This is a genomic window from Hyphobacterium sp. CCMP332, assembly GCA_014323545.1.
GTDB lineage: Bacteria > Bacteroidota > Bacteroidia > Cytophagales > CCMP332 > CCMP332.
In genome coordinates this window covers 1,280,001-1,395,343 of the sequence record CP058647.1, presented here as the reverse complement: position 1 = coordinate 1,395,343, position 115,343 = coordinate 1,280,001, and the positions used below count along the sequence as shown (strand labels likewise).

The following is a 115,343-nucleotide window of genomic DNA, read 5'->3' as shown; positions in this document are numbered from 1 at the left end:
TCTAATTTAGCGGCAATAAACTTCATGGTTTTTTGCTTATGGGAATTTAGAGCAACAATATGAACCGTTCCAGCCGGAAAGTTGTCATATACAGAGCCGAGGACATAGGAACCGTGGATCAGATCAAAGGCGGGAATGCTATGAGTGATGTCCACTATAACAGCGCTTGGAAAATCGCTTAAGATCCTGGCTTTGAGGGCTGCAACGTAATGGTCTTTTAATCCAAAATCGGATGTAAATGTGATCATAGCCATATAGCCAAAGAGGAATTTTGATTATTTTTGTAATCGGCTAAAATTACGCAAAATTAAATCATTGATTAAAGCAGATAGCATTTGGTAGAAAAAATAATTACGCTTGAAAATGTTTCCCTTCCTGATTTTCTCGGACTCGAAAATCAAAATATCAAAAGAGTTGCTGAGGCATTCCCCAAAAGCAAGGTTGTAAGTAGGGGCAATGAAATTAAAATTCAGGGTTCACCCCCGGAAATAATTAAGATCAATGATATTATCAATTCGCTGATACAGCATTATCATCAATACGGTAAAATCACCGAAGATAGTATTCAGGATTATATAAGAAATGACATTGAGAAACTCGACAACCTGAAACACCTCAAAGAGGAAGTGCTAATTTATGGAACCAGGGGTGTTGTGATTAAGCCCAAAACCCGCAATCAGGTAAACCTGGTAAAAAATGTTAAAGAAAATGATGTAGTATTTGCCCTTGGACCTGCAGGAACAGGGAAAACCTATATTTCCGTAGCGCTGGCAGTCAGGGCGCTGAAAAATAAGGAAATAAAGAAAATCATTATTACAAGACCGGCAGTGGAAGCGGGAGAAAATCTTGGTTTTCTGCCAGGTGATCTCAAAGAAAAGATTGATCCCTACCTTAGGCCCATTTACGATGCGCTCGATGACATGATACCGGCTGAAAAGCTTCTTTATTATCAGGAACGAAGAATTATAGAAATAGCTCCTTTGGCTTATATGAGGGGAAGAACCCTTAACAATGCATTTGTACTATTAGATGAAGCCCAAAATACCACGCCCATGCAAATGAAGATGTTTTTGACACGGATGGGTCCAAATTCAAAAATGATAATTAACGGTGACCAGTCTCAGCTGGATCTTCCCAGAAACCAAAAATCAGGTTTAAAGGAGGCCTTGAATATATTGGGTAAAACTGAAGGAATTGGTTTTGTGCACCTTGATGAAGAAGATGTGACGCGTCATAAATTAGTGAAATCCATTATAAGAGCTTATGACAAGCAGAGTAAAAAAGAAGATTAGTATTTTCATTTTTGCTCTAAGCCTATTTGGGTATTCCTATGGGCAAAAATGTGCTACAACTTACAGAGATTCTATTGCCCTACAAACTAATCCGGATTATCTCAAACAAAGAATTGAAAGAATAGCTAGATCCACTACGGCAGAAAAGTTAAGCGATGGGCTTAAGCATACGCTTTTGTATATTCCTACAGTCGTACATGTCATTCACACATCGGAGGCGGGAATTATCTCAGATGACCCTAATATTGGAAATATTTCCAAAGAACAGATTATGTCTCAGATCGAAGTTCTCAACCAGGACTATAGAAGAAAATTTGGCAGCCCGGGTTTTAATGATTTGCCCGAAGGTGCAGACATGGAAATAGAATTTTGCATGGCGAAACTTGACCCACAGGGGCAAGCAACGGATGGGATTACCAGACATTACAGAGCTAAAGATGAATACGATGCGGGCGCTGATGACGGAGAAATAAAAGGAATTGTCCATTGGCCTGCCGATCAATATATGAATGTTTATGTTGTGCCACGATTGAGCGATAATTTTCTCGGTTATGCGAGTTTTCCCGAGGATCCCAGGGAAACAGACGGAATAGTCATGTCAAACAGGTATTTCGGAAATCGCACAGGTACTTCAATCGATGCATTTGCATTTCCTTATAATCGCGGAAGAACCATGACCCATGAAGTTGGGCATTGGCTCGGTCTGGTGCACATTTGGGGAGATGGAAATTGTGCTGTGGATGACGGTTGCGATGATACTCCGGATTCAGATGCGGGTAATTTTGGATGCGATACTACACATGAATCCTGTGGAAGCCCGGATATGGTTCGAAATTACATGGACTATTCCGATGATCATTGTTTTAATATTTTCACTCAATGTCAAAAACTTTTAACCCGAAATATATTTGATGCCAACCTGCCCAATAACAGAAGTTCATTTTTGCTTTCAAGTTTAACAGGTTCCATCAATTGTGATCTCGGACAGGATACCACAGACAATAACCCAATCAGGGAAAATGTAAAAATTGGGACCGTCGATCAGGTGGAAGGCCGATATCTGATCTTTAATCTCGACCCGGGAACAGATTACAAAATCACGATTTTTAACCTGCAGGGAAAACGGCTTGAAGATGCATTCATACGCTCAAATGCATTTGGAGAAATTCAGTTTGCTCTGAGTGCAGAAAGAAGAGGGATATATATTATGAAAATCCATTATAAAAATGGAGATACCCAGCGTTTCAAAATTTATGGACCTTTAAAACCATGATAGAAGTAATACAGACTTCAATGGACAGCCCGGACTATCAATTCTGTCTTGAAATCCGCAAGAAAGTTTTTGTTGATGAACAAAAAGTGGCCTTGGAAGATGAGGTAGATGAATTTGAGAAAGAGGCACGACATTTTTTGGCCAGATACAATGATCAAGCCGTCGGAGCCGCGCGTTGGCGAGAATTGGAGAATTACATTAAACTCGAACGTTTTGCCGTTTTAAAGGAATTCAGAAATAAAAAAATTGGATCTGCCCTTGTTGAATCCGTTTTGAAGGATATAGAAGAAATCATTAAAAAACCTGCAAAATTACTTTTGCATTCTCAACTCGATGCCATTCCGCTTTATCTCAAATTTGGCTTTGAAATCGAAGGAGAAATTTTTGAGGAATGCGGCATTCTACATAAAACCATGACAAGAATGTTATGATTTCGGGCTTTGCCTGGATGCCTTTTCCCATACTCAGGTATGTCCTGTTTTTTATTTTGGGAATAGTAAGTTCAGAGTACTTTCCCGGCATCCCAAATGAGTTAATTATCCTGTCTTTGGCAGGACTAGCAATCTTCACTTTCCTTCTAAACTTTCTAAAAATTCAGCCTTTATCACTTTTGTTAAAAGGAATTGGATTTTTAGCCTTGTTATTTCTTTTTGGAATTTTCATTCAAAAATATTCAAGCCGATATATTTCAGATAATCAAAGGATTACAGAAGTTCTAAGTGCTGAGGGAATATCCGGAATTATCATTTCGGAGTCCAAAGAAACAGCCAAAACCACCAGATATCTTTTAAGAGTAGAACAAATTAAAAAAGGTGATAAAACCATCGATGTTAATTTCAAAACCTTACTGTATCTCAAGAAATCCGATGTTAGAAAAATGCTTGAATACGGTGACCTGGTTTACATAAATAATTCACCAAAAAGAATTGTAGGTCCAAAAAATCCGGAAAGCTTTGATTATGCATCATTTATGCGGAGAAAGGGCTTCCTATTTCAGGTATTTACAGAGAGCAGCGATGTGCTAATTTTAGAAAAGGACAAAGGCAGTCCGATTATTAAAATGGCATTAAAAATTAGAAATTATTTTCAATTCGTACTTAAGGATAACATTTCAAATCCGGATAATTTGCATGTAGCACAGGCATTAATTTTAGGTCAGAAAGATGATCTGCCAAATGAAGTAAGAGAAGCCTTTGCCGATGCCGGCGCGATTCATGTTTTAGCAGTTTCGGGTCTGCATGTAGGTATAATATATCAGATTCTTATTTACCTCTTGTCATTTTTAAACAAGCTTAAATACGGCAGACAAGGCTTATTTTTTATTACAGTCACTGTACTTTTTGCCTATGCTGCCATTACAGGTTTTTCACCTTCAGTGAGCAGGGCAGTCATTATGTTTTCAACCCTTGCTTTATCAAAATTAATTAACAGGCGATCCGACATTTACAATAACCTAGCCCTGGCCGCATTTATTATTCTGATCATAGATCCAATGATGATTTTTGATTTGGGATTTCAGCTGTCATTTCTAGCGGTATTCAGCATAGTTTTCTTTTATCCTTATTTTACAAATCGAGTAGAATTCAGCAATTCGATGCTGGATAAAATGTATAAGTTGAGCGCGGTTTCGCTTGCAGCACAAATAGGAACTGTGCCAATCACGCTCTATTATTTTCATCAGTTTCCCAATCTTTTTATACTCAGTAATTTTATTGTAATTCCATTCGCCGGCATCATTTTAAGTTTGGGGATTGCCTTGCTTGCTTTTCATTTTCTGGTATTTATTAAAAGCATAATCGCCTATGTACTCGATTTGAGTATTTCGATTTTGAATAAGTCCGTCTTTATCATTCAGGAATTGCCCTATTCAGTATCAAAAGCTCTTTATTTTGATCAATGGCAGTTTGTTATAAGCCTATTAATTCTGACATCCTTTGTTCTAATCCTAAGATATCGCCAAAAGCGATTTGCCTATTTACTCTTAATCTTTATCAGCTGTTTTGGAGGCTATCAGTGGTATTTGAACTACCTTTTTTCCAATCAAAAGGAAATGATTTTGTTTAGTGAAAAAGACAATGATTTTGTGGCTCTGGTCAATGGCAAAAATCTTCAAATAGATATTGACACAGATCAAATGGAACAAAGTAATTTCTGGAAATACAGTCTCTCCGCCTATTCCAGAGAAAAAGGAATTGAAAAAATAACTTCGCCCCAATCGGATTTTTTTAAGGCCATGTCATCCTATGATTGCTGGTTTTACGATGATTTGATTCTTGTTAAGCCCAAAAAAAAGATTGAATTCTCAAAAGATGTAGATTATTTAATAATCGATTCATTAAATGCAAAAATGGTACTTCAATCCAATTTTAATCCTATTAAAGGTTTTATTTTAGGTAATAATATTCCTTACTTTATTAGATTGAAGATAATTAAGGAATTGAAAGAAAAGAATAAGGCCTTTCACGATCTCAGGTCGGAGGGCGCGCTTGTACTAAAATAAAATGATCACTACTACTACGTCTGACCGGATAGGTATATTGACTTTGAACCGTCCTGAAAAAAGAAATGCACTCAGTGCAGATATGGTTTCTCATATAAAAAATGGTTTAAACCAACTATTAGAGGACGATAAGGTAAAAGTCATCATATTAAAAGCAAAGGGTGAGGCATTTTGCGCCGGTGCTGATCTTGCATATCTAAAGGAGCTTCGAAATAATTCATTTGAAGAAAATCTTGCTGATTCTCAGCATCTGAGAGGTTTATTTCAAATGATTTATGATTCCCCAAAAATGGTTATTGCGCAGGTAGAAGGTCCGGCAATTGCTGGTGGTGCGGGGCTTGCAAGCATTTGTGATTTTGTATTTGCGGTTCCGGAAATGAAAATGGCATATACAGAAGTGAGGATAGGATTTGTACCCGCCCTTGTAATGGTTTTTCTTTTGAGAAAAATTGGCGAGGGGAGAGCCAGGCATCTTTTGCTTTCCGGTGAGATGATCGATGCGGAAAAGGCTCTAAAATGGGGAATTATCAATGATATAATTGATAAAAATGAAATTGACAATAAAGTCATGGAATTTGCATCAAAACTTGTCAATAAAAATGCCGGTAGCTCAATGGCGATGACAAAAGCAATGATTGCAAAAATTTCCGGTATGAATTTGAATGAAGCCCTGGACTTCGCCGCAGCTCAAAATGCAAAAGCGAGGGAAAATGAAGATTGTAAAAAAGGTATATCCGCATTTCTCAATAAGGAAAAAATCTCATGGTAAAATCTTTCAAATTATTTAACATATTGCTTTCATCAGCTTTTCTCCTCTTGCTTTATTCAGATAATTTAATCGCGCAGGTCCTCGAGGGAGAATATACCAATCTGGTGGACAGAAAAGGTACAGTAAAAGCAGAATACAAAATTATAGATGAAGACACCGTATTTGACGGGACATTTCATTTTGTCATTAAGCAGGATTTAAAGGATGGGCATCGCTTTATAAAAGAAACCTATATAGGCCAGTATAAAAATGGCTTTAAAACAGGAAAATGGGAATACGACCAATTGGATTTAAGCTACAGCGTTCAGGATATTGAAAACGAAGAAATTAGAATGATTTATTGGGGTAAAAAAGAAATCACCGATGCCAAATATGTAAAAGGTGTCCCCGAAGGCTTGTGGAGTTATGCATTTTATCATATAGACTCAGCCGGCGATCAAAGTGTTGAAAAAGTAGGTTCTCTGCGTTTTCAAAATGGAAAACCTTTTGGTGATTTTGCTTTTAAAAGTTTGAAATCACCACGATACGAATTGGATGGAAAATTTGATTCACTTGGGAGACTGGACGGCTATTGGGAATTGCACTATTTTACCGATAGTATCGAGATTCAGGAGACAAGAAATTACAATGATGGATTTTTATTAACGCTAATTCGAAAAAATAAAAAAACAGGTGAAATAATGGATTCCCTTGTGTATGAAGAGGTGATTAATAAACTCAGCACCGGGATTGTCAGTAAAGCCAGTGAAAATTTCGATGTTCTTTTCGATGATGGATTTTTATTGGAATCGCCTTATCTCAAACAACAAAAAAGTGGAAATGAACTCCTAAAAGTAGCTTATAAAGCCTTTTTATGGGCAGATTTGGGTAGAGGGGCACTAGAAGGATCCAGGCATGATTTCAATCCGGGAACAGGCCGTTTCGAGTATGATTTACCAAAATCCTTTCTCAAAAATCTAAATGAAATGAGGGAAGATCTCAATGGAATTATCGAAAGATCGGATGAGATGCTCGATGACCCCAAATTCTATATCAATTTTCACCTGAGTGAACTCCTTTCAAAATCAGAGGCGATTCTGAGGTATGAAAAAGAAAAAGCGCAGGGGATTTTAGAATTGGTTAATTCAAGAGCCGATTCCCTTTATGAGCACATTGACCGCGAGGTCTATTTCTCAAATATTTATAATAAATACATCGATCAAGTTGACACTATTTATTACGAATATGACGGTGAGACCAGAAGTATTCTATTGGATGAACGAACAGATAAAGACCTTTCTCCTTTTTACAAATTGGAAGATGCCATTTCCATATTAAACGACAGAAGTGAGAAAGCCATGGTTGATATTCGTTCGGAATTTGAAAAAATACTTCAACAACAAAGACTTACTGCATTGGAGCAGGATATTCAATTCAGTTCCAGAAAAATCGAAAACAGTTACACCGAAAAAGGACAAGGCCTGAGCAATGAAATTTATCAAAACTCAATTAAACCATGGACCTCCAACATCATGCAGCAATACGCAAGCATTAATGAAATGGATAAAAGGGAAATGGAGGGAAGATTTATTTTGGGAGTGCTTGAAGATTTGAAAGAGTTAAAGTCTAGAATTGACAGTATTGAATATATGGAAAGTGAAATTGATTCTGCCTATACGGAGTATGTGTTTGATCCTTATACCTATAGCCAAAATATTAAAAAGCGTTTGAAGAAAAGACTTTATGATGCAGCAGCCATCAGTTATTACAATCACCTAAAGTCAGAGTTAATAAATGAAAACCACGCCGAGGAAATTTCAAAACATGTGGAAGAAATAGAAACATTACAACAAAGACTCATGGAACTCGCAAGAGAGAATACAAGGAGCCTTGAAAAAAAGCTTAAAAAGACAACAGATCATAAGGACATTAAAAAATTGTTGGAACTCGAGGAATGAGGCAGATTTTACTAATAGCAGTATTAATTTCAATCCTGAATTGTGGATTGTCTTATGGGGACAGTGGTGAAGACAGATCGCTTCCTCCTAGGGAGATTTTCCATGAAACCGGAATTTGGTATGGCTTATATACCAAGTACATGATTGCCAACAAGCTATTCTATTATGGAGAATACCATGTAAGACGTACCGAGTGGAATACGCACATGAATAAATTGTACCTGCGATTTGGTCTGGCGTATTTGATTAACCCTAGTTTGGAAATTACAGCCGGTTTTGTCAATCCCTATTCTTGGTATCAGGTTGAGAGTAGAGAACTGGAAGACCGTGTTGTACCCGAATTCAGATTTTGGCAACAGTTTTTATTTGTACAGGAAGTAGGAAGGTTAAAACTGTATCACCAATTCAGATTTGAAGAACGATGGAAACGGGATCATTTTAAAGGTGAACCCTATCATTTTTCCCAACGCTACAGATATAAGTTTACAATTTACACGCCATTGAATCATAATCATATCCAAAACAAAACTGTATTTCTCGCTCAAAATGCAGAAATTTTTATTCAGTCGGGTCAAAAAGTAATTTACAACAACCTGGAGGAAATCCGGGTCTTCAATGGTATCGGTTATTTGCTAAATAACAACTGGCAGTTTCAATTGGGTTATGCCTGGCACTATGCTCAAAAACCTGAAGGGCATAAATTTCGCCATCAGGATATCATAAGAATGTCGGTGTACCACAATATGGATTTAAGAAGGAACAAAGGTCCAAACCTCCATTAAAAATTATTATTTCGACTTACGCAGTTTTAATACTATCAGCGATTTTATACTGATGCAGGTATCTCCTGATTGGTCTTTGCCTTCAACAGTATGCCATCGGGAAAATTTTCCATCTTTAAATAGTTCTTCCATGGCTTCAGAAATTTCTTTTTCACTTATTTTGTATTTGAACAGAATGCTTGTAGAGGCGGGCTTATGATACTCTACTTCAGCCTTTTTTAGCCAGGCCTCTGTATTAATGTCCTGCTGATGAAGGCATTGCCAATACAATAGTGCTGGATATGGATCTGCAGCACTGTACAAAGTACCTCCAAAAATACTGCCTTGAAGATTTTTATTTAGGATGGATTTTTTGATTTTGATATCTACTTCCCGAAAATCATCACTTAACTTGGAAATTACGATTCGGTTTAGAAGATTAGGTGGATATAAATTCATAAACCACCTTGCAGCCCAGGGTTTGAGTTTCATAAATCTATTCTAAAATGTAAAGAAAAGATAAAGAAAAATCAGAATCCATATTCCTGCCATATAATGCCAGAAAAGAAACAATACCTCAAGACGTGTTTTCTCATATGGATTTGTAAAAAACACCAATTCCTGTACATTGTCCTTAGTTTTTCTCCCAATGACAGCGAATGAATAAATCAAAAATGCGAAACCGATCAAAAGGTGAAGCATGTGTAAACCCGTAAGTACGTACATAAAGGAAGAGGAAGGGTGACCATCAAAAAATAAACCTCTGTTGTACATCTCAATCCATGAATAGCATTGAAAAGAAAGAAAAAGCGCTGAGAGCACAATCGTCAGCCCGAGGTATTTTAATAAACTTTTGGTGTTTTCTGATTTTAAAGATTGTTCTGCCCTAAATGCTGTAAATGAAGCATAAAGTATCAAAAAGGTACTAATCAAAAATGATTTCGGAAGATTGAATACCTGTCCGTCTGTGTGCTTATGCAATACAGAAAAGGCAATTAATAAAAAGGTGAAAATTAAAAAACTTCCCAGAGCACCCAAAAACAATAACATCTTATAAGGGTGTATTCTTTCGATGGTATCTAATGAAAGTTTCTTATCTTTTTGAATAGTATTTTTTTTGTTCATTTATCTCAAAACGATTAAATGCCAAAATCATTTTACAAGTTAAGTCTCTTAATTTTATTTTTCATCATTTATGAAAATTGTCATGGACAGGAATATCTTGTTTTTGATAAACCCGGTCTGGTAAAAAGAGTTCGTTTTTACCCAAATGACAATTTAGTATTTAAGGCAAATAACTCCCGATCTTTTATTAAGGATAGAATAGTAGATTTTAACGATAATACGATATTATTTGAAAATACGCTAGCAATCAATGTTGACTCGATTCAATACATTAGGGTTAAGAGCAATACTACTTTTTCAAAGTTCAGATCAGTGCTATCAAGTGTGATGATCACCGGAGGTGCAGGTTATTTGATTATTGACTCTTTTAATAACGGCATAAATAACAGCGACATTTTGGATCAAAAAAGTATAAATGCGAGTGCGATACTGGTAATTGCCGGCTTTATCATCAAACCCTGGAAACACAGAAAACATAAAATAAGAAACAATAAACGTCTTTATATCATTAATATGGATAAAGGATTGGATTTATAAATTAAAAAATGGAAAATTTTACTTCTTACAACCCAACAAAAATCGAATTTGGTAAAGGCTGTGTATCCAAATTGGGAGATGATGCCTCAAGCTATGGAAATAAGGCTTTAATACTTATAGGAAAAGGATCAGTAAAGAAAAACGGTGTTTTGGATCAGGTAGTGGGTGCTTTAAAAAATGCGGGAATAAGCTATGAAATATTTGAAGGCGTTAAATCCAATCCCGAATTTGAAACCGCAGATAAAGCGACTACTGTGGCCAAAGAAGCAGGATGTCAAATGATTATACCCGTAGGAGGCGGATCAGTTATTGATACAGCCAAAGCAGTAGCCATGGGCTTTTACAGAGATCATAGTATTTGGGATTTTTATGTTAAAAAAGCTGAGGTACCAACAAAAGCCCTGCCGATTATCTCAGTTCTGACATTGGCAGCAACCGGAACTGAAATGAATCAATTTACGGTCATTCAAAATACGAGAGAAGGTAGAAAATACGGCTTTGGAAGCCCATTATTGTATCCAAAAACATCCTATTTGGACCCTGAATTTACCAAATCAGTACCTACGGATTATACGGCATTTGGAATTTCTGACCTGATCGCTCATACACTGGAACAATATTTTGATCCATCCGATGCACCCCTTAGTGACGCCATCGCCAGCGATATAATTTCACAGGCTATCAGATATGGACTAGAATTAAAGGACAATCCACATGATTACGATGCCAGGGCTAATATCATGTGGTTGGCAACCATGGCGCTAAACGGAACTTTAAGGCAAGGCAAAAAAGGAGGCGATTGGGGTGTGCATGGTTTTGAGCACAGTTTGAGTGTGCTTTATGATATCGCCCACGGCGCGGGTCTTTCAATAGTTTATCCGGCCTGGATGAAAGTATTTTTCGATGATAATTCAAAAAAACTGCAATATTTATCCGAGAGAGTGTTTGGCTCTGCCGATCCCAAAGTATTTATTGATGGCCTGGAAGATTTTTTTAAAACCATTGGAACACCGGTAAGACTAAAAGAGGCTGGGATCCAGGAAAATGCCAGGCAGAAAATTGTTGAAAATCTAAAAAAGAACAAGGTCAACGGTGCTTTTTTTAAGATGAACGATGATATCTACAACAGCTTGCTCGACAAGATGTGGGAGAATTAATTAATCCTTCTAAACGTCAGATTAATTCTCGGTGCCTGAACTTTCCTGCTTTTCGCAATGCTGTGCTGCCAATTGTGTTGGGTTTCCCCTTTCATTATTAGCAAAGAACCATTGATCAAATTGATCTTAAATGGTCGTGTTTCAATGGTCTTTTTCGGCCGGAATTTAAAGTCACGCGCGGCTCCAATACTCAGTGAAGCTATACAGGGATTCTTCCCGAGTTCTTTTTCATCGTCGCTGTGCCAGCCCATGCTATCATTACCATCGCGATAATAATTGAGCAAAACAAGATTAAAATCAGCTTCGGCTAAGACTTCTACTTTTTGTTTAATCGACAATAAATAATCAGGCCATGGGGCTGTTTTTTGGGTTAATCCCGAATAGGTATATTTCACACCGGCGTCTGCATAAACGGCGGTTAAGCGGGGTTGTTTATGCCATTTACCAAATATTTGTATCTCATCCTGATTCCAGGAACTTGAATTTAATATCTGATCTAATAGCTTAAGTGCTTCAGATTCAGACAAAAAATTAGGGTGAAGAAGCAATTCTCCACCCTTAATATTAAAAGTTTGCATATCCAATCTTATGCCGCTGCCATTTCTCTTGAGGAATTAGTTACGGGTTTTTTTATTTCTACTTTTTCTTTCTCCTCCTGCATCTCTTTTACAGTTTTTCTTGAGCCATCTGGGCTCCATCCGGGAGGGCCGAAAACATACATAAATTTTTCCTTCCAGTTTTTAGTGCTCTTTACATCATTCCAAATGTCACGGTACTCATGCGATACAATAACCAATGGATTGTAAGATTGAGGTGGATGCAATACACCAAATTTTATTTCCTGATTGTCATCCAAAACTTTATGCGTCCCAAAAATTTTATCGAAAATGTTTAAATACCCACCGTGATTTTTATCGAGGTAATCAATATTGGAAGAATGATGCACCTGATGCTGTTTATGAGTATTCATGAATTTTTCCAAAAACCCGAGATAAGGAACAAATTTTGAGTGCAATTGAAATTGCCATAGCGACTGTATGGCAAGGCAGGTCATCACCATTATTGGATGAAATCCCAGCGCCGGCAACCACAACCAGAATAGCGGTTTGTAAAACAAGGTCACCCAACCATTTCTTATTGCCGTTCCAAGATTAAAATTATCAGAGGAGTGATGAACGATATGCGCTGCCCAAAGTACTCTGATTTCATGACTCAATCGATGATGCCAGTAGTAATTGAAATCATCAAAAAACTGACAGATGAGGAACATATACCATTCAAAACCAAAAGATGCATAACCTAGAATATTTTTGTACCAACCAGTGGCCGGGTCGTAAACATTAAATAATTCATATACCGCAAAAAAAAGAAAAAAGGCCCATGCTTTTGATGCTACTGAAAGTATAGTTGCTCCTAGGCCCATCGATGTGCTCGCCGCGAAATCCTTCCATTGGTACAATTCTTTATCGTACTTTAAACTGAAAATGATTTCTGTAATAATCAGGACTCCAAAGGCGATGCCACCCCAGGGCATCAGAATTCCTTGGCTGTAATCAGGGATGTCTACCATTTTAAATTCGCTTTCACAATTCTACAAGCCGCAAATATATGAATTCAGATTTTTTCATTTGAATTATTTAATTATTAAGAATTAATATAAAGTCAGAATCGTGAAATTTTCGATGATTTTACTTTAATATTTCATTGCCAAATTTGATGGTCTGTATCAAAATGAACTAATTTGACATTAAATAAAACATTATGAACTATCGCAGGCTGCCTCTTTGCATTTTACTCCTATTAATTTGGTCCTCCGCAATGTCTCAAAGCGTATTTAAGCAAACAGGAACTGCCAGTTTTTATGACGATAGTTTTGAGGGAAAAGAAACAGCAAGTGGGGATAAATACCGGGCTTCAAAATTGACGGCAGCACATCTTATGCTTCCATTTGGAACGATCGTAAAGGTTACAAATATAAAGAATGGGAATTTTGTTGAGGTGGAAGTTAACGACAGAGGGCCATATGTTGAAGGTCGTCTAATTGACCTGTCAAAATCTGCAGCCGAAGCCCTAGGTTTTGTTCATGAAGGATTGGCTGAGGTAGAAATTGAAGTATTGGAACACAGTGACCAGATGGAAAAAGGTAAATCGAGTCATAAAAGAGCCAACAGAGATGTACCTGAACACAAAAAGGAATTTTACGAAGTGCATTCTGAAGCAATAAGTCCGGCTGGGTTTGGGGTGCAGATCGCTACCTTTAGAGAATTGACCAATATGATGGAAACCATTCACAATCTGAAAAAGTCATATCAGAAAAAAGTCATTGTTGAGGTTGTAGATGTGAACCAGGTACCTGTGTACAAGGTAATTATCGGGCATATAAAAAGTGCTAAAAAAGCACAGGAATTGCAACAAACATTAAAAAATCAGTATTCAGATTGTTTCGTTTATGAATTTTGACTTTCCTCCTTCATTTCTTTATTAAGCTTTTCGACCATATCAGAATTTAAATTTTTAAGATCGAGTATCATCAAACCGTCGAGCGAATTGTTGAAATGAGGATCGACGTTGAAACCGATTATTTCGGCATTTTCCTTTATATATTTCTTGAGTAAAACGGGAATTGACAAATGAAAGGGCTCGATGCCTGCAATGGTTTTATCAATTTGCGTGAAGGTATTTTTATCCATTCCCTCCATCAAAATTTCTGAATCCACTCGCTTTAAACCGAGTTTGAAATTTTTTCTGGCCTTGATAAATCTTGCCAATTCTTTATTGTAGTGAAATTTCTTGATGTAGGCGACCAATAAATTTTTTGAAAGCCTGGAATAGGAATTGCTAATACTGACCGGCCCGATGATATACAAATATTCCGGATGATGCATTAGGTGGTGCAAGATTCCTTTCCACAGTAAAAATAAAGGAAGTGGTTTTTTCTGATGTTTTTTAACTACAAATGATCGACCGAGTTCAAGTGACTTTTCGAGATAGGGATTAAATTCATCATCAATTTTAAAAAGGCTATGAATATAAAATCCGCGTTTACCATAACGCTGCATTATGTCCATTCCCCGGCCAATTCTGTAAGCTGCTATAATTTCTTTTTCCAGGGTATCCCAAACAAATAAGTGCTGATAATACAAGTCATAGGCATCCAGATCTCGCTCTTTGTTGGTACCTTCCCCAACTTCCCTGAATGTAATTTCACGGAGCCGGCCCAGTTCTTTTAAAATATGAGGAATTTCATCAGCCCGGGAAATGTAAACTCTGAAATTATTCTTCTCAAGAATTAATTGATTTTTAATGCTCTCTATTTCCTTTTCTATCAAGTCCTGAGGCTCTTTTTCGCAGATAGGCATTGCCCTGCGCAAGTCTGAAAATTTTGGCAAATAAAACTTTTTAACATCGAGAGATGCATTGAGCGAATAAGTTTTGGCCCTAAGGTATCGTGCATAATTGTCATATCTCACAAATCGGTCCTGATCAGCAACGGAAATAGGCCTTCCAATTCGAACTTTGATTGTGGCATTTTTCTTTTTTAAAAATTCTGAAGCTAGTGTGGCAGTCCTCAACATGGGGTGGATTAATCCCAGCAATTGAAATACAACACTATTGCCCCCTTTAAAATAGATTGGCACTACCGGAACTCTTGCTTTCTTCACCAGTTTCATCGATGGCAATTGCCATTGGCGGTCTGAAATAATTTGTTCCCCCTTTGGATGCAAACTTGCAACCTCTCCGGCAGGAAATATCCCAATAGGTTTCCCCGTATCTAAATGTTTTAATGCCTCTCTCATACCTCCAAGGCTTCCGGAGCTACCGTCAAATGGATTGACGGGAATAAAAAAATTTTCTATGGGCCCGATTTTTTTTAAAAGGAAATTGGCCACTACTTTAAAATCAGGACGCCGGGAAGCCACTAGATACAAAAGCAAAATTCCGTCGAGCATGCCAAAAGGATGATTAGATACCGTAACGAAGGCCCCCTCCTTTGGGATATTTTCAAAATCGACCTCATTAATATCGATTTGTATGTTTAATTCATCCAGAAGTTTTTCGATAAATGAAAAATCCTGGTTCTCCGCAATTTGAAGATAAAGTTTATTGAGATTGCTCAAACCGGTAATCTTCATCAATAGCCCTGCCGCCAGTTCCATTCGGAATTTGTGCAGATTGGTGGCATTTATAAATTCCTTTTTATTTAACAGATCTTCCATATTGCATTTGGGCTATTAAATTAAGCTTTATTCTTTTTCCTCACGTAAATTTTTTCGATGAAAATCAACAAAGATTTTTTTTAAGCGTTTAAAAAAGAGAATTGAAACAAATACTATTCTATGAAACGATTAATTGTATTGACTTTTGCGCTCAGTTTATTTGGTTCCCATAATCTGCAAGCTCAAAGCCCATTTCCTGATATTGCTGGAATTACGCTTGAAGACAATTCCATGACAATTCCGAAAGATTTCAATGGCAAGAAAACCATAGTAGGGCTCGCATTTTCAAAAAAGTCGGATGAAGATTTAAGATCCTGGTTTGAACCGGCTTACCGAACATTTATCGATCCACCAAAAAACAGTCTGATTCCCGTTACAGATTACGATGTTAATATAATTTTTATCCCCATGCTTAAAGGCGCAGCAAAGGCGGCAAGTGGTAAAATCGTTAAGAAAATGAAAGAAGGGATCGATCCCCGTCTTCATTCTTATATCCTCGTATATGAGGGGAGTATCAACGATTATAAAGAGGTTTTAAATTTTGGCGCCAAAGATGTTCCCTATTTCTTTATCCTCGACGAGGAAGGAAATATTTTGCACAATACCTCCGGAGAATATTCAGACGAAAAATTTGATGAGATCACTAAGCTTCTGGAAGAATAATTAAGTCGGTAAAAGCTTCATTATTAAATACTTGATAATTTCTCAAATTTGTAATACTTTAGGCTATTAAGTCATTTTATTGGAACGCCTAAATCAAGAACAATGAGCATGAGTCGCAATCTCGTTCGAGATGCAATATTTGGATTCGCAGTTGGAGATGCTCTGGGATTACCTGTTGAATATAAATCAAGATCGGTATTAAAAAATGACCCCGTCGTTGGCATGCGTCAGAATGGAACTCATAGTCAACCGGCAGGGACCTGGTCAGATGACAGTTCACTTTCTTTTATCTTCATGGAAAGTCTTTGCAATGGATATAATGTAAAAGACTTCTGTAAAAAACTAACCGATTTTTATTTCCGAAATTACTGGACCCCTCATGGCAAATTATTTCATCTTGAAACTTCTACCAAAAATGCCATTGAAAGATTGAACAGAGGTGTTAGCCCGGAAGAATCAGGCGATTTCGAGGACTATGCCACGGGTAATGGAGCCCTTATGAGAATTTTACCCCTCGCATTTGATGTACTGGAAGACGATGTAGAAAACAGATATAAAAAGATCAAAGAAATTTCATCCATTACACATAGCAATCAAAAATCTGTTTTAGCCTGCTTTATTTATATTGAGTTTTGTATTCAATTGATAAATGGCAATAATAAATTGATGGCCTACAAAAAAATGCAGGACAAGGTCAATGAATTTATAGGGAGTCACGAGGAATTGAATAAAAAAGTCGTTTCAGATTATGACAGAATTTTAAAAAATTCTATTTCGACCTATTATGAATCTGAAATTAAAGCTTCCTGTTATGTAATTCATTCCCTTGAAGCGGTACTTTGGTCTTTTATGAAAAGCCGTTCTTATACCGAATGTGTACTAAAAGCGGTTAATTTAGGAGAAGATACAGATACCAACGCCGCACTTTCAGGAGCTCTTGCTGCGATATTTTACGGAGGTGAAAAGATACCCGAGGAATGGATCAACGCCCTTCCCAAGAAAAAAGAAATAGAAGAATTGGCCTTTCGTTATCAAGATACTCTGGTTCAATCGGCTCAAGTTTAAAAGGCTTTTATATTTTAGCCAGATCAATTTCGGTTTTAATATATTCTATTCATGAAAAGTTATTTCGTATTCGGTTTTTCTGTTCTCATCATCTTATTCAGCTCTTGCGAGGAAATTAGAAATAATACCAGCACCAAAAAAAACAGTCAGGGTGCTTACGGTGAAGTAGTTCTTGTTATGGATTCATTGCAATGGGAAGGTGAGCTGGGATATGCATTAAAAACTACTTTTCAAAAACCATTTCCGGGACTTCCCCAGGCAGAAGCTTATTTTAATTTGAGACATATTAAACCATCCTTGTTCGATGGCTTATTAAAATATCAATCCACAATTATCTACGTCACTACATTGGACAACAAATCAAAGGCCAATAGGAGAATTCAGGGTTATTTTTCAAAAAAATCACTTAATAAAATAAAGAAAGACGGAAAGGAATTTATTTATACAAGGAAGGATGAATTTGCAAAAAACCAATTGGTAATTCACCTCTATGGCCGAAATGAAAAAGAGCTCATTGAAAATGTGAAAAACAACGAGCAGAACATTATCGACATGATCGATGATCATGAAAGAAGAAGAATTCAATTGGAATTGTACCGCGGTAAGGAAGAAAAAGATTTGACCAAGTACCTGGAAAACAAACATGAGTATGGATTCAGGGTACCTTTCGGATACGATTTGGCAGTTGATCGCGACACATTTGTTTGGATGAGTCAATTGGGTACAGATCTTTTCAGGAATCTAATAATAGCACGGAAAAATTACCTATCAGAAGCCGAGTTTGAAAAAGATTCTATCATTAAATGGAGAAATGAAATTGGCAAAAATCATCTTTTTGGTAGTGGTGAAAAAGACACCGTTTCCTACATGCTCACGGATGAAAAGTATTTGCCGGTACTTAGCCAAAAAGTGGATTTCAATGGAAAATTTGCCATTGAATGCCGCGGTCTCTGGAAACTCAAAAACAACACAAGGGGAGGTCCATTTATCTCCTATACCTTTGTTGATGAAGCCTCAAATCGAATGTATTATATAGAGGGCTTCCTGTACGCTCCCAATAAAATTAAAAGGCATATAGTTAGAGAGCTGGAAGCGGTGTTATATACATTCAAAATCTATTCAGAAGAAGATATGGAATCATAACAAGCCCCGCCCTTTCATACAATTGATTATTACTTATTGATATGGCTATATTTGCCATTAAAGAACCTCGCCTATGGCTATTAAGATTAGAAGAAAGGATGCTCTATCCTATCATGAGCAGGGAAAGCCGGGAAAAATAGAGGTTATTCCTACCAAACCATTAAGCTCACAACAAGACCTGGCATTGGCATATTCACCGGGCGTTGCAGAACCTTGTAAGGATATTGCCGAAAATCCTACCGACGTATATCGCTATACAGCCAAGGGCAATCTTGTAGGTGTTATTTCAAATGGCACAGCCGTATTAGGACTTGGAAATATTGGGCCTGAGGCAAGTAAGCCCGTAATGGAGGGTAAAGGCGTGCTTTTTAAAAAATTTGCAGGAATCGATGTATTTGATTTGGAAATAGACGAAACCGATCCGAAAGAATTTATAAAAATTGTCAAATCGCTGGAACCGACTTTTGGAGGGATCAATCTGGAGGACATCAAATCGCCGGAAGCATTTGAAATAGAAAGGGAACTCCGGGATAAAATGGATATTCCTGTCATGCACGATGACCAACACGGCACCGCAATAATTTCCTGTGCTGCGCTGATAAATGCGTTGGATTTGAATGGCAAAAAAATAAAGGACATTAAAATTGTATTTAATGGAGCAGGCGCGGCAGCATTGTCCTGTGCCAGCCTGATGATTGAACTTGGTGCGCAGAAAAAAAATCTTTTCATGTTTGACAGCAAGGGCTTGATTAACAAAAAACGAAAAGATATTGATGATCTTAAAAGGGCTTTTGCAAGCACGGATAAAGAGATTCAGCTTGAAGATGCATTTATAGATGCCGATGTTTTTGTAGGCTTGTCTGTAGGCAACTTGGTAAGTCCTAAAATGCTCAAGAATATGAATAAGGATCCTATTGTATTTGCGTTGGCAAATCCGGTTCCAGAAATCGATTATGACCTGGCCATGAAAACCAGGAAAGATATTTATATGGCAACGGGAAGATCAGACCATCCAAATCAGGTCAATAATGTGCTGGGATTTCCATTTATTTTCCGCGGAGCGCTTGATGTAAGAGCTAAAAGCATAAACAGCGAAATGAAATTGGCTGCGGTCTATGCCATAGCCAACCTGGCAAAAGAACCGGTTCCTGAGATCGTTAATAAAGCTTATGGAAATAATACCCTCAGCTTTGGCAAAGATTATCTAATCCCAAAACCACTCGATCCACGATTGATTACGAGAATTTCTCCGGCGGTGGCAAAAGCTGCAATGGATTCCAATGTAGCTCAATTGCTCATTTCTGATTGGAAAGAATATGAAAATGACCTTTTACAACGTATTGGCATAGATCAGCGCTTAATTTCCAGAATTATTAACAGGGCGACAAAGGATCCCAAAAAAGTTGCATTTGTAGAAAGCGATAATCTTACCATTTTAAAAGCAGCTCAGGCATCTCTTGATGAGGGCATTGCTTTCCCGATTCTTCTGGGTAATGAAAAAAAGATCAAAGCACTGATTGAAGAAAATAATCTGGATCTGGATGCATGCGAAATTATTGATCCTTTCCTCACACCGGACTTATGTGAGAAATTTGGAAATCTTCTTTACGAAAAACGACAAAGAAGAGGTGTAACGAAATATATGGCCACCAAATTGATGAGGGATAGAAATTATTTTGCCGCTGCCATGGTGGAAACCGGAATGGCAGATGTAATGATTTCCGGGTTGACCAGAGATTATCCTAAAACCATTCGTCCGGCACTGGAAGTTATCGGCGCTGATCCGGAATGGAAACGGGTGGCCGGAATGTACATTTTGATCAATGAGAAAGGGATATTTTTTCTCGCAGATACGACCATCCATCGGGAACCCGATGTAGATGATTTGGTAGAGATTATAGGAATGACAGCCAAGGCAGTTAAGAATTTTAACTTAGAGCCTAAAATTGGTCTGCTTTCTTATTCTAATTTTGGCTCTGCCAAAGGTAAAGTGCCTGAAAGAATGATGAAGGCGGTTAAAAAAGCCAAAGAGAAATTCCCGGATTTATTAATTGAAGGTGAATTTCAAGCCAATGTAGCAATTAGCCCAGATCTTCAAAAAGAGCATTTTTCATTTAGCACCCTGGTAAAAGACGGTGCCAATACACTGATATTTCCTGACCTTGCTTCAGGGAATATTACTTACAAACTATTACAGGAACTGGGGGGAATGGATTCGATCGGTCCGATTCTCATGGGAATGAATAAGCCGGTTCACATTTTACAACAAGGAAGCACAATAAGAGAAATTATAAATATGGTTGCAGTGGGTGTGGTTGATGCCCAAAGCAAATAGAAAACAAATGATAGCATTCATCAGAGGTCAGATAGTCTTTAAGGACCCCTCACACTTTATAATTGATGTCAATGGAATTGGGCATGAAGTACGAATTTCACTTAATACTTATTCTGAAATAGGCGATAAAGAAGAGGTATTTTTACATACCCATTTTCATGTCAAGGAGGACTCACACACACTTTATGGTTTCAATGACAAAAAAGAAAAAATGGTTTTTCAACAATTAATTTCCATAAGTGGGGTCGGGCCAAATACAGCATTGATGCTTTTGTCCAGCTTGAAGCCTTCGGACCTTATGTCTGCCATTCTTAATTCACAGGTCAGCGTCATCCAGGCCGTCAAGGGAATAGGTGCTAAAACAGCGCAGAGAATTATCCTCGAATTAAAAGACAAATTACCTGATGAACTCCTTGAAAATTCCTCATTAAATTCTTCCGGAACTGACAATACTATGCGCTCAGAAGCGTTATCCGCTTTATTAACTCTCGGCTATACTAAAGCCGCAGCAGAAAAAGCAATTGATAATGTGATGAGAGACAAGGGAACAAACATCCGGTTAGAAGAATTAATTAAGTCAGTTTTAAAATCTGCCTAAACCTCAGTCTACGTTTGAGTTTTAAATTACGCTTCATATGTGGAATATTCATTCTTCTCTTATGCGCAATAGGAGAAGGCTTTGCAGGAATCGCTATTGGCGAATTTCTGGAATTATCTTCATTGGTGGGCGCAATGGTTCCTCCTGATTCATTGGATACGGACTCAATAAAACCCTATGAGCCCAGCCGGCGACCAAATTTTGGTACACAAGATTATTATGGAAATTCAATGACCGACCGCCTTTCGCGGTCTTCCTTGTATTTAGGACTTCCATCTAATATCGATACGGATGTACAAATCGATGATAGCCTTAAAAATTTTACCATAACCGAAAAAGTTGGTGACGATCTCTACAGACCCCCAACGACCATGTCTTATGATCGATTTTATGAAATGCGAAAAGCAGAGATGGATCGCCAGTATTTCATGGAAAAAACAGGCAGCAAGGGCGATGATAATCCACTTGGAAATGACAGAAGCCTGATCCCCAAAATATATTTATCCCCGGCTTTTGACAGAATTTTTGGAGGGAATTATGTGGATATACGGCCAAATGGATTTGTAACCCTCGATTTCGGAGCCAGATGGCAAAGAGTAGATAATCCGGCAATTCCAATTCGACAACAACGAAATGGAGGATTTAATTTCGATCAACAAATCAGTATGAACCTGGTAGGAAATGTAGGAGAAAAACTTAAAATCACAGCCAATTGGGATACCAAAGCATCATTTGAATTTGAGAATCAGGTAAAAGTAGATTATCAGGGTTTTGAAGAAGATATCATTCAGGATATTGAAGCGGGAAACATTTCCTTTAACCCACCGAGTGCCTTGATTCAGGGTTCACAAAACCTAATGGGTGTTAAAACAAAACTAAAATTCGGCAAGCTAAATGTTGAAGCAGTTGTGTCGAACCAGAGGGGTAGAACGGAATCCATTACCATCAGTTCCGGAGGTGTTCAAAATACAGAATTTGATATTCCGGTTTCAGATTACGATGAAGACCGACATTTCTTTTTATCCCATTATTTCCGCGATAATTATGAAACCTGGCTTGAAAATTATCCAATTATAAATTCCGGGGTAATTATTAATAGGGTTGAAGTTTATGTAACCAACAGAAACCAGGAAACCCAGTCACAAAGAAACATGATCGCTTTTACCGATTTGGGTGAAGCTCGTCCTGAAATTACCAGAATCCAGGATAATGCACAATTTGGCTTTACAGTAAACCCTAATGCACCGGTTGATAATGAGAATAATAATTTATATCAAACCATGCGTTCCGATCAGGCCATTAGAAATGATGGAACAGTAGCGAATCTTGAGGTTTACGGATTATTGCCGGGGCAGGATTTTGAAACCATTGATAGAGTAAGAAAACTTACGGATTCAGAATACAGTTTTCATCCAAAACTTGGATATATAACCATTCACCAATCTTTCCAGCAGGATGTGGTTGTAGCGGTGGCCTTTGAATATTCTGTCAACGGAAGAAATTACAAGGTTGGGGAATTGCAGGAGGATTACAGTAACCTTGGAGACCGCCAAAATATATATCTAAAATTGCTTAGGCCTAGTTCGAGCCCTCTTTTGGATAATCCCACATGGGATCTGATGATGAAAAACGTCTATTCATTAGGTGCCAATCAGATTTCCCAGCAAAACTTTGAAATGCGCGTGATATACAGGGATGATGCTTCAGGTGTTGATAATCCCTCTTTGCATGAAGGTGGGCCCGGAATTAAAGATGTTCCATTGGTTCAATTGCTTGAAGTCGATAAATTAAATCCCAATAATGATCCGGGTGCAGATGGAAATTTTGATTTTGTCGATAATTCAACCAATCTGATTTATGAACCTGTTACTATCGATGTAAGAAGAGGGAAAATCTTCTTTACAAAACTGGAACCCTTTGGGTCCTATTTAAGAGAAGAGGTATTTGATCAGGAACAAGGCTTATTGGCCAATAAGTATGCATTTGATACTTTATATACTGGCGCCAGAGCTATCGCGCGTCTGCAAGCTGATAAAAATAAATTCAGGATTAAAGGATCTTATCAGGGTTCGGCAGGATCAGAAATCAATCTACCGGGATTCAATATTGCCAGAGGCTCGGTGAAGGTATTTGCAGGGAGTTCTGAGCTTACGGAAGGCCAGCAATTTACAGTGAATTACAATCTTGGAAGCGTATTGATCACCGATGAGGGCGTACTGAACTCTGGTAGTGAAATTAGAATACAATACGAGAAAGCCGATCTCTTTAATTTTCAACAAAGATCACTCTTTGGGGCAAGACTCGATTATAAATTAAATCGCGATGTAAACCTGGGGGGTACATTCATGATGCTAAATGAGCGGCCTATCATTACAAGGGTAAACATAGGCGATGAACCCACAAAAAATGTAATGGTGGGAATGGACATGAGTATGTCGAAGGAATCCAGATTATTGACCAAAGCCGTAGATGCTATTCCGTTGATTTCTACAAAAGAAAAATCTTCAGTAACCGTAAATGCCGAAGCAGCTTACCTTATCCCCGGATCGCATAGAAGATTGGGTTCGGGAGGAAATTCTTATATCGACGATTTCGAGGGAGCTGAAATACCTTACGATTTTACCAGGGTGCCTAATTCATGGAAACTGGCATCCACACCGCTCCTTTTTCCCGAAAGTTCATTGAATGGTCTGGAATTCGGATATAATCGTGCAAGACTGGCATGGTATACCATTGATAATGTTTTTTACCGTCAACAGGGGAGGGGAAAGCCCGATCACATTACTCAGGAACAGCTGGCAAACCACTATGTAAGAGCCGTTGGCTTCAACGAGGTGTTTCCGAACCGACAAGGACAGGCAGTTAATTTTAATGAATTTACTTTTGACCTAGCTTTTTTTCCGACCGAAAGAGGGCCCTATAATTACAACCCCAATCTTTCTGAAATTGACCTCAATACCGGAAAATTCAGACCCGAAGTAGCTAAAAGCAAGTGGGCGGGGATAACGAGGCCAATTACATTCAATAATAATTTTGATGCAGCAAATATTGAATACATCGAATTTTGGTTGATGGACCCATTCCTCGATGGGGATAATGGAAGAGTGGCCACAGGTCCCAATGGGACAGAAGGAAGCAATAATACAACGGGAGGAACTCTCTTTTTTAACCTTGGAGATATCTCAGAAGACGTTTTAAAAGACGGAAAATATTCCTTTGAAAACGGTTTACCTCCTGTCGGTGCTACAGAAGCGACAGATTGGGCTCAGGTACCGACCATTTCAAATGTAACCAGAGCATTTGACAATGATCCGGACGCCAGAAATCAGCAGGATATCGGTTTGGATGGTTTAAATAATGAAGGCGAAAGAAATTTTGGTCCATATCAACCTTATATCACTGCGGTATCGCAAATTGCAAATCCCGATGCAGCTCAAAGACTTTTGGATGATCCCTCAAATGATGATTTCGTTTATTACTTGCAAGGAGATTACCCGGTTTCAGAGCCTTCAGTAATTGAGAGATATAAAAAATTCAATGGAAATCAGGGCAATTCCCCAGCTCAAAACAACAGCAATCTTTTTACACCATCGAATAGTCCTCTCCCCGATGATGAAGATTTAAATCAAAATTTTAATGTTGATCCGCTCAATAGATATTTTCAATACAAGATAGACCTCAAACCTGCGCAAATGCAAGTAGGAAATGGGTACATTACCGACAGAGTGGTGGCCAATGTCAATGGAGAGGATGTCAGCTGGTATCAATTCAGAATTCCAATTCGGGAGTTGGAAAATAGCCTGGCTTCTCAGGAGGGCGGCTCAGGGCTGACTTTTAATTCAATAAAATGGATGAGAATGTTTTTAACAGGCTGGGAGGAACCTGTTGTTTTGAGGTTTGTAAATCTTCAATTGGTATCGAGTCAGTGGAGACGCTATGAAGATGAGTTTGCAGCAAGAAATACCGGTTTAGAACCTGTAAATGATCAAAGAAGCAACCTTTTCATCTCAACCGTAAATATTGAAGAAAACGGTCAGGGAGATGCGAACAATTCACCATATGTGCTACCACCGGGCGTAATTCGTGATTTTGATAATACCTCACAAGTTTCAAGACAACTCAATGAGCAATCGCTTCAAATCTGTGTGGACGATCTGCGAAACGACCGGGCCAGAGCCGTCTTCAAAAATGTTACCTTCGATTTCCTAAATTATAAACGATTGAGAATGTATGTACATGCGCACTCTCCGGATCAAAGCGCGGAAGATGGAGAGATGGCAGCGTTTATCCGTATCGGAACGGATTTCGAAGACAATTATTATGAAGTTTCAATTCCTTTAGACATCACCGATCCTGGTGCCGGAGGAGCGGAAGAAATCTGGCCTGAAAGCAATGAATTTGACATACTTTTCGATGATCTTACCAAAGCAAAAGCCCTGAGAAGAGAGAGAAACGGCTTGAGCCCAAATCCTGATAGCGATGTAAATTATTACGAATATCAAAATGGTAAATACACCATTTCGGTGAAAGGAAATCCAGATTTAAGCAATGTTCTAACTGTCATGCTAGGGGTTAGAAATTTATACCTTGATAGTGAGCAGCTTAATGAACAAAAATCAGTTTGTTTGTGGTTTAATGAACTTCGCGTGGCTGAATTTGACAAAAACGCAGGTTGGGCAGCAACGGCGAGAGTCAATTCCAAACTGGCTGATTTTGCTACCGTGACCACTTCCGGTAAATATGTCACCGAAGGGTTTGGAGCAATAGGCGATAAAATTTCGGATCGTTCGCGATCAACACAAGAGCAATACGACATTCAATCCAATATTAATGTTGATAAATTCATCCCGGAGTCAGTTGGATTGAAGGTGCCGTTTTTTGTTCGTTATGAAAGGTCAAGAGTAACACCAAAATTTGACCCACTCGACCCCGATGTGCGCCTTGAAAACAAACTCGATGCGATAGAAGCGGAATCCGGAGCAGAGGTGGCCAAGGAATATGAGGATAAAGTGACGACCAATAACACGATCAGAAGTTTCAGAGTATCCAACCTTCAAAAGATAAAAACCAATCCAAATGCCAAATCAAGGATTTACGATATTGAGAATTTAAATCTTTCCGCAGGTTACACAGAAAATTTACGGAACAGCCCCACCATTGCTGTTTTTAAACGAACCAACCACACATTTGGCATTGGCTATAACTACTCGGCCAAAAATATAAGCATTGAACCTTTCAAAAGATAAAAATTCCTTGATAAGGCCTATTTGAAATTAATAAAGGACTTCAATTTATCGCCCTTCCCCAATTCATATACAGTTAGAGGTGATTTAAACAGAGATTTCACCAAAACACAAAACCTAAATAATGAACTGAATACAATTGGCATGGAGACTTTTTATCAAAAGCTTTTCACATTTAACAGGACTTATGCCGTTCGTTGGAATATTACAAAGAGTTTAAGCCTAAATTATAATGTTAATGTCAGAGCCATCATAGATGAACCCGAAGGTGAACCAAACAAAGGCGAATACAGGGATGAGCTATTTCAAAAAATCGGCGAATTGGGAAGAATGACCAATTACACACAAACGGTTGTAGCAAACTATAAAGTGCCACTCAGCAAAATCCCATTAATCGACTGGATGAATGCGGATGTCAGTTATACGGCCGGCTACGACTGGAACGCGGCATCAAGACAGGTTGTCCGACTCGGAAATAGTATTTCCAACAGACAAACGACAGCTGTAAATGGAAGAATTGACATGTTGAAGCTCTACAATAAATCAAAATTTTTAAAGGAGGTTAATCAACCCAGGAGAAGGACTTTGAGAAGGACCCCGGCCCGAAGAAATAACAATGCCAAACAGGATAGCACAGAAAAAGAGAAAAAAGACTTAAAAGGATTAAAAGCGGGCTTGCGTGTATTGATGTCGCTCAAAAGCATTAATGGAACTTATACATTGACCAGAAATACCTTTTTACCTGGTTATATGCCTGAAGTTGATATTGTAGGGGTTGATCGGAGATACTATGATCCAGGGCTGAATTACGCAACCACCAGCGCCCCTGGTTGGAAATTTATAATGGGTGATCAAAACCCGGATATCAGAATCAGGGCAGCTCAAAATGGTTGGCTTACGCGAGATCAAAACTTTTTCTCACAATTTTCACAGGGCAGAACAGAAACCATTCAACTCAGAACCTCTCTTGAACCCATTCGGGATTTTAGAATTCAATTGGATGCAAAAAGGTCAAAATCCGATAATTATTCAGAACAGTTCAGATATTCCATAGCTGAATTTGACAGTTTGGGAAACATAGTCAGAGCAGCGGGGTTTCCTGAAGAAAGAGGGTTCCAGCCTCAAATAAATGGAAATTACACCATTTCAACCATATCAATTAAAACGGCATTTAGTCCAAATGCTACTGGCAGAAAAGACGTAACCGAAGTGTTTCAACAATTTGAAAACAACAGAGCTATCGTAAGAGCTCGACTGGATCAGGAAAATCCAAATGGGTCTGGATACGATTTAAATAATCAGGAAGTTCTCATTTCTTCATTTTTCATGGCATACACGGGAAGAGATGCCGGAAGTTCAAGTATTGAGCAATTTCCCACAATTCCATTGCCGAATTGGAGAGTGGATTATGCCGGTTTGGGTAAAGTAAAATGGCTGAAAAAGAAATTCAGTTCAATAAATTTAAATCATGCCTATTCATCCACATATGCAGTAAGCAATTACAATTCTTCAGGGGAGTATATCGAATCGAGCATAGATTTATTTACCTATGAATTACAACCGCCATATCCGACGATAAAGACAGAAAAAGACTCTATCGGCTTCACCTATGTGCCTGTTTTTATAATTCCCACCGTTACTATCAATGAGTCATTTTCGCCTCTCTTTGGGGTTAACGTCAGAACAAAAAGTAAGATCAATGCCAGCTTTGAGTACCGTGTAAGCCGAAATGTTTCTTTAAATGTTAACAACAGGTCGGTCACGGAAATTAATAATAACGACTATGTAGTTAGCCTTGGCTATACCAAAGCAGGTATGAAACTGCCATTTAGGGTGCAGGGAAGAACGGTGACCTTAAAAAATGATTTGACCATGCGAACTCAGGTGACCTTCAGGGACTCGGAAACCACGCAAAGATTAATTGATCAAAACGGCTTAATAACAGCAGGAAATTTTGTGTTTCAATTGAGACCTACCATTGAATACATGCTAAACCAGCGACTATCCCTACAGGCTTATTTTGAAAGAAATGTCAATAATCCAAAAATTTCAACCTCCTTTAAATCCACAAGTACTGCATTTGGAATTCAATTGCGATTTAGCTTATCAGGATAAAAATTAGCACTTGGTTTTAATTGCATGAAATTCTATTAATTTTGACCAAAAAACAGAGCAATGAATATCCCAAAAGACTTAAAATATACAGATGATCACGAATGGGTTCGTGTAGAAGGCAATGTCGCAACAATTGGTGTTACAGACTACGCCCAGCAGGAACTTGGTGATGTCGTTTATGTTGATATAACCGAATTAGATGAAGATTTAAATCAAAAAGATGTTTTTGGATCTGTTGAAGCGGTTAAAACGGTCGCTGACTTGTTCATGCCGGTAAGCGGAAAGGTAATCGCATTGAATGAAGACCTTGAGTCTTCGCCGGAAAAAGTTAATGATGACCCATATGGAGCGGGCTGGATGATTAAAATTGAGATGTCGAATCCTTCCGAACTGGATTCACTTTTAGATGCGGCTTCTTACGAAGGATCAATAGAATAAATTGACCATTAAATATCACATATTTACAATTGTTTGGGCCATAATTGTAAGCTCAATTATATTAATCCCAGGGGGCAGTCTGCCTAATTTGGAATTTTTCAATTTATTGGGATTTGATAAACTCGTTCATTTTTTTGCCTTTGCCTTACTTTCATTATTAATGATCGTTGGATTTAACAAGCAATACTCCGATGGCTGCTATCATTTTAATATTTATTATTTAACGATTTTCAGTTTAATCAGCTATGGTGCTTTATTGGAATTTATTCAGCAATATATCCCTGATCGCAATTTTGAAATATGGGACGCAGTGGCAAATGGACTTGGCGTGATTTTTGGTAGATTTATGTTTTTTATGATATATAAAACAAGGCTTATATAAAATCCTTTGATTTAATCGTTGGATTATAGAACTTTAAACTCTAAAACATAATACTATGGCACTGGTAATTGTAGGAGGTCTCTTATTCCTTCTTGTATTTTTGATCTTTCTTTTCAGATTTATTATTGATAAACGAACGTCAAAATATATGGAAGAAGGCAAACATGCAGATTCTCATCATTTAGAAAAGAAATACGAAGTTTCGAATATTCATAAATATTCAGGGCTTCTGGCCAATATAGGATTGGTTATAAGTTTGGGAATTGTAATAACCGCCTTTGAGTGGAAGGATTACGATGAAAAATCAACCATAGATTTGGGCTCGGTTGAAGATAATTTTGAAGATGTAATCGAAATTCCACCAACTCAGCAACCACCTCCACCACCGCCAAAAGTTCAACAACCTGAAATCATCGAAGTGCCTGATGAAGAAGAAATTGAAGAAGAAATAGAAGTAAATCTCGATGTTGAGGTCACGGAAGAAACCGTAATTGAGGAAGTTGTGGTTGAAGATGAGCCTGAGGAAGAACAAGTAGAGCAGGTATTTCTAATTGTAGAAGACCAACCCGAGCCTAAAGGCGGTATGGGTGCCTTCTATGAATATCTTGGTAAAAATATACGTTATCCGGAGCAAGCCAGAAGAATGGGTGTGGAAGGCAGAGTATTTGTGGAGTTTGTAGTGGATAAAGACGGTGCGTTGACCAATGTAAAAGTAGTAAAAGGCATTGGTGCCGGATGTGATGAGGAAGCTGTAAGGATAGTAAAATCATCGCCTAACTGGACTCCGGGCCGTCAAAGGGGTAGACCGGTCAAAGTAAAAATGACCGTACCTGTGTTTTTTAAACTGAGTTAAAACTTAATCATACTAAATAAAAGCCAATCTGCAGATTGGCTTTTTTTATGATTTTCAGATAATACACGATTTGTTGGCTTTAATCGTTTTATATATACACATACGTATTTTAATGATAATAAAACGCCAAAACAATGATCGTATTCATCACAGTAGCTTTATTGTTGCTGTTAATAACTACGACCTTTCTATTTAAAATTTTTATCCATCACCAAAAAAAATCCTATCCTAAAATTAATAGAGCTGGGAGATCGGTTTATTACCTAAAAAAAAATCCATCAGTGGATTTAGTCAAATATCGACAGGCAATAAAATCAGCAGCTTTTGTAATCGCCCTCTTATTAGTTATCACAGCTTTTGAATGGAAGGATTATGACTCAAAGACAATTATTGAATTTGAAAAGGAGTCAAAATTATTTGAAGAATTCACAGATATTCCAATTACTGAAATTCCTCTTCCTCCAAAACCAAAAATTGTTAAACCAAAAATTGTGGAAGTCAAGGAAATAATAGAGGAAGATGAACTCATTGAAATAGACTGGTTAAATGACCTGGACGAAGCACCGACAGAAATTATAAAATTTGACGAAGCACCTGAAGAAACTGTAAAAGTCTTTGATTCCTACGAAAAAGTTGACAGAAATCCAGGGCCAAAGGGGGGGATGAAAAATTTTCTTAGGTTTATTGCAAAGAATTATCAATTTCCGGAAACGGCAAAAAGAAATGGCATAGAAGGAAGAATAGTAGTTCAGTTTACGGTCAATGAAGATGGCTCCTTATCCGAAGCTCAAGTGATGAAAGGCCTTTGCAAAGAATGCGATGAAGAGGCATTAAGAGTAATTAGCATCGCTCCTGATTGGGAATATGGAATGAATCAGGGAAGACCGATCCGAATGAAAATTATTGTTCCGATTGTATTAAAGTTTCATTGAAAAAAGACCATTTGTCTAAGTATTGCGACTAAAAAATAACTAGATTCAATATTAAATTTTAAATATTATATAACTGATTAAAATCATAGACATAAATAAAAAATAATCATGTTAGAGCTGTAAAAACAAAATTACATTTATCTAAAGCAATATTTTATGTTACAGATATTATTAGTTATAGGAGCCTTTTTCGCAGTAATTCTATTTGTAATACTTATTTTAAAGTTTGCAATTGATAACAGTACTTCATTTGCATTGAGTCATGGCCGTCTTGATCATTTGGATTTCAAGGTAAAAAAGATCTCAATAGCCAAATTGGATCGTTATTATGCCTTGCTTCTGGGGATTGGTTTTGTTCTCACTTTGGTATTAGTCAATGTAATTATCGAGTGGAAGAGCTATGATGAAAAACAAATCATTTCTCTGGGAAAAGTAGAAGATGACTTTGAAGAAGTATATGAAATCCCTCAAACCACTCAGCCTCCACCTCCTAAACCACAATTGCAACAACCTGAAATAGTTGCCGTACCGGATGAGGAGGTTATTGAACAGGAAATCGAAATAAATCTTGATGTCGAAATTACCAATGAAACCAAGATTGAAGAAGTAACTAAGCATTTTCCTGAAGTTGAAGAACCGGAAGAAGAAGATGTAGAACAAATATTTTTAGTAGTTCAGGATCAACCTCAACCTGTTGGTGGTATAAGCAGCTTTTACGAGTATCTAAGTGAAAATATCCGCTATCCTGATGAAGCCAGAAGAATCGGTATTAGCGGTCGTGTTTTTGTAGAATTTGTGGTCGATAAAGACGGTTCTCTTACTAATGCCAAAGTAGTCAAAGGAATAGGGGGTGGTTGTGACGAAGAGGCCTTAAGAGTTGTTTTAAGCGCACCAAAATGGAATCCGGGAAAACAGAGAGGCAGGCCCGTAAAAGTGAGAATGACAGTGCCTGTATTCTTTAAATTGGAATAGTATTATTCAGTTTGTTTGGCCAGTACCCTGACATTCAGATAACCCAAACCATTGCTGTAAACCAATGTCCAGCCTCTTTTTTTGAGTTCAGCGGCCAAACTTTTGTTAAACATACCATGTGCTACAAGTAGCGTTAAATCATTCTTATTGCTTTTATACTCAAGAAATTTAGCAGCATAGGCAATTCTTTTTTTGGCCATGTCGTAGCCTTCTATATTTGATGTATTCAATCTTGCATACCACATTAATCTTGAAAAAACCAACCAAAAATTAAGAGGCAAACGTATAAATGGAACAGGCAATATTTCCCTTTCAAATTCTCTAAAAAGCTTTTCGCTTTGTAAATGGATATTTCTATTCTCAATAATTTTTTGTGCTGTATTTTTGGCGCGGACAAGATTACTCGCGTAAATAGTGTCTAAATCAAGATTTTCCAGACAAACAGGTCTTTGTTCAAAGTCCATTACCTCGACTTCATCATACAATCGGCTGTATTCCTGAGCCATATAAGAAGTAAATAGACCATCTTTTGGCAATAAGGGCTCACCATGTCTGATTAAGATAATTTGTTGTATTCTTTGATTGTCCGGATAATTTTTTGCTTCAGAAGTGATAATTTTTAAAAGACAATTTTCTTTAGATCCACCTGAATTTTTGGCATAGGCCTGCTTGAGCTCTTCTATGGAGGTTTGAGCAATTCCTATATTGATGTAAAAAAAGGTCAAATACAGGACAGCAAAACAAAACTTTTTAAGCATTTATTAATAATACAGTTTTAATACTAAGGATTCAATTTGAAAAAGCTAAATTTGTGTTTTATTGGTCTTACTAATCGTGTAATACAATTCTAATCTATGTACAATCTTCCTTACGATAAGGATGAATTAGGTTTTTTCTTTGTCCTGTCCAAAAATATTGAATGGGATCAAAGTACGAAGTCACTTGAATCAATTTATGATAATTTGAAGCTTGTAGACCTGACCGATTCTTATAAAAAAGAATTTGACACGGAAGGAGATTTAAAAAAATTAAAACTAATAGATTTTTTTGGAGACAATGAGCCATTTACAAAAGCTTGTCTTGAGAAGGCTTTAGACGAAAAATCATTTGAAATTCAATTTAGTGAAGAGGAATCAAAGGATAAATACAAATATTACCTGGGGCGGTATAGCATCAATACAGATAAAAACAAGCAAATTGAAAGTTTTAGCGGAGTAATTGATAAAATCACAATTGATCAGTACTACGAAAGAAAACTACAAAATCTTTCGGATGAATTAAATCGCCGGATACGCGAACTGCACAACATCAATTTCGCCACTTCACATCGGGTTCGGTCTCCCCTTGCGCGAATAATGGGTTTGATTGAAATAATGAAACTGGAAGATAAATACGATCCTTATATGGAAATGCTTGAAAAAAGCAGTAAGGAACTCGATAAAGAAATAAGGAGATTTATTAGAATATTGGAACAAGAAAAACCCCCAAATTAATTAATTCGAGGGTTGTTTTTTTATCCATTCATTGAAATAAGGAATTCATCATTATTCCTTGTCCCTTTGATTCTTTCAAGTAGGAATTCCATGGCTTCAATGGAATTCATATCGTTCATGAATTTTCTTAAAATCCAGACTCTGTTAAGTTCATCCTTATCCATCAACAGGTCTTCACGTCTGGTACCGGAAGCAGGAATATCGATAGCAGGATAAACTCGCTTATTCGCAAGTTTTCTGTCAAGTTGTAATTCCATATTACCTGTTCCCTTAAATTCTTCAAAAATCACTTCATCCATTTTTGAACCCGTTTCTATTAGGGCTGTGGCAATAATTGTCAATGAACCCCCATTTTCAACATTTCTGGCTGCACCAAAAAATCTTTTTGGTTTATGAAGTGCATTTGCATCCACACCACCCGAAAGAATTTTACCCGATGAAGGAATTACGGTATTGTAAGCCCTGGCCAATCTTGTAATAGAATCCAAAAGGATGACTACGTCATGACCACATTCTACCATTCTTTTAGCCTTTTCGATAACCATTGTAGCTACTCTTACATGGCGCTCAGCTTGTTCATCAAATGTCGAAGCTATTACTTCGGCATCAACACTTCTGGCCATATCCGTTACCTCTTCGGGTCTTTCATCGATTAGTAAAATCATCAAATAAATCTCGGGATGATTTTTTGATATCGCGTTGGCTACATCTTTAAGCAAGACTGTTTTACCCGATTTTGGCTGAGAAACAATCATACCTCTTTGTCCTTTTCCAATAGGAGCAAAAAGATCGAGTATTCTCGTTGAATATTGTCCCGGACTGGTACTGAGATTGATTTTTTCTTCCGGAAATAGAGGAGTCAAATGCTCAAAAGGCACTCGGTCTCTTATTTGCTCAGTGGTTTTGTTGTTAACGCTAACAACTTTCAAAAGCGCAAAATATTTCTCTCCATCTTTTGGAGGTCTAATCTGACCCTGAACTGTATCTCCTGTTTTCAGACCAAACAGTTTAATCTGAGAAGGTGAAACGTATATATCATCCGGGCTGGCGAGATAATTATAATCTGTGGATCTCAAAAATCCATAGCCGTCCTGCATGATTTCAAGAACACCTTCACTTTCAATGACGCCATCAAACTCCTTAAAATTCGGGAGATTCTTTTTCTGACGGTGTTGAGGTTTATCTTGAGCTCTATCTCTATCCTGTCCCTTTTTATCTACCGTTTTATTGGCGGGCTTTGCAGTTCCTTTTCTGTTATCATCAGAACCGCTTTCTTCAACTTCCTCTATATCGGGAAGCTTGAAATCAGCATCATCTTCGTCCAGTGATATATCAAAAAGTTCATCTGTTTTGGATTTCTTTTCCGGACTTTCTTTTTTAACCGGTTTTGCTTCTTTTTTGTCTTTTCCATCTCCATTGCTGGAAATGACTTTTTTGACCTTGTCAGGTGAAGCGGCCTGAACATCTAAAATTTTGTAAATAAGATCTTTTTTCTGAAGTTTTTTAAAGTTGGCGATCTCCAGTTCCTGGGCGATATCCTTAAGTTCAGAAAGAAGTCTGACATTTAACTCTTCGAGAGTATACATAATGTGAAATTAATCGGTGTAGAATTTATACGTTATTAGAATAGAAGTAAAAAATGATTGGTTGTAAACGAATCAGGGAAACTCTTGACCGTTTATAGGTAATGCAATAATAGAACAAGCGCACAATAATTTCAAAGAATCGGACAGAAATTATTCATTTATGTCCAAAAAATTCAAAAAAATCATCTTGAACTTCAATTTTCTTAATTTCGCGCTTGTAAATACCCTAAAATGTTAGAGTTAAAAAATATTATTCAGAATAAGGCATCCATTGCAAAGGCTTTAGGCAAAAGAAATATTGCAGATGCGGGTGGTATACTCGAAGAAATTATAGCCGAAGACGAAAAGCGAAGAGCAATTCAGAGAGAAAATGACGATTTGCTTGCTGAAGCAAATCAAATCGCCAAGTCAATTGGAACTTTGATGAAATCCGGAAATAAAGAAGAAGCAGAAAAGGCTAAAAAGCGTTCTTCAGAACTCAAACAGAAAACAAAAGAATTGGGCAATTCCTTAAAGGAAATTGAAAATAAGCTTGTTCAGCTTCTTTATCAGATTCCAAATGCGCCGCATGAATCTGTTCCGGCAGGCCATTCTGCAGAAGATAATATCAATGTATTTCAATCCGGAACAACTCCCGAACTACAATCAAATGCAAAGCCGCATTGGGAGCTTATTGAAGATTTGGATATCATCGACTTTAAACTGGGTGTAAAAATCACAGGTGCGGGATTTCCTGTATATAAGGGGAAAGGGGCAAAACTTCAAAGAGCACTGATCAATTTCTTTCTATTCGAAGCTGGCAATGCGGGCTATGATGAAGTACAGCCGCCCATTGTCATTAATGAGGAATCGGGTTATGGCACCGGTCAATTACCCGATAAGGAGGGAATGATGTACGAAGTGGAGAAAGAAAAATTATTTTTAATTCCAACTGCAGAAGTGCCCATTACAAATTTATACAGGGATGTTATTTTAAAGGATTCAGATTTACCTATTAAAAACGTAGGATATACCCCCTGTTTTAGAAGAGAAGCCGGATCCTGGGGATCACATGTACGCGGTTTAAACCGATTGCATCAATTTGATAAAGTTGAAATCGTTCAAATTTCCAAACCCGAAGATTCGTATAAAACATTAGATGAAATGTGTGAACACGTTGCTTCTCTGCTTGAAAAACTGGAATTGCCTTACAGAAAACTTAAGCTCTGTGGTGGAGATATGGGATTTACCTCGGCATTGACCTTTGATTTTGAAGTATTTGCTGCAGCACAAAAAAAATGGTTGGAAGTAAGTTCGGTCAGCAATTTTGAAACCTACCAGGCCAATAGACTTAAATTGAGGTATAAAAATGAAGAAGGTAAAACCAGTTTACTTCATACCTTGAACGGTAGTGCATTGGCCTTGCCGAGAATAGTGGCGGCTTTATTGGAAAATAATCAAAAAGACGGGCACATATCAATTCCCAAGGCATTGCAGGCCTATACGGGTTTTGATAAAATTTAATAGACTTTTTCAAGAATTGATCTAAAAGCCACACATTCATCCTTGAAGCGTTCGCTGTGTTTAGCTTGAAGGGCGGGTGCAGCATTTGCCTGGTAGAGTTGTAGATCTTTCATCTCTGAAAAACGATATTGAATTGAGTAGGTCACCGAATTGTCTTCCTTATTTAAAAGGACACGAAACATTTCATGTCCGGCAAAATAACCGGTTTCGAGTACTTCGGGAATGTGGACCTCGTTCATCCATTTCAACCAGTCTTTTTCAATTTCTGAACTAAGGGAAACTGTCACGTTGTATATATACATTAAAGATTATTTTAAAACTTTTACCCAACCCTTGTATCTCAGGTCACTTTCGCTGAGCCGCATTTCGTAAAAATAATCACCTGAGTTAAGATTTTCAGCCGCCCATTCATTCTTATAATTCTCACTGGAAAATACTTTATGCCCCCAGCGATTATAAATACTTATTTCCCAAACCTGGCTTGGAGGTGCCTGGATTTCAAAAAAGTCATTAAAGCCATCTCCATTAGGGGTAATTACGTTTGGCCTGATGACCCCATTTATTTCTTCAGTAAAAGAAATGCTGTTTTCGCAACCGAATAAATCATCTTTGGCCTGAAGTTCTATTCGATATTGTCCGGGGTAGTTAAAGATATAATCAAGATTTTCAGATTCAAAACTATCAATCAATACATTGATCTCTGCATTAAATATTTTCCATTGGTAATTGTATCTGAACATTAAAAAGGTGTTGTTTTCGAAATTTACTTCGATAGGAGCCAGGGGAAATTCCCCAAGATCCTCATAGATATAATCCACTTCAATTTCTTCTTTCACTTCAAATTCAATTAGAATTGCGTCATTACAAACGCCATTTGAAACGATATACTCATAACTCGGGTCTCCACTTCCCTGTGGTTTAATTGTGCTGCTCGCAGCATTTGGATTTGAAATATCTTCAGGATTTGCATCGGATCCTATTGGGATCCATTCATAACTGTATGAATATTCCGGAAAGGTTATTAAATCAGGTTCGATAAAAATCTCATCGCCAAAACACAAATCAGGGATATCCTCAAGAAAAATGTCTGTTTTTGGAAAAACTGTAATCAGGATGGAATCGCGACTGGTACATTCCTTTTCATTGGTAATTTCAAAAGGGAAATACCTATCCACCGATGTTCGCAATACTGTTCTTGAAGAATCGGGACTTAAAACAAGGGCCGTGGTAGAATCCCAGGAATAAATCAGCGAATTGTAAGTAGAATCCGGTACAACGTTAAGATCAACTGCAATGGGCGCACCATTGCATACTGTAAATGCAGAATCTGAAAAAGAAACAGGATTGGCCAAAGGAAAATTAAAAACACGGACTTCTACCGAATCCAAAGCCAGACATTTGGTAACTGAATCCTGTACTTGAACAATGTAATTGGTGGTAATCTGTGGTGAGGCAAAAGGATTTGGACAAATATTGCAACTCAAACTATTCCCGGGAGACCAAACGATACTATCACTATCAAGAAAATTACTATTCAATTCCACCGCTTCGCCAACACAAACACTGTCATCCGGTCCGGCATCGTAAACAAAGGTTTCGCGGATAAGCAAGGTTACAGAATCGCCGGTGGGAACAGATGTGGTGTCATCGCATGGATCAAAAAGTGTTAACACGATGGTTTCCAAGGGATCAACAATAGTATCATCTATTGGAACAATAAACAGTTCTATGGAATCCACAAATGCAGGAATCGTATCGCGATCGCCAACCGGATTTCCATTAAGATCTACAAAGTCAATTCCGTTTTGAGCCGTACCTCCCAAATCCCAACGCAGGGGAACAGGAAAACTGGGTTCTATGGTTCGAATAAAAACAAATTTTCCATTGTTGCATCCTTCCACGCCATATTCAAAGCGCGTATAGACGGATTTTGGCAATATTCGAGCTCCAAAACTGCCAAGACTCCCTTTTTCGATAAATACACCCGAATCCAGAATACCATCTCCAACATCGGCAACAGCGAGTTTTAAGCGATAGGTCTGGCATGGAATAACCGGAGTTTTTGCAGTTAAAACCGTTGTAAACCCATCGTATTGCAGATTAGGATTTAAAGCAGGTGTCGTTCCATCTCCATTGTCAACATAAAATGCAGAATTAGATACATTGTTAACATTATCAATTGATACCGGAGTATTGACCGTACCAGGAATTATGGCAATATTTTTATTTCCACTTATGCCCGGGCCACTAATGAAAAATCCAAAAACATCATTGAATCCAGCATTTACAAATTCAAGATATTCCTCTGAACTAAAAACATAATTAAACTGGAGCGTATCTGAAGAGGGAATGACATCAAATTCAACAAAACATGCATCTTGCGTGTTTGCGCCTGTTGACAAAATTAAACTATCCAGGCTGGGATCGCCGGGTGAAAAGTTATCGGTCCCGCTGCCCGGCGCGTCATTTGGTCCGGGTGCGTCGAATATTGAACCCGATGTAAGGATTAATCCATTGGGAATATTTAAAGTATTTGTGGTATCGGCAAATGTTCCATACGCCCCACTTGGGCAATTGAGATTAATATTTTGAACCACAACTCCTTCAGAAACCAGCGATTGAACAATTTGCTGTATAGAACCGGTATCAGATACTGAAACCTGGGCCTTTGTAACACCAAATGTCAGAAAGACAACAAGTATAAAGAGAGAAATTCGTATTTGGAATATGATATGCATACAAACCCATTGTTTGAATACATTAAAATACGAATTATTTGTTTTCAGCAACGACCTCTTTAACCTGCGGCATGAATCTTTTAAGGAGGTTCTCAATTCCGGATTTAAGCGTCAGTGTTGATGAGGGACAACCGCTACAGGCTCCGTGCAATTCAACTTTAACCACACCATCTTTATAGTCGGAAAATTGAATAGATCCACCGTCCATTTCTACCGCCGGACGAATGTATTCATTTAGTATTTCCTTAATTTTTTTAACTTCTTCAGGATCTGAATCCTGAATCTCATTCGCGTCATTTTGCGATTTTCGGATTACATCTTCTCCACTTTCAAGATAGTTTTTGATGGTTTTTTTAAGCTTAGGAATTATGTCTGCCCATTCACTTGTTTCATCTTTTGTGACGGTCACAAAATTATTCATAATAAAAACACGCTCTACGAACTTATGAGCAAATAATTCTTTTGCCAGGGGAGAATTTTCAGTATTGTGTACACTTTCAAAATCGTAGCTGTTATTATCGGGGGAAATAAGAAAATTGGCCACAAACTTCAAAGAATTCGGGTTTGGATTTGCTTCAGTATAAACTTCTATATGCTTTTTAATTTGCTCCATTTTTTTGGCTTTGTGATTCAACAAGGTATTTCCTTTTTAAGTTCTTATTCATGATCTTGCACTGAATAATTTATTTCATTTTCTGTACTGGCTACAATACTGGCAACGGTAGCATCACCGGTGACATTTATAACGGTTCTGCACATGTCAAGGATTCTATCCACCGGAAAAATTATGGCTATCCAGGCGGGATTCAGACCCACAGATTCGAGTACAATGATCAACATAATCAATCCGGCGCTGGGAACAGCAGCAGAACCAATCGAAGCAAGCGTAGCTGTCAGGACGATCAAAAGTTGTTGTCCAAGTGTTAAATCAACCATGTGTAACTGTGCTAAAAAAAGTACAGCGACAGATTGATACAAGCTTGTGCCATCCATATTTACGGTGGCGCCGATCGGTAATACAAAACTTGTAATTTCTTTACTCACGCCTAAATTGTCATTAACACATTCAATAGTCACCGGCAAAGTGGCCGCACTACTACTGGAGGAGAAGGCTAGCAATTGTGCCGGACTCATTGCTCTGAAGAAATTCTTATAGCTGAGCTTTTTGATAACGGCACTGATAACTCCCGGATATATCAAAAAAAGTAAAATGCCCAATCCCAGAACTACGCAAAGCGAATACCAACCCAGACCTTTAAATATTTCAACCACCTGAGAGGGGCTGTCACCGGCCATTTTAGACACTTGCCCTGCTAATAAGGCAAAGACAAAAAATGGTGCTGCTTGCATTACAATATCTACCATTTTCAGAAATACTTCTGAGAGCGCGCTTACCACCGAAATAATAGTTTGTGATTGTTCGGAGGGAATCATGAGAAGGCAAAGTCCAAAGAATATTCCAAAGAAAATCACCTGCAGCATCAGGCTATTATCACCTAGTGAAAAGAAAATATTTTCCGGAACCATATCCACCAGAAATTGCAAGGGTCCCTGCTCTTTTCTTTTCTCAACCGATTCCATTTTTTCTTTTATAAACTCCTCTTTTTCTTCAATCGTCTTTGTTGGTGCTCCGGCTTCCGTTAAATTTCTTCCATCCAGAATTTCTACCCCATCTTTTTGAGCCACCCATGATTCATAGCTTTTGCGATTTACTTTCCTTTGTTCCTGATCTATCAATGCCCCGGGTTTTACAATATTTGCAATCAGCAACCCAACCGTTATTGCTGTCATGGTTGTAATGAGGTATAACCCTAGTGTTTTTGCACCAATTCTTCCCAGTTTACCGATATTGCTCAACCCCGAAACGCCCTGAATGATTGAAAAAAGGACCAAAGGAACAGCGATGAGTTTCATCAATCGGATAAAAATTAATCCAAATGGATCGATCCATTTTATGGTAAATTCTGACCATCCGAAATAACTGGATAAGAGAGCCCAGATAATTCCGAGGATTAATCCAAAAATGATATTTATATGCAAGGGGAATCTCTTCATTTCAAATTTTTGAAATCCTGCTAAGTAAGTAAAAATCTGCAAGAACAAAGGCGGTAAGTGCATCTACAATGGGAACAGCTCTCGGTACCACACATGGGTCATGTCGTCCCTTTCCTTTTAATATTACCTCTTCACCGCTATCATTAACACTTGGTTGATCTTTCATTATCGTAGAAATCGGTTTAAAGGCGACATCGAAATATAAATTTTCTCCATTGCTGATACCACCCTGAATTCCACCGGCATTATTGGTTTTGGTTTTTAGGACATTATCTCTTTTCTCGTATATATCATTGTGCTCGGATCCTTTCATTTGGGCAGATTCGAAGCCAGATCCATATTGAAAACCCTTTGCTGCATTTATGCTCATCATGGCCTGGGCCAAAGCAGATTGTAATTTATTAAATACCGGCTCTCCAAGACCAATAGGCATATTTTTCACCACACATCGAATTATGCCTCCAAGTGTATCACCTTCCTTGCGAACGGACTCCAAATGACTGATCATTTTTTCGGCTATTGGCTGATCCGGACACCTGACCATGTTGGAATCGATTGAGCTGTAGTCAATTTCATCGTTTTTTAGTTGAGTAGAAATATTGCCAATTTGTTTTACAAAAGAATGGATTTGAATTTCCGTATTGTCCAGCAATTGGGCAGCAATAGCACCAGCAGCTACCCAGTTGGCGGTTTCACGGGCCGAACTTCTTCCGCCACCGCGATGCTCTCTGATACCGTATTTTTGTTCATAGGTATAATCGGCATGCCCCGGTCGGTAATTATGTTCTAAATGATCGTAATCCTTTGATTTCTTATCTCTGTTTTCAATATAAACGGATATGGGGGTACCGAGACTGATGCCATCTTTTATTCCACTCAGAATTTTGATGCCATCGTTTTCTTTTCTTTGGGAAGTAAGTTTCGATTGTCCGGGTTTTCTTCTCGCCATTTCCCTCTCGATTTTGCCGATGTCAATGCTGACTCCTGCCGGAAAACCATCCAGTATAAAACCAAGGCCTTCACCGTGAGATTCGCCAAAAGTTGTGAGTTTTAGTATCCTACCGAGGGAATTCGACATTTATTTTTTAATGTAAACATAAATACTGACCAAAAGACTCAGACTTAGCAGAGAAAGGTAAATGATTTTTGGAACAATTGATTCTTCCCTGGCTTGTAATTTATTATTTTGAAACTCAATGAGATCGTAAAATGTACCCATATCATTCGATAAAATATAGGAGTTTTTTTGACTTTCACCTGTAACTTCAATTTTGATTTCAGATTTTAAGGTATCGTACTTTTCTGTTTTTGGGTTAAAAAATATCCATGAAAAATAGTCCCCTAAATCATAAGCCCCGGGTTCTTTTGGAATGGCATAAAAATTAAATGATTTGGAACCGCCAACAGAATTGTTCGCCCTTTGAATATTTTGGGCTACGCTTGGTGAATAAAAATCAAAATTCTCATCCTGAGGTGCCTGCAGGTCATTGATTCCAGCAATATTTCCCTGGCCTTTTATTTTAAACGAATATTCAAAACTGTTACCCGTTTTTAAATTGCTTCCATTGAGGTCTTCCTCCAATTTATAATTACCCACACTTACCAATTCCTTTAAAGGATGCTCAGGCAAAGGCTTTACACGAATCCGCCTTTTTTTCGATTTAAAGACGGCTTCGTCTTCTTGTCTGGGAGAACCAAAGAAACTTCTGGTTCTGGCTTCCTTGTATTTTATTACTCTCAGTTGTGTTGGAGGGATGACTATGTCTTTTTCATTTAATGGAAAATAGGAGGATTGAAATAGAATGTATTGATCATAATTTTTACCATTGAGTTTCACCGGTTTTCTCATAATTTCGCTAATTCCAAAATTTTCTTCCCAAACGTTGGCCGGTTTTATTTCTTTTATTATTTCGTTTAATTGATTGCCAATATCACCCGGAAATCGCATTTGTGCCTTGTTTTTCTCGGCTACAAAAAATGACACGGTCAAATTGAATCCTTCACCGCGATACACTTCTGTTTTATCAGTTGTGACTGCAAAGAAGGCATCTGCTTCCACATCTACATATTCTATATTGCTTCTGCCCTGGTTAAAGAATTCGTCAAATGGATCCCAGGCGAAAGGGTCGCGCCGCCGCTGATTTTGAACAGGTGGACCTACTGTAATTTTTGTACCCTTTGAGCTTACCGTTTTACCATTAATGGTCATTTTGAAAGGGGCGAGCGAAAATGTTCCTTGTTTGGTCGGAAAATAATTCTGTGTAATGCTGGTTGAAACAGACATTTTTCCATTTACTATGGTAGTATTGGTACTTGAGGAGGTGCCTCTTTTCTGAAAACCAGGTATTTCCGGAAAGTCGGAATAGGCCTTGAAATTTTCATTTTCCAAAATAATTTTAATCGTGTAAACCTGATTTTGGGCAATACTGTTTCGGCCCAATTCAATGCGTACATCCCCAGGAGCCGCCTGTAAAAAAGATCTGGAAAATATCAGAAAAAATAGTAATATTATGTTAGTAAAATAGCGCATCCTTTCCTCCAATATTGAGTTTGCAAATACAAATTTAATAAAATGAAATATGAGAGTAATACATGCGTTAATTTTCTAGCCAAAACGTTAATATAAAATGTTGGAATACAGTAAGACTATTTTGAAAAAAGTGAGTTTTGATAATGCACTTTTCGAAAGGGAATTATTAAAAGCCATCAGAAACATCATTACTGAAAAATTGGAAGAATTTCGAAGATGGTGTTTTATTCATTTCGGGCAAAGCCATCGCGACATACTAATACGTGCTTTTAATACCGTCAGCTAAAACAAAAAGCTGATTTATCAGTTTTTTCCTTATGAACAAAAATATTCAAAGACTCGCGGGGCTGATCATGATATTGGCCGGATTGTCAAGCTTTTTTCTAAACCCCAGCCGTCCTCCTACAGCTTTTATCGGACCATTCATTGGAGTAGTTTTACTTTTTCTGAGTATCGGTCTGGGCAGAAATATCCGCTCTTATTATTTTTCGCTTTTACTAAGCCTTCTCTTTGGTGTAATGACAGCCAATATGGCTTTCAAATCCTATGATAAAGAAGATTCACCGGAAAAATCGCGGAGAATAGTTGTCTTCTGGTCAATGAGTATTGCTTGTCTTGGAAACGGTGCTTTTCTTTTGGCCAATTACAAGAAGAGGTCTGGCAATGAGTGACGAAGGCTAGCGAGCAAAGTCAATATTCCGCTTTAAACCTTTAAACTTTGTACGTTTCACGGCCGACCTTGAAAATAGTTCTGAGAATTTTGATTCATTTAGATTTTCCCATTCATTTTTCGACATTTCCATCAGGGCATTAAGTGGTTTAAATTCTTCTGTTGTATGATATTTTGAAAATCGATTCCAAGGACAAACATCCTGACAGATATCACAACCGAAAATCCAGTTATCCATTTTCCCTTTAAAAGTATCCGGAATTTCATTGCGCAGCTCAATGGTTAAATAGGAAATGCATTTTGTTGCATCCAGCCAATAAGGATTGCTGATGGCATCTGTAGGGCAGGCATCGATACAGCGTGTACAATCACCACAAAAATCAGGAATCTCATTATCTGCTTCGAGTTCCAGGTCCGAGATGATGTGTCCTATAAAAAAATAGGATCCGGCACCTTTATTTATCAAAAGCGTATGTTTTCCAATCCAGCCCAAGCCTGCTTTTTTTGCCCAGACCCTATCCATTACCGGGGCGGAATCCACAAATAATCTTCCGTTAATCGCACCGATTTCTTTTTGAATGGATTCAAAAAAAGATTTCAATTTATCCTTTACAACAAAATGATAATCCTTTCCATAAGCGTATTTGGAGATTTTATATGAGTTGGCTTTTTGTTTTCTTTTAGGATAGTAATTTAAGAGAACAGTAATAACACTTTTGGATTCTTCTACCAGTTTTCTGGTGTCCAGCCTTTTGTCAAACCAGTTTTCCATCCAGCTCATTTCCCCGTGTTGTCCGGCTTTAAGCCATTTTTCCAGCTTAGGTGCCTCTTCCTCTAAAAATCCCGATTCAGAAATCCCACATTCATCAAATCCTGCATTTATTGCCAGTTTTTTGACTTGCTCGGTACGTACTTTTTTCCGGAAAGAATCCATTAACTAAATAGATCGCGAGTGGAATTCGGAGGCACTATTCCCAAATGCTTATATGAGAGTTCGGTGCAAACCCGACCTCTGGCAGTGCGTTTTAAATAGCCTTCTTTAATCAGATAAGGCTCATAAACTTCTTCGATGGTTTCTGTTTCTTCACCACAGGCGGTTGCAATGGTAGAAATACCAACGGGACCTCCTTTGAATTTGTCAATTATAGTCTTGAGTATCCGGTTATCCATTTCATCCAATCCGGCTTTATCCACATTCAGAGCTTCAAGTGCCATTCTTGCGATATCAAAAGTTACCTTTCCTTTGCCTTTCACCAAAGCAAAATCCCTGGTTCTTCTCAAAAGATTATTTGCAATTCTTGGGGTACCCCTACTTCTGCCTGCAATTTCATCGGCTGCGTTGTCATCGTATTCCGTTTCCAAAATCCCACATGATCTTTTGATGATTTTTGTCAATAATTCTTGATCGTAATAATCAAGTCTCGCGGTAATACCGAAACGTGCGCGCAAGGGTGCGGTTAAAAGACCGGAACGCGTTGTAGCGCCAATCAAGGTAAAAGGGTTTAATTCAATCTGTACCGATCTGGCAGATGGGCCGGAATCCAACATAATATCGATGCGGTAGTCTTCCATGGCAGAATACAAATATTCTTCTACCACAGGATTCAAACGATGAATTTCATCGATAAACAAAACATCATAAGGTTCAAGGTTGGTTAGGAGTCCTGCCAGGTCTCCCGGCTTATCCAATACCGGTCCGGAAGAAATTTTTAAATTGGATTTAAGCTCATTGGCGATAATATGCGAAAGCGTAGTTTTCCCCAGGCCCGGTGGCCCGTGCAATAAAACGTGATCGAGAGATTCTTCACGCATCTTTGCGGCGCCAACAAAAACTTTTAAATTATCAACGATCTTTTCCTGGCCCTGGAAGTCATCAAAACTCAATGGCCGTAGTGCTTTTTCAAGCTCTTTATCTTCCTGGCTCATATGAGCTTTATCACCCTGAATATAATCTTCCCGCATTAATCAATAACTTTGTCGCAATTTACAATTTATACCGTTTATCCTTTTAATTTAATATGAAGCAAAGAAAACCAAATTGGAAAAAGAGCGCGATTTATCCAATTGTTTTGATCGTATTGGTTTTGATCGTTTATCAGTACCGGGAATCCAAAAAAGCGGAAACCTATATCCAGATTGAAGGAAATACCATGGGGACGACCTACCATATTAAATACATTGACGATAAAAAGATCAATTACAAATCAGAAATTGATAATTTATTGGTCGATTTCAATCAATCCCTTTCCACTTATATTTCAGATTCGGAAATATCACAATTCAATCAATCCGACAGTATAATTTTTAGAAGCGAATTTTTTTTACCGGTGCTTATTAAAGCAAAAGAGGTGTATGAATTTTCCAAAGGTGCTTTCGACCCCACTGTTATGCCATTGGTAAATGCATGGGGTTTTGGTTTTAAAAACAGTGAGAACATTGATTCCACAGATATCGATTCGCTCATGCAATTTGTAGGCTTTGAACACATAATTTATAATGAAAATTCCATTAAAAAGGATACAAGCGGTGTTATGCTTGATTTTTCAGCCATTGCGAAAGGTTATGGGGTAGACCTGATTGGGGAGTATTTTGAAGAAAGAGGCATTAAAAATTATATGGTTGAAATAGGCGGTGAGGTAAGATGTAGAGGAAAGAACAATAAAAATAGCATTTGGCTTATTGGAATTGACAATCCCAAATACAACGAAGATGGCAAAAGTCTGAAAGCGACTGTCAAGCTTGAAAATTTGTCATTAGCAACTTCGGGGAATTACAGAAATTTTTATGTCAAAGAAGGCGTGAAGTACGCGCATACCATAAATCCAATTACAGGTTATCCCGTTGATCATACCTTACTCAGCGCTTCGGTTTTTTCAGAAAACTGCATGACGGCCGATGCCTACGCTACTGCTTTTATGGTAATGGGTACGGAAGCAACGATTGAATTAGCTCGGGAACTTGGCCTAATGATTTACCTGGTATACTCCGATGAAAACGGAGAAACCATTTCATACATGTCCGATGGGCTTAGAAAAATGATAATTGAGAACTAGTTTTTCCACTCCAGACTGTTGATCAATACCAGCGCATCTTTTTTGAGGTATTCGATTACCGGAGCTAAAGAATCATTTTTTGTGGCCGTTTTAAAGTAGATCGCACCGCGAAGAAAATGCTTTGTACTGTCGCTAAGGTAAAATTGCATTGGACTCGGTACTTCACCCTCCAATTCAAAAATGGTGGCCGACTGTCCATTATCGGTTTTAATTTCCACCCTGTCGATGGCAGTGGCTTTGATTTGATGTTTTGAAGTAAGTTTATAGGCATCATTGATCAAACTCCGGTACATCGCTTCATTTTCAATGGGAATGTAGGTAATCTGCATATCGGCATTGAAATCGTAATATTCAATATCGATCCAGTCTTTGGTGGCATAAGGGGAGCTGTGTTGGCGAACTTCAGCTTCTTTTGAAACTAAAAACGTATAGGGATAATCACCCTTCAGGCTGTCGTAATGATGTGGCGGTAAATCGATTCGATTATATCCCTTTTGCTTAGGTGTAAATTCGCCTTCACAAGCGAATAGAAAAACCGAAAAAATACTAATCTGAAAAACTTTCCTGATCATTGATTGCTGATTCTTCAAGGATTTCAACCTTGACTTTTTTTATTTTCTTTAGATCAACAGCGACGACAGTAAACTGAAACTGTTTAAAATTGATTTTTTCACCGACCTTTGGTAAATGCGAAAACATTTCAAGCAGCAGACCACCGAGTGACTCACTTTCGCCTTTTACATCTTCAAAAATATTCAGGTCTATGTCCAGAGCCCTACAAAAATCATTGAGCGGGGTTTTGCCTAAAAATGTATATAGACTTTCATCTTCTTTAATATAAGTCTTGTCTTCATCATCAAATTCATCGTTGAATTCTCCAACAATTTCTTCGATGACATCTTCAAGCGTTACCAATCCGGCCGTACCACCGTATTCATCTACAACGATGGCCATATGAACACGTTTTTCCTGAAAATCCCTGAGTAAGTCATCAATTTTTTTGGTTTCAGGAATAAAAAATCCTTTTCGGACCAGTTTCTGCCATTCAAAGTTATCTTCTTCATCGATATGAGGTAACAGGTCTTTTATGAATAAAATACCCTGGATATCATCAACGGTTTCTTTAAAGACCGGCATTCTGCTATAGCCATTTTTATTGATGATGTCCAAAAGTTCGTGATAGTTGATTTCCTCATCAAGGGCGAGGATTTCCATTCTGGACTTCATGATTTGCTTGGCGGTGATTTGTCCAAAATTTAATATCCCTTTTAAAATTTCTTTTTCCTCAACGGTAGTGTCTTCATTTGCGGTCAGTTCGAGGGCGCGATGCAATTTGTCTACCGATACATTGAAACCTTTCTTTTGAACCCGCTTTTCGATAAATGATGAGCTTTTTGTCAAAAGGTAGGATAAAGGCATTAATACTACACTCGCTACATATAATATACCCGAAGTAAACCTGGAAAAACTCAGATTATTTCTGTTGGCATATACTTTTGGTGTGAGCTCACCAATAAAAACGATCAGAAATGTAACTACAAATGTGAGGGCTGCCAGGATGGAACCGCTGTTGCCCTGTTGTGGAAAATAAAACCACACAAGGTAAGTAGAATAAATGACCATGGTCACATTTATAAAATTATTAAGGATAAGGATGGTAGCCAGGAGTCGCTGTGGCCTATTAAGCAATTCCAAAATCCGCTTGTCGGTTTTTTTCTCGCTAAAGTACAAGTCACTCAATACGCTTTTTGGCAAAGAGAAAAAGGCTACTTCTGAACCTGAAATAATGGCCGAAGCCAATAAGAGGAATAGGAATACCAGAATATTGAATCCAAAAAATAACAGATCAATTTCGAAGAGTATTTGCGCGAAATTGACCAGGACCTGTTCCGGACCGGGGTCTAAACTGCTGCCTTCCAAAAGATGTTTGCTAGGTTAAACATATACTTAGAATGGTAGATCATCGGCATCATCCGATGCACCCTGATTGATATCTGCAGGACTAACTTCCTTTTTTGGAGCCTCGGTTCTGGGTGTCTGAGAAGCCGTATTATCGGTTCCCGAATCGCTTCTTCCACCGAGCATGGTCATGTTTAAAACACGTATTTTAGTTTTTTTTCGATTATTTCCCTGTTCATCCTGCCAGGTGTCAGATTTAATTTTTCCCTCTACATAAACAGAGCTTCCTTTTTTAAGATATTGTTCTGCTATTTTGGCCAGCCCGTCCCACATTTCGAGATCGTGCCATTCGGTATTATCTACTCTGTTGCCATTTTTATCTTTGTAGGACTCGGTTGTTGCAAGCGCTATATTGGCCACCACTGAGCCACTTTCAAGATATCTTACTTCGGGATCTTTACCCAGATTACCAATTAAAATTACTTTGTTAACGCCTGCCATATGCTTTTAATAAATGTATTTCTCTAAAAAATTAAGAATTAATTTCGGTTTGCCCAAATCCTTGCTTTCTACTTTGCTGAAGAATGAACTGTGTTCAAAAATTTGTTCAAAAGTCGAATAATTTATCCGATCATTTTGCAAAATTATGAATTTAGCCCAAATACTTTGGTGTGAAAGTTGGTGTTTTTGAAATGGGCTTATTTCGCGGATGTCAAATCCTGCATTAATCAATTGCTCAAGCCTTTTATTTTTTAAGAAAGAATCTTCATTTAATTCCTTTTTAAATTCTATTAAAGGAAAATCGTATAAATTTTGCCAAATGTCCTTTTCCACTCTTTTTTTCATTAGGATCTGATCTTTTGAAATAATGACCAGATAATAGAAATAGCGATTTCGGGTTTTTATTTTTTTCGATTTCAGAGGCAATTCGGTTTGAATTTTACGATCATAGGCTTCGCAATGGTTCTGAAAAGGACATGCTTCGCAGTTCGGATTTTTTGGCGTGCAGATCATTGCACCCAATTCCATCATCGCCTGATTGTGAAGGTCCGGTCTCTTTGAATCAATTAATTCGTCAGCTAGATTTTCAATTTTACGCATTCCGGGCATTTGATCTACGGCATCTTTTATCGCAAATAGCCTTGCAATTACCCGTATTACATTGCCATCTACCACGGCTTTCGATTCATTGAAAGCAAAAGAGGCAATGGCCGCCGCAGTGTATTTTCCAACACCTTTGAGTTTTATAATTTCATTGTACCGTTTCGGGAAGATTCCCTCCATTTCATTGCAGATTATTTGAGCAGAGTGCAAGAGATTTCTGGCTCTTGAATAATACCCAAGGCCTTGCCAATCTCTTAATAATTGGGCCTCCGGGGCATTGGCGAGATCCTCTATTTGAGGATATTTTTTAACAAATTTCAGATAATAGGGCAGGCCCTGTACAACCTGTGTTTGTTGAAGGATAATTTCCGAAAGCCATATTTTATAGGGGTCTTTGGTATCTCTCCAGGGCAATTCGCGTTTATTCTTCAAATACCACTTCTGCAAATCTTTAGATAAAAAGTCTAATTTATTCATTCAAAAACAGCATATCGGCTTATTCATTATTAAAATAATCCTTTTTTCTTTCATAATGGTTTTCAAAAATAAGGACTAGCAATTACCTTTGCGCACCTAATTTTTTGAGTATCACTAAAAGACAGAGTTGTGACTAAAGCAGATGTAATAAATGAGATAGCCGAGAAGACCGGAATTGAGAAGGCAGATGTGCAAATTACTATTGAGGCTTTCTTTAAGGTCATGAAGGATTCCATGGTTGACGGTAATAATGTTTATGTGAGAGGCTTTGGAAGTTTTGTGAATAAAAAAAGAGCAAAGAAAGTAGCCAGAAACATTTCCAAAAATACAGCCATTATCATTGATGAACACTACATTCCTTCATTCAAGCCTTCAAAATCATTTGTAGAACAAGTGAAAAAAAGCGACAAGGTTAAAAGAGCCAACGCGAAATAATTTATAATGAATAAAAAACAGTGGCTCCTCATCGGAGCCGCGATTCTCTTATTGGTTTTTTTGTATTCACTTCCAAAAATTATCATTGATAACGAAACGGATGAGATTGCAGAACTGGAAGAAGAAAAAAGCGATACATTAGCTTCGGATGAGAATCCCATGGATGGCCATTCCATTCTCTCTGATTCACTCTACGAGTCCAGGGTGGAAAAATTTAAAAGCGCTTTTCAACTTGCTGAAAATAATAAAAAAAAGTCTATCTTTGCGGACTCTTTGGCGCAGGCCTATTCCAAGATGCGTGATTTTGACAATGCCATCAAATATGGAAAGCAGGCTTTGGAGCTAAATGAGACATCCGGAAACAGGGAAAATCTGGCCAATTATTATTACGAAGCCATGACCTTTTCTTTAAATATGGATGATGCCGGCAAAATGGGAACTCAGGCAAGAGAACTCATGCAAGGTTTGCTTGAAGAGCAGCCTCGGCGATTTGATTTAATGAATAAAATGGCCATGACTTACGTGGTATCGGAAGCTCCTATGAAGGGGATTATGATGCTGCGCGAAGTATTGGAAAAAGATCCCGATAATATTGATGCAATATTCAATCTGGGAATTCTTTCCATCCAATCGGGCCAATATGATAAAGGAATCGAAAGATTCGTCAAATTGACTCAAATAGACAGCTCCAATGTAAGGGCCTGGTATTATTTGGGTTTGTGTTTGAAAGAAACAGGAAAAGCAGAAGAGGCCAAACAGGCTTTGGCAAAAGCCTCAACGCTCGATGCTGATCCGGAAGTGCAAGCTTCCATTAATGCATTGTTAAAAGAACTATAAAACATTTTATTATGCCTTGCGGAAAGAAAAGAAAAAGACATAAAATCGCAACTCACAAAAGGAAGAAAAGATTGAGAAAAAACAGACATAAGAAGAAGTAATCTTATTTTGTTTGGTCAATAAGGCTGTACCATAAAATCAGCTGTATTTCTCACATCTAAATTCCTTCAAAATTGAGTAACGAATTATTCATTAATGCGGCTCATGAAGGATCTCGAATAGCTTTAATCGAGAACAAAAAACTCGTTGAGTTTCATCATGAGAAGCCGGACAATCAATTTAATGTAGGTGATATTTATCTCGGAGCTGTCAAAAAAGTCGTTCCGGGTCTAAATGCCGCATTTGTTGATGTTGGACACGAAAAAGACGCCTTTCTTCATTATCACGATTTAGGCCCAAAATTCAGCACCCTGGACAGATTTATGCAAAGGGCGCTTTCAAATAAAAATGCTACGCACAAACTCGGAGGCATCAAAATATTACCGGATATCAATAAATTCGGTAAGATCAACGATGTTCTGAAAAAAGGTCAGCGGGTTTTGGTACAAATTGCCAAAGAACCCATTTCGACTAAAGGACCGCGTTTATCCTGTGAATTATCATTTCCGGGACGATTCTGTGTATTGGTGCCATTTGCAAATACCGTCAATGTTTCCAGAAAAATCGTCAACCGCGAAGAGCGAAAACGTCTTCAGAGATTAATGGAAAGCATCAAACCGGAAAATTTTGGTGTTATCGTAAGAACGGTGGCCGAGAAAAAAGAAGTGGCTGAACTCGATGCCGATCTGAGAAACATTCTCAGCACATGGGAGCAGGGCTTCAAAGCCATACAAACCGCCAAACCGCCTCTGAAAGTAATTGGTGAAGTCAACAGGGCTTCCGCAATTCTGAGAGATGTTTTAAACCACACCTTCGATTCAATAGTGGTTGACAATAAAGAACTTTATCAGGAAGTGAAAAGCTTTGTCAAGCGCATATCTCCCGAGCAGGAAAAAATTGTAAAACTTTATAATAATAAGGTCAAGATTTTTGAATCCTTTGGAATCGAAAAACAGTTAAAAACCTTATTTGGAAGGTCAGTGGCATTACAGGGTGGGGGCTATCTCATTATAGAGCATACCGAAGCACTGCATGTTATCGACGTCAACTCGGGGAATAAATCCAATGCCGGCGAAAATCAGGAAGATACCGCCTTAAAAGTCAACATCGAGGCAGCTAAGGAATTGGCAAGACAGCTGAGATTACGCGATATGGGCGGGATCATCGTTATAGACTTTATTGACATGCGCAAAGCGGAAAACCGCAAAAAAGTGTATGAGACGATGAAGGCTGAAATGAAAAGCGATAAATCGAAATCCACGGTTTTACCCCTTTCCAAATTCGGCCTAATGCAAATCACCCGTCAGAGGGTACGACCGGAATTGAGTATTACGACAAGGGAAGAATGCCCAACCTGTAACGGTACCGGACAAATTCAACCTTCCATTGCCGTGGCCGATCAGATTGAAGAAAACATTGAAAAGGTGATTCAGAATCAAAATGAATCTTCAATAAGTGTAGCAATGCATCCCTATTTACACGCCTATTTTACCAAAGGCATGATGTCTAAAAGGATGCGGATGTCAATGAAATACAAAGCCAAAATTAAATTGATAAGAGATACTTCTCTGGGATTGGTTTCGTATAAAATCTTTAATAAAAATGGAGAAGAAATTAATCTGGAAGCCTGATATTAACTTCTTATTTTATTTTCTTTCTCTTTCTGTAATCATTTTTTCCTGTGATTCAATCACAAAAGATGATATTGATCATCAGCACATAGAAATTGACCTCAACGTTAAGCGTTTAGATCAAAAACTTTTTGATGCTTCTTCCATCGTTGAAATTGACAGCATCATTGTCACAAACCGCGATGTCTTTAATCTCTATTTGGAGCTGAACAAATTACCCAATTCGAGGGTATTGAGTGAAATGCTTTATCAAAGGGTTCAGGATTCCAGCGTCAGAGTATTTTACAATCAGTCACAAGAAATTTTCGGAGATTTTGGTGAGAGAAAGAAGGAATTAAAGCATCTGTTTGAACATGTTAAATACTATTATCCCGACTTCAGAGCACCTGAAGTAAGTTGCATTTTCACAGCATTTTTATCCCCCTTGGATATTATAGTCAGCAAGCGTCATATTATCATTGGTCTCGATTATTTTTTAGGCCCCGAAGCCATGTATGTGCAAAACGACCCGCAGTATATTTTGGATCGCTACCGGCCGGAAAATCTGGTACCCATGTTTATAGGTTTGGGCATTTCCAATTTCTACAATGAAACCGATCACGAAGACCAAACACTGGTTGCGGAAATGATTTATTATGGCAAAGCCCATTATTTTTTAAGTAAAACGGTGCACGACATTAGCGATTCACAAAATCTTGGCTTTTCAGAAGATGACATTGCCTATTTCCGCAATAAGGAAAAAATACTCTGGGCCTATTTCGTCGAACGCAGCTTGTTGTTTGAAACGAACAGGATTGAAATTCAGAAGTACATCAGTGAAAGGCCTAAAACCATTGAAATTGAGCCGGAATGCCCTGGGCGGGTCGGCCGCTGGATGGGATATGAGATTGTAAAATCCTATATGGAAAAAAACGAGCTGAGCCTTCAGGAATTGATGGCCGAAAAAGATGCGCAAAAAATATTCAGGTTATCGGGCTATAATCCTTCGCGTTAGACAATCATTTTCTTCATATTCCTTCTCATCATTAATAATTTCCTTTTATAAATAAATAAGTCGCTTTGTCCTTCGTTTTTAGGATATTCAAATTCAATAAGGTCAAATTATTATGCAAAAGGTCAAATTATTCTTCTGGTATTGTGCCGGGGCAAATACGTCATTGCTCCAAAAGGCAGAGACCGATTCTGAAAAGTACGTCGGAATTGGTGCTACAATTTTCTTCACGGGTGTTTTCGCAGCATTGGCTGCGGCTTATGCACTCCACAGCGTTTTCGATAGCTGGATAATTGCTTCGGTCTTTGGACTTGTCTGGGGATTGATGATTTTTAATCTCGATCGCTTTATCGTATCCAGCATGCGAAAAAAAGAGAGCGCTTTCAACGAATTTTTACTGGCCACACCGCGAATCATTCTGGCCATACTCATCTCCATCGTCATTGCAAAACCCCTGGAATTAAAGATTTTCGAAAAAGAAATCAATGCTGAATTGATCAGTATGAATCAGGAAGTTCAGAAAGGTCAGGAAAACTTCGCCAAGGAAAAATACCTGGCAGAAAAAGCCTCGCTGGATGCTTCGATTTCAGGGCTAAAGTCTGAAATACAGCAAAAAGAACAACAAAGAGATGCTCTGAGAGAAAAAGCACAAAAAGAGGCCGATGGCACCGGCGGTACCATGCGTAGAAATGCCGGTCCCATTTATAAAATCAAGAAAGCCGATGCTGACCGGGTGGATGCCGAACTCAAAAACCTGAAAGAAAAAAATCTTGCGCTCATTGCTGATAATTATGGCAAATTGACTCAATTGGATTCCAACATGCAAAGTGATTTGGCCGTGCTGGGAAAAGCAGAGATCGGCGGACCCGCTGCGCGTTTGGAAGCCATGGACAGGCTCAGCACAAAGAGCGAGGCCATCTGGTGGGCCAATTTCTTTATCATGATGCTTTTTATAGTGGTAGAATGTGCCCCGATCTTTGTTAAATTAATTTCTTCCAAAGGACCCTATGATTATTTATTGGAAGCAAGAGAATACGGTTTTGAAAGCGCCATTCTCAAAGACAAAGCCTATATCCATAGCGAATTGAAAAAAGAGGCAGAAGCATTCAATGCCAAGGAAAAAGGATTTGTATTCGATCGACTGGATGTGAAATTGGACAGTATGTAAAAGAACGGCCGTATAAATTCTAATCAATTAAACTCTTATCAGAGAGCATTTGTCTCAAACCTAAAAGCGTTTGATAAGGGAGTTCTGCAATGGAATTGTTGGCCAGCCAATGAGGGATACGGCCTCCGGGTTCGCTGTGAAACACATAACGTATCTTCGTTATTTCTCCCTCAGATTGTAAGAGAATTGATCCATTGGCTTTTTCCATTCTGACAATCCCCCTTTTTTCCGGCAAAAAATCGGGAATGCCTTTGAGAATAATTAATGTTTCATTCGGGCTTTTGGTGTCAAATGACATCATATAGACCATGTCCCGATTGGCATAAGGCCAGGGAAAAATGGTTTCCATATAGATGAATTGCACATCCCCTTCTTTTTTTAAAGACCTGGATGTCTTTGTAAATCCAAACCAATGGACGTAATGAGCCCCATCCTTTAATACCTGCAAGACCTCCTCAATTTTGGCAGGCAGCTCCACCTCAGCCTTAAAGGATTTAAAATCGGAGTATTTTTCAGCTTTGGTATAAACTGAAATGCCCTGTTTTTGTATTTCCGGGGTCCAGGTGCTTTGAGTAAACGCAATCATCGGATTCAGGATTGCCAAACTCAAAATCCAAATTAAAACTGGATTGACCATGAAATAGGACTCAAAAAATGTTTTCACCGCTTTTGTACAGTCGGTAGAAATAGTGCAAAAACAAAAGCGCAAAAATAAAATCACCGATTATTACCACAAATACGATGGATTCGGCCAGGCCTGCCATATAAAATTTTAGAAGTGAAATGGCAAAGCCAATTTTTCCGATACCACCCACAATTACAATTCCCGTATGTTTCAGTGGATTATAAGCCACAATGGAGTAGCCTATGAAATAAACAAACGTAGTGCCCCAGGCGCCCTGATAAATCGAATAAAAAAGCGGGTCGTTTAACTCCCGAGTGAAAAAGCCCTGAAAGGTATAAGCCGTGTTGAAATAGCCAAATATGGCTCCGGTTAGATTCCAGAGGGCTGAAATGATAAAGAGGACTCTGAAATAATTGATTTCTTTGTTTTCCATGCTAATGGTATTTAAAAGCTATGTGCTTTGTCTGATTTCTATTGCAAAGAATAAGGATACCAAAAACTATTGCATTTACATATGTAAAGAAATGAGCCTATGAATTCATTTTTTTTCGAATTCTACTCAGTTGTGTCGCGCTGATTCCCAGATAGGAGGCGATGTGGAATTGCGGAATTTTCAATTCTATGCCAGGATATTCTTTTTGTAAAATCAGATAGCGTTGTTCTGCATCGAGCAAGGCCATTTCTATTTCTTTTTTCTCATTGCTTAGAAAATACCCTTCTGCTATGATCCGTCTTAGTCTTTCAATTTCAATATTGCCCTCGGATAAGCGCTCGATTTTATAAAAAGATGCTTTCCATAGTTTACAATCGGTCAAGGCCTGTTGAGCGACGGTATTTTTTTCTTTGCTGATCAGCGAGGCATAGGAGCCAATGATGGAAGGAGCTGAAAAAAAGGTTTTGTTGTATTCCTTGCCTTCCGCGGTAATATAATAAGCCCGAACTATGCCGCTCTCAAGAAAGGCAATCTCTTTTGCGTATTGCCCCTTTCTTATAAAATACTCGCCTTTTTTTAATTCAGCGGATACAAAATGTTCGGCCATCAGCGCCATGGTCTTTTCGGATAATGGCATAAATTGATTGAAAAAGCTAATTAGGTTTTGCATTTGAAGCAAAGGTTACAAAGCAATTTAATTTTTCACCGGTCTAAGGTAAATTAAGACAAATAATTCTGAATAAATCAATTAAAAATTGGCTGATGTTTAGTACTGAATCATTCAATGGCCAAAAATTTATTTAAAAAAAATGAACGCCCGTCTTTTTCATGTGTATATGCATTTCGGAAATGCAAAAACACGAAACAATGAAAAAGCTAATTATTATTCTCTCGCTCATCTGGCCCTTGCAAGAATTATTTGCGACAGCCCGACCCGAGCCAATCCCTTCTACTTTGAATCAAAGCTATTCAAATGGTTGGTATCTCGATCAATACAGAAATTGGAGGTCATATCTTGATGCCGAACCAGAGGATGAGGAAGCCTGGATTCAAACTTACAAAGCTGCGGAACTGGCCAATTTATCAATTGAAAACAAAAATCTGATACTTCAGAGTGTTCAGGAATTACATCCCGATTCCAAAGCCTATTATTATTGTCAGTTTCGCAAGGAAGGCTGGTCACCTTCGGGCATTCAAAATCTCGAAAAAACACTAAAAAATTCATTGGCGAATGAATTTCCGGCGGAGCGCTATATTTTATCAGAAATGAGAAATGAGCGAAACCGGGACTTTGCGGAACGAATATTTCGCATGGGAATGGTTTTGCCCTCTTTGCTCAATTATTCCTACAATGTTTTGATGTCGGTTGGTGATGATGGCATTCTCTTTACAGAAAGTGAAAATTCATCCATACCCCTCTGGATATTACAGGATGTGATGAGCGTAAGGAAAGATGTATTGGTGTTAAACCTGGAATTGCTCGAAAACCCTGAATACACGCGATTCAAATTTCTGAGTAATCAGCTTAATTGGGAAAACGGAGCTTCGATTAGCGATTTGGTGGCATTGAATAAGAGCAAAGATTTTTATTATGCCCTGACCATTCCCCAAAAAAGTCTTAAAGAGGAACAGGACCGGCTTTATGTAGTTGGCCTGACCTCTCGCCTCAGCGAAAAACCTTTTGATAACTATTCGCTTTTAAAGCAAAATATTGAAGAGCGCTTCCTATTGGATTATTTGAAAGTAGATTTTTCAGGAGAGCCGAAATACTCTACCGGAAGAAATCTGGAAAGCAATTATATTATTCCATTTTATCTTTTGCGCGAGTATTACACCAAAAGAAATGAAACGGAAAAAGCGGAGTATTGGGTTTCAAATATTCAGATGCTCGCCCGGCGATCCAATGTCAGCGCAAGGATTCAAATGCTCTTATCGGAAAATTCGAGCAATAGAAATTTTGTTTCCATTGAACTCGAAATAAAAGAACTGGAAAAAGGATTTAACAAGATAAAAGACAATATCTACGGCTATGAAACAGAGGTGAGCAATGAAGAATACGAGCTTTTTCTCAATTATTTGCGCGATCACAATTACGATGATCTTTTGGAAAAAGCCAGTTTCAATCTGGATAAATACGATGGGGTAAACAAAGTATTTCACAGAAACTATCATTATTCGCATAATTCATTTAAAGAAAATTTTAGCAAATACCCTGTTATGGATCTCAGCCATGAAGCGGCAATTCTCTATTGCGAATGGCTCACGGTACAATACAACCAGCAAAAAGGGAGGAAATTCAATAAGGTAAAATTCCGTTTGCCGACCCGCAATGAGTGGAGCATGGCCGCCCTGGGTTACAGACCCTTTCAGTCATGGGTATTTGAGGAAAATAAGGTAAAAGCTGCCCCGTATGTGGATGCCAAGGTGAAAGATTGGAAGTATTATAGCCTTGCCGAATACGATAGCATTTGGTATCCATGGTTTGCGGGTGATTGGTTTAGCTATCGCAAAATGATAATGAACGAAAAAGGCTGCTATCTGGCCAATATTAAAACGCCTGTGGATGTCATTTGTCCTTCGGGAATTAAAGGAGATGGTTTTGCTTTAACCTCGCCCGTCGGAACCTATTTTTCAAATGACATGGGGCTTTACGATGTGATTGGCAATATAGCCGAAATGATCGATGAAAAAGGAAAAGCAATGGGTGGAAGTTGGGATCACCCACCTCATGAAAGTACGGTTAGGAGTGTAATGCAATACGAGGCCTCCGATCCACGAGTGGGATTCCGTATCTTCATGGAAGTAATTGAAGAATAATTGGGATTTCTAACCAGATACAAAGAAAAAAGTGATGAAGAGCTGATGGTCCTGTTTCAAAACGGCGACCATCGCGCTTTTGATACTATTTATGCGCGATATAAAAGACGGCTTTTTGGCTATTTCATGAAAATGCTTTGGAACGACAGGGAATTATCCGAGGACAGTCTTCACGATCTTTTTTTAAAAATGATTCACAGACCGGGGCTTTTCAATCCGGAATTTCAGTTCAAAGCCTGGATTTTCAAAAGTGCTTTTAACATGTGTAAAAATGCCTACAGAAGAAAAGCCTATCAGGATGAAATGTTAAATTCGGAAGGAATGACGGAAACGATGAGCGAACCCCGAGTAGAGCAAAAGATGGATGAGGAAATTCAGCTTGACTTTTTAATTGAAAATTTGAATCTATTGGATGAAGAGCTGAGATCTCTTTTTCTGATGCGCTATCAGGAAGAGATGAACATTAAAGAATTAGCAGAGATTTATGACATTCCGGAGGGAACGGTCAAAACAAGATTATTTAAAATCAGAAAAACGCTATCGGAAAAAATGAAGATTGATCAACATTAAATCTTCATTGATTGAAATATTTGATAATTAAAGATTTATCATGAAAGACAAAGAAAAATATTTGGACCAACTCATAAAAACCAAAAGCTACGATCAGCTTAATGAGGAAGAGTTGAATTTGGTCAAAGAAGAATTTGGAAGCAAAAATGCTTATGAATCCTACCGAAAAATGGTAGTGATGGCATCGGAAAATAAATTCTCACCCGGCAGAGAGGTAAAAAGAAAGCTCGATAAGTCCCTGAGACTTGCCAATCCCAGCTGGTGGCAAATGGCCTTGGATTATAAACTGCCCGCTTATGCGGCAGTACCGCTAATGCTTGTACTGTTGTTGATTGGATTTTGGATCAACAAACCGGAGACGATAATTGTAGAAAAACCAAAAATCGTGCAGACCGAGCCGAAAATAGATACCGTATTTGTGGATAAAATAATTAGGGACACTTTGTTCATCGAGAATATCAGAAGGATAGAAGTACCGGTGTACATTAGCGTGAACAATGAAGCGGTTGTTAAAAAGGAAGAAATATTACAGGGAAGCAATCTTTCAGAGCAGCGGGAACTTCTGGATATACTCAGCAGCGCACCTTAAGCTACATGAAATTAGGCTGGATTGTTTTTTGCAAAAAGCGCTTTATCGGAGGCATACCAGGCTACATCTTCAGAACCGGGTTCATAGGGTGCGTATTTTTCAAATTTCATCCCTACTTTTTCCATCACTCGAATGGAGGCTTTGTTTTCCTTCATGGCAATGGCGATAATCCTTTTTAATTGAAGGGTATTAAATCCGTATTGAAGGATGGCCTGAGAGGCTTCGGTGGCATAGCCCTTGCCCCAGTATTCCGGTAAAAAGCGATAACCCAGATCAATTTCATCAAATTCAGGCAGATAGGCCAAACCGGACCAGCCAATAAAATGCATACCCTCTTTGATAAAGGTAGCCCATCGCCCATAGCCGAATTTTTTATAATCGGCCGATCTTGTCTTAATGGCTTCTTCCATGGCTTCAATAGAGTCCATCGGTGCTTCTCCCGTATATTTTTGCACTTCAGGATGGCTGTGCAGTCGAAACATGTCTTCCTTATCCCCGGGTTTTATATCCCTTAAGAGCAATCGTTCTGTTTCGATCAGGAATTTCATATAAAAAAATTATTTGGATTTTTAATGATGCAAATTGGAACAGAAACGTGAACAGCTGTCTTTTTTAGGAGGCCTCCTCGTAGGCTTCTTTGAGCCAATTGATTAACTCAGCATCCACCTCGCTGATACCTGTCAATTTTACGCGGTGTGTGCACATGGTACCAAATGGCCCTGAATTTTCAAGACGTTCGGTAAATGGCTTTCCTTTGAGTTTCAATCCCAGGTCAATCCTCGTTTTTGTGCCTGCCTTGATGACCGCAAATTTCTTTTTTCGGTCCAGACTCACTTCCGTTTTCTTAGGGCTTATTTTCACATCATCTCCAAAATCACTTATTGATTGAATAATTTTCTTATAAATCTTAAAAAGGTCTTCCTTCCCCCGGTATTGTTCAGATACAAGATCGTTTTCAGATTTATTTTCATTTTTTGAGAGAGACACAATGGTATTGGCAAAGCCATGCGTAACCTTGTGTTCACTTTTGAGAAAAATTACCGCTTCGGAATGTTTGGCAAAATTTTTTTTCTTTAATATGGATTTCCATTCATCGAGTGATTTGCCTGTTTTCTCAGGCATATTTTCGATCATGCTTTGCAGTGCCTTATCCATTGCAAGGGGGATTAGTGATTATTAAGCTTCAAGATAGGAAATTAAAGCCTTCAATGTTTTTTCGTTGGCGGGAATAAAAAACTTCGTGAGTTTTAGGTATTTGGGATTGTTTCTTTTAAGTGTTGGCTTAAGTCCTTTTCTTTTTTAATGTGAAACTACTTTCAGTCCGACAATTGAAGCAATTAAAGTCGCAATGAAAAATAGTCGCCAAAAGGTTGCTGGTTCTTTAAAAATCAATATTCCAACCAGAACTGTCCCTAAGGCACCAATTCCTGTCCAAACGGCATATGCTATACCAATCGGCAGTTCTTGAGTCGCTTTTACAAGAAGCAACATACTTATTGCCAGGCAAACTAAGAAACCTATGTACCAATATGTGGTTTCAATTCCTGTTGTTTCTTTCGCTTTTCCAAGGCAAGTAGCAAAAGCGACTTCAAAGAGTCCGGCAATTATTAATAGTATCCAATTCATTCGGAATTATTTCATTTTGTATAGTCTGGCAATTATCAACTTCGGTATGTTATTACATTAGGGCCAACGTTTAGGTTAAGATAAGTAAACGCCTTAGTGGGTAAGGTATTTATCTTAGCCGATGTTAGCACTCGTTATTTTCTTTTATTATTAATTCAATTTCTTCTCGGAGGTCCTTACTTGTTGGCACTTCAATTATTCCTGCCCCAAGAATATTTCCTTTATACATTCTCAAGTTTGGTTTAATACTTTCATTAAATATCTGTATGCTTCGTGAGTATTGTTTCAAATAGCCTATAGCGCATCCACTAATGAAGTGCCATTTGTATTCCAACGCTATGATGCGAGAATTCAAGGTTAAGACTGTCTTTCAGGTGTTTGTATTCTTTTACAAAATCACCCGATTTATAGATTTTCTGATATGTATCTCTTAGCCTTTTACTCACTTTATTATCGATAGGGTCGAAAAAGAGTGTGGCAAAACCGTTAGTATTTCCATTTAAGCCATATTCTGTTCTCTGAAGGAGCGATCGAATATGCATTTCAAAAAGATAATCAAGATTGAATTTGTTATTTGCTTTGTTCGATGTTAGAGTTAAAATTACTTCAGCACTTTGTATTTGATTGAGAATGTTCAGAGTCTCTTGCACATAGTCAATTAACTGATGGTAATCAAAGTCTTTTAGGAAAAAGTAATCATCCCTTTCTTTAACTGCGTTCCCTGTTCTTTGATGGCTTCTTAGCGACCATAAGTATGACCACTTTACTTCTTCGTCTGGAAGTTTGTGTTTTCTTTTTATGTAGTTAAATCTGTTGAATAGCTCTTTCCAATTCTCGGCATTAATCAACATTGTTCCACGAACATAATATGGGACTTTGCCAACGAATTTTTTAGACCTTATAGGTTTGTATTCTCCTGATTCATCTGAAAAGCCAAAAATTATACTCACGATTTACCTTTGTTTGTCTTTTTTTAATGAGTGCTAACGTCTGTATAAAGTGCATAAAACGATTACAATCAATTACAAACGTTTGATTTCAGATAAATTTAATAAAAAAGCGCAAAGCTTATTTTAATTTTAAGAAATTTTATTTCTTTATCCGACTCGTAAGTGAAGAGATGCGAAATAGGTCTTTTTAAACTTTGGTGCACTTATGCTGTTATTTAGATATGAGCACTTATAAAATACAAGTCGTGGAGATCAAGGAAAGAACGCATGATACTTTTTCTTTTGTCACCACCAAACCCAAAGATTATCAATTTAAGCCGGGTCAGGCTACCGAATTGTCGATTCTAAAAGAGGGCTGGGAGGATGAGAAAAGGCCATTTACATTTACCAGTCTGCCCGGAGGGGAACATCTGGAATTTACCATTAAAACCTATCCCTCGCATGAGGGTGTGACCAATGAATTGCGAAAGGTCAAAACGGGAGATTCTTTTGAGATCGGCGATGCCTGGGGCGCCATAGAATACAAAGGCAAAGGAGTATTTTTAGCCGGAGGCGCTGGAATTACGCCTTTTATCGCCATCTTAAGACATCTGCAAAGAGAAGATAATTTGGCGGGGCATAAATTGATTTTCGCGAATAAAAGTCCTGAGGATATTATTCTTAAAGATGAGTTGCATACGCTTTTGGGTGAAAACTTTATCAATATCCTCGATGATAATGGGAATACGGATCATCCCGAAGGAAGAATAGATAAGGATTTTCTGAAAAAACATATCTCCGATTTTGACCAGCACTTTTATGTCTGCGGGCCGGATAAATTTAATGAGGCGATGATTGGTTACCTTAAAGAGTTAGGTGCAAATGCTGAGTCGGTCGTATTCGAGGAGTAGAAAAAAGTTAATGGTTTAAAGTGAATAGGTAATAGTTAATGGTTATTGGACAATGGTCGATGGTCTAAGTTCTATGGTCGATAATTAAGAATTAAAAGTGAAATGTTAATTATTTACACTGGCTTCGTATTGTTTACTGTTTATTCCTTATTACTCGAAGCGCACTTCAATTTGTTGAACAATTCTATGTACAAGTATGTCTTTGTCGAAACGCTCGGCCAGATTTAAAGCATTGAATTGGTAGGTATGTTTTAGATCGGAGTCTTCGGTGATGTTTTGAATTGAATTGAGGAGGGCCATTGGATCGCTTACATCCCAGTAAATTCCTGCTTTTTCTTTTATAATCAGCTCTTCTATCCAGCCTTTAACATTGATCACAGAAATGCATCCGGCGGCGAGGCCGTCAAAAAACTTATTCGGTGAACCCGTGCCCAGAATCGGGTATTGGGCATAAGTGACAAAATTGAAATCGCTGCGAGCCAACAGCCCGGCCACTTTTTCTTTATTTCCATAATCGATAAAGTGTACATTGGAAGGCGCAGAGTTTTTTATTTTTTCTTCTTCTTTCCCGGCGATCATCAGATAAAAGCGAATTTTAGGAAATTGCTTTTCAGCGACTTTGGCGAGCTCTACCATTTGCATCAAATCATTGGCCATACCAGCCGTCCCAACATACGTACAGATAATATCAGAATTTTGGGAAGATTCATCTTTTTGTTTCTTGAACATTGCCAGATCGGCAAAATTTTCTACTACAATATTCGCTGTATAGGGCCATTTCTGATAAATATGTCTTTGTATGTCCAAGGAAAGCGAAATGATCAGATCGGCTTTTTTGTATATCTTTTTTTCAAGCCTTTTGCTTAGCATTTTGAGCAGAGGGTTTTTAAGAATTCGCATTTGTATTGGCACATCGGGCCAGAGATCGCCGACTTCAAAAAGAAAGGGTTTTTTTGTCCACATGGCGAGAAGACCGCTACTCAAAGGAACCGAAACAGCATAAACCATATCATATTCATGCTTTTTGGCTTCTTTTCTTGCCAGGTATAGAAATTTCAAAAAGGCTTTGATCCTCTCCCAAAAAGACATGGAATTGTCCCAACCAACAGGCAGGCGTATCACTTCCACACCGTCTTCCGGTCTTTCTGCTTCATATACTTTCGCCTCCCGTCTTTTTAGCTGCCGAAGTTTTAACGTAGGCAGTCGCTCTTCATTCTCACTGACAGCCGAAGGCTCGTCACGTTTCTCGCTTGCACTGACAGCCGAAGGCTCGTCACGTGCGCTCATTTGACCTGCAACTATAGTCACCTCATGCCCTGCTTTTTGCAAAGCCCTTGTGACATACCAGGAACGGATGCCTCCACCTTCTTCGGGCGTTCTGTAGAACTGATGGATAAAAAAAATCCTCATAACTCAATTCAAAGATAAAGCCATGAGGATTACAATGAGCAAATAATATATCTAAGCGCTGTAATTTTTAGAAAAGAAGATCAGATTGTCAACCATTCTTTGTGACGGAGAAAGATCTATCTTTTTAATTTCATTTTTAATAAAGGTAAAATCCGAAAGGTCGTTTTTTAACTCTTCATCTAAACTCAACGAAATTTCAATCTGTTCATTCTCTTCAGAATTCGTCTCGCCGTAGACATATTTAATTAAATCATCTTGGGTAATTGTTTTGATCATAGGCTATATTGTGTTGTTTCAGCTTTTTTCTGAGATTAATTAATGCATATCTCATTCTGCCCAGAGCAGTATTTATGCTGACATCAGTAGCCTCTGCTATTTCCTTGAAACTCATATCGGTAAAGTGTCGCATAATTAATACTTCCCTCTGTGCTTTAGGTAACGTCTTAATTAGCTCTCTTATTTTCTTATGGGTCTCTTTATTTATTCGATTGGATTCAACGGAGTCTTCGGCGAAGGCCAAAGAATTGAAAATATTGCCTCCATCTTCCGTAATGATGGTTGGATTGCGTTTTTGCTTTCTGAAATAATCAATCGCAAGATTGTGGCTTATTCTCAATAACCAGGGCAAAAATTTACCCTCTTCATTGTATTTTCCGTTTTTAATGGTTTTGACGACTTTTATAAATACGTCCTGAGACAGATCTTCTGCTACGTAGCGATCTTTAACAATAAGAAAAATGGTGGTATAAACCCTGTTCTTGTGTTTCTCTAGTAATATCTTAAAAGCCTCTTCATCACCGTTCTTATAAAGCGAAAGGAGTTGTGAATCTTCTATTTGATAGTTTTTCATCTCGTATGTCACAAATTGGTAACGTAGAGCTTTATATCATAGAGTGTTTTTAGGGTTAAAATTTTTAGAACAAATTCAAAGGTGATTAAACAAAATGACAATGTCAAGTATTTATTTTTTGTTCATTTGCGAAATTAAGATCGAATTTAGCCTAAATCTTACATGCCGGAAACAGCAATTACAAAGAAAAAACCACTGGAAAGCCTTGATCCTAAGGATTTTATCATCATAAAAGGGGCCAATGTCAATAACCTCAAATCCCTGGATGTGGCCATTCCAAGAAATAAGCTAATCGTAGTCACCGGAGTATCGGGTTCCGGAAAGTCTTCTTTGGCTTTTGATACGCTCTTTGCAGAGGGGCAACGTATGTACGTTGAAAGCCTTTCTTCCTATGCCAGGCAGTTTTTGGGCCGAATGGAAAAACCGGAGGTGGATTATATCAAAGGCGTGGCACCGGCCATTGCCATTGAGCAAAAAGTGAGCACAAAAAATCCAAGGTCCACCATTGGAACCAGCACGGAAATCTACGATTACATGAAATTGCTTTTTGCGAGAATAGGGAAAACATATTCTCCCATTTCCGGTGAAATCGTGGAAAAACACAATGTGGAAGATGTGGTGGAATTCATCAGCTCCAGAAAAGAAGGCGAGCGATTTGTCATTACTACGCCCTTGATCAAACGAAAAGGCCGAACAATATCGGATGAACTCAAAATCCTTTTGTCAAAAGGCTATACCAGGGTGCGTTTAAATGAAAAGGAGATTTCTTTCATAGAAGATATGATCGAAAAGGGCGAAAAACCCAAACACGAGGAAGTGGAAATCATCATCGACAGAGATGCGGTAAAAAAGGAAGATGAAGATTTTCTTTTTCGCCTGACGGATTCCATTCAGACGGCATTTTTCGAAGGAGAGGGCAGTTGTTTTATTGTTATCGATGATCAGAAACACGAATTCAGTGAGTCTTTTGAGGCCGACGGGATGGTTTTTGAAGAACCCAGCGTCAATTTCTTTTCATTCAATAATCCCTACGGGGCCTGCAGAAAATGCGAAGGTTTTGGCAAAGTTTTGGGTATCGATCCCGATCTGGTCATTCCCGATCACTCGCTTTCGGTATTTGAAGGCGCCGTGGCACCCTGGAAAGGGGAGACCTTAAAGAAATGGAAAGATAATTTTGTAATTGCGGCCGTTGAGAAATACGATTTTCCTGCGCACAGGGCCTACAGCGATTTGAGCGAAGAAGAAAAGACCCTGCTTTGGGAAGGCGCTGATGGGGTAAAAGGAATAAGTTACTTTTTTAAATTTATTGAATCCAAACTGCATAAAATTCAGTACAGGGTTCTTTTGTCGCGATACAGGGGAAGAATGGAATGCCCGGATTGCCGTGGCACCAGGCTGAGAAAAGACGCCTCCTATGTTAAAATCAATGATAAATCCATCACCGATTTGGTATTGATGTCTGTTTTGAAATTGAATGAGTTTTTTAACGAGATAGAACTGAGTGAAAACGAAAAGTCGATTGCAGAACGGCTTTTTAAAGAAATTCAGTACCGTTTAAAATATCTCAAGCAGGTGGGTCTTGAGTATTTGACCTTGAACCGTTTGACTTCAACACTTTCCGGGGGGGAATTTCAAAGAATAAAACTCGCCACCTCATTGGGTAGTGCCCTGGTGGGATCCATGTATATTCTGGATGAACCCAGCATAGGATTGCATCCCCGCGATACCAAAAGGCTTATAAATATTCTTAAACATTTGCGAGACTTGGGGAATTCAGTGATTGTTGTGGAGCATGAAGAAGAAATAATGCGAGCAGCCGATCAAATCATTGACATCGGGCCGGATGCTGGCGTATTAGGCGGGGAATTGGTTTTTCAAGGCACATTTGAAGCCATGAAAAAAGGCGAAAAAACCCATACCACAAGATTTTTATTGGGGGAAGAAACACTTCCATTAAATGCCAATCCTCGTCCATGGAAAAATAAAATAAGCATTAAAGGTGCCAGAAAACACAATCTAAAAAATGTAGAAGTCGATATTCCTTTAAATATCCTGACTGTGGTAAGTGGTGTGAGCGGAAGTGGAAAAAGCACATTGATTTCGGATATCATTTACCCACAATTGGGCAGAATGATAGATGGCATATTGCCTGGAAGCGGAGAAAATTCCATGATTTCGGGAGATTGGAAAAAAATAGGGCAGGTGGAATTTGTAGATCAGAATCCTATTGGCAAATCATCGAGATCAAATCCGGTGACTTATATCAAAGCTTACGATGCGATTCGGAATTTATACGCCGATCAGCAATTATCGAAGGCCAGAGCTTATAAACCTGCGTATTTCTCATTCAACGTAGATGGCGGGCGATGCGAGGAATGCCAGGGAGAAGGCACCATAAAAATAGAAATGCAGTTTATGGCTGACATTATCTTAAAATGCGATAACTGTAAAGGTAAACGATTCAAAAGCGATGTCCTGGAAGTAGAGTATAATGGCAAAAGCATTTCGGATATTCTGGAATTGACGGTGGATGAGGCCATCGATTTTTTTGAAAAAGAAAAATCCATAATCAATAAACTCAGCCCTTTACAGGAGGTGGGTTTGGGATACATCACCCTGGGCCAATCTTCCAACACGCTCAGTGGAGGAGAGGCACAAAGGGTAAAACTGGCTTCATTTTTAAGTAAATCGAGTAGTGCAAATAAAATCCTTTTCATTTTTGATGAACCTACCACCGGATTACATTTTCACGACATACAAAAACTTTTAAAATCCCTGCAGGCCCTGATTAATCAAGGCCATACCGTCTTATTGATCGAGCACAATCTGGATGTCATACAGTCGGCCGACTGGATAATTGATCTCGGTCCTGAAGGTGGTGATCATGGAGGAAAGGTCATATTTACAGGTACACCTGAAGCCTTAATAAAAAGCGAATCGGGTTATACCGCCTCGTTTTTAAAGGAAAAATATCAACAGGAATATGTATAGTCTATTAATCGACAGGGGGAATTCCAGAATAAAGGCGGCCATCGTTAAAAATGGTAGTAAAGACGTTTCCGATGCAAGGATATTCTCAAATTTTAAGGAATTAAAAGATTTTATTCAACAGGCAGGCCCCATCGATCAAAGCATATATTCGGATGTTCAAAAGAACAGCAAGGAATTGGAGGAAGTGCTTTATGAAAAGGGCCTGAACTTTATCCGTTGCAATTACCTGCTCAAATTGCCCTTTAAACTGGATTATCATACGCCACAAAGTTTGGGCGATGACAGAATTGCAGCAGTAGCTGCTGCCCATAGTTTATATTCCGGCAAAAATGTACTTGTCATTGATGCTGGAACATGCATTACCTACGATTTTCTTGATAACAAATCGGTTTATCATGGCGGGGCCATAAGTCCGGGCATCAAAATGCGATTTGAGGCCTTAAACAAAATGACGGGCAATTTACCTCATGTGGAATTTGAAAATGAAAAAATAAATTTTCCGGGTAAAAGCACACAAGATTCCATTAAAAATGGGGTATTGAATGGGATAATATTTGAAACGCAGGCTTTTATTGATGAATTAAACAATAAACATGAAGAATTAATCGTCCTAATTGGAGGCGGAGATAGAAAATACTTTGAATCTAATTTAAAAGGCAACATCTTTGCGCGCGAAAACTTAATACTGGAGGGTTTAATCAGTATTCTATCATTTCATGATTCTCATTAACAGGCTTTTAGCCGTATTATTTTCATTAGTATTTATACAGTCACTGATGTCGCAAGGCATTGGGAACTCGCCTTATTCCAGATATGGAATCGGCGATGTGTTAATGGAAGGCACAGTAAGAAATCAGGGAATTGGTGGTGCAGGAGTAGGATTACCCGATTACCGTTTTATCAATTTTCAGAATCCCGCACTTTTGAGTTTTAATAAGGTGGTGGGTTTTGAAGGAGGGCTTCTTTACCAATATAAAACAATGAAAACCTCCACCGAATCGCAACGCGCAGTTGGTGCCACACCTTCTTATGGCATTTTTGCTTTCCCAATTACAAAGCACTGGACCAGTTCGCTGGGAATTCGCCCAAGTTCGATCATTTCTTTTCAAAGATTATATTCAGAAACAGTTGTTGGTGATTCTTCAAATCAATTGCTTGTCAATGAAACGGGCAATGGGGGGATAAATACCGTATTCTTTGGAAATGGCATAGAGCTTCGAAAAAATTTATCCATCGGTGCCGAGGCATCCTATGGATTTGGCCGGCGGGAAGTTGAGAGCAGATTTGGTTTAAATCAGATAGATCCATTTTTTCAAAATGTACTTCTAAAGCGTGAAAATTACCGGGGTTTTGGATATAAACTTGGTGCTTTTTACAGCGTAAAACTGGATTCAATCGGCCGCACAGCATTGGGTATAGGCTTGACATACAAATCTAATATTGATTATAACACGGATGTATTTATTTCCGGTCAAACGCAAGCTCTCGGTTTATCACTAACAGAAGACACATTTCTAACCGACGACTATATTACAAAAGTGCCACAATCATTTACGCTGGGAATAGGACTGAAAAGGGCCAATGCATGGGGCGTTTCCCTGGACATTAATTACACCCCATGGTCGCAATTTGATTCAAATTTTGAAAACCCAAAAGGCATTGATGTGTTGAATTACAGGTTGGGCCTTGAATACGTGCCAAATTATCGCTCGGTAAGTAATGTTTTTGCACGGTCTATTTATAGAATGGGTTTGTACTACGATCCCTTTATGTTTGAACTGGATCAGGGCACATTTGATGAAATTGGTATGAATTTTGGAATGTCTATGCCTATAAACAAAATAAACTTCCTAAATATTGGTCTAACTATTGGAAGAAGAGGAACTTTGGAAAATAATTTGATTTTAGAAAATTTTGCAAGGGTTTCTTTTGGATTTACTATAAACGACCCAAATTGGTTTAGAAGATTTAAATTAGATTAAATAAAACACGCAGAAAATGAAATTTACTAAGATATTCATATTGATCTTTTTGGCAATATCTTACAGCTTAGAAGCGCAGATTCAATTGAATTGGCCCGAGGATAAAGCAAGGGCACAAACAGAATATACCCTGATGAATGATTTGATCAATTCGGATCAGGAAGATAAAGCACAAAAACACTGGAACTGGTTGTATACTAATGCACCGGATTTGGATAATTCATCCTATTCACTTTACAAGCAGGGAGAAAAAATATTCAATACCCTTGTAAAAAATACAGAGGACAAAGAACTTCAAAAAGCCTATCAGGATTCTGCCCTCTTAAATCTTCAGGAAAGAATAGACAGGGGTGATGACAAGAAAGAAGTCATGAATAGAATGGGTTATTTTCTATTTCCCTATTGGATAAACCGACCTGACAAAAGGGCTGAATTATTAGATAAGTATAAGGAAATACTGGATCTAAACGCTAACGATGCTTATTATATCAATGCTAAATATTACTTTAAAACAGCCTACTACAATGTTGAAACAGGCGCAAAATTAACAGATGAGCAGATCATTGAAGCCTATGACTTTGTGAATAACATTGTTGAATTTAACATTAATAAGGGCGGTAAAAATGTCGAAAAATGGCAATCGGTAAAAAATGAAATAGATAATGATCTTGCCAAATTGGTGGATATTGATTGTGATTTCATATCAAAAAATTGGGTGCCGAAATTCAAAGCGAACCCCGAAGATCTTAAAATGGCCAAGAAAATATTTTCGGGAATGCTGACGGCAAAATGTACGGATAACCCGGTTTGGCTTGAAGCAGGAGAGCTAATCAATAAAAACGAACCCAATTTCGGTCTAGCTAAAAATCTTGGAAGAAGGTTCCAGTCGGAAGGTGATTACGAAAAAGCGATATCCTATTTTGAAAGAGCTGTAGAAATGGCTAAAACACCACAGGATAAAGGTGAAGTCAATTATTACCTGGCATTGACTTATTATCAGAAAGGATCAAAATCAACCGCCAGAAATTATGCCTTTAAAGCAATTCAGGCAGACCCGGGTCAGGCAAAAGATGCTTATTCGCTGATTGGTGATTTGTATATGAACAGCTATAACGATTGTAAAGCGGAAAATATAGTTGATTCAAGGGCTGTCTATATTGCAGCTTATGACATGTACTCAAAAGCAGGAAATACAGACAAGATGCAAAATGCCAAGGCACAATTTCCGTCAATAGAAGAAATATTTACACAAGGCAAGAAAGAAGGTGACCAGGTTACCATTTCTTGTTGGATCAATGAAACAGTACAATTACAAAGAAGGCCACAGTAAAAAGGCACTCAAATTTTTTCAAATTGCAATAGCACATGCCGCGGTATGTGCTTTGCTGCTTTCATGCGGGGATCAGGATTTGAGCGAAAAAGATTTTCGTCCCTATGAAGGCCCCATTTCAATAATTGAAAACTTTGAACTGACCTACAGTGATTCGGCTAAGATCAAAGTCCGCTTAATGGCTAAAAAACAATTGGAATACGGCAACGGCGACAGGTTTTTTCCCGAGGGCGTTTATATTGAATTTTACAACAAAGAGGAAGTATTGGAAACCACCTTGCAAGCCAATAAGGGGAAATTGGATGGCAAAACAAAGATTTATACAGCCACAGGAGATGTGAAAATTCACAATTTAATTCAAAGCAAGTCGCTTTTTTCTGAAGAGCTGCACTGGGATCCCGCCAAAGAATTAATTTATACCGACAAGAATGTGATCATCATTCAGGACGGAGAAAAAATAACGGGAACCGGCCTTGAAGCTTCACAGGATTTTGAAACCTATGAAATCAAAAATCCCCGCGGTAGTATTTTAATAAATAATCCTGAAGATGAAAATCCCAATAAATAATGCCGCTTTATTGAAAAATTCTGGATTTAATATCACGAAATTGTAACTTAGAAAAGTATTGGATTTACAGATCGTATTTTTAGTAGTACTAATGCTGAGTTTTTCAGCCTTTTTCTCGGGTTATGAAATAGCCTTTGTTTCGGCGGATAAGCTCCACATAGAACTTCAGGGTAGTCAGGGCAAATTCTCCGACCGGATTTTGTCCAATTTTTTAAAGAAGCCTTCCCGGTTTATTGCCACGCTTTTGGTGGGAAATACAATTGCTCTGGTATTGTATGGCATATTAATGACGCAGCTCCTGGATCCATGGTTGAGGACCACCTTGCCGGTCTATGCAAATAATGAATTGATTTTATTATTGGTCAATACTATCATTTCCACGCTAATTGTTTTGGCTACGGCAGAATTTCTCCCAAAGAGCATTTTCATGATCAACCCTAACCGATTGATGGAGATTCTGGCCATTCCGGCTGTCGTTTTTTATTATGTATTATCTCCGCTTGTTTTTGTAATTGTTGGCATGTCGAAATTTTCAATCCGCAATATTTTGCGATTGGAATACGAAGAAGATAAACCCGTATTTGGATTGACAGATTTGAACAATTACATTTCAGAAATGTCAAAATCGGATGATGAAAATTCAGACGTAGATCCGATCATTTTCAACAATGCACTCGAATTTAAAACCCTCAAAGTAAGGGATTGTATGATTCCCCGCACCGAGATTAAAGCCATTGATATAGAAGATGGCGTAGAAGATTTGAAAGATGTATTTATAAAAAGCGGGCATTCTAAAATATTGATTTATAAAGACAGCATCGACAATATATTAGGCTATACCCACTCATCGGCTTTGTATAGGAAACCCAAGGAGATGGATGACATCATCACTGCGATTAATATCGTACCCGAAACGATGTTGGCCAATGACCTGATGGTTCAGTTTATCAATGAAAATAAAAGCATAGCCCTGGTAGTTGACGAATTTGGTGGAACTTCAGGAATTGTGACCATTGAAGATGTTATGGAGGAAATCTTTGGGGATATAAAAGATGAACACGATACCGAAGAAATGATAGAAAAGGTGATCGATGATAAGAATTATCTTTTTAGCGCAAGGCTTGAAGTAGATCATATTAATGAAAAGTACAATCTAAAAATGCCGGAAGGTGATTACGATACACTCGGGGGATTGATACTAAATGTAAATGAAGATATACCATCAATAAACGATGTGATATCAATTAATAATTACAAGATAACCGTCCTTACAATGGACAAAACAAGGATCGATACGGTGCGAGTAACCACGCTAAATGAAGACTGATCTTTTTTATCTTTTTAATAGTCTTTTGAAATCGTTCTAGAACTTATATTTTTGCGAGCCAAATAATCAGGGTAACATGGGAATTATCAATACATTAAGAGAGAAGATGGGCCGTTTTGTGGTCTTTGCAGTTGGTTTATCTATTCTGGCCTTTGTCGCTGCCGATTTGTTAGGGCCTAATTCTTCCCTTTTGGGAGGAGGTCAGCAAACCGTAGGCGTAATTGCTGAACAAAAAGTGTCCTATCCTGAATTTGTACAGGAGTTTGAAAGGTTAAAAACCAATTACTCACTTGCAAACAACGAAAGTCCGGGATCTGAAATTCAAAATCAGTTAAGGGAGCAGACCTGGAATAACTTTCTTATCAAGTATGCTTTTCAAAAAGAATTTGAGGCCATTGGGCTGGAAGTGACTGATGAGGAAAAAATCGATATGGTGCAAGGTGTAAATATTCATCCGAGCATTGTTCAGTCATTTACAGATGAGAATGGTCAATTTGACAAATCGCGAGTCATCAATTTTTTACAAAATTTTGACCAACTGGAACCGCAGATGCAATACAACTGGGCTCAGTTTGAGAAAAATTTAGGGCCTGAAAGAATGCAAAATAAAATGAATTCACTTTTACAGAAATCGGTATTCGTGAATAAGTACGAGGCGCTTTCCACACATATAAAAAGTGAGGCTAAGATCAATGGAAGATTTCTCTATGTTCCTTATTTTTCAATCGCTGATTCCACAGTTAAAGTAAGCGATGCCTTATTAAAAGATATTCTGGAGGAGCGGAGAGAAGAGTTTAAGAAAAGCGATAATTTTTCAATTGATTACATCACTTTTAAAGTTGAGCCAAGCAGTGAAGACTCACTGTATTTTGTTGAGGAAATGACCAGGCTGGCAAAGGATTTTGAATCTGTAAAAGATGACACTTCCTTTATCAAATTAAATTCTGACCTGTCAGAACTACCCACATTATATCGACCGGATCAATTGCCCGCGGAAGTAGCATCTAGAATTAATATGCTTGATTCAGGCGATGTTTTCGGCCCGATTGCCAATGCCGGAAATCTTGAGGTGTATAAATTGATGGGAACGGTTTCTGATACATCAGGAGAATACGCACAGGCAAGTCATATCTTATTTAAAACCGATGATGGAGAGGCGGAAGCAAAATCAAAAGCAAGGGGAATTTTAAGACAACTTCAAAATGGTGCTGACTTTGCAGAAATGGCGAGAGAACACAGTGAAGGACCCAGTGGTCCAAACGGTGGTGAATTGGGTTGGTTTGGAAAAGGCCAAATGGTAAGCGAGTTTGAAAATGCCGTGTTTAATGCAAAAAGTGAGGGTGTCATCAATGAATTGATAAAAACCCAATTTGGGTATCACATCATTAACGTAACAGCCACAGCGTCCAAAGAGAAGTACCTGGTTGGTAAAATCACAAGGGAAATTACACCAAGTGATGAAACAGCAAATGAAGTGTTTAGAAAAGCCGATGTCTTTGCTGCAACCGTTAGCTCGCCCGAAGAATTTTCATCTAAAGCAGAGGAAATGGGCTTAAGCGTGCAATCTGCGAGAAATATTGGCAAAAATGACAGAACCATCAATGCGCTCAGCAATATTAGAGAAGTGATACGATGGGGATTTTCAGATGCATCTGCCGGCGATATTTCAGAAGTATTTGAAACCGGTGATCTATTTATGATTGCATTATTGACTGAAAAAAATGAAGAAGGCTATGCCGATCTTGAAGACGTCAGAGAAAGGATAATGCCAATCGCTCTGAAAAAAGTAAAAGCCGATGAAATTATAAAGCGATTAAAAGAACTAAATATTGAAGATTTGGACGATGCCGCAGAATCCTACGGAAGCAGCGCCAGTGTATATGAGTTAAACGGGACCAGCTTTAATACAAATACGCTCACAGGTGCCGGATTTGATCCTGCCGCAGTTGGATTGGCATTTGGAATGGAAGCCGGTGATAAATCAGAGCCATACCAGGGAGAGAATGGCGTATTGGTCTTTGAAATTAACGATGTACTGCCGGCCAATCCTGCAGAAGACATCAATAGTATTAAACAAAATCAGGTTCAACAAAGAATGGCTTCAGTGCCAATCGAACTTTCAGAAACGATAAAAGAAAAAGCGGAGATCGAAGATAATAGATTCCGCTTCTTCTAGATTTTATTAAAAAGCAATTAAAGGTCGATCTTATTCAAATGATAGGATCGACTTTTCTATTATATCACAGCATTCGTGCAATTGTTCTTCTGTAATTATCAATGGAGGAGCAAACCTGATCTTATTGCCATGTGTGGGTTTGGCCAGCAATCCGTTCTCTTTCATTTTCATGCACATATTCCAGGCCAATTCACTGTCTTCTTCCCCTTTAATGACAATTGCATTTAAGAGCCCTTTGCCGCGTACCAGTTTAACAAGATCAGTTCTGGAAATAAGGTCATTCATTCTATCACGGAATACGTGCCCTAATTTTTCGGCATTTTCGGCCATTTTTTCATCGATTATCACCTGAAGGGAAGTTTGCGCCACAGCACATGCCACAGGGTTTCCTCCAAAGGTAGAGCCGTGCTCTCCCGGGCCAATGGTCAACATCACTTCATCGGATGCCAAAACCGCAGACACAGGGAATACCCCTCCCGAAAGTGCTTTTCCGAGAATTACAATATCTGGTTTTACACCTTCGTGGTCAGAAGCCAGCATTTTACCCGTACGGCCAATACCGGTCTGAACTTCATCGGCAATTAATAGCACATTGTATTTTTTACAAATTTCATGGGCTTTTTTGAGATAGCCTTCATCGGGCACAACAACGCCTGCTTCGCCTTGTATAGGTTCTACCATAAAGGCACATACATTGGGGTCTTTCAGTCGTTCTTCCAGAGCCTCCAGGTCATTGTAAGGGATGACATCATAACCGGGCATAAAAGGTCCAAAGCCCTCATAACTTTTTGGATCATCCGATGTAGAGATTGCCGCCAGGGTTCTTCCCCAGAAATTGCCATTTACAAAAATAATTTGGGCTTTATTTTCAGGGATTCCCTTCTTTTCATAGCCCCATTTTCTTGCGAGCTTGTTGGCAGTTTCCCCTCCTTCTACGCCTGTGTTCATTGGAAGTACGCGGTCATAGCCAAACAATTCTGTAATGTATTTTTCAAATGGGCCCAAGATGTCATTGTGAAATGCGCGCGATGTAAGAGTAAGCGTTCTGGCTTGGTTGACAAGTGTATCAACAATTTTTGGATGGCAATGCCCTTGATTTACTGCGCTGTAAGCTGAAAGAAAATCGTAATATTCATTTCCTTCAACATCCCATACTTTAACTCCTTCACCCCTGTGAAGCACAACCGGCAATGGATGATAGTTAAAAGCGCCGTACTTGTGTTCCAGCTCTATCGCCTCTTTAGATGAGATTTTTGTGTCAATCATATTTTTACTTTTTCGTCTGTGGTAAATTTCTATAATTCGTTTGTGAAAATGAAAGAAAATGTAGAAACAGTTCCCTTTCATTTACATTTACTTATTCTATGTAAAATATTGCGTTAAAGTTTCATTATTTCGGATTTTTTACGACTTTTGCAAGCCCGAATTAAAAAAGCTATTAAAAATGGCAAGAGTTTGCGATATATCAGGAAAGAGACCGAAAGTTGGAAACAACGTTTCTCATTCCAATAACAAGGTTAAGAGAAAATTTTATCCGAATCTTCATAAGAAGAAATTCTATTATGAAGAGGAAGACAGATGGTTAACCTTAAAGGTGACTTCATCAGTTTTGAAGACAATTAATAAAAATGGTCTTCACGCTGTAATAAAAGAAGCAAAAGATAAAGGAACATTGAATACTAAAGCTGTTTAAACAGAAAAACAATGGCTAAAAAAGGAAATAGAATTCAGGTGATATTAGAGTGTACAGAGCACAAGGATAGCGGTAAGCCGGGTACTTCCAGATATATCACTACGAAAAACCGAAAGAATACAACAGAAAGATTGGAATTGAAGAAGTTTAATCCAATTCTTAAGAAATACACTGTTCACAAAGAAATTAAATAATCATGGCTAAGAAGACTGTAGCAACGCTAAGAACTGAGAAAACCAACCTTACTAAGATTATTCTAACAGAGAAATCTGAAAAAACAGGTGCTTATACTTTCAGAGAAGTAATTGTAGCAGCTGAGAATGTCAAAAAATACGTAAACTAAATAAGGTTTTACAATAATTTGAAAGTCCCTATCTTTTAGGGACTTTTTTTGTTTAAAGCGATATGGGAATTTTCGGATTTTTTTCCAAAGACAAAAAGGATAAACTTGATAAGGGACTGGAAAAGTCCAAAGAATCAATTGTCGGTAAACTCAGCCGTGCAGTTGCCGGTAAATCAAAAGTCGACGAGGATTTTCTGGATAATCTTGAAGAAATATTGATTAGCGCTGATGTTGGTGTCGCCACTACGGTTAAAATCATTGAGCGACTGGAGGAGCGGGTAGCCAGAGATAAGTTCATGAATATGGATGAGCTCAATTCCATTTTAAAGGAAGAAATTTCAGGGCTTTTTGATCTTGGCGTAAAATCAAATCCTGATTTTTATGCAAATCCCGAACGGAAAATTCCTTTTGTGATGTTGATTGTAGGGGTTAATGGTGTTGGCAAAACGACAACTATCGGAAAACTGGCCAGTCAGCTAAAAAGCGAAGGAAAAAAGGTGGTAATTGGTGCTGCGGATACTTTCAGAGCGGCGGCAGTGGAACAAATAGAAATGTGGGGAAGTCGTATTGATGTGCCGGTGATATCACATGGAATGGGCAAAGATCCTGCCTCTGTTGCTTTTGATACCGTAAAAAGAGCAGTTGATGAAAAGGCCGACATTGTCTTGATCGACACGGCGGGAAGGCTTCATAATAAAGTCAACCTGATGAATGAATTGTCCAAAATCAAAAGAGTAATTCAGAAATTCATTCCGGAAGCGCCACAGGAAGTCCTTTTGGTATTGGATGGCAGCACGGGCCAGAATGCCTTAAATCAGGCTCAGGAATTTACAAAAGCCACCCAGGTGACCGGAATCGCAATTACAAAGCTCGACGGTACGGCCAAAGGTGGCGTGGTACTTGGCATTGCAGACCAGATGCAGATTCCTTTGAGATATATCGGAGTGGGAGAGGGTGTTGAAGATTTGCAGGTATTCAATGCTTCTGAATATGTCGACTCACTTTTGGGTTAATGCGAAATAATTGAAAACAAAACTTAAAAATAACAAGGTCAATATCATCACATTAGGTTGTAGTAAAAACCTGGTTGATTCGGAAAATATTCTTACCCAATTGCGGGGTAATGGCATTGATGCCCATCATGAATCAAAAGAGGATGATTCGGAGATTGTAATAATCAATACTTGTGGATTTATTGACAACGCCAAACAGGAATCGGTAGACACAATTTTGAGATATGCGGATGCCAAAGCACAGGGTGAGGTATCTAAAGTGTTTGTGACAGGTTGTTTATCTCAACGTTACAGGGATGACCTCGAAAAAGAAATCCCCGAAGTCGATGCTTTTTTTGGTACTATGGAATTGCCATTACTCCTCAATCGATTTAATGCGGATTATAAACACGAGCTAATTGGTGAGCGTTTGACGAGTACAGCAGGACACTATGCCCATTTAAAAATTTCCGAAGGTTGTGACCGACCCTGTTCTTTTTGTGCCATCCCATTAATGCGGGGTAAGCACCGGTCCGTGCCAATTGAAGATTTGGTTTTACAGGCCAAAAATCTGATAAAAAACGGGGCAAGAGAATTGCTTCTCATCGCACAGGACTCGACCTATTACGGTTTGGACTTGTATAAAAAAAGAAATTTGGCCGAATTACTTGAGAAACTTGCAGATGTAGAAGACCTGGAATGGATTCGGTTGCATTATGCTTTTCCGAGCGGTTTTCCTGAAGATGTATTAGAAACCATTGCCAAACACAAAAACATTTGCAATTACCTGGATATTCCACTTCAACACGCTTCGGACAATATGCTCAAAATTATGAGGCGAGGGATAACCGCCAAAAAAACCGATGATCTGATAAAAAAATTCAGAGATACTATTCCCGACCTGGCCTTGAGAACCACTTTAATTTCAGGTCACCCCGGTGAAACCGAGGCAGATCATCAGGAAATGCTTGAATTTGTTGAAAAACACAAATTTGACAGACTGGGAGTATTTACCTACTCGCATGAAGAAGATACACATGCGGGCGATCACATGATTGATGATGTGCCCGAAGACCTTAAAGAAGAACGACTTTCGGAAATAATGGAATTGCAGGAGGGCATCTCTGCAGAATTAAATAAAAAGAAAGTCGGAAAGACATTTAAAACGATAATTGACCGAAAGGAAGGCGAATATTTTATAGGAAGAACAGAAGCGGATTCACCTGAAGTAGATAATGAAGTTTTAATTTCAGCACAGGATTCCTATTTAAAGACCGGCCATTTTTATGAAGTTAAAATAGAAGCCTCTGAATCATTTGATCTTTATGGCAAGGCTGTAAAAGCATGTTAAAACTTTTAGAATCTATATCGTACAGAGATACCAATCAGTTTCCCGCACTATTTCTGGACTATGTCGATAAAAAGGAAGAATTAAATTATTTCTATAAATACTATCCGGATTTAAAAGGATTTCAACAACTTATAGAAGAAAGATCATCTTTCGATTCAGGGAAAAGGGAAATCCTTAAAAACCACTTTTTCAATCAATACGATGGCATTGAAATTCATGAAAACGTCAAAGAGAATATTGAAAAATTATCATCACCGGATACTTTTACCCTGACTACGGGTCATCAGTTAAATTTATTTACCGGGCCGCTTTATTTTATTTATAAAATTCTCACCGTAATCAATTTGGCGGAAACATTAAAAAAAGAGTTTCCCGATAAGACTTTTGTACCCTTATACTGGATGGCATCTGAAGATCACGATTTTGAGGAAATACAGTATTTCAATTTTGATGGGAAGAAATACAGATGGGAATCGGATCAAAAGGGCGCGGTAGGTAGATTTTCACTGGATAAAATTCAAGACTTTTTAAAAACGCTGCCTGTTCCTGAAGTTTATAAATCTTTTTACTCAGGAAGTTCTTCCTTAGCCGAAGCACATTTAAAACTGGTGAATCATCTATTTGCTGAGTATGGCCTTGTGGTATTGGATGCAGACTCGAAAGAATTAAAAGCGTCATTCGGTGATATAATTAAAAATGATACGGACTCGAAAAGTAGTTTTGTAAATACGGACCGAAGTACAAAAGCGCTCAAGAAATTGGATTACACTACACCGGTTAATCCAAGGAAAATCAATTATTTCTATTTGGCAGATGGACTAAGAGAAAGAATTGAAATTAATGGCGATGAATTTTACTACGACAGCAATACTGAAGTACAAAAAATCATTATTGGCGATTTAATTAAAAATGAACCTGAAAAAATATCACCCAATGTAATAAGCAGGCCTCTGTACCAGGAATACATATTACCAAACCTGGCTTATGTCGGGGGACCTTCTGAATTGTCGTATTGGCTTCAATTGAAAAGTACCTTTGAATCTTTGAATATAAATTTTCCTTTGCTTGTTCCCAGATATTCAGCGAGCTTAGTCAGTGAGAAAGCTTTGAAAAAACTAAAAGAAATTGGGCTGGATCATCTGAAAACGCTTTTTGAAGAAGAACGCGTGGTGCTGAAAAAACTTTTAATAAAGAACGATCTTCTGGATGGTGATAAACACGAAAACTGGACCAAAGAGATTGAAAAACTATTTCACACCATTAAAGAGGAAGCCGAAAAGAAAGATAAAACATTGGGTCCGAGTGTAGAGGGTAGAAAAATGAAAGTGCTGAAGGAATTGAAAAAAATTCGCACAAAAATGGAAAGCGCTGAAATAAGAAATCAGGAGATACTAAGAAATCGATTCTACTTTGCAAAAGATGAGCTTTTCCCGGGAGGCAGTTTTCAAGAGCGTTTTGACAACGTTTTTGAATATCTGGCCGAGAATGAAAGTTTTATTTCTGAGCTAAAGCAGAATTTTAGAAACCCTTTCAATTTTACACATACTATTTTTAAAGCATAAAAAAACCCCGACAGACCCCGCATTTATTGCCGGGGTTCGGGGTTTTAAATAAATCAATAGAAAAATCTATTACTCGATTATAAGTTTTTGAGTAATCTTATTCTCACCGGATCCAAGTGTAACAAGGTAAATACCTTTGCTTAGATCGCTAATATCCAATTGGAAAGCATTTTCACCATTTCGAATTTCCTTAGAAATAAGTTTCATGGACTGTCCGATCATATTGGCAATATTGATCTGAATTTCACCGGAGGCATCAGAACTAAATGCCAAGGTCACATTGCCCTGAGCCGGGTTCGGATAAAGTGCAAAAGATGCTTTCTCTATTTGATCTTCCAATCCTGTAACGAATGGGAAAGGCATAGTAAGAACCGTCAATTTATTCTCAGATGTTACAGGGAAAGGATCATTCAAGAACGGACCTGCGTAATTATCATGCTGGAACAGACAATAAACATTACCATCTGTTACTCTTTTAATGGTTGCAGGATAAGCTTCTTCTCCTACTGTACCATCAGTTACATCATTGGCAAATAATGCTGAGCCAACATTTACAGGATCTGACCAACTCATACCATTGTTTTTGGATTGAAGATAGTATAAATCTCTTCTGTATCTGTTGTCAAACGGATTGTTATCTGAACCTGCACAAACTCCGGAATAGATAATTCCAAGATTGCCATTGCCATCTGTAAAGATGCCCGGATGGCTAAACATTCCAGTCGTATAGCTTCCAAAATCATCAGAAACAGTCGGATAAACTCCCATTGTTGTCATGTCCGGTACAGAATCGAACAATACATAAGCAGAGTAATCAGCTGTGTCATTCACATCAAATCCTACCGGCATAGTTGAATTCCAATACCAAAGACCTCTGGTAGCAGGATACCATGAACTGGCGCTAAGACTTCCCGGATCAGTTAATACTGCGGTAATTCCACCCGTACAGTGAATCGTACCATCATTGCCAATTAATCCTCTTACATCAGCATGAGGAGTTAAAACCTGATAACCGCCTGAAGCTGAATCCAATGCTGCATTTACAGTATCAAAAATATGAATTGTAGTACAAGTAAAGGTATTTCCTCTATCGGTTGATAAATACATGTTGACGTTGTTAGGGTCAGTACCTGTGAAGGAAGCATTACCACCTGCCACTATTAGGAGCGTGTCTCCTTTGGCATCCAGATCAACAGCATCTTCAGTTGTTTCTCTTAGTGGACATCCGGAAACCGAATCAAAAGCAAAATCCTTAACACTCCAGGTGGCTCCGGCATCATCTGATCTGCCGAAATACATTGTACTACCATTTGAATAGGTTGTGTAAATCGTATTTCCTTCAGCAGTAGAATGATAAAAGGTCACTCCCGTTCTAACGTGTAAATTACCTCCTCCAAGATCACTTGGAGTATAATCCGAAGCTCCTTTGGTAGAAGTATACAATCTATCTGTGTGCGCAAAAATGGCCTCACCGGTTCCTGCAATTGGAGCTATTGAAGGCCAACCTACTCTTTTTTCAGCCAAACCATAGCCGGTATTATTGGAGTCACCTGGTACCCATGCCTGTGCACCGGCATCGTAATAGTTATATCCAATTCCTCGTAAAGCATTACCAGGGTCTCTAATAGTATCTACTGCCTTTGTCCAAACCACCTGGATGTTTCCGGCATCATCCTGATAAATTCTCTGTTGCATACCACCGTTGGTCTGATAATCATACCAGGTATAACCAACCGTATCACCGTAACTGGGAATAGCAGCACTTTTTAAATAGGAGCCTTTTGCTATGGGTAGTACTTCATTTCCTGTTTTAATTTTATCTGTTTTTGGAACAGCGTTCTTAAAAATTGAAGGATTTGTTCTCGTTAATTGCGCAAAAACGCACAAATTGACAAACAAAACCAAAGTCAAAAAAGTAAATAATTTTTTCATAGTTATAATTTTAATTCCAATGATTATTAAAATTAATTATTTAAATCAATATTTTAATAAATGGCATAAAAAAACCCTGATCCCTCAACATCAAATGCCAAGTTATCAGGGTTTATTTTAAACCTGACTAAGAATTAGTCTATCACTAGTTTTTGAGTGATTTTATTTGCACCTGTTCCAACTGTTACAAGGTAAATACCCTCGTTCAAGTCAGAAATATTCAATACATGTGCATTAGAACCTTTTACAATATCAACTTCAACAGACTTAACTGTTTGGCCAATCATATTTGAAACAAATATTGTTGTATTGCCATTAACTTTTGATTCAAAAGAAACAGTAGCATGGGCATTGGCCGGATTAGGATAAATATTCAGGCTTTCTTTGGCGATTTCCTCATCTATACCAGAGATTAAAGCCGGGTCTAATCTTAAAACAGTCATTTTATTTTGTTCAAGTACAAGAGCGCCCTGAAGTGAAGTTCCAGCATAATTGTCATGTTGGAAGAAGATCAAAAGATCGTTCTGTACCCTTTTAGGAGTTACACAAAATGCTTCTTCACCTACAGTACCATCTGTTACATCGTTCGCAAATAACAGACTTGCTACGTTTTTGAATGTCGACCAGTTGGCACCACCGTCACCGGATTTAGCAACATATATATCTCTTCTATATTGAGCGTCAAATGGATTATTGTCTGAACCAGCACAAATTCCATCAAATGCTATATATAAGTTACCGGCAGCATCTTCACTAACAGTCGGGTGAGCAAACATACCAGTTACATAGGTACCGAAATCCGCACTTGCAGTTGGATAAGAACCCATTGTAGTCATATCAGGAATAGAGTCAACTAATACATGAGCTGCGTAGTCAGCAGGATCATTTAAATCAAATCCGGCAGGCATATCAGAATTCCAGTAGTAAATGCCTCTCGCAGTTGGGAAATATCCAGCAGTGGTTAAATCACCTGGATTGGTTAAACCAGCAACTACTCCACCAGTAATGTGAATTCTTGAATCCTCACCTATTGTAACTCTCATATCTCCCTGAGGACACTCAACAACATATCCTCCAGAAGCCGTATCTAATTCAGCATTGATCGTATCAAACACAGCTACAGTAGTCACAGAGAACGTTGCTCCTCTATCAGTAGATAGATAAAGAACAAGATCATTTGGTGTAACGCCACCGTATCCTGTATAACCACCTGTTACAATAGCAACAGAGTCACCCTTTGCATGAATGTCATAGCCATCAGGTACAATTGTACCTCTCAAAGGAGTTCCATAAACTGAATCTATGATTACATCAGCGATTGGCCATGTGGCTCCACCATCATCGGTTCTTGCGAATGCCAATGATACGCCATTATCATATAATACATAAGCGGATGCACCTTCACCATAAGAATGATAGAAAAGCGGACCTGCTGTTAAATCAGCGGATAAGTCTACAGCTGTAACTGCCGAAGCACCTTTGGTAGAGTTAAGTAGTCTGTTGGTATGAGTAAAAATATGCTCATTTGTTCCATCAGCATTAGCTATTGAAGGCCATCCAACTCTTTTATCTGCTAATCCAAAATTTGTATTATTTGAATCCCCTGGTATCCATGACTGAGTACCTGCATCATAATAATTATAACCAACACCTCGGTTTGCATTGGCTGGATCTCTTATAGTATCAAGAGCTTTGGTCCAAATAACCTGGATGTTACCAGAAGCATCCTGATAAATTCTGTTTTGCATTCCCTGGTTAGTTTGCAAGTCATACCAGGTATAACCAACGGTATCACCATAGGAAGGAATTGCAGCATTGCTTTTCATAACAGAAATTTTAGAAAGATCTAAAAATTCATAACCTGTTGCAGGCGACATTGTAGCCGGTACCGCTTCTTTGAAAAGCTCAGGATTTGTTCTTGTTTGCTGGGCGAAAACGCCTAAACTAACAAATAACATTAATGTCAATAAAGTAGTAATTTTTCTCATAATCGATTTTTGGTTGATTTCAGGCCTCAATATATAAATTTTGTTGCAAAAAATTATACACAATTCCATAAAAAAACCCTGATTCTTCTCCCGATCCCGAATAATTCGAGAATACCGAGAATCTAAATCAGGGTTGATTTTCAATAATTAGTTGAGATTACTCGATAACCAATTTTTGAGTGATTTTGTTAGATCCAGTTCCAAGTGTAACAAGATAAATACCTTCGTTTACATCTGAAAGGTTGAGAACAACTGTATTGCTTCCTTTTACGATTTCAGCCTTAACTATTTTAACAGTTTGGCCAATCATGTTTGAAACAACAACATTTGTATTGCCTTTTACATTTGATTCAAATGAAACGGTAGCAGTCCCGCTTGCAGGATTAGGATAAATATTAAGACTTTCCTTGGAAATTTCTTCTTCTATTCCACTAATCAATGCAGGGTCAAGACTTAATACAGCCATTTTATTTTGTTCAAGAATAGGCTGATCATCAGTCAAAGTAGGTCCTGCCCAAGAATCGTGCTGGAATAAGATTTTGATATCCCCTTGTACTCTTTTTGGAGTAACCGGATAAGCTTCTTCTCCAACAGTGCCATCTGTTACATCATTGGCGAACAATAAACTAGCAACATTGGCAGCAGAAGACCAATTCATTCCACCATCACCTGATTTCATGGCATAAAGATCTCTTCTAAATCTATTGTCAAATGGATTGTTATCCGATCCTGCACAAATTCCGGAGAATACTACAAAAAGATTGCCCATTGCATCTTCGCTAAAGCTTGGGTGACTGAATGAACCTGTCACATAATTACCCTGATCTGCAGATGCAGTAGGATAAGATCCCATTGTTGTCATATCAGGAATTGAATCAACCAGTACATAAGTGCTGTAATCTGCAGGATCATTGATATCAAAACCAGCAGGCATATCTGAATTCCAGTACCAGATACCTCTTGCTAATGGGAACCAAGAGCTCGAAGTAAACGCACCTGGGTCAGTCAATGTGGCCATAACAGAGCCACCTAGGTGAATTCTTCCATCGGCACCGATCAGTACTCTTACGTCGGCATGTGGAGTTTCAACAATATAACCACCTGAAGCAGTATCCAACTCAGCATTAACTGTATCAAAAACGTGAATAGTTTGTGATGACCAGGTAGCACCTCTGTCAGCAGATAAGAATAATACAACATCATTTGGATCAACTCCGGTAAATGCGGCATGACCTCCGGTTACGATGGCAATTGTATCTCCTTTTACATCCAGATCCCAACCATCAGTCGCGATTGGTCTTAGGAAAGTACCGGTTGCGGTATCAATAGAAAAATCAGATATCGCCCATGTAGAACCACCATCATCAGATCGAGCAAAAGAAAATAGATTGCCATTGTCATAAGCAACATAAATTGAATTGCCCTGACCAACAGAATGATAAAATAAAGTTCCATCATTCAATACTCCGGTTAAATCCACTGTATTAACAGCTGAAGCACCTTTGGTAGATGTATACAGTCTGTTTGTATGTGCAAAGATGTACTCATCTGTACCATCAGTATTTGCTATTGAGGGCCAACCAACTCTTTTGTCAGCTAATCCATAAGCTGCATTATTTGAATCACCGGGAATCCAGGTTTGTGTACCCGCATCGTAATAATTGTATCCAATTCCTCGTAATGCGTTGCCCGGGTCACGTATAGTATCAACTGCTTTTGTCCAGATTACCTGAATATTACCACTGGCATCTTCATAGATTCTGTTTTGCATACCTGCATTTGACTGATAGTCGTACCATGTATAACCAACAGTATCCCCATAAGAAGGAACGGATGCCGGAGTTTTTAAATATGAACCTTTAGGAATATCAATCCTTTCATATCCATTTTTAAATTGTTCAGTAACGGGAACAGCTTGTTTGAAAATTCCGGGATTGGTTCTAGTCAACTGAGCTTGCACGCTCAATGTTAAAAAGGCCAACATTGAAAAAACTGTAATAATTCTCTTCATGATTAATTTTAATTTAGTTTAAATGAAATGTAAAAATAATTTAAGGTGCAATAATGTACAATTCGAGTGAATATTTATTTTGACCTCAGTTCACACATTTTGCAAGACCGTAAAGTCACTGGTCTAATTACAAATTTAAATGATAATACCCTAAATCAACAATTAAATTACAGTTGTTTTTGTCCGAGAAACATTTCCCTTTTTTTTCCAAAGCCTTTTTCTTTGATCAAATCAAATCCTGCGGATCTAAGATGTCTTTTATATTGCCCGCTTGCACAATATGAGACAAGTATCCCCTTGTTTTTCAGCAATTCAAAGGCCTTGGTTAAATTTGAAAGACTCCAGATGTCAGACTGTCGTGAGGGTGCAAAAGCATCATAAAATATTATATCCACATGTTCTTTCAGACTTAATATTTCAAACTCCTCAATTTTCTCATTGACTAATTGAAATCTGAATAAATCTTCAAAGGCAATAATATCGTTCTGTTTGGCAGCGTGCATTTTGTTAAAGACATCAGAATTCCGCTTAAACAAAAGATTATTTTTTAATAGAAATGCAAGAATTTCATTTTCGACAGGGTAGGGTTCCAGGGCAAAATAATTGATGCTTTTATTGTTTTTTAGCGCCCATTCATAAGCCAAAACAGCATTCATCCCACTTCCAAAACCAATTTCAAATACACTGATTGAATTTAATTTTTTGTCAAGCCTTTCCAAACCGTTCTGAATGTATACATATTCAGATTCACTTTGAGCACCATCCATAGAATGGTAATGTTCATTGAGTTCCGGATAGAACAATGTGTAGGAATTATCTTCGGTTTTGACCGCTTTTAGATTTCTATTTTTCATACAATAGACAAACCGCCTGGGCTGAAACTCCTTCTTCACGGCCTTCAAAACCCAATTTTTCAGTGGTTGTAGCTTTTATGGATATATCCTCTACATCAATGTGCAGAATTTCCGCAGTCACTCTCTTCATTTCTTCTATATAATCCATGACTTTTGGTTTTTGCAAACTCAGGGTAACATCGATATTTCCTATTTCATAACCCTTATCATTGATAAGTTTGGCAACTTCCGATAGAAGTTTTTTAGAGTCTATGCCTTTGTATTTTGGATCGGTATCAGGGAAATGAAAACCGATATCTCTCAGATTTAGTGCTCCGAGCATCGCATCGCAAATAACATGCAGTATTACATCGGCATCCGAATGCCCCACTGATCCTTTGAAATGTGGTATTTTAATACCCCCAAGCCATAATTCTTCATTTTCCGCAAGGCGGTGAACATCATAACCAAGTCCTACCCTAATTTTTTTCATCATCTCTCAAAAATAAAATATCGTTTCAAATTTTTTGGCTATACCTTTCCTTCTAATTTTGAACCTGCAAAACACGCCTATGGAATTTGAAATAAAGGGAAAAAATAAGAAACTCTTAATAACACTTTACACCGAACTTCTGAAACCACGATTAATAGAAGAAAAAATGCTCATTCTTTTAAGACAGGGCAAAATTTCAAAATGGTTTAGCGGCATTGGTCAGGAGGCGATTTCAATTGGAAGTGTGCTGGCCTTGTCAAAAGATGAATTCATTCTACCCATGCACCGCAATCTTGGAGTATTTACGGGTCGTGGAGTCGAGTACGGGCAGTTGTTTTCACAATTTCAGGGTAAAGAAACAGGTTTTACCAAAGGCCGTGACAGGTCTTTTCATTTTGGAAGCAAAGAGCACAATATAGTGGGCATGATTTCCCATTTGGGGCCTCAACTTTCTATTGCCGATGGGATTTCGCTCGCACATAAAATTAATAAGGATAAAAAAGTTTCGCTTGTATTTACCGGAGACGGTGGTGCGAGCCAGGGTGAGTTTCACGAAGCCTTAAATGTAGCAGCGGTCTGGCATTTACCGGTCATATTTGTGATTGAGAACAACGGGTATGGATTATCCACACCTAGCGAAGAACAGTTTAAGTTTAAATCATTTGTCGATAAGGGGCCGGGTTATGGAATAGATGCAGAAAGCATAGATGGAAACAACATAATTGAAGTTTACGAAACCATTAAAAAATGGGCTCAATCACTGAAAAATAATCCGAGGCCTGTAATAATTGAGGCCAACACATTTAGAATGAGGGGTCATGAAGAGGCTTCTGGCACAAAGTATGTTCCCAAAAAACTAATGGACCACTGGGCAAAAAAAGATCCAATTGCCAATTTTGAAAAAGCTTTACTCGATCATGGGATTATCGATGAAAATTTTATTTCCACAACTCGCAAAAAAATTAACGAAGATATTAACAAAGGTCTTGAATCCGCCTATGCTACTCCGGCTATAAGTTCGGATGAAATTGGAGAAACCAAAGATCTATTCAGCGAATATAAATTTAAAAGTGTAAGCCCGAAAACAAAGAATAAAGAAGAAAAACGATTGGTAGACGCCATTCGTGAAGGCCTTTATCAGAGCATGGAAAAATTCCCCAATTTGATTTTGATGGGGCAGGATATAGCTGATTATGGAGGCGTATTTAAAGTAACTGAAGGGTTTCTTCAAAAATTTGGAAAGGAAAGAGTAAGGAACACACCTCTTTGTGAATCTGCAATAATTGGAATTGGATTGGGCCTGTCAATCATGGGAAAAAAAAGCATGATTGAAATGCAATTTGCAGATTTTGTAACCTGTGGCTTTAACCAGATTATAAACAATCTTGCCAAAATTCATTACCGTTGGAGTCAAAATGCTGATGTGGTTATTCGTATGCCCACCGGTGCCGGTGTAGGGGCAGGACCATTTCACTCGCAATCCAATGAAGCCTGGTTTTTTCATACGCCCGGATTAAAAATTGTTTATCCTTCTACACCATATTATGCCAAAGGTCTGATGATAAGCGCAATAGAAGACCCCAATCCCTATTTGTTTTTTGAACATAAATATTTGTACCGATCAATCAATGAGGAAATACCGGTTGACTATTACAATGTGGAAGTTGGGAAAGGACGTATTGCAAAAGTAGGAAATGAAATAAGCATAATTACCTATGGGATGGGCGTACATTGGGCTTTACAGATTGCAGATGAATACGAAGACGGATTTATTGAAGTTGTGGATATGTATTCCCTTTTGCCCTGGGATAAGGAATTGGTAATGAAAAGTGTTTCGAAAACGGGGAAAGTACTCATCTTGCATGAAGATACATTAACCGGGGGCATAGGGGCAGAGTGGTCCGCTTGGATATCCGAGCATTGCTTTGAAAAACTGGATGCACCTGTTATTAGAGTGGCTTCGCTGGATACTCCGGTACCATTTGCGGCAAATCTTGAAGAAAACTTTTTGCCAAAGGCACGCTTAAAAGGTAAATTAGCAGAACTTATTGCCTATTGAAGCTCAAACTCAATAAAAATATAGCAATTTTTTCATCGCTCATCCTGCTTTCCGGATGTGCATGGGGTCGTTATCCCTGTCCTGACCCCGTAAAAGAAAAGAATTCAGAAAAAGACGGAACAGGAATTACACTTATTGAAGTGAAGCGAGATAAAAAAGGAATACTTAAAAAGAAACAGCCAAAGAGAATTAAACGTAAGTAACCATTCTGAACTCTAGAATCTTACATATCGCCACAATGTTTTTGTTTATATCTCTTTCTGCTATGGCTCAAAGAAGAGGTTTAAATGAAAACACAGGTCAGAAAAAGAAAGAACCTCAGGAAATATTTGACACAGAGTCGGCACAAAAACTGACCGATTCACAAATCAGTAAATTCAAAGGCAATATCGATTTAAATATTCGAGACAAACGATTACGCCAGATTCAGAAAATGAATAAAAAAGGCGCTGCTCGAATCAATCCGGGATCCAGAAAAAGAAGTCTTAGAATTCTTGCAAGGAAATCTGATAAATACAGACAATTTAATGAAGGGATTGACCTGAAAGAATTGGACAAGCGCATTGCGGAAATCGAAAAGACCAATTACGGAAAAGCTCAGCGCGGAAGACCATTGTCAAAAAGCTATTATCAAAAACTTCAGGCTCAAAAAGCTCAGAAATATGGGAATTTTCAGCAGGGGATTGATTTGCGCGAAAGAGATAAAAGAATTGCCGAAATAGAAAAAACAAATTACGGGAAAGCACAAAGAGGTAGGCCACTTTCTAAAGACTATGTGCGTAAGCTGGAAATACAGAAAGCGAGAAAATTTGTTGATTTTCAGCAAGGGATAAATTTAACCGCCCGAGATAAACGATTGGCTGAAATTGATAAAATTAACAGAAAGAACAACAAATTGGGGATGATTGACCTCAGAGAAAGAGATAAGCGCATCGCAGAGGTTGAAAAAAGCAATTATAAGCAGGCAGCACATGGCAGGCCATTGACCAAAAAAATTGTAGATGCGATGTGGATTGAAAAACAGAGAAAATACGGTGATTTCCAACAAGGGATAAATGTAAGTGCGCGAGATAAGCGATTGGCAGAAATTGATAAAATGAATCGTAAGCAATTATCAAATGCAAGACCGATGTCTGAAAAGAAAGTGGCTTCGCTTTGGGTGGAACGTCAAAGACGCTATACGGATTTTCAGGATGGTATTGATATGGCTGCCCGCGACAAAAGGTTAGCGGAAATCGATAAAATGAATCGCAAGCAATTGTCGAATGCCAGGCCGATGAGTGAAAAGCAGGTCAATGCGCTTTGGATAGAGCGACAAAGACGATATACAGATTTTCAGGATGGCATTGATATGACTGCCCGTGACAAGAGATTAGCTGAAATAGACAAGATAAATCGCGAGAAAATTGGAACCGGAAAAGGCCTTTCTGAAAAGCAGGTCAGAGGAATATGGATAGAAAGACAAAGAAGATATACCGATTTTCAGGATGGGATAGATCTGGCAGCCCGCGATAAACGTCTGGCGGAAATTGATAAAATGAACAGGAAAAAAATGGCCAAAGGCCGTCCAATGACCGATAAGAAAACAGAGACATTATGGATCGAGCGACAAAGACGTTATGCAGATTTTCAGGATGGAATTGATCTGGCTGCAAGGGACAAGCGGATTGCAGAAATAGACAAAATGAATCGCAAAAAAATGGGTAAAGGCCGTTTGATGACTGAGAAGAAAGCTACCGAAAAACAAAGAGCGCAGGATCAAATTGCTGCTAATTTTAATCCACCAACGGTAGATTTAACTGCGAGAACAAAAAATATTCTTGAGAAAGATAAAGAAATGGCAAAGTGGCGTGGAGATCAGATTGACCTGAAGGCCAAAGAAGATAAGCGCAAAGAAAACATGAAAACCATTGCCGATTACAGGGGGGATATCAAGGCATTTAAAGCCGGAGAAGACATGCATCCGAGTGTTACTTTTAGAACTGCAGGAGAAAAAACCAGTGTAAGCAGAAAACAGCGCTATCAGAAAAGAATGTACCGAAGACTTAGAAAATCAGAAAAAGATCTTCCTCCTTTTCTCAAGGATAAATTGGAAGCTCCCAAATACATGAAAGAAGAAGCTGAAATTTGGCATGACTAAAAATGAAAAATGGATAGAATTAACTGATTCTAAGCAGTTGGGTCAGCTTGACAGGGAATCTAAAGAAATGCCGGTTATTATTTTTAAGCACAGCACGAGCTGTTCAATCAGCGCCATGGCATGGGGGAGATTTAACCGCGGACTAGAAAGCCATCCTGAAAAAGAATGCAAATATTATTACCTGGATTTGTTGAAATACAGGACGATTTCACAAGAGATTTCGGAGAAATATGAAATAAGACATGAATCCCCCCAAATTTTAATAATTTTGAAAGGTAAATGCGTTCAGAATGCCTCACATTTTGAGGTTAATTTCTCAAAGGTGCTGGGATATTAGAGCAATTTGAACAATTACTGTATTTTGTTAGTTTGAACTAATACCAAAACAAGAATTATTGCGTAACATATTTTACATATTAATCTTTCTTTTTTTCAGCTTATCTCCACTCCGAGCGCAGTTTGATGAGGTAATCTACGATAGAGAGTTTACTTATGGCATTACTACGAATACCAATGTTTTTTTTGCGGGCTTTTCTTTTAAATTCTCAAAATTTCTCAGCAAAGAAGTCAATCATCATATTGGCTTTGAGTTGTCAAATTTGAAGCATCCAAAAGAAGAACGCTACACTAATATTTACGGCAACACATTTATTTACAATAAGCAATATTTTGTATTTCCTCTGAGAGCCAATTATGGCCGTGAATATATTTTATTCAGAAAAACGCCTTATGAAGGCATGCAATTGAGTTTGAATGTAGCTGTAGGACCAACTTTTGCTTTGGTTAAGCCATATTATGTTATTTACGATAGGGGCGATTCACAAAGACAGGAACCTTATGATCCGAGAATTCACGAAGATGAAAATAGAATTCTTGATGGGGGAGGAATATTTAGAGGTTTGGATAGGGGAAGATTTGAATTTGGCCTGCATATGAAAAATTCACTGGCATTTGAGTTTGGTAAATTTGGAAATGATGTTGCAGGGCTAGAACTGGGAATGTTGATAGAGGGCTATAATAAAAACATAGAAATATTGCCTTTTGCGCCGAACAACCCTGTTTTTTCCACTTTATTTTTAACATTATTTTACGGTTCCAGAAAATAGATAAGGAATTAATGATTGAACTACCTGTAATTGAGGAAAAGAAAAAAGAAAGACCTGACTGGTTGAGAGTAAAATTGCCTATTGGCGATAAATACAAACGTGTTCGCGAATTGGTAGATAAATATAAACTCCATACCATTTGTGAGAGTGGTAATTGCCCGAACATGGGTGAATGTTGGGGCGAAGGTACAGCCACTTTTATGATTCTGGGGAATGTTTGTACCAGAAGCTGTTCTTTTTGTGCGGTTAAAACAGGACGGCCTCCTGAGTATGATGAACAAGAGCCCGAAAGAGTAGCCGAAGCCATTTATTTGATGAAAGTTAAGCATGCGGTTTTAACCTCAGTCAACAGAGATGAGTTAAAAGATCGCGGTGCTGAAATTTGGTACAGAACCGTAAGAGCTATTAAAGAAGTAAGTCCTGAAACAACTATTGAAACTTTAATTCCCGATGTTAAAGGAAATTGGGAAGCACTGGAAAGAATGATTTCTGCCGGTCAGGAGGTGGTTTCGCATAATGTAGAAACCGTGGAAGAACTGTATCGACAGGTAAGGCCACAGGCAAAATACTACAGAAGCCTTGAACAGATAAAACGAACTAAAGAATACGGCAAACGAACAAAATCGGGTATTATGCTCGGACTCGGTGAGACAAAAGATCAGGTATTTAAAGCCATGGACGACCTGGTGGAGCACGGCTTGGATATATTAACGCTGGGTCAATACCTTCAACCAACAAAAATGCACTTGGAAGTGGCTGAGTTTATTCACCCTGATGTATTTGATATGTACAAAGAGGAAGGATTGCAACGCGGATTAAAATATGTTGAGTCCGGACCTTTGGTAAGATCTAGCTATCATGCAGAAAGGCATGTAAACGTTTAAATATTGGCCGGAAATATTTATCTCATTCCAACACCAATTTCTGAAGAGGGGTATGGGCATCTTGCGGAAATTTCTAAGGAACTGATTACTACACTCGAACTATTTTTTGTTGAGAACCAAAAAAATAGCAGAAGATTTATTAAAACGCTACATCCCGAAGCAATCATTGACAATCTTGAATTTGTCGATATTGGAAAATATTCCGATAAGGATTTGATTCAGGAAGGACTTCAAAAAGTCTGGCTTGGAAAAAATGCGGCAATTCTTTCAGATGTCGGTTGTCCCGGAATTGGGGATCCGGGTCATGAATTGATTTTAGAAGCACAGGATTCCGGTGTTCGAATAATTCCTTTAGCCGGACCAAATTCATTTATGATGGCTTTAATGGCTTCAGGCCTCAACGGACAGGAATTTAGATTTCACGGCTATTTGCCCATTGATAAAAATCAAAGAAAAGCCAAGCTTAAAAGTATGAGTGCCGATGCATTAAATACCGGAGAATCGCAGATTTTCATGGATACCCCTTATCGAAATCAGCAGGTATTAAGCGACATAATACAATCATGTCCTGCGAATGTGAATTTGTGTATTGCAGAAGAAATCACAGGAAAAAAAGAATCCATTTTGACCATGCCGGTTAAGGATTGGAAAAAAATAAATAAGAAAATTGATAAGCATCCCGCGGTATTTATTCTCGGATAAATCAATCTAAGTTTAAAATTCATTTCAATACTTTTATATTTGTGCCTCTTAAAAATTCACAGCTTTTAATATGCCTTATCTTTTTACATCAGAATCGGTGTCTGAAGGACATCCGGATAAAGTAGCAGATCAAATATCAGATGCGCTTCTTGACCATTTTTTAGCTTTTGATCCACATTCAAAAGTGGCTTGTGAAACACTTGTAACGACCGGTCAGGTAATGCTTGCAGGTGAAGTGAAATCGGATACTTATTTAGATGTCCAGCAAATCGCCAGAGATGTTATCAATAAAATAGGATACACGAAAGGGGCTTATATGTTTGAAGGCGACAGCTGTGGAGTATTGTCAGCAATACACGAACAGTCGGACGATATCAATCAGGGCGTTGATCGAGGAGAGGTGGAAGAGCAGGGTGCCGGTGATCAGGGGATGATGTTTGGTTATGCTACCAATGAAACCCAAAACTATATGCCATTGGCACTTGATCTGTCGCATAAAATTCTTGAGGTATTGGCAGAATTGAGAAGGGAAAAAAAGGAAATGGATTATTTGCGGCCCGATTCTAAAGCACAGGTAACCATTGAATACGATGATAATCACAAACCTATAAGAATTGATGCCATAGTAGTCAGTACCCAGCACGACGATTTCGATGAAGAGGAAAAAATGCTCAAGCGAATTAAAAATGACATCATTAATATTTTAATTCCCAGGGTAAAAAAACAATTGAGACCTGAGATCCAGGCTTTGTTCACAAATGAAATCAAATACCATATCAATCCTACCGGAAAGTTTGTGATCGGTGGACCACATGGCGATACCGGATTGACAGGAAGAAAAATAATTGTAGATACCTATGGTGGAAAAGGTGCTCATGGTGGAGGAGCGTTTTCAGGAAAAGATCCTTCTAAAGTCGACAGATCCGCAGCTTATGCAACAAGACACATCGCTAAAAACCTTGTAGCTGCGGGAGTATGTGATCAGGTTTTGGTACAGGTTTCTTATGCTATTGGAGTTGTGGAACCAACATCAATATTTGTAGATACCTACGGTTCAGCAAAAGTTGATTTAAACGATGGGGAGATTGCAAAAAAAGTTTCTGAGATTTTTGACATGCGACCCGGAATTATTGAAAAACGACTGAAATTAAGAAATCCAATCTATGGTCCTTCAGCTGCATATGGGCATATGGGCAGGAATCCTGAAAAGGTTAAGCGAAGTTTTTCAAGACCTGATGGAAGAGGAAAGGAAATCAAAGAAATTGAAGTTGAATTATTTACCTGGGAAAAACTGGATCATCTGGATCAGGTAAAGAAAGCATTTGGTGTATAAAAAAGAAAAGCGGCCCACGTTGGTTAAACGGGGCCGCTTTTTTTATAAGTGCACACTGTTTTTCTCTTTGTGTTTTTTGATCTGTCTGCGCAAAGCTTCTACACAAGCGTCAGTTGCTGCTTCAAAAGAATTAGACTGTTCCTTGGAAAACAATGTTGTACCGGGAATATTTAATTTAATTTCCACAAGTTTATTTTTTACGCTATCACCATTTTCCAAACGCAGGAAAACTTCACCATCAATTATTCTATCATAAAAAGTTTCCAGTTTATCCATTTTCTTCTGAATAAAATCCAATAATTTAACGTCGGCGTCGAAGTGAATTGAATGCATTTGCAACTTCATAAATATTTAAGTTTTAGGTTAAAAAAATTATGCTTTAGGATGAGCTTTTTTAAAAATTGATTTTAACTGCTCAAGTGAATTATGTGTATATACCTGCGTAGCAGCAAGATTTTCATGCCCCAGGAGATCTTTTATTGCGTTTAAATCCGCTCCCTTATTTAATAGATGCGTCGCGAAAGTGTGACGAAGAACATGGGGGCTTTTCTTTTCTACAGTTGTAATCAAATCAAGATATTTTTTGACAATCCTATAAATCAAAACAGGATACGCCTTTTGCCCATCGTCTCTTAATATTAAATAATTATTGGCATTTTCCCTAACCATTTTCTCTCGCAGGTCCGTATAATTTTTAATGCTTTTTATCAGCTCCTTATGTAAAGGAATTACGCGATCTTTATTGCCTTTTCCTAAGACTTTGATCACTGATTGATGGTAATTTATATCATCTTTTTTAAGTTCTATGAGTTCGGATAGGCGAATGCCTGTTCCATATAAAAGTTCAATGACCAGCTTATCTCTTTGTCCGGAAAAATCCCCACTAAAATGACTTTGATCAAATAATCCATTGAGAATATCAGAAGGAATAAAAACAGGCAATTTTTTATTGATTTTTGGGGCTCTGATCGCATCACTTGGATTGGAACTTACTAGTCCTTTTTTTAAGGCAAATTTGTATAGTGATTTTAATGAGGCCGACTTTCTGTTGATACTTCTATTGCTATTACCCTCTTCTTTAAGATGTACAAGCCAGGAGCGGATATGAATGGAGGAAAGCGTTTTAAGTGTTTGTTGGGGGAATTGGGCTTTAAGAAAAAGCTCAAATTGCGAAATATCGGAATCATAGGCCTTTAGTGTATGATCACTGTAGCGTTTTTCCGATTTCAAATAAGACAAAAAAATATCCCTCATTCCCGCTTTCGAATGTTACGAAATTACAGAAAATGAGGGACAAAAAATTATATTCCTTGCTCTTTGTCTCTTATTTGCTGGATGTATTTGGCTTTTATGATCTCATCCCTTCTCGATACGGAAGGTTTTTCATAAAAGGTTCTGGAACGCAATTCTCTGATTACACCCGCCTTTTCAAATTTCTTTTTAAAACGCTTTAGCGCCTTATCTATTGATTCGTTTTCTTTTACGTTTACTGTTATCATTGTTTTTTCTCCTAAAAAGGGCTGCAAATATAATAAGACTAAAAATTAATTCAAAAGATTAATTACTTCAATATATCTCTTGAAATAACCAGTTTTTGAATTTCCGATGTTCCTTCGCCAATGGTACATAGTTTACAATCCCTGTAGAATTTTTCAACCGGAAAATCTTTGATGAATCCATATCCACCTAAAATTTGTACTGCTTCATTGGCAGCTTTTACACTTATTTCAGACGCATAGTATTTGGCCATTGCTGATTCTTTGGTCACTTTTTGACCTCTGTTTTTCAGATCAGCCGCCTGAAAAGTTAGCAATCTGGCAGCTTCCAACTCCGTTGCCATATCGGCCAACTTAAAGGAAATGGCCTGGAATGAGGAAATGGGTTTGTTGAATTGTTCCCGCTCTTTTGAATATTGCAGGGCAAATTCATAGGCTCCTTTAGCTATTCCAAGGGAAAGAGCCGCAATCGAAATTCTTCCACCATCCAAAACCTTTAAAGATTGCACGAATCCATCGCCAATTTCACCTAAAATATTTTCCCTGGATACCCTGCAATCCTCAAATATCATTTCAGCCGTTTCAGAAGCACGCATTCCAAGCTTGTCTTCTTTTTTTCCTCCTTTGAAACCAGGAGTACCTCTTTCAACAACAAAAGCAGTCATGCCATGCGAGTCGCCAACTTTACCGGTTCTTGCAATCACTACAGCAATATCTCCGCTTTTGCCATGTGTAATAAAATTTTTAGCCCCATTGATGATGAAGGAATCCCCATCTTCTACTGCCACGGTTTTCATATTTCCGGCATCTGAGCCTGTATTTGGTTCTGTTAAGCCCCAGGCACCAATCCATTCGGCACTGGCTAATTTTGGCAACCATTTTTTCTTTTGCTCTTCACTTCCAAACTGAAGGATATGACCCGTACAAAGTGAATTATGTGCGGCCATAGAAAGACCGATGGAAGGATCTATGGCTGAAATTTCTTCAATAGCTGTGACATACTCGAAATAGCCAAAGCCCGAGCCCCCATATTCTGTAGGAACTAAAACACCCATTAAGCCAAGTTCTCCCATTTTCTTAAAGAGAGGGAGCGGGAATTCCTGGCTTTCATCCCATTTCATGATATTGGCTCTTATTTCTTTTTCACCAAAGTCCCTGATCATCTGACTGATCATTTTTTGGTTTTCGTTTAATTTGAAGTTCATGTTAATCGTATAGTATGGTATTTAAAAATAATAATAATCCCTCGATAGTTTTTTTCGAATGGGGATGTGCCATATGAGTTTTAAACTGACAAGATGATCAGTTGTTTTAGAATCATCTTTCCTCATCAGTAAAAAATCATAATCTCTTCGTGATTCTGTAAAAGCAAGGGTATATTCTATGCCAAGCATAAAATTTATGAATTTATCCTGATCGAAATAAACATAGGCAAGAAAAGGATTGATAGATAAGCCATTTCTTAATTCATCGTAGCCTTTTGCATAGTTTGGTGAAACTTGAGGAGCATTGCCATTTCTGTCAATGATTCTGTATTGATGTTGCAAAATTCCGGCGCCTAGCATTCCAAGTAATCCTGAACTGGAATTTCCGTTCAGAACAGGTTTTTTCCAAATCAACTTGCCGACTTTTAAAAATTGTAAAGACATCCCTCTTTGTGAAATAAAAATATTTGCTGTTCTGCCATTGGCTCCGATTATCGTACCATTTGAAGAAAGAATATCAGAAACCACGGAGTTGGCATTTTTTGTATTGTCATTAAACATAAAAACGCCTTCTGCTCCAAAATACCAATCATTTCTGGTTTTGAACATAAGTCCTCCACCCAGGCCTATAAAGTTTTTAAATTTTTCGGATAAAGCACCTTGAGGAATCTGTAATTGTGAAATGGCATTAATTAATAGTTCTGATCTTCCTTTTTTCCCGGAACTCTCAGTTTCAACATCCGTACTATCACTTTGAGATAAAAGGAAGCTACTTTGAAAAATAAATATCAGAATTAAGATGCTGCTTTTAAACATTCTGCGAAAATAAGATTTTCAGATTGAAGTGAATTATAAATTTTATAATAGAAAGTTTAGTTTTGCCGCCGAAGCAAATTTCAAATGTCTCAAAAAGAATATTTCGCACATGAAACTGCCGTAATTGATTCCAATTGTGATATCGGTCGGGGTTCAAAAATTTGGCATTTTTCGCATATAATGTCGAATTGTAGAATTGGTGAAGGATGTAACATTGGTCAGAATGTGGTGATTTCTCCGGAAGTAATATTGGGTAAAAATGTGAAAGTCCAGAACAATGTATCCATTTATACTGGAGTCATTTGCGAAGATGATGTCTTCCTGGGCCCATCTATGGTATTTACAAATATTATCAACCCGAGAAGCGCCGTAGTTCGAAAAAGTAAATACGAAAGAACCCTGGTTAAAAAAGGTGCTAGCATAGGGGCCAATGCTACTATAGTATGCGGAAATGACATCGGAGAATATTCTTTTATTGGTGCAGGTGCAGTTTTGACTAAAGAAACCTTGCCTTTTGAACTATGGCTTGGAAATCCAGCCAAACGCGTCGGTTGGATTTCGGAATACGGGCACCGATTGAATTTTGATGATAAAGGCATGGCCACCTGTCCTGAAAGTGGAGAGGTCTATCAATTGAATGAAGATAAAGTAAAAAAAATCTAAAGTGATTAAGGAATTATTAAATAAGGACATAGAACTGGCAGTAATTGGATTGGGATATGTGGGACTTCCAATTGCACTTGAGTTTGCAAAAAAAACAAAAGTGATTGGTTTTGACATCAATTCGGAGAGAGTGGATCTAATGAAAAAATCTGTTGATCCAAGCGGAGAATTGGAGGCGGCCGATTTTGAGGGAACGGATATAAAATTCACAGCTGACATCAATGATCTGAGAGATGTGAAATTCTTTATCGTAGCGGTGCCTACGCCCATAGATGAACATAATCAACCCAATTTAAAGCCACTTCTCGGTGCTACATCAACCGTTGGGAAAGTGCTAAAAAAAGGCGATTATGTAGTTTTTGAATCTACTGTTTATCCCGGATGCACGGAAGAAGATTGCGTACCTGTATTAGAAGAAATTTCGGGATTAAAATACATCAGTGATTTTAAGGTTGGCTATTCTCCGGAAAGAATCAATCCTGGAGATAAAGAGCATACTTTGACCAAAATTACCAAAGTAGCTTCCGGCTGTGATGAAGAATCTGCCAGAATTATTAAAGAAGTCTATGACTTAATTATTACCGCCGGCGTACATTTGGCCTCATCAATTAAAGTGGCAGAAGCAGCGAAAATCATTGAAAATACTCAGAGAGATTTAAACATCGCTCTCATGAATGAACTCTCTCTTATTTTTGATAAAATCGATGTGAACACATATGAAGTTCTTGAAGCAGCAGGAACAAAATGGAATTTTCTAAAATTTTCACCCGGATTAGTAGGTGGCCATTGCATCGGCGTTGATCCCTATTATTTAACCTTCAAAGCTCAGGAATTGGGCCATAACCCAAGAGTAATTCTCAGCGGGCGACAAATTAATGATAGCATGGGTGCATATGTGGCCAAACGCACCGTGCAAAAAATGCTTGAGAAAAAGAAAGATATCTCTAAGGTCAAAGTCCTTGTAATGGGTGCCACTTTTAAGGAAAACGTTTCTGATATCAGAAATTCTAAAGTTGTAGATGTCGTTAATGAATTAAAATCTTTTTCTTTGGAAGTTGATGTTGTAGATCCTCACGCTTCCGCAAAGGAAGTAAAAGAAGAATATAATTTTGACTTGAAAGAAATACCCGGAGAGGGATATGATGCTGTAATTGTGGCTGTCAATCATAAGGAATACATGAATATGTCTGAGGGTGATTTTCAGAAATTATTAAAAGACGATGCTGTTTTTATTGATGTAAAAGGTGTATTCAGAAATAAAATAAAATCTCTGAGCTACTGGAGCTTATAGAATGCAAAAGATAATTGTAACAGGAGGAGCCGGATATATAGGATCACATACCGTTGTAGAATTATACAAAGGAGGGTTTCAACCTGTGATAATTGATAATTTTGTCAATTCAGAAAAAAGCGTTTGTCAAAGAATAAATAAAATCCTTAATGATGAAATTGAGGTACTGGAAATTGATTGCAACGATTACTCAGAGCTAAAAAGAAAAACAGCTGAATTAGGCGATATATCCGGGATCATTCATTTTGCAGCCTACAAAGCAGTGGGTGAATCGGTCAAAGAACCATTAAAATATTATCAAAACAATCTTATTTCGCTAATCAACGTCTTGCGTCTAAGCGTAGACTTGCAGATTAAGAATTTTGTTTTTTCATCCTCCTGCACAGTTTACGGTCAACCGAATTCCATAGCTGTAGATGAATCCGCGACCATCCTTCCTTCTGAATCACCATATGGAAATACAAAACAAATGGGTGAAGAAATTATCCGGGATCTGGTACGTTCTAAAAGCCCTGTCAAAATTGCGAGTTTAAGATATTTTAATCCTATTGGAGCTCACGAATCAGCATTAATTGGAGAATTGCCAATTGGAATACCAAATAATCTTGTGCCTTTTATTACACAAACAGCAGCGGGAATTCGAAAAGAATTGACAATTTTTGGTGATGATTATCCCACAGCTGACGGAACCAATATCAGGGATTATATTCACGTGGTTGATTTGGCAAAAGCACATGTAAAAACCATCGAATATTTGATCAAAACAAAGGAGGAATGCTTCTTGGATCACTTCAACCTTGGGACCGGTAAAGGCAGTTCGGTGCTGGAAGTTGTAAAAACTTTCGAAAAAGTAAATGGAATAAATCTGAATTATAAAATTGGTTCAAGAAGAGAAGGTGATGTAGCTGCTATTTATGCCATTGTAGATAAAGCCAATAAAAAATTAGACTGGAAAACTGAAAAAACATTAGCCGATGGTCTTAGGGATGCCTGGAATTGGCAAAAAACACTAATGGATGAAAACAATTAATAAAACAATTTTGATCACCGGGGGAGCCGGATTTATTGGTTCCCATGTAGTAAGATTATTTGTTAATAAATATCCTGATCATAAAATTGTTAATCTCGACAAACTGACTTATGCGGGAAACCTTGAAAACATTAAGGATATTGAGAGTTCAGACAATTATGAATTTGTAAAGGGCGACATAGTCGACAAAGACTTTATTTTTAAACTTTTTGAAAAACATCAGTTTGATGGTGTTATTCATCTCGCGGCAGAATCGCATGTAGACCGATCTATTGAAAATCCTTCCGAATTTATTTACACCAACATAATCGGAACGGTCAACCTATTGGATGCTTCAAGAAAATTTTGGGCAAATAATATGGGGGATAAGCGATTTTATCATGTAAGTACCGATGAGGTTTATGGCTCTTTGGGTGATGAGGGATATTTTTTGGAAAGTACTTCATACGACCCACAATCACCATATTCGGCTTCAAAAGCAGGTTCCGATCATTTTGTGAGGGCCTATGGCAATACCTATGCTTTGCCTTATGTCATATCCAATTGTTCCAATAATTACGGACCGAATCAGTTTCCAGAAAAACTGGTGCCTTTATTTATCAATAACATCAGACATAATAAACCATTGCCCGTATACGGTAAAGGTGAAAATATAAGAGACTGGTTATATGTCATTGATCATGCAAGAGCAATCGATATGGTGTATTGGGATGGCAAAAACGGAGAAACTTATAATATCGGTGGATTTAACGAGTGGAAAAATATTGATCTCATCAAAGTGCTTTGTAAAGTTATGGATGAGAAACTGGGAAGACCTGAAGGAAAGTCAGAAGAATTGATCACTTATGTAAAAGACCGCGCCGGACATGATATGCGTTATGCAATTGATGCTAATAAAATCATGAATGAACTGGGTTGGGAACCTTCATTACAATTTGAAGAAGGAATTCGCAAAACGGTAGACTGGTATATGGAAAATGAAGAGTGGTTAAATCATGTCACTACCGGAGATTACCAGAATTATTACAAATTGCATTACGACAACAGATAATAAATGTACGATAGGCCATTTCACAAGGAATTATTAAATAAATATACATTTCTGGTTACCGGAGGAGCAGGGTTTATTGGTTCCAATATTGTAGAATATTTAATAAAGTATAAGGCCGGGAAAATTATTGTTCTCGATAATTTTGCAACAGGTTTCAGAAAAAATTTAAAGCCATTTGAGTCTTCGGATATCCTGGAAATTATTGAAGGTGATATTTGTGATTATAATTTATGTCTTGAACTGACAAAAAATGTGGACTTTGTACTTCATCAGGCCGCCCTGGGTTCAGTACCAAGAAGTATCGATGACCCCATCGCTAGCAACAACTCCAATGTCACTGGGTTTTTAAACATGCTAAATGCATCGAGGATTAATGAGGTAAAGCGATTCGTTTATGCAGCATCTTCATCAACATATGGCGATCACCTGGCCTTACCAAAAGAAGAAGATAATATAGGAAATCCACTATCACCATATGCCGTAACCAAACTAGTCAATGAATTGTATGCTTCTGTATTCTTCAAGAGCTATGATTTTTCATCAGTTGGTTTGCGTTATTTTAATGTATTTGGGCCTCGTCAGGATCCCAAAGGTGCCTATGCTGCTGTAATTCCACTGTTTATGGATGCCTTTTATGAGCAAAAGTCTCCAAAAATTAACGGTAAAGGCGACCAAACCAGAGATTTCACTTTTATTGAAAATGCTGTCGAAGCAAATATAAAAGCTTGTTTTAGCGATAAAATTCATGGGGCTGAATTGTTTAATGTTGCCTATGCTGAAAGAACATCTGTTTTGGAAATGTTCAATATGTTGAAAGAAATCACAAATACTGAACTTGAACCAATTTTTGGGCCGCCGAGAAAAGGCGATGTAAAAGATTCGCTGGCCAATATTTCAAAAGCTAAAAAATTGCTGGATTATAATCCGCAGATTAATATATTGGAAGGTCTAAGAATGACCTGGGAATGGTTCAAAGATAATCGTTCCTTTATCGAAAAACGAAGCTAATATGAAAGGAATAATTCTTGCAGGAGGTTCGGGTACTCGTTTACACCCATTAACGATAGCAGTTTCCAAACAGCTTATGCCTGTTTACGATAAGCCGATGATATATTATCCATTGAGTACCTTGATGCATGCGGGGATAAGAGAGGTTTTAATAATTTCCACCCCACATGACCTTCCGCGTTTTGAAGAATTGCTCGGTGATGGCCGTTCACTGGGATGCAAATTTGAATATGCGGTACAGGAAGTTCCGAATGGATTGGCGCAAGCATTCGTTATCGGCGAAAAATTTATAGATGGAGATAAGGCTGCTTTGATTCTGGGAGACAATATCTTTTACGGTACGGGTATGGCCAATTTACTCAAAGACAATAATGATCCGGATGGAGGCGTGGTATTTGCCTATCATGTCAATGATCCACAGCGTTACGGAGTGGTCGATTTTGATGAAAACCTCAAAGCCATTTCAATAGAAGAAAAGCCTGAAAAGCCCAAATCAAATTTTGCAGTCCCGGGACTTTATTTCTATGATAATGAGGTCGTGGAAATAGCCAAGTCACTGAAGCCGAGCAAAAGAGGAGAGTATGAAATCACCGATGTGAATAAGGTATATCTCGAAAAAGGAAAACTTCAAGTGGGAATATTGGACAGAGGAACCGCCTGGTTGGATACCGGAACCATTGAGTCCTTAATGCAAGCAAGTCAATTTGTGCAGGTAATAGAGGATAGACAAGGCCTGAAAATCGGTTGTATTGAAGAAATAGCCTACAAGAATGGCTTTATCGATGCGAAGCAATTGGAAGCTATTGCCAAACCATTGGTCAAAAGCGGTTATGGAGATTATTTACTTAATATTCTCAATAGGTGATTGAAAATCCTGAAAAATATATTGAGCACACCAATCTAAAACCAGGAATCACTCACACAGATGTTGAGAAATTGATTTCAGAGGCAGAACACTATAAATTTCACGGCATATGTATCCCGCCATTCTGGGTAAAAAAAGCAGCAAGAGATTTACAGGGGAGCGAAGTAAAACTGGTTACGGTCATAGGGTTTCCTTTTGGATACAATATGACAGAAACCAAGGAAAAGGAAACGGAATTAGCCATTCGGGACGGAGCAGATGAAATTGATTTGGTCTGGAGTCTGACTGCTTTCAAAGCCGAAATGATCTGGCCAAAGATCGAGATTGTCAAAATCGCAAGACTTTGCCATGATGAAGAGAAGATATTAAAAGTAATTATTGAAACACCATTGCTCGACAATGAGGAAATCGCCGAAGCCTCTAAAATTTGTGTAGATGCCGGCGCGGATTTTGTAAAAACAGCAACCGGATTTAATGGTTCGGCCGAAGTTTCGGATGTAGAAATCATCAAAAAATCTATAACGGATCAAGTAGAAATAAAAGCCTCCGCAGGAATCAAGACCCGCGAGCAATTTGAGGCCATGATCAAAGCCGGAGCTACTCGCATAGGAACTTCTAGTGGAGTGGAAATAATTAATAATTACCAATGACGGATTACGACAGGCGGATAGCATTTCAAAGCATTTTTTTATAAGATTGAGATTTATTGATGAATGCTAATAGATTTCTATATTCTCTGACTAACCTTTTAACTTCTCTCAAATTTTTAATTCGAAATTCGTAATTGCTAATTTAAATCTGGTTCTTTCAAATAAAACTCATCCTGCCGTTCTATATCAAATCCAATCAGATTTAAACGAAGAAGCTTTACCAGAAGTAATTCCACCGATCTTTTTGGTTTTCGCAATTCCGATTTAATTTCCTCAAAGGTCACTCTTTCCTTTTCATGCATTAGCTCGAAAGTCTTGGCCACATCTCCTTCGATTTTAATAGCATTTGGCTTTGCTTCGTATTTCGAGTTCATCAGCATTCTAAGAATCTTTCCGGCTTTTATACTTTCATCTTTAAGCCTCACGTAGGCAGTGCCATTTCGTTCCTCAGGGTTTTCATTGACATAATATGGTTTTTGTTTGCCTTCGGGGATTTCAATTAAAATGAGATCGCGTTTTTTACTTATAGGAATTCTGCTAACATGATTTTTTAACTTCGGATAAATATGATCCTGAATCAATTTCTGCATGAGAAATACATCCTCTTCGCCGTTTTTTACACCGTGAATGCTAAGATCTTTATCGTTTACTCCAATAATTAATTGTCCACCTTTTGTATTCGCAAAAGCCACCAATTCATTGAGAATCCGCATAGGGTGAGTCGTTTTGAGTTTAAACTCAAGAAACTCAGACTCGCCTTTTTTTATAAGTGATTTTATTTTATTGATTTCCAATGTTTATATTCAACAAAGTTTAAATGGAAATATTATGAGAAGAAAACTACTAAAATTCAATTTAGTCGCAATGGTAATTGTGATTTATGCCAGCCAGTCTTTTTCACAACAACAAACCATATATCATAAACAGGATATATTGGGACAAATTGTTAAGAAGAAAGTTTCAAGCCCGGTATATATTGACTTAAATAAAAATGTTTTTAAAAAGCATTCCAATATGGATACTCTGCTTTATATGAATTTTGATACAGCAAGTACTATCCCGGATTTTAACAATGGCGGGCCCTGGTTTAACTTCAGTTATGATAACCTGGCCACCAACAGTGGTGATCCAACTGAATGGTTTCAGTCGGACAGTGTTGCTATTCAGGATGTAGCAAATGGTGATACCTTAAGATTTACTAATATGGCAACAAGTATATCCTGGATGGCCGGATTTGCAATTGGTAATCGAAATGCTCTTGGAACACCCGCCATTAATATTACGCAACCTGGTGCAATTTTACAGTTCACTTCAATGCCTATTCAGGGACCTCAATGGCTAGATGGAATGACAGTGAAGGTTGATGATCTTGGTGATCCTCAAAGTGCAACTGCAGACACCTTAACACAATTAAAACAATATCGCGGTTCAGGTGATGGGCCATTGTGGCATTCATCGTATGGTTGGGATACAATACCCGGGGATACAGTTCATTCACAATTTAATTACGATCCAACATTAGCAACATTTACTGATTCAGGAAATGCTACGGTTGCATTAATGTACACCGAATTGTCTTTGGATGCCTATGTGGGTCAGACAATCTATATCACTTTTTACCATGACTCTGACGATGACAATGGAATATTTCTGGATGATATTGTAGTTATGCAACCAATGGCTTCTGGTCTTCAGGAAAGTCATTCTTCCTATGCTAAACTATTTCCAAATCCGACCAAGGATGAGGTTGTTTTCGAGTTTAATACATTTGATAATGCAGATTCGAATATTGAGTTATTAGATATTAACTCGAGATTGATTAAATCTGTGAATGTCAATAATGATGGCTTTGGAGTTCAAAGAGTCAAAATTGTGACTTCAGACTTGAAATGGGGTTTATACTTTGTGAAGTATTTTAATGGAAAGGAAAAGATTGTTGAGAAACTCTTTATAAAATAAATTGAAAACTAAATCAAATAAAGGCCCGGTGATCACCGGGCTTTTTTATTTTTGCACTTTTAATAGCCGATGAATTTTTCAAAAGTCAATAGTAAACAAGAGGCAAGGAAATTTCTAAAAATGGCCGTGGATCTTTATAAAGGCGACCCGAATTGGGTTCGACCTTTAGATGCCGACATTGAAAAAGTATTTGACCCCAAAAAGAACAAACTCTTTCGACAAGGCGAAGCTGCGCGATGGATATTAGAAAGAGATGGCAAAATAATTGGCAGGATCGCTGCATTTTACAATGATAAGATTGCAAAAAAAGAAGATCAGCCAACAGGTGGAATTGGATTTTATGAATCTATTGACGATCAGGAAGTGGCAAATGCCTTATTCGACAAAGCTGTGGAATGGCTTAAAGAAAAAGGAATGGAAGCGGCAGATGGCCCTATAAATTTCGGGGACCGGAATAATTGGTGGGGATTGTTAGTAGAAGGTTTTACGCCACCCAATTATACCTGCAATTATAATTATCCTTATTATCAGGAATTGTGGGAAAACTATGGCTGGAAAACCTATTTCAAACAGCTTACCTATTTTAGAAAAACGGCCAAACCCCTCTATCCAATCGTAGAAGAAAAAGCTCAACGGGTATTTGCCAACCCGGATTACCATTTCAAGCACATGGAATTAAAGAATTGGGAGAAATACGCTTCTGATTTTGCCACCATTTACAATAAGGCCTGGGCCAAACACGGTGTGCCAAAGCTCGATGAAAGACAAGCGAAAAATGTTTTTAGAACCATGAAACCTGTCATAGATGAAGAAATCGTGTGGTATGGCTATTATAAAGATGAGCCGGTATGTTTTTTCATAATGCTTCCGGAATTGAATCAATTGTTTAGGCATGTCAATGGAAAAATGGACCTGATTGGAAAGCTTAAGTTTTTATACCATAAAAAAATGGGGCATATCAACAAAATGTTTGGTCTTGTTTTTGGAGTAGTACCAGAGCAGCAAGGCAAAGGCCTGACCGGTGCAATAGTAAAATGTGTTGCCAATATGGTACACGTACCCAATTGGCGATACGAAGATTTTGAAATGAACTGGATTGGCGATTTCAATCCTTCAATGATGAAAGTAGCAGAAGAAGTTGGAGGTGAAATTTCTAAAACACACATTACCTATCGGTATCTGTTCGATAGAAAGAAAGTATATAAACGACATCCTATATTAAAATAATTTAATGAAAAACATCTTAGTAGTAGGCTCGGTAGCATTCGATGCCATTGAAACACCATTTGGAAAAACGGACAAAATTGTAGGCGGATCGGGATCTTATATTTCCCTAGCAGCCTCATATTTAAATAAAAATGGAGCGACAAACCTGGTTGGAGTTGTAGGAGAGGATTTTCTCAAAGAAGACATAGAAATGTTTAAAAACCGGGGCGTTAATGTAGATGGTTTGCAAATCAAAGAAGGAGAAAAATCGTTTTTCTGGTCGGGGAAATACCATATTGACATGAATACCAGAGATACCCTGGTGACAGAGTTGAATGTACTCGAAAATTTTGATCCGATTATTCCTGATGCTTATCAAAATACAGATTATCTCATGCTGGGAAATCTTGCGCCTTCAGTACAAATGCAGGTAATAAATCGTCTTGAAAAAAGGCCTAAACTCGTGATATTGGATACCATGAATTTCTGGATGGATATCGCTCTGGACGATTTGCATAAAACCATGAAAAAAATTGATGTATTATCTATTAATGATGAAGAGGCCAGACAATTAAGCGGAGAATATTCTTTGGTGAAAGCGGCAAGAAAAATTCTAAAAATGGGCCCTAAGGTACTTGTTGTAAAAAAAGGTGAACACGGGGCCCTATTATTTAATGAGCACGAAGTATTTTTTGCCCCGGCATTGCCCTTGGAAGAGGTCTTTGATCCTACAGGTGCCGGAGATACATTTGCCGGAGGTTTTATAGGTTATTTGGCAGCTACAGATGATATTAGTTTCGAGAACATGAAAAGAGCCATTATCTTTGGTTCAGCCCTTGCTTCATTCTGTGTGGAAAAATTTGGTACAGAAAAATTAAAGGATCTGAGCATTGAAGAATTGAATGGAAGAGTTCTTGAATTTCTTGATCTTACACAAATAGATATAGTATTGTCATAAATTAATCGGACTGCATTGTTTAATTTAATTCATTATTTTACCTTTGCAGTCCTTTTGCAAAAAACACAGAGATGAAACGAACATTTCAGCCATCAAATAAGAAGAGAAAGAACAAACACGGTTTCAGAGAGCGCATGTCTACACCTGCCGGTAGAGCGGTATTGTCGCGCAGAAGAGCCAAAGGAAGAAAGAAACTCAGCGTTTCTGACGAGATAAAAAATAAATAAAAATGTCAACTGAGCCTCCAAATTCTTCGGGGGCTGATTATAGCTTCCCGAAACATTTAAGATTAAAAGGGAAGAAAGAAATTTCGGAACTGTTTAGCGATGGTTCCTTTTTTTATTTAGGGCCATTCAAAGTCTATTATCTCATCAGAGAACGCGAAGCGGCCTTGACAAGGATTCTTATTTCCGTACCAAAATCAAAATTTTCCAAAGCCAATAAACGCAATAGGATTAAGCGACTAATTCGGGAAGCTTTCCGTTTAAATAAAGAAATTTTATTTGGAGCAAATCATGACTTAAATTTGATGATTGATAAATTCGCTCTGGTTTATTTAGATAGGGATCTAAAATCTTTAGAAGAAATTGAGACTAAACTAAAGTCAGTTTTGGAGCGTTTAAATTCTATCCTACAAAAAGAACATGCAAAGAACTAAGAAATACATCTTAATTGGACTTTTATCACTGACGACATTCTCCTTTTATTCCTTTGTCGATCAGTACGGCGACAAATATTTTGAGATAGCCAAAAACCTCGACATCATGGCCACCGTGTTTAGAGAGGTTAATACATATTATGTAGATGATATTGATCCGGGTCAGTTAATGCGGGTTGGAATTGAAGCCATGCTCGCCAGCCTTGACCCCTACACCAATTATATTTCCGAAGATCAGATTGAAGATTTCAGAACCATGACTACCGGACAATATGGAGGAATAGGTGCCGTGATTGGTAAAAGAAATGATGATATAGTTGTGATCATTCCGTATGAAGGCGATCCGGCCGATGAGGCAGGCTTGAAAGCAGGCGATAAAATTCTGAAAATTGACGACGTCGATCTTTCGGATAAAAATACCGGCGATGTCAGCAAATTGTTAAAAGGACAAGCCAATACCTCGGTAAATCTGACAATTATGAGATATGGCAAGGAAAAACCAATGCTTATAAATGTTAAACGCAAAAAAATTAAAATTGAAAATATCCCGTATTACGGCATGCTTAGCGAAGAGGTCGGATATATACGATTGACTGATTTTTCAATTGGGGCTTATTCAGACGTGAGAATGGCATTTGAGGAATTGCAAAAAGAAGGAATGAAGAAATTGATCTTTGACCTTCGCGATAATCCCGGTGGATCCTTAACTGAAGCAGTTAAGATCTGTTCTATATTTTTGCCAACCGGTTCAAAAGTGGTAGAGACAAAAGGTAAATACGAAAAAAACAACAGCGTATATAATACATTAATACCACCGTTGGATACCGCGGAGATTCCATTGACAGTACTTACGAGCGAGTCTTCTGCTTCTGCCTCTGAAATTGTGGCAGGCGTTATTCAGGATTATGACAGGGGGGTAGTTGTTGGCAACAGGACATTTGGAAAAGGATTGGTACAAATGACGCGACCATTGGTTTATAATTCTCAATTAAAAGTAACCACTTCAAGGTATTATATCCCAAGTGGCAGATGTATTCAGGCCATTGATTACAGCAAAAAAGATAATAATGGTAACGGAGAAAAAGTGCCGGATTCATTAAGGGCAAAATTTGAGACAGCCAATGGCAGGGTGGTTTATGATGGAAAGGGTATTAAACCTGATTTTACAGTTGAGATCGATGATCCCGCACCCATCAGCATTAGTCTGATCAGTAAAAATCTGATTTTTGATTATGCTACTAAATATTATTATTCGCATCCCGAAATTGCTCCTCCCGATGAATTTGAGTTAAGCGATGAAGAATATTCTGAATTTACCGAATGGCTCAGCGACAAAGATTACGGATATACTACCC

General features: G+C 38.1%; 112 protein-coding genes (2 of these 112 cut by a window edge). 70 read left to right on the top strand and 42 right to left on the bottom strand.

Going from position 1 to position 115,343, the window contains the following annotated elements:
- A protein-coding gene (locus tag HZR84_06125; GenBank protein ID QNL21528.1) for an SAM-dependent chlorinase/fluorinase crosses the window boundary here: on the bottom strand, positions 1 to 254 show its 5' portion. Its footprint begins 529 nt before the window's first position; only the first 254 of its 783 coding nucleotides appear in the window; the start codon lies at positions 252 to 254; the stop codon falls past the left edge of the window.
- A gap of 81 nt (positions 255 to 335) precedes the next feature.
- Here HZR84_06125 and HZR84_06120 point away from each other — a divergent pair, with 81 nt between their 5' ends.
- The 7 genes from HZR84_06120 to HZR84_06090 all read left to right on the top strand — a co-directional run bounded on the left by HZR84_06120 (position 336) and on the right by HZR84_06090 (position 8,553).
- Entirely contained in the window at positions 336 to 1,292 is a 957-nt protein-coding gene (locus HZR84_06120) for a PhoH family protein (protein ID QNL21527.1), read from the top strand.
- Positions 1,264 to 2,565: a T9SS type A sorting domain-containing protein gene (locus tag HZR84_06115; GenBank protein ID QNL21526.1), complete on the top strand. Its 1,302-nt coding sequence runs from the start codon at positions 1,264 to 1,266 to the stop codon at positions 2,563 to 2,565. The genes HZR84_06120 and HZR84_06115 overlap by 29 nt, the downstream gene beginning before the upstream one ends.
- Complete coding sequence (locus HZR84_06110; GenBank protein ID QNL21525.1) at positions 2,562 to 2,996, top strand: GNAT family N-acetyltransferase; 435 nt, start codon at positions 2,562 to 2,564, stop codon at positions 2,994 to 2,996. Before HZR84_06115 ends, HZR84_06110 begins: the two co-directional genes overlap by 4 nt.
- Positions 2,997 to 3,112: 116 nt before the next feature.
- A complete protein-coding gene (locus tag HZR84_06105; GenBank protein ID QNL21524.1) occupies positions 3,113 to 5,065 on the top strand; it encodes a ComEC family competence protein in 1,953 nt (650 codons plus the stop codon).
- A 1-nt stretch (position 5,066) separates the two neighbouring features.
- On the top strand, positions 5,067 to 5,834 hold the full coding sequence (locus tag HZR84_06100; protein ID QNL21523.1) for an enoyl-CoA hydratase/isomerase family protein: 768 nt from the start codon (positions 5,067 to 5,069) through the stop codon (positions 5,832 to 5,834).
- Complete coding sequence (locus HZR84_06095; protein QNL21522.1) at positions 5,828 to 7,771, top strand: hypothetical protein; 1,944 nt, start codon at positions 5,828 to 5,830, stop codon at positions 7,769 to 7,771. Before HZR84_06100 ends, HZR84_06095 begins: the two co-directional genes overlap by 7 nt.
- Positions 7,768 to 8,553 (top strand): DUF2490 domain-containing protein, encoded by a 786-nt coding sequence (locus HZR84_06090; GenBank protein QNL21521.1) that lies wholly within the window; start codon positions 7,768 to 7,770, stop codon positions 8,551 to 8,553. Before HZR84_06095 ends, HZR84_06090 begins: the two co-directional genes overlap by 4 nt.
- A 6-nt stretch (positions 8,554 to 8,559) precedes the next feature.
- On the opposite strand, the gene HZR84_06085 is transcribed toward HZR84_06090, so the two are convergent.
- Entirely contained in the window at positions 8,560 to 9,024 is a 465-nt protein-coding gene (locus HZR84_06085) for a YiiD C-terminal domain-containing protein (GenBank protein QNL21520.1), read from the bottom strand.
- A 9-nt stretch (positions 9,025 to 9,033) separates the two neighbouring features.
- Positions 9,034 to 9,657 carry a cytochrome c oxidase subunit 3 gene (locus HZR84_06080; GenBank protein ID QNL21519.1) on the bottom strand — a complete coding sequence of 208 codons (624 nt, stop codon included), beginning with the start codon at positions 9,655 to 9,657 and terminating at the stop codon, positions 9,034 to 9,036.
- A gap of 18 nt (positions 9,658 to 9,675) precedes the next feature.
- Between HZR84_06080 and HZR84_06075 the strand changes: the two genes are divergently transcribed.
- Both HZR84_06075 and HZR84_06070 read left to right on the top strand, forming a co-directional pair.
- Complete coding sequence (locus HZR84_06075; GenBank protein ID QNL21518.1) at positions 9,676 to 10,194, top strand: hypothetical protein; 519 nt, start codon at positions 9,676 to 9,678, stop codon at positions 10,192 to 10,194.
- An 8-nt stretch (positions 10,195 to 10,202) separates the two neighbouring features.
- The gene (locus tag HZR84_06070) at positions 10,203 to 11,351 is read left to right on the top strand and encodes an iron-containing alcohol dehydrogenase (protein ID QNL21517.1); all 1,149 of its coding nucleotides are present in this window, start codon (positions 10,203 to 10,205) and stop codon (positions 11,349 to 11,351) included.
- Here the strand turns inward: HZR84_06070 and HZR84_06065 are convergent.
- On the bottom strand, positions 11,348 to 11,929 hold the full coding sequence (locus HZR84_06065; GenBank protein ID QNL21516.1) for an alpha-ketoglutarate-dependent dioxygenase AlkB: 582 nt from the start codon (positions 11,927 to 11,929) through the stop codon (positions 11,348 to 11,350). The genes HZR84_06070 and HZR84_06065 overlap by 4 nt on opposite strands.
- Positions 11,930 to 11,937: 8 nt before the next feature.
- Positions 11,938 to 12,885 (bottom strand): sterol desaturase family protein, encoded by a 948-nt coding sequence (locus tag HZR84_06060; protein QNL23204.1) that lies wholly within the window; start codon positions 12,883 to 12,885, stop codon positions 11,938 to 11,940.
- Between the two features lie 284 nt (positions 12,886 to 13,169).
- Between HZR84_06060 and HZR84_06055 the strand changes: the two genes are divergently transcribed.
- The gene (locus HZR84_06055; GenBank protein ID QNL21515.1) at positions 13,170 to 13,811 is read left to right on the top strand and encodes a septal ring lytic transglycosylase RlpA family protein; all 642 of its coding nucleotides are present in this window, start codon (positions 13,170 to 13,172) and stop codon (positions 13,809 to 13,811) included.
- On the opposite strand, the gene HZR84_06050 is transcribed toward HZR84_06055, so the two are convergent.
- A complete protein-coding gene (locus HZR84_06050) occupies positions 13,799 to 15,568 on the bottom strand; it encodes a lysophospholipid acyltransferase family protein (GenBank protein ID QNL21514.1) in 1,770 nt (589 codons plus the stop codon). The two genes, HZR84_06055 and HZR84_06050, sit on opposite strands and share 13 nt — an antisense overlap.
- A gap of 120 nt (positions 15,569 to 15,688) precedes the next feature.
- Here HZR84_06050 and HZR84_06045 point away from each other — a divergent pair, with 120 nt between their 5' ends.
- From HZR84_06045 to HZR84_05990, 12 genes are all read left to right on the top strand, one after another.
- Complete coding sequence (locus HZR84_06045; protein ID QNL21513.1) at positions 15,689 to 16,231, top strand: hypothetical protein; 543 nt, start codon at positions 15,689 to 15,691, stop codon at positions 16,229 to 16,231.
- Between the two features lie 108 nt (positions 16,232 to 16,339).
- Positions 16,340 to 17,296 (top strand): ADP-ribosylglycohydrolase family protein, encoded by a 957-nt coding sequence (locus tag HZR84_06040; protein QNL21512.1) that lies wholly within the window; start codon positions 16,340 to 16,342, stop codon positions 17,294 to 17,296.
- A gap of 51 nt (positions 17,297 to 17,347) precedes the next feature.
- Positions 17,348 to 18,439, top strand: a complete 1,092-nt coding sequence (locus HZR84_06035; protein ID QNL21511.1) for a DUF4837 family protein — start codon at positions 17,348 to 17,350, stop codon at positions 18,437 to 18,439.
- A 73-nt stretch (positions 18,440 to 18,512) separates the two neighbouring features.
- Positions 18,513 to 20,774, top strand: a complete 2,262-nt coding sequence (locus HZR84_06030) for an NADP-dependent malic enzyme (protein ID QNL21510.1) — start codon at positions 18,513 to 18,515, stop codon at positions 20,772 to 20,774.
- A 7-nt stretch (positions 20,775 to 20,781) separates the two neighbouring features.
- Positions 20,782 to 21,372 carry a Holliday junction branch migration protein RuvA gene (gene ruvA / locus HZR84_06025; GenBank protein QNL21509.1) on the top strand — a complete coding sequence of 197 codons (591 nt, stop codon included), beginning with the start codon at positions 20,782 to 20,784 and terminating at the stop codon, positions 21,370 to 21,372.
- A gap of 14 nt (positions 21,373 to 21,386) precedes the next feature.
- Entirely contained in the window at positions 21,387 to 26,618 is a 5,232-nt protein-coding gene (sprA, locus tag HZR84_06020; protein ID QNL21508.1) for a cell surface protein SprA, read from the top strand.
- A 21-nt stretch (positions 26,619 to 26,639) separates the two neighbouring features.
- Complete coding sequence (sprA, locus tag HZR84_06015; protein QNL21507.1) at positions 26,640 to 28,730, top strand: cell surface protein SprA; 2,091 nt, start codon at positions 26,640 to 26,642, stop codon at positions 28,728 to 28,730.
- Positions 28,731 to 28,790: 60 nt separating this feature from the next.
- A complete protein-coding gene (gcvH, locus tag HZR84_06010; protein QNL21506.1) occupies positions 28,791 to 29,168 on the top strand; it encodes a glycine cleavage system protein GcvH in 378 nt (125 codons plus the stop codon).
- A gap of 1 nt (position 29,169) precedes the next feature.
- The gene (gene vanZ / locus HZR84_06005) at positions 29,170 to 29,550 is read left to right on the top strand and encodes a VanZ family protein (GenBank protein QNL21505.1); all 381 of its coding nucleotides are present in this window, start codon (positions 29,170 to 29,172) and stop codon (positions 29,548 to 29,550) included.
- A 55-nt stretch (positions 29,551 to 29,605) separates the two neighbouring features.
- Positions 29,606 to 30,403, top strand: a complete 798-nt coding sequence (locus tag HZR84_06000; GenBank protein QNL21504.1) for an energy transducer TonB — start codon at positions 29,606 to 29,608, stop codon at positions 30,401 to 30,403.
- Between the two features lie 281 nt (positions 30,404 to 30,684).
- A complete protein-coding gene (locus HZR84_05995) occupies positions 30,685 to 31,335 on the top strand; it encodes an energy transducer TonB (GenBank protein QNL21503.1) in 651 nt (216 codons plus the stop codon).
- Positions 31,336 to 31,491: 156 nt separating this feature from the next.
- Entirely contained in the window at positions 31,492 to 32,307 is an 816-nt protein-coding gene (locus tag HZR84_05990; protein QNL21502.1) for an energy transducer TonB, read from the top strand.
- Between the two features lie 2 nt (positions 32,308 to 32,309).
- Here the strand turns inward: HZR84_05990 and HZR84_05985 are convergent, their stop codons facing one another.
- Positions 32,310 to 33,065: a histidine phosphatase family protein gene (locus HZR84_05985; GenBank protein ID QNL21501.1), complete on the bottom strand. Its 756-nt coding sequence runs from the start codon at positions 33,063 to 33,065 to the stop codon at positions 32,310 to 32,312.
- Positions 33,066 to 33,161: 96 nt separating this feature from the next.
- Here HZR84_05985 and HZR84_05980 point away from each other — a divergent pair, with 96 nt between their 5' ends.
- Positions 33,162 to 33,800, top strand: a complete 639-nt coding sequence (locus tag HZR84_05980; protein QNL21500.1) for a hypothetical protein — start codon at positions 33,162 to 33,164, stop codon at positions 33,798 to 33,800.
- Between the two features lie 20 nt (positions 33,801 to 33,820).
- Here HZR84_05980 and rho read toward each other — a convergent pair whose 3' ends face one another.
- On the bottom strand, positions 33,821 to 35,386 hold the full coding sequence (gene rho, locus HZR84_05975) for a transcription termination factor Rho (GenBank protein ID QNL21499.1): 1,566 nt from the start codon (positions 35,384 to 35,386) through the stop codon (positions 33,821 to 33,823).
- A 231-nt stretch (positions 35,387 to 35,617) separates the two neighbouring features.
- On the opposite strand from rho, the gene serS reads away from it, so the two are divergent.
- A complete protein-coding gene (gene serS / locus HZR84_05970; protein QNL21498.1) occupies positions 35,618 to 36,889 on the top strand; it encodes a serine--tRNA ligase in 1,272 nt (423 codons plus the stop codon).
- Here serS and HZR84_05965 read toward each other — a convergent pair.
- The 6 genes from HZR84_05965 to HZR84_05940 are packed head-to-tail and all read right to left on the bottom strand — an operon-like array spanning position 36,886 to position 44,212.
- Positions 36,886 to 37,191: a DUF4286 family protein gene (locus tag HZR84_05965; protein QNL21497.1), complete on the bottom strand. Its 306-nt coding sequence runs from the start codon at positions 37,189 to 37,191 to the stop codon at positions 36,886 to 36,888. The two genes, serS and HZR84_05965, sit on opposite strands and share 4 nt — an antisense overlap.
- Positions 37,192 to 37,197: 6 nt before the next feature.
- Positions 37,198 to 39,627 carry a gliding motility-associated C-terminal domain-containing protein gene (locus tag HZR84_05960; protein ID QNL21496.1) on the bottom strand — a complete coding sequence of 810 codons (2,430 nt, stop codon included), beginning with the start codon at positions 39,625 to 39,627 and terminating at the stop codon, positions 37,198 to 37,200.
- A 34-nt stretch (positions 39,628 to 39,661) separates the two neighbouring features.
- On the bottom strand, positions 39,662 to 40,240 hold the full coding sequence (locus HZR84_05955) for a NifU family protein (protein QNL21495.1): 579 nt from the start codon (positions 40,238 to 40,240) through the stop codon (positions 39,662 to 39,664).
- Positions 40,241 to 40,284: 44 nt separating this feature from the next.
- Complete coding sequence (locus HZR84_05950; GenBank protein ID QNL21494.1) at positions 40,285 to 41,682, bottom strand: dicarboxylate/amino acid:cation symporter; 1,398 nt, start codon at positions 41,680 to 41,682, stop codon at positions 40,285 to 40,287.
- A gap of 1 nt (position 41,683) precedes the next feature.
- A complete protein-coding gene (aroC, locus tag HZR84_05945; protein ID QNL21493.1) occupies positions 41,684 to 42,760 on the bottom strand; it encodes a chorismate synthase in 1,077 nt (358 codons plus the stop codon).
- Complete coding sequence (locus tag HZR84_05940) at positions 42,761 to 44,212, bottom strand: BatD family protein (protein QNL21492.1); 1,452 nt, start codon at positions 44,210 to 44,212, stop codon at positions 42,761 to 42,763. It lies immediately after the preceding gene.
- A 97-nt stretch (positions 44,213 to 44,309) separates the two neighbouring features.
- On the opposite strand from HZR84_05940, the gene HZR84_05935 reads away from it, so the two are divergent.
- Together HZR84_05935 and HZR84_05930 are read left to right on the top strand one after the other, a co-directional pair.
- Positions 44,310 to 44,498, top strand: coding sequence for a hypothetical protein (locus HZR84_05935; GenBank protein QNL21491.1), 189 nt, complete (start codon positions 44,310 to 44,312; stop codon positions 44,496 to 44,498).
- Positions 44,499 to 44,529: 31 nt separating this feature from the next.
- On the top strand, positions 44,530 to 44,883 hold the full coding sequence (locus tag HZR84_05930) for a hypothetical protein (protein QNL21490.1): 354 nt from the start codon (positions 44,530 to 44,532) through the stop codon (positions 44,881 to 44,883).
- Positions 44,884 to 44,889: 6 nt separating this feature from the next.
- Here the strand turns inward: HZR84_05930 and queG are convergent, their stop codons facing one another.
- Together queG and ruvB are read right to left on the bottom strand one after the other, a co-directional pair.
- Positions 44,890 to 45,816 carry a tRNA epoxyqueuosine(34) reductase QueG gene (gene queG, locus HZR84_05925; GenBank protein ID QNL21489.1) on the bottom strand — a complete coding sequence of 309 codons (927 nt, stop codon included), beginning with the start codon at positions 45,814 to 45,816 and terminating at the stop codon, positions 44,890 to 44,892.
- Positions 45,816 to 46,844 carry a Holliday junction branch migration DNA helicase RuvB gene (gene ruvB / locus HZR84_05920; GenBank protein QNL21488.1) on the bottom strand — a complete coding sequence of 343 codons (1,029 nt, stop codon included), beginning with the start codon at positions 46,842 to 46,844 and terminating at the stop codon, positions 45,816 to 45,818. The genes queG and ruvB overlap by 1 nt, the downstream gene beginning before the upstream one ends.
- Positions 46,845 to 46,900: 56 nt before the next feature.
- Between ruvB and HZR84_05915 the strand changes: the two genes are divergently transcribed.
- Entirely contained in the window at positions 46,901 to 47,935 is a 1,035-nt protein-coding gene (locus tag HZR84_05915; GenBank protein QNL21487.1) for an FAD:protein FMN transferase, read from the top strand.
- Here the strand turns inward: HZR84_05915 and gldD are convergent.
- From gldD to mutY, 4 genes are read right to left on the bottom strand one after another with little or no spacing between them, the layout of a single operon-like run.
- Positions 47,932 to 48,507, bottom strand: coding sequence for a gliding motility lipoprotein GldD (gldD, locus tag HZR84_05910; GenBank protein QNL21486.1), 576 nt, complete (start codon positions 48,505 to 48,507; stop codon positions 47,932 to 47,934). The genes HZR84_05915 and gldD overlap by 4 nt on opposite strands.
- Positions 48,482 to 49,855 (bottom strand): gliding motility-associated protein GldE, encoded by a 1,374-nt coding sequence (gene gldE, locus HZR84_05905; protein QNL21485.1) that lies wholly within the window; start codon positions 49,853 to 49,855, stop codon positions 48,482 to 48,484. Before gldE ends, gldD begins: the two co-directional genes overlap by 26 nt.
- Positions 49,856 to 49,882: 27 nt before the next feature.
- Positions 49,883 to 50,335 (bottom strand): single-stranded DNA-binding protein, encoded by a 453-nt coding sequence (locus tag HZR84_05900; GenBank protein ID QNL21484.1) that lies wholly within the window; start codon positions 50,333 to 50,335, stop codon positions 49,883 to 49,885.
- A 6-nt stretch (positions 50,336 to 50,341) separates the two neighbouring features.
- Positions 50,342 to 51,415, bottom strand: a complete 1,074-nt coding sequence (gene mutY, locus HZR84_05895; protein QNL21483.1) for an A/G-specific adenine glycosylase — start codon at positions 51,413 to 51,415, stop codon at positions 50,342 to 50,344.
- A gap of 129 nt (positions 51,416 to 51,544) precedes the next feature.
- Here mutY and HZR84_05890 point away from each other — a divergent pair, with 129 nt between their 5' ends.
- The 5 genes from HZR84_05890 (at position 51,545) to HZR84_05870 (ending at position 56,576) form a co-directional block, all read left to right on the top strand.
- Positions 51,545 to 51,850 carry an integration host factor subunit beta gene (locus tag HZR84_05890; protein ID QNL21482.1) on the top strand — a complete coding sequence of 102 codons (306 nt, stop codon included), beginning with the start codon at positions 51,545 to 51,547 and terminating at the stop codon, positions 51,848 to 51,850.
- A 6-nt stretch (positions 51,851 to 51,856) separates the two neighbouring features.
- Complete coding sequence (locus tag HZR84_05885) at positions 51,857 to 52,687, top strand: tetratricopeptide repeat protein (GenBank protein ID QNL21481.1); 831 nt, start codon at positions 51,857 to 51,859, stop codon at positions 52,685 to 52,687.
- Between the two features lie 173 nt (positions 52,688 to 52,860).
- On the top strand, positions 52,861 to 54,417 hold the full coding sequence (locus HZR84_05880) for an Rne/Rng family ribonuclease (protein QNL21480.1): 1,557 nt from the start codon (positions 52,861 to 52,863) through the stop codon (positions 54,415 to 54,417).
- Positions 54,389 to 55,411 (top strand): hypothetical protein, encoded by a 1,023-nt coding sequence (locus HZR84_05875; GenBank protein QNL21479.1) that lies wholly within the window; start codon positions 54,389 to 54,391, stop codon positions 55,409 to 55,411. Before HZR84_05880 ends, HZR84_05875 begins: the two co-directional genes overlap by 29 nt.
- 112 nt (positions 55,412 to 55,523) lie before the next feature.
- Positions 55,524 to 56,576, top strand: coding sequence for a DUF4407 domain-containing protein (locus tag HZR84_05870; GenBank protein ID QNL21478.1), 1,053 nt, complete (start codon positions 55,524 to 55,526; stop codon positions 56,574 to 56,576).
- Between the two features lie 19 nt (positions 56,577 to 56,595).
- Here HZR84_05870 and HZR84_05865 read toward each other — a convergent pair whose 3' ends face one another.
- The 3 genes from HZR84_05865 to HZR84_05855 all read right to left on the bottom strand — a co-directional run bounded on the left by HZR84_05865 (position 56,596) and on the right by HZR84_05855 (position 58,304).
- The gene (locus tag HZR84_05865; GenBank protein ID QNL21477.1) at positions 56,596 to 57,240 is read right to left on the bottom strand and encodes a hypothetical protein; all 645 of its coding nucleotides are present in this window, start codon (positions 57,238 to 57,240) and stop codon (positions 56,596 to 56,598) included.
- Positions 57,224 to 57,634 carry a hypothetical protein gene (locus tag HZR84_05860; GenBank protein ID QNL21476.1) on the bottom strand — a complete coding sequence of 137 codons (411 nt, stop codon included), beginning with the start codon at positions 57,632 to 57,634 and terminating at the stop codon, positions 57,224 to 57,226. Before HZR84_05860 ends, HZR84_05865 begins: the two co-directional genes overlap by 17 nt.
- A 97-nt stretch (positions 57,635 to 57,731) precedes the next feature.
- Positions 57,732 to 58,304 (bottom strand): Crp/Fnr family transcriptional regulator, encoded by a 573-nt coding sequence (locus tag HZR84_05855; protein ID QNL21475.1) that lies wholly within the window; start codon positions 58,302 to 58,304, stop codon positions 57,732 to 57,734.
- A gap of 197 nt (positions 58,305 to 58,501) precedes the next feature.
- Here HZR84_05855 and HZR84_05850 point away from each other — a divergent pair, with 197 nt between their 5' ends.
- The 3 genes from HZR84_05850 to HZR84_05840 are packed head-to-tail and all read left to right on the top strand — an operon-like array spanning position 58,502 to position 61,610.
- On the top strand, positions 58,502 to 60,451 hold the full coding sequence (locus HZR84_05850) for an SUMF1/EgtB/PvdO family nonheme iron enzyme (protein QNL21474.1): 1,950 nt from the start codon (positions 58,502 to 58,504) through the stop codon (positions 60,449 to 60,451).
- Positions 60,452 to 61,021, top strand: coding sequence for a sigma-70 family RNA polymerase sigma factor (locus HZR84_05845; GenBank protein QNL21473.1), 570 nt, complete (start codon positions 60,452 to 60,454; stop codon positions 61,019 to 61,021).
- A gap of 40 nt (positions 61,022 to 61,061) precedes the next feature.
- On the top strand, positions 61,062 to 61,610 hold the full coding sequence (locus tag HZR84_05840) for a hypothetical protein (protein ID QNL21472.1): 549 nt from the start codon (positions 61,062 to 61,064) through the stop codon (positions 61,608 to 61,610).
- Positions 61,611 to 61,621: 11 nt separating this feature from the next.
- Here HZR84_05840 and HZR84_05835 read toward each other — a convergent pair whose 3' ends face one another.
- The 4 genes from HZR84_05835 to HZR84_05820 form a co-directional block, all read right to left on the bottom strand.
- A complete protein-coding gene (locus tag HZR84_05835; GenBank protein ID QNL21471.1) occupies positions 61,622 to 62,158 on the bottom strand; it encodes a GNAT family N-acetyltransferase in 537 nt (178 codons plus the stop codon).
- Between the two features lie 64 nt (positions 62,159 to 62,222).
- Positions 62,223 to 62,765, bottom strand: coding sequence for a DUF4287 domain-containing protein (locus HZR84_05830; protein QNL21470.1), 543 nt, complete (start codon positions 62,763 to 62,765; stop codon positions 62,223 to 62,225).
- A 144-nt stretch (positions 62,766 to 62,909) separates the two neighbouring features.
- On the bottom strand, positions 62,910 to 63,236 hold the full coding sequence (locus HZR84_05825) for a multidrug efflux SMR transporter (GenBank protein ID QNL21469.1): 327 nt from the start codon (positions 63,234 to 63,236) through the stop codon (positions 62,910 to 62,912).
- A gap of 308 nt (positions 63,237 to 63,544) precedes the next feature.
- Positions 63,545 to 64,186 carry a DUF3800 domain-containing protein gene (locus HZR84_05820; GenBank protein ID QNL21468.1) on the bottom strand — a complete coding sequence of 214 codons (642 nt, stop codon included), beginning with the start codon at positions 64,184 to 64,186 and terminating at the stop codon, positions 63,545 to 63,547.
- Positions 64,187 to 64,407: 221 nt separating this feature from the next.
- On the opposite strand from HZR84_05820, the gene HZR84_05815 reads away from it, so the two are divergent.
- The gene (locus HZR84_05815; protein QNL21467.1) at positions 64,408 to 65,076 is read left to right on the top strand and encodes a flavodoxin reductase; all 669 of its coding nucleotides are present in this window, start codon (positions 64,408 to 64,410) and stop codon (positions 65,074 to 65,076) included.
- Positions 65,077 to 65,226: 150 nt separating this feature from the next.
- On the opposite strand, the gene HZR84_05810 is transcribed toward HZR84_05815, so the two are convergent.
- The 3 genes from HZR84_05810 to HZR84_05800 are packed head-to-tail and all read right to left on the bottom strand — an operon-like array spanning position 65,227 to position 67,336.
- Positions 65,227 to 66,486 (bottom strand): glycosyltransferase family 4 protein, encoded by a 1,260-nt coding sequence (locus HZR84_05810; GenBank protein ID QNL21466.1) that lies wholly within the window; start codon positions 66,484 to 66,486, stop codon positions 65,227 to 65,229.
- Positions 66,487 to 66,537: 51 nt separating this feature from the next.
- Positions 66,538 to 66,762: a hypothetical protein gene (locus HZR84_05805; protein ID QNL21465.1), complete on the bottom strand. Its 225-nt coding sequence runs from the start codon at positions 66,760 to 66,762 to the stop codon at positions 66,538 to 66,540.
- Positions 66,737 to 67,336 (bottom strand): sigma-70 family RNA polymerase sigma factor, encoded by a 600-nt coding sequence (locus HZR84_05800; protein ID QNL21464.1) that lies wholly within the window; start codon positions 67,334 to 67,336, stop codon positions 66,737 to 66,739. Before HZR84_05800 ends, HZR84_05805 begins: the two co-directional genes overlap by 26 nt.
- Positions 67,337 to 67,498: 162 nt before the next feature.
- Here HZR84_05800 and uvrA point away from each other — a divergent pair, with 162 nt between their 5' ends.
- The 7 genes from uvrA (at position 67,499) to HZR84_05765 (ending at position 77,710) form a co-directional block, all read left to right on the top strand.
- The gene (gene uvrA, locus HZR84_05795) at positions 67,499 to 70,327 is read left to right on the top strand and encodes an excinuclease ABC subunit UvrA (protein QNL21463.1); all 2,829 of its coding nucleotides are present in this window, start codon (positions 67,499 to 67,501) and stop codon (positions 70,325 to 70,327) included.
- Complete coding sequence (locus HZR84_05790) at positions 70,320 to 71,057, top strand: type III pantothenate kinase (protein ID QNL21462.1); 738 nt, start codon at positions 70,320 to 70,322, stop codon at positions 71,055 to 71,057. Before uvrA ends, HZR84_05790 begins: the two co-directional genes overlap by 8 nt.
- A gap of 46 nt (positions 71,058 to 71,103) precedes the next feature.
- Complete coding sequence (locus HZR84_05785) at positions 71,104 to 72,309, top strand: hypothetical protein (protein QNL21461.1); 1,206 nt, start codon at positions 71,104 to 71,106, stop codon at positions 72,307 to 72,309.
- Between the two features lie 16 nt (positions 72,310 to 72,325).
- Positions 72,326 to 73,639 carry a tetratricopeptide repeat protein gene (locus tag HZR84_05780; protein QNL21460.1) on the top strand — a complete coding sequence of 438 codons (1,314 nt, stop codon included), beginning with the start codon at positions 72,326 to 72,328 and terminating at the stop codon, positions 73,637 to 73,639.
- Positions 73,605 to 74,207, top strand: coding sequence for an LPS export ABC transporter periplasmic protein LptC (gene lptC / locus HZR84_05775; GenBank protein QNL21459.1), 603 nt, complete (start codon positions 73,605 to 73,607; stop codon positions 74,205 to 74,207). Before HZR84_05780 ends, lptC begins: the two co-directional genes overlap by 35 nt.
- A 58-nt stretch (positions 74,208 to 74,265) precedes the next feature.
- Entirely contained in the window at positions 74,266 to 75,534 is a 1,269-nt protein-coding gene (locus HZR84_05770; GenBank protein ID QNL21458.1) for an HlyC/CorC family transporter, read from the top strand.
- 76 nt (positions 75,535 to 75,610) lie between these two features.
- A complete protein-coding gene (locus HZR84_05765) occupies positions 75,611 to 77,710 on the top strand; it encodes a peptidylprolyl isomerase (GenBank protein ID QNL21457.1) in 2,100 nt (699 codons plus the stop codon).
- 30 nt (positions 77,711 to 77,740) lie between these two features.
- On the opposite strand, the gene rocD is transcribed toward HZR84_05765, so the two are convergent.
- The gene (gene rocD / locus HZR84_05760; GenBank protein ID QNL21456.1) at positions 77,741 to 78,976 is read right to left on the bottom strand and encodes an ornithine--oxo-acid transaminase; all 1,236 of its coding nucleotides are present in this window, start codon (positions 78,974 to 78,976) and stop codon (positions 77,741 to 77,743) included.
- 178 nt (positions 78,977 to 79,154) lie between these two features.
- On the opposite strand from rocD, the gene HZR84_05755 reads away from it, so the two are divergent.
- The 6 genes from HZR84_05755 to bshC all read left to right on the top strand — a co-directional run bounded on the left by HZR84_05755 (position 79,155) and on the right by bshC (position 83,651).
- Positions 79,155 to 79,403: a 50S ribosomal protein L28 gene (locus tag HZR84_05755; GenBank protein QNL21455.1), complete on the top strand. Its 249-nt coding sequence runs from the start codon at positions 79,155 to 79,157 to the stop codon at positions 79,401 to 79,403.
- Between the two features lie 11 nt (positions 79,404 to 79,414).
- Complete coding sequence (gene rpmG, locus HZR84_05750; GenBank protein ID QNL21454.1) at positions 79,415 to 79,597, top strand: 50S ribosomal protein L33; 183 nt, start codon at positions 79,415 to 79,417, stop codon at positions 79,595 to 79,597.
- 2 nt (positions 79,598 to 79,599) lie between these two features.
- On the top strand, positions 79,600 to 79,746 hold the full coding sequence (locus HZR84_05745; protein ID QNL21453.1) for a DUF4295 family protein: 147 nt from the start codon (positions 79,600 to 79,602) through the stop codon (positions 79,744 to 79,746).
- A gap of 62 nt (positions 79,747 to 79,808) precedes the next feature.
- Positions 79,809 to 80,759, top strand: coding sequence for a signal recognition particle-docking protein FtsY (gene ftsY / locus HZR84_05740; GenBank protein QNL21452.1), 951 nt, complete (start codon positions 79,809 to 79,811; stop codon positions 80,757 to 80,759).
- Positions 80,760 to 80,769: 10 nt separating this feature from the next.
- Positions 80,770 to 82,089, top strand: coding sequence for a 30S ribosomal protein S12 methylthiotransferase RimO (gene rimO, locus HZR84_05735; GenBank protein QNL21451.1), 1,320 nt, complete (start codon positions 80,770 to 80,772; stop codon positions 82,087 to 82,089).
- The gene (bshC, locus tag HZR84_05730) at positions 82,083 to 83,651 is read left to right on the top strand and encodes a bacillithiol biosynthesis cysteine-adding enzyme BshC (GenBank protein ID QNL21450.1); all 1,569 of its coding nucleotides are present in this window, start codon (positions 82,083 to 82,085) and stop codon (positions 83,649 to 83,651) included. The genes rimO and bshC overlap by 7 nt, the downstream gene beginning before the upstream one ends.
- Before the next feature lie 69 nt (positions 83,652 to 83,720).
- Here bshC and HZR84_05725 read toward each other — a convergent pair whose 3' ends face one another.
- From HZR84_05725 to HZR84_05705, 5 genes are all read right to left on the bottom strand, one after another.
- Positions 83,721 to 85,583 (bottom strand): T9SS type A sorting domain-containing protein, encoded by a 1,863-nt coding sequence (locus HZR84_05725; protein QNL21449.1) that lies wholly within the window; start codon positions 85,581 to 85,583, stop codon positions 83,721 to 83,723.
- Between the two features lie 134 nt (positions 85,584 to 85,717).
- Complete coding sequence (locus tag HZR84_05720; GenBank protein ID QNL21448.1) at positions 85,718 to 87,571, bottom strand: T9SS type A sorting domain-containing protein; 1,854 nt, start codon at positions 87,569 to 87,571, stop codon at positions 85,718 to 85,720.
- A gap of 157 nt (positions 87,572 to 87,728) precedes the next feature.
- Positions 87,729 to 89,582, bottom strand: coding sequence for a T9SS type A sorting domain-containing protein (locus HZR84_05715; GenBank protein QNL21447.1), 1,854 nt, complete (start codon positions 89,580 to 89,582; stop codon positions 87,729 to 87,731).
- Between the two features lie 167 nt (positions 89,583 to 89,749).
- Positions 89,750 to 90,436 (bottom strand): tRNA (5-methylaminomethyl-2-thiouridine)(34)-methyltransferase MnmD, encoded by a 687-nt coding sequence (gene mnmD, locus HZR84_05710; GenBank protein QNL21446.1) that lies wholly within the window; start codon positions 90,434 to 90,436, stop codon positions 89,750 to 89,752.
- On the bottom strand, positions 90,426 to 90,908 hold the full coding sequence (locus HZR84_05705) for a 2-C-methyl-D-erythritol 2,4-cyclodiphosphate synthase (protein QNL23203.1): 483 nt from the start codon (positions 90,906 to 90,908) through the stop codon (positions 90,426 to 90,428). The genes mnmD and HZR84_05705 overlap by 11 nt, the downstream gene beginning before the upstream one ends.
- A gap of 79 nt (positions 90,909 to 90,987) precedes the next feature.
- Between HZR84_05705 and HZR84_05700 the strand changes: the two genes are divergently transcribed.
- The 8 genes from HZR84_05700 (at position 90,988) to HZR84_05665 (ending at position 99,132) form a co-directional block, all read left to right on the top strand.
- Complete coding sequence (locus tag HZR84_05700; GenBank protein QNL21445.1) at positions 90,988 to 92,967, top strand: dehydrogenase; 1,980 nt, start codon at positions 90,988 to 90,990, stop codon at positions 92,965 to 92,967.
- On the top strand, positions 92,964 to 93,170 hold the full coding sequence (locus tag HZR84_05695; protein QNL21444.1) for a hypothetical protein: 207 nt from the start codon (positions 92,964 to 92,966) through the stop codon (positions 93,168 to 93,170). Before HZR84_05700 ends, HZR84_05695 begins: the two co-directional genes overlap by 4 nt.
- Positions 93,171 to 93,232: 62 nt before the next feature.
- Positions 93,233 to 95,107 (top strand): hypothetical protein, encoded by a 1,875-nt coding sequence (locus HZR84_05690; protein QNL21443.1) that lies wholly within the window; start codon positions 93,233 to 93,235, stop codon positions 95,105 to 95,107.
- Positions 95,100 to 95,444, top strand: coding sequence for a bacillithiol system redox-active protein YtxJ (gene ytxJ, locus HZR84_05685; protein QNL21442.1), 345 nt, complete (start codon positions 95,100 to 95,102; stop codon positions 95,442 to 95,444). The genes HZR84_05690 and ytxJ overlap by 8 nt, the downstream gene beginning before the upstream one ends.
- A gap of 58 nt (positions 95,445 to 95,502) precedes the next feature.
- Positions 95,503 to 96,213 carry a hypothetical protein gene (locus tag HZR84_05680; protein ID QNL21441.1) on the top strand — a complete coding sequence of 237 codons (711 nt, stop codon included), beginning with the start codon at positions 95,503 to 95,505 and terminating at the stop codon, positions 96,211 to 96,213.
- Between the two features lie 11 nt (positions 96,214 to 96,224).
- Positions 96,225 to 97,097 (top strand): lipoyl synthase, encoded by an 873-nt coding sequence (gene lipA, locus HZR84_05675; GenBank protein ID QNL21440.1) that lies wholly within the window; start codon positions 96,225 to 96,227, stop codon positions 97,095 to 97,097.
- Positions 97,098 to 97,100: 3 nt separating this feature from the next.
- Entirely contained in the window at positions 97,101 to 97,799 is a 699-nt protein-coding gene (locus tag HZR84_05670; protein ID QNL21439.1) for an SAM-dependent methyltransferase, read from the top strand.
- 70 nt (positions 97,800 to 97,869) lie between these two features.
- Complete coding sequence (locus HZR84_05665; protein ID QNL21438.1) at positions 97,870 to 99,132, top strand: methionine adenosyltransferase; 1,263 nt, start codon at positions 97,870 to 97,872, stop codon at positions 99,130 to 99,132.
- Positions 99,133 to 99,174: 42 nt separating this feature from the next.
- Here HZR84_05665 and raiA read toward each other — a convergent pair whose 3' ends face one another.
- The 5 genes from raiA to HZR84_05640 form a co-directional block, all read right to left on the bottom strand.
- Entirely contained in the window at positions 99,175 to 99,477 is a 303-nt protein-coding gene (gene raiA, locus HZR84_05660) for a ribosome-associated translation inhibitor RaiA (GenBank protein QNL21437.1), read from the bottom strand.
- A 27-nt stretch (positions 99,478 to 99,504) separates the two neighbouring features.
- On the bottom strand, positions 99,505 to 100,386 hold the full coding sequence (locus tag HZR84_05655) for a tyrosine-type recombinase/integrase (protein ID QNL21436.1): 882 nt from the start codon (positions 100,384 to 100,386) through the stop codon (positions 99,505 to 99,507).
- Between the two features lie 47 nt (positions 100,387 to 100,433).
- Positions 100,434 to 100,631 (bottom strand): 30S ribosomal protein S21, encoded by a 198-nt coding sequence (locus HZR84_05650; GenBank protein QNL21435.1) that lies wholly within the window; start codon positions 100,629 to 100,631, stop codon positions 100,434 to 100,436.
- Between the two features lie 62 nt (positions 100,632 to 100,693).
- Complete coding sequence (locus tag HZR84_05645) at positions 100,694 to 101,833, bottom strand: acyl-CoA dehydrogenase family protein (GenBank protein ID QNL21434.1); 1,140 nt, start codon at positions 101,831 to 101,833, stop codon at positions 100,694 to 100,696.
- A 21-nt stretch (positions 101,834 to 101,854) separates the two neighbouring features.
- Entirely contained in the window at positions 101,855 to 102,649 is a 795-nt protein-coding gene (locus HZR84_05640) for a hypothetical protein (protein ID QNL21433.1), read from the bottom strand.
- Positions 102,650 to 102,733: 84 nt separating this feature from the next.
- Here HZR84_05640 and HZR84_05635 point away from each other — a divergent pair, with 84 nt between their 5' ends.
- The 7 genes from HZR84_05635 to deoC are packed head-to-tail and all read left to right on the top strand — an operon-like array spanning position 102,734 to position 109,207.
- The gene (locus HZR84_05635) at positions 102,734 to 103,312 is read left to right on the top strand and encodes an N-acetyltransferase (GenBank protein QNL21432.1); all 579 of its coding nucleotides are present in this window, start codon (positions 102,734 to 102,736) and stop codon (positions 103,310 to 103,312) included.
- Position 103,313: 1 nt separating this feature from the next.
- On the top strand, positions 103,314 to 104,603 hold the full coding sequence (locus tag HZR84_05630; protein QNL21431.1) for a nucleotide sugar dehydrogenase: 1,290 nt from the start codon (positions 103,314 to 103,316) through the stop codon (positions 104,601 to 104,603).
- Between the two features lies 1 nt (position 104,604).
- On the top strand, positions 104,605 to 105,633 hold the full coding sequence (galE, locus tag HZR84_05625; protein QNL21430.1) for a UDP-glucose 4-epimerase GalE: 1,029 nt from the start codon (positions 104,605 to 104,607) through the stop codon (positions 105,631 to 105,633).
- Entirely contained in the window at positions 105,620 to 106,684 is a 1,065-nt protein-coding gene (rfbB, locus tag HZR84_05620; GenBank protein ID QNL21429.1) for a dTDP-glucose 4,6-dehydratase, read from the top strand. The genes galE and rfbB overlap by 14 nt, the downstream gene beginning before the upstream one ends.
- Before the next feature lie 3 nt (positions 106,685 to 106,687).
- Complete coding sequence (locus tag HZR84_05615) at positions 106,688 to 107,692, top strand: SDR family oxidoreductase (protein QNL21428.1); 1,005 nt, start codon at positions 106,688 to 106,690, stop codon at positions 107,690 to 107,692.
- Between the two features lies 1 nt (position 107,693).
- Positions 107,694 to 108,557: a glucose-1-phosphate thymidylyltransferase RfbA gene (gene rfbA / locus HZR84_05610; GenBank protein QNL21427.1), complete on the top strand. Its 864-nt coding sequence runs from the start codon at positions 107,694 to 107,696 to the stop codon at positions 108,555 to 108,557.
- Complete coding sequence (gene deoC, locus HZR84_05605; protein QNL23202.1) at positions 108,557 to 109,207, top strand: deoxyribose-phosphate aldolase; 651 nt, start codon at positions 108,557 to 108,559, stop codon at positions 109,205 to 109,207. Before rfbA ends, deoC begins: the two co-directional genes overlap by 1 nt.
- Positions 109,208 to 109,344: 137 nt before the next feature.
- Here deoC and HZR84_05600 read toward each other — a convergent pair whose 3' ends face one another.
- A complete protein-coding gene (locus HZR84_05600; GenBank protein QNL21426.1) occupies positions 109,345 to 110,001 on the bottom strand; it encodes an ATP-binding protein in 657 nt (218 codons plus the stop codon).
- 34 nt (positions 110,002 to 110,035) lie between these two features.
- On the opposite strand from HZR84_05600, the gene HZR84_05595 reads away from it, so the two are divergent.
- From HZR84_05595 to HZR84_05570, 6 genes are all read left to right on the top strand, one after another.
- Positions 110,036 to 111,166, top strand: coding sequence for a T9SS type A sorting domain-containing protein (locus tag HZR84_05595; protein ID QNL21425.1), 1,131 nt, complete (start codon positions 110,036 to 110,038; stop codon positions 111,164 to 111,166).
- A 69-nt stretch (positions 111,167 to 111,235) separates the two neighbouring features.
- The gene (locus HZR84_05590) at positions 111,236 to 112,393 is read left to right on the top strand and encodes a hypothetical protein (protein QNL21424.1); all 1,158 of its coding nucleotides are present in this window, start codon (positions 111,236 to 111,238) and stop codon (positions 112,391 to 112,393) included.
- A 4-nt stretch (positions 112,394 to 112,397) separates the two neighbouring features.
- On the top strand, positions 112,398 to 113,330 hold the full coding sequence (locus HZR84_05585) for a sugar kinase (protein ID QNL21423.1): 933 nt from the start codon (positions 112,398 to 112,400) through the stop codon (positions 113,328 to 113,330).
- Between the two features lie 71 nt (positions 113,331 to 113,401).
- Positions 113,402 to 113,557 (top strand): 50S ribosomal protein L34, encoded by a 156-nt coding sequence (gene rpmH, locus HZR84_05580; GenBank protein QNL21422.1) that lies wholly within the window; start codon positions 113,402 to 113,404, stop codon positions 113,555 to 113,557.
- 2 nt (positions 113,558 to 113,559) lie between these two features.
- Positions 113,560 to 113,988 (top strand): ribonuclease P protein component, encoded by a 429-nt coding sequence (rnpA, locus tag HZR84_05575; protein QNL21421.1) that lies wholly within the window; start codon positions 113,560 to 113,562, stop codon positions 113,986 to 113,988.
- On the top strand, positions 113,975 to 115,343 hold the 5' portion of the coding sequence (locus tag HZR84_05570) for a S41 family peptidase (protein QNL21420.1). The gene runs 296 nt beyond the window's last position; 1,369 of the gene's 1,665 nt are visible here — the first part of the coding sequence; it begins with the start codon at positions 113,975 to 113,977; its stop codon lies off the right edge, out of view. The genes rnpA and HZR84_05570 overlap by 14 nt, the downstream gene beginning before the upstream one ends.

Bases quoted from the DNA above. Each gene is read 5' to 3' on its own strand.
- HZR84_06115 (QNL21526.1), top strand. From the start codon at position 1,264: ATGACAAGCAGAGTAAAAAAGAAGATTAGTATTTTCATTTTTGCTCTA.
- HZR84_06110 (QNL21525.1), top strand. From the start codon at position 2,562: ATGATAGAAGTAATACAGACTTCAATGGACAGCCCGGACTATCAATTC.
- HZR84_06100 (QNL21523.1), top strand. From the start codon at position 5,067: ATGATCACTACTACTACGTCTGACCGGATAGGTATATTGACTTTGAAC.
- HZR84_06095 (QNL21522.1), top strand. From the start codon at position 5,828: ATGGTAAAATCTTTCAAATTATTTAACATATTGCTTTCATCAGCTTTT.
- HZR84_06090 (QNL21521.1), top strand. From the start codon at position 7,768: ATGAGGCAGATTTTACTAATAGCAGTATTAATTTCAATCCTGAATTGT.
- HZR84_06085 (QNL21520.1), bottom strand. From the start codon at position 9,024: ATGAAACTCAAACCCTGGGCTGCAAGGTGGTTTATGAATTTATATCCA.
- HZR84_06080 (QNL21519.1), bottom strand. From the start codon at position 9,657: ATGAACAAAAAAAATACTATTCAAAAAGATAAGAAACTTTCATTAGAT.
- HZR84_06075 (QNL21518.1), top strand. From the start codon at position 9,676: ATGCCAAAATCATTTTACAAGTTAAGTCTCTTAATTTTATTTTTCATC.
- HZR84_06070 (QNL21517.1), top strand. From the start codon at position 10,203: ATGGAAAATTTTACTTCTTACAACCCAACAAAAATCGAATTTGGTAAA.
- HZR84_06065 (QNL21516.1), bottom strand. From the start codon at position 11,929: ATGCAAACTTTTAATATTAAGGGTGGAGAATTGCTTCTTCACCCTAAT.
- HZR84_06060 (QNL23204.1), bottom strand. From the start codon at position 12,885: ATGCCCTGGGGTGGCATCGCCTTTGGAGTCCTGATTATTACAGAAATC.
- HZR84_06055 (QNL21515.1), top strand. From the start codon at position 13,170: ATGTCTCAAAGCGTATTTAAGCAAACAGGAACTGCCAGTTTTTATGAC.
- HZR84_06050 (QNL21514.1), bottom strand. From the start codon at position 15,568: ATGGAAGATCTGTTAAATAAAAAGGAATTTATAAATGCCACCAATCTG.
- HZR84_06045 (QNL21513.1), top strand. From the start codon at position 15,689: ATGAAACGATTAATTGTATTGACTTTTGCGCTCAGTTTATTTGGTTCC.
- HZR84_06040 (QNL21512.1), top strand. From the start codon at position 16,340: ATGAGTCGCAATCTCGTTCGAGATGCAATATTTGGATTCGCAGTTGGA.
- HZR84_06035 (QNL21511.1), top strand. From the start codon at position 17,348: ATGAAAAGTTATTTCGTATTCGGTTTTTCTGTTCTCATCATCTTATTC.
- HZR84_06030 (QNL21510.1), top strand. From the start codon at position 18,513: ATGGCTATTAAGATTAGAAGAAAGGATGCTCTATCCTATCATGAGCAG.
- ruvA (QNL21509.1), top strand. From the start codon at position 20,782: ATGATAGCATTCATCAGAGGTCAGATAGTCTTTAAGGACCCCTCACAC.
- gcvH (QNL21506.1), top strand. From the start codon at position 28,791: ATGAATATCCCAAAAGACTTAAAATATACAGATGATCACGAATGGGTT.
- HZR84_06000 (QNL21504.1), top strand. From the start codon at position 29,606: ATGGCACTGGTAATTGTAGGAGGTCTCTTATTCCTTCTTGTATTTTTG.
- HZR84_05990 (QNL21502.1), top strand. From the start codon at position 31,492: ATGTTACAGATATTATTAGTTATAGGAGCCTTTTTCGCAGTAATTCTA.
- HZR84_05985 (QNL21501.1), bottom strand. From the start codon at position 33,065: ATGCTTAAAAAGTTTTGTTTTGCTGTCCTGTATTTGACCTTTTTTTAC.
- HZR84_05980 (QNL21500.1), top strand. From the start codon at position 33,162: ATGTACAATCTTCCTTACGATAAGGATGAATTAGGTTTTTTCTTTGTC.
- rho (QNL21499.1), bottom strand. From the start codon at position 35,386: ATGTATACTCTCGAAGAGTTAAATGTCAGACTTCTTTCTGAACTTAAG.
- serS (QNL21498.1), top strand. From the start codon at position 35,618: ATGTTAGAGTTAAAAAATATTATTCAGAATAAGGCATCCATTGCAAAG.
- HZR84_05965 (QNL21497.1), bottom strand. From the start codon at position 37,191: ATGTATATATACAACGTGACAGTTTCCCTTAGTTCAGAAATTGAAAAA.
- HZR84_05960 (QNL21496.1), bottom strand. From the start codon at position 39,627: ATGCATATCATATTCCAAATACGAATTTCTCTCTTTATACTTGTTGTC.
- HZR84_05955 (QNL21495.1), bottom strand. From the start codon at position 40,240: ATGGAGCAAATTAAAAAGCATATAGAAGTTTATACTGAAGCAAATCCA.
- HZR84_05950 (QNL21494.1), bottom strand. From the start codon at position 41,682: ATGAAGAGATTCCCCTTGCATATAAATATCATTTTTGGATTAATCCTC.
- aroC (QNL21493.1), bottom strand. From the start codon at position 42,760: ATGTCGAATTCCCTCGGTAGGATACTAAAACTCACAACTTTTGGCGAA.
- HZR84_05940 (QNL21492.1), bottom strand. From the start codon at position 44,212: ATGCGCTATTTTACTAACATAATATTACTATTTTTTCTGATATTTTCC.
- HZR84_05935 (QNL21491.1), top strand. From the start codon at position 44,310: ATGTTGGAATACAGTAAGACTATTTTGAAAAAAGTGAGTTTTGATAAT.
- HZR84_05930 (QNL21490.1), top strand. From the start codon at position 44,530: ATGAACAAAAATATTCAAAGACTCGCGGGGCTGATCATGATATTGGCC.
- queG (QNL21489.1), bottom strand. From the start codon at position 45,816: ATGGATTCTTTCCGGAAAAAAGTACGTACCGAGCAAGTCAAAAAACTG.
- ruvB (QNL21488.1), bottom strand. From the start codon at position 46,844: ATGCGGGAAGATTATATTCAGGGTGATAAAGCTCATATGAGCCAGGAA.
- HZR84_05915 (QNL21487.1), top strand. From the start codon at position 46,901: ATGAAGCAAAGAAAACCAAATTGGAAAAAGAGCGCGATTTATCCAATT.
- gldD (QNL21486.1), bottom strand. From the start codon at position 48,507: ATGATCAGGAAAGTTTTTCAGATTAGTATTTTTTCGGTTTTTCTATTC.
- HZR84_05900 (QNL21484.1), bottom strand. From the start codon at position 50,335: ATGGCAGGCGTTAACAAAGTAATTTTAATTGGTAATCTGGGTAAAGAT.
- mutY (QNL21483.1), bottom strand. From the start codon at position 51,415: ATGAATAAATTAGACTTTTTATCTAAAGATTTGCAGAAGTGGTATTTG.
- HZR84_05885 (QNL21481.1), top strand. From the start codon at position 51,857: ATGAATAAAAAACAGTGGCTCCTCATCGGAGCCGCGATTCTCTTATTG.
- HZR84_05875 (QNL21479.1), top strand. From the start codon at position 54,389: ATGGAGAAGAAATTAATCTGGAAGCCTGATATTAACTTCTTATTTTAT.
- HZR84_05870 (QNL21478.1), top strand. From the start codon at position 55,524: ATGCAAAAGGTCAAATTATTCTTCTGGTATTGTGCCGGGGCAAATACG.
- HZR84_05860 (QNL21476.1), bottom strand. From the start codon at position 57,634: ATGGAAAACAAAGAAATCAATTATTTCAGAGTCCTCTTTATCATTTCA.
- HZR84_05855 (QNL21475.1), bottom strand. From the start codon at position 58,304: ATGCAAAACCTAATTAGCTTTTTCAATCAATTTATGCCATTATCCGAA.
- HZR84_05850 (QNL21474.1), top strand. From the start codon at position 58,502: ATGAAAAAGCTAATTATTATTCTCTCGCTCATCTGGCCCTTGCAAGAA.
- HZR84_05840 (QNL21472.1), top strand. From the start codon at position 61,062: ATGAAAGACAAAGAAAAATATTTGGACCAACTCATAAAAACCAAAAGC.
- HZR84_05835 (QNL21471.1), bottom strand. From the start codon at position 62,158: ATGAAATTCCTGATCGAAACAGAACGATTGCTCTTAAGGGATATAAAA.
- HZR84_05830 (QNL21470.1), bottom strand. From the start codon at position 62,765: ATGGATAAGGCACTGCAAAGCATGATCGAAAATATGCCTGAGAAAACA.
- HZR84_05825 (QNL21469.1), bottom strand. From the start codon at position 63,236: ATGAATTGGATACTATTAATAATTGCCGGACTCTTTGAAGTCGCTTTT.
- HZR84_05815 (QNL21467.1), top strand. From the start codon at position 64,408: ATGAGCACTTATAAAATACAAGTCGTGGAGATCAAGGAAAGAACGCAT.
- HZR84_05810 (QNL21466.1), bottom strand. From the start codon at position 66,486: ATGAGGATTTTTTTTATCCATCAGTTCTACAGAACGCCCGAAGAAGGT.
- HZR84_05805 (QNL21465.1), bottom strand. From the start codon at position 66,762: ATGATCAAAACAATTACCCAAGATGATTTAATTAAATATGTCTACGGC.
- HZR84_05800 (QNL21464.1), bottom strand. From the start codon at position 67,336: ATGAAAAACTATCAAATAGAAGATTCACAACTCCTTTCGCTTTATAAG.
- uvrA (QNL21463.1), top strand. From the start codon at position 67,499: ATGCCGGAAACAGCAATTACAAAGAAAAAACCACTGGAAAGCCTTGAT.
- HZR84_05790 (QNL21462.1), top strand. From the start codon at position 70,320: ATGTATAGTCTATTAATCGACAGGGGGAATTCCAGAATAAAGGCGGCC.
- HZR84_05785 (QNL21461.1), top strand. From the start codon at position 71,104: ATGTCGCAAGGCATTGGGAACTCGCCTTATTCCAGATATGGAATCGGC.
- HZR84_05780 (QNL21460.1), top strand. From the start codon at position 72,326: ATGAAATTTACTAAGATATTCATATTGATCTTTTTGGCAATATCTTAC.
- lptC (QNL21459.1), top strand. From the start codon at position 73,605: ATGAAACAGTACAATTACAAAGAAGGCCACAGTAAAAAGGCACTCAAA.
- HZR84_05765 (QNL21457.1), top strand. From the start codon at position 75,611: ATGGGAATTATCAATACATTAAGAGAGAAGATGGGCCGTTTTGTGGTC.
- rocD (QNL21456.1), bottom strand. From the start codon at position 78,976: ATGATTGACACAAAAATCTCATCTAAAGAGGCGATAGAGCTGGAACAC.
- HZR84_05755 (QNL21455.1), top strand. From the start codon at position 79,155: ATGGCAAGAGTTTGCGATATATCAGGAAAGAGACCGAAAGTTGGAAAC.
- rpmG (QNL21454.1), top strand. From the start codon at position 79,415: ATGGCTAAAAAAGGAAATAGAATTCAGGTGATATTAGAGTGTACAGAG.
- HZR84_05745 (QNL21453.1), top strand. From the start codon at position 79,600: ATGGCTAAGAAGACTGTAGCAACGCTAAGAACTGAGAAAACCAACCTT.
- ftsY (QNL21452.1), top strand. From the start codon at position 79,809: ATGGGAATTTTCGGATTTTTTTCCAAAGACAAAAAGGATAAACTTGAT.
- bshC (QNL21450.1), top strand. From the start codon at position 82,083: ATGTTAAAACTTTTAGAATCTATATCGTACAGAGATACCAATCAGTTT.
- HZR84_05725 (QNL21449.1), bottom strand. From the start codon at position 85,583: ATGAAAAAATTATTTACTTTTTTGACTTTGGTTTTGTTTGTCAATTTG.
- HZR84_05720 (QNL21448.1), bottom strand. From the start codon at position 87,571: ATGAGAAAAATTACTACTTTATTGACATTAATGTTATTTGTTAGTTTA.
- HZR84_05715 (QNL21447.1), bottom strand. From the start codon at position 89,582: ATGAAGAGAATTATTACAGTTTTTTCAATGTTGGCCTTTTTAACATTG.
- mnmD (QNL21446.1), bottom strand. From the start codon at position 90,436: ATGAAAAATAGAAATCTAAAAGCGGTCAAAACCGAAGATAATTCCTAC.
- HZR84_05705 (QNL23203.1), bottom strand. From the start codon at position 90,908: ATGAAAAAAATTAGGGTAGGACTTGGTTATGATGTTCACCGCCTTGCG.
- HZR84_05700 (QNL21445.1), top strand. From the start codon at position 90,988: ATGGAATTTGAAATAAAGGGAAAAAATAAGAAACTCTTAATAACACTT.
- HZR84_05690 (QNL21443.1), top strand. From the start codon at position 93,233: ATGGCTCAAAGAAGAGGTTTAAATGAAAACACAGGTCAGAAAAAGAAA.
- ytxJ (QNL21442.1), top strand. From the start codon at position 95,100: ATGACTAAAAATGAAAAATGGATAGAATTAACTGATTCTAAGCAGTTG.
- lipA (QNL21440.1), top strand. From the start codon at position 96,225: ATGATTGAACTACCTGTAATTGAGGAAAAGAAAAAAGAAAGACCTGAC.
- HZR84_05665 (QNL21438.1), top strand. From the start codon at position 97,870: ATGCCTTATCTTTTTACATCAGAATCGGTGTCTGAAGGACATCCGGAT.
- raiA (QNL21437.1), bottom strand. From the start codon at position 99,477: ATGAAGTTGCAAATGCATTCAATTCACTTCGACGCCGACGTTAAATTA.
- HZR84_05655 (QNL21436.1), bottom strand. From the start codon at position 100,386: ATGAGGGATATTTTTTTGTCTTATTTGAAATCGGAAAAACGCTACAGT.
- HZR84_05650 (QNL21435.1), bottom strand. From the start codon at position 100,631: ATGATAACAGTAAACGTAAAAGAAAACGAATCAATAGATAAGGCGCTA.
- HZR84_05645 (QNL21434.1), bottom strand. From the start codon at position 101,833: ATGAACTTCAAATTAAACGAAAACCAAAAAATGATCAGTCAGATGATC.
- HZR84_05640 (QNL21433.1), bottom strand. From the start codon at position 102,649: ATGTTTAAAAGCAGCATCTTAATTCTGATATTTATTTTTCAAAGTAGC.
- HZR84_05635 (QNL21432.1), top strand. From the start codon at position 102,734: ATGTCTCAAAAAGAATATTTCGCACATGAAACTGCCGTAATTGATTCC.
- galE (QNL21430.1), top strand. From the start codon at position 104,605: ATGCAAAAGATAATTGTAACAGGAGGAGCCGGATATATAGGATCACAT.
- rfbB (QNL21429.1), top strand. From the start codon at position 105,620: ATGAAAACAATTAATAAAACAATTTTGATCACCGGGGGAGCCGGATTT.
- HZR84_05615 (QNL21428.1), top strand. From the start codon at position 106,688: ATGTACGATAGGCCATTTCACAAGGAATTATTAAATAAATATACATTT.
- rfbA (QNL21427.1), top strand. From the start codon at position 107,694: ATGAAAGGAATAATTCTTGCAGGAGGTTCGGGTACTCGTTTACACCCA.
- HZR84_05595 (QNL21425.1), top strand. From the start codon at position 110,036: ATGAGAAGAAAACTACTAAAATTCAATTTAGTCGCAATGGTAATTGTG.
- HZR84_05590 (QNL21424.1), top strand. From the start codon at position 111,236: ATGAATTTTTCAAAAGTCAATAGTAAACAAGAGGCAAGGAAATTTCTA.
- HZR84_05585 (QNL21423.1), top strand. From the start codon at position 112,398: ATGAAAAACATCTTAGTAGTAGGCTCGGTAGCATTCGATGCCATTGAA.
- rpmH (QNL21422.1), top strand. From the start codon at position 113,402: ATGAAACGAACATTTCAGCCATCAAATAAGAAGAGAAAGAACAAACAC.
- rnpA (QNL21421.1), top strand. From the start codon at position 113,560: ATGTCAACTGAGCCTCCAAATTCTTCGGGGGCTGATTATAGCTTCCCG.